Origin of the sequence: Brevundimonas sp. (genome assembly GCF_016742135.1) — a bacterium.
Taxonomy (GTDB): Bacteria; Pseudomonadota; Alphaproteobacteria; order Caulobacterales; family Caulobacteraceae; genus Brevundimonas.
In genome coordinates, this window is record NZ_JACVCG010000001.1 from 54,223 (window position 1) to 165,384 (window position 111,162).

At 67.7% G+C, this 111,162-nt stretch carries 112 protein-coding genes, 2 tRNA genes and 1 pseudogene (2 of these 115 cut by a window edge); 71 read left to right on the forward strand and 44 right to left on the reverse strand.

Annotation, left to right across the window (positions count from 1 at the left end):
- From IBJ06_RS00315 to IBJ06_RS00355, 9 genes and pseudogenes are all read left to right on the forward strand, one after another.
- Positions 1–269: the final stretch of a hypothetical protein gene (locus IBJ06_RS00315; RefSeq protein WP_292156524.1), read on the forward strand. The gene continues 820 nt to the left of window position 1, outside the view; 269 of the gene's 1,089 nt are visible here — the last part of the coding sequence; its start codon lies off the left edge, out of view; it ends in the stop codon at positions 267–269.
- Positions 270–307: 38 nt separating this feature from the next.
- Positions 308–664 carry a multidrug efflux SMR transporter gene (locus IBJ06_RS00320; protein ID WP_292156525.1) on the forward strand — a complete coding sequence of 119 codons (357 nt, stop codon included), beginning with the start codon at positions 308–310 and terminating at the stop codon, positions 662–664.
- Positions 664–1,455 (forward strand): bifunctional hydroxymethylpyrimidine kinase/phosphomethylpyrimidine kinase, encoded by a 792-nt coding sequence (gene thiD, locus IBJ06_RS00325; protein ID WP_292156526.1) that lies wholly within the window; start codon positions 664–666, stop codon positions 1,453–1,455. The genes IBJ06_RS00320 and thiD overlap by 1 nt, the downstream gene beginning before the upstream one ends.
- Complete coding sequence (locus IBJ06_RS00330) at positions 1,452–2,027, forward strand: nucleotidyltransferase family protein (protein WP_292156527.1); 576 nt, start codon at positions 1,452–1,454, stop codon at positions 2,025–2,027. Before thiD ends, IBJ06_RS00330 begins: the two co-directional genes overlap by 4 nt.
- Positions 2,024–2,836: pseudogene (locus IBJ06_RS00335) on the forward strand (PhzF family phenazine biosynthesis protein); the annotation flags it as partial. The gene IBJ06_RS00330 and the pseudogene IBJ06_RS00335, both read left to right, overlap by 4 nt.
- Positions 2,837–2,894: 58 nt before the next feature.
- Positions 2,895–3,425, forward strand: coding sequence for an STM3941 family protein (locus IBJ06_RS00340; RefSeq protein ID WP_292156528.1), 531 nt, complete (start codon positions 2,895–2,897; stop codon positions 3,423–3,425).
- A gap of 94 nt (positions 3,426–3,519) precedes the next feature.
- Positions 3,520–3,873, forward strand: coding sequence for a hypothetical protein (locus tag IBJ06_RS00345; protein WP_292156529.1), 354 nt, complete (start codon positions 3,520–3,522; stop codon positions 3,871–3,873).
- Entirely contained in the window at positions 3,870–4,163 is a 294-nt protein-coding gene (locus tag IBJ06_RS00350) for a hypothetical protein (protein WP_292156530.1), read from the forward strand. Before IBJ06_RS00345 ends, IBJ06_RS00350 begins: the two co-directional genes overlap by 4 nt.
- Positions 4,164–4,377: 214 nt before the next feature.
- Positions 4,378–5,748 (forward strand): PAS domain-containing protein, encoded by a 1,371-nt coding sequence (locus IBJ06_RS00355; RefSeq protein ID WP_292156531.1) that lies wholly within the window; start codon positions 4,378–4,380, stop codon positions 5,746–5,748.
- A gap of 153 nt (positions 5,749–5,901) precedes the next feature.
- Here IBJ06_RS00355 and IBJ06_RS00360 read toward each other — a convergent pair whose 3' ends face one another.
- A complete protein-coding gene (locus tag IBJ06_RS00360; RefSeq protein WP_292156532.1) occupies positions 5,902–6,306 on the reverse strand; it encodes a hypothetical protein in 405 nt (134 codons plus the stop codon).
- 262 nt (positions 6,307–6,568) lie between these two features.
- Here IBJ06_RS00360 and IBJ06_RS00365 point away from each other — a divergent pair, with 262 nt between their 5' ends.
- The 16 genes from IBJ06_RS00365 to IBJ06_RS00440 all read left to right on the forward strand — a co-directional run bounded on the left by IBJ06_RS00365 (position 6,569) and on the right by IBJ06_RS00440 (position 23,546).
- Positions 6,569–6,934, forward strand: a complete 366-nt coding sequence (locus IBJ06_RS00365; RefSeq protein ID WP_292156533.1) for a hypothetical protein — start codon at positions 6,569–6,571, stop codon at positions 6,932–6,934.
- A 9-nt stretch (positions 6,935–6,943) separates the two neighbouring features.
- A complete protein-coding gene (locus IBJ06_RS00370) occupies positions 6,944–7,624 on the forward strand; it encodes a response regulator transcription factor (RefSeq protein ID WP_292156534.1) in 681 nt (226 codons plus the stop codon).
- Positions 7,625–7,707: 83 nt separating this feature from the next.
- A complete protein-coding gene (locus IBJ06_RS00375) occupies positions 7,708–9,021 on the forward strand; it encodes a sensor histidine kinase (protein ID WP_292157253.1) in 1,314 nt (437 codons plus the stop codon).
- Positions 9,022–9,106: 85 nt separating this feature from the next.
- On the forward strand, positions 9,107–10,471 hold the full coding sequence (locus tag IBJ06_RS00380; RefSeq protein WP_292156535.1) for a hypothetical protein: 1,365 nt from the start codon (positions 9,107–9,109) through the stop codon (positions 10,469–10,471).
- 17 nt (positions 10,472–10,488) lie between these two features.
- A complete protein-coding gene (gene ccmI, locus IBJ06_RS00385; protein ID WP_292156536.1) occupies positions 10,489–11,343 on the forward strand; it encodes a c-type cytochrome biogenesis protein CcmI in 855 nt (284 codons plus the stop codon).
- A complete protein-coding gene (gene ccmE / locus IBJ06_RS00390; RefSeq protein ID WP_292156537.1) occupies positions 11,343–11,813 on the forward strand; it encodes a cytochrome c maturation protein CcmE in 471 nt (156 codons plus the stop codon). Before ccmI ends, ccmE begins: the two co-directional genes overlap by 1 nt.
- On the forward strand, positions 11,810–13,816 hold the full coding sequence (locus tag IBJ06_RS00395; RefSeq protein WP_292156538.1) for a heme lyase CcmF/NrfE family subunit: 2,007 nt from the start codon (positions 11,810–11,812) through the stop codon (positions 13,814–13,816). The genes ccmE and IBJ06_RS00395 overlap by 4 nt, the downstream gene beginning before the upstream one ends.
- Positions 13,813–14,340 carry a cytochrome c-type biogenesis protein gene (locus IBJ06_RS00400; protein WP_292156539.1) on the forward strand — a complete coding sequence of 176 codons (528 nt, stop codon included), beginning with the start codon at positions 13,813–13,815 and terminating at the stop codon, positions 14,338–14,340. Before IBJ06_RS00395 ends, IBJ06_RS00400 begins: the two co-directional genes overlap by 4 nt.
- Positions 14,341–14,458: 118 nt before the next feature.
- On the forward strand, positions 14,459–16,021 hold the full coding sequence (locus tag IBJ06_RS00405; RefSeq protein WP_292156540.1) for a trypsin-like peptidase domain-containing protein: 1,563 nt from the start codon (positions 14,459–14,461) through the stop codon (positions 16,019–16,021).
- 68 nt (positions 16,022–16,089) lie between these two features.
- On the forward strand, positions 16,090–16,761 hold the full coding sequence (locus tag IBJ06_RS00410) for a response regulator transcription factor (protein ID WP_292156541.1): 672 nt from the start codon (positions 16,090–16,092) through the stop codon (positions 16,759–16,761).
- Between the two features lie 160 nt (positions 16,762–16,921).
- Entirely contained in the window at positions 16,922–18,334 is a 1,413-nt protein-coding gene (locus IBJ06_RS00415) for a HAMP domain-containing sensor histidine kinase (protein WP_292156542.1), read from the forward strand.
- Positions 18,331–21,216 (forward strand): bifunctional [glutamine synthetase] adenylyltransferase/[glutamine synthetase]-adenylyl-L-tyrosine phosphorylase, encoded by a 2,886-nt coding sequence (locus tag IBJ06_RS00420; RefSeq protein WP_292156543.1) that lies wholly within the window; start codon positions 18,331–18,333, stop codon positions 21,214–21,216. Before IBJ06_RS00415 ends, IBJ06_RS00420 begins: the two co-directional genes overlap by 4 nt.
- 64 nt (positions 21,217–21,280) lie before the next feature.
- Positions 21,281–21,955, forward strand: coding sequence for an EF-hand domain-containing protein (locus IBJ06_RS00425; RefSeq protein ID WP_292156544.1), 675 nt, complete (start codon positions 21,281–21,283; stop codon positions 21,953–21,955).
- A 66-nt stretch (positions 21,956–22,021) separates the two neighbouring features.
- Positions 22,022–22,585 (forward strand): RNA polymerase sigma factor, encoded by a 564-nt coding sequence (locus tag IBJ06_RS00430; RefSeq protein ID WP_292156545.1) that lies wholly within the window; start codon positions 22,022–22,024, stop codon positions 22,583–22,585.
- A 2-nt stretch (positions 22,586–22,587) separates the two neighbouring features.
- A complete protein-coding gene (locus IBJ06_RS00435; protein WP_292156546.1) occupies positions 22,588–23,031 on the forward strand; it encodes a hypothetical protein in 444 nt (147 codons plus the stop codon).
- Positions 23,028–23,546, forward strand: a complete 519-nt coding sequence (locus tag IBJ06_RS00440; protein WP_292156547.1) for a periplasmic heavy metal sensor — start codon at positions 23,028–23,030, stop codon at positions 23,544–23,546. The genes IBJ06_RS00435 and IBJ06_RS00440 overlap by 4 nt, the downstream gene beginning before the upstream one ends.
- Positions 23,547–23,548: 2 nt before the next feature.
- Here IBJ06_RS00440 and IBJ06_RS00445 read toward each other — a convergent pair whose 3' ends face one another.
- The gene (locus IBJ06_RS00445; RefSeq protein WP_292156548.1) at positions 23,549–25,945 is read right to left on the reverse strand and encodes an ATP-binding protein; all 2,397 of its coding nucleotides are present in this window, start codon (positions 25,943–25,945) and stop codon (positions 23,549–23,551) included.
- An 83-nt stretch (positions 25,946–26,028) separates the two neighbouring features.
- On the reverse strand, positions 26,029–26,658 hold the full coding sequence (locus IBJ06_RS00450) for a hypothetical protein (RefSeq protein WP_292156549.1): 630 nt from the start codon (positions 26,656–26,658) through the stop codon (positions 26,029–26,031).
- A gap of 173 nt (positions 26,659–26,831) precedes the next feature.
- On the opposite strand from IBJ06_RS00450, the gene IBJ06_RS00455 reads away from it, so the two are divergent.
- Together IBJ06_RS00455 and IBJ06_RS00460 are read left to right on the forward strand one after the other, a co-directional pair.
- The gene (locus tag IBJ06_RS00455; RefSeq protein WP_292156550.1) at positions 26,832–27,560 is read left to right on the forward strand and encodes a hypothetical protein; all 729 of its coding nucleotides are present in this window, start codon (positions 26,832–26,834) and stop codon (positions 27,558–27,560) included.
- Positions 27,553–28,311: a class I SAM-dependent methyltransferase gene (locus IBJ06_RS00460; RefSeq protein WP_292156551.1), complete on the forward strand. Its 759-nt coding sequence runs from the start codon at positions 27,553–27,555 to the stop codon at positions 28,309–28,311. Before IBJ06_RS00455 ends, IBJ06_RS00460 begins: the two co-directional genes overlap by 8 nt.
- 48 nt (positions 28,312–28,359) lie before the next feature.
- Here IBJ06_RS00460 and IBJ06_RS00465 read toward each other — a convergent pair whose 3' ends face one another.
- Positions 28,360–29,013: a DUF4126 domain-containing protein gene (locus tag IBJ06_RS00465; protein ID WP_292156552.1), complete on the reverse strand. Its 654-nt coding sequence runs from the start codon at positions 29,011–29,013 to the stop codon at positions 28,360–28,362.
- A 194-nt stretch (positions 29,014–29,207) separates the two neighbouring features.
- Here IBJ06_RS00465 and IBJ06_RS00470 point away from each other — a divergent pair, with 194 nt between their 5' ends.
- Positions 29,208–31,055, forward strand: a complete 1,848-nt coding sequence (locus tag IBJ06_RS00470; RefSeq protein ID WP_292156553.1) for a monovalent cation:proton antiporter-2 (CPA2) family protein — start codon at positions 29,208–29,210, stop codon at positions 31,053–31,055.
- A 36-nt stretch (positions 31,056–31,091) separates the two neighbouring features.
- Here IBJ06_RS00470 and IBJ06_RS00475 read toward each other — a convergent pair whose 3' ends face one another.
- Positions 31,092–31,682, reverse strand: a complete 591-nt coding sequence (locus IBJ06_RS00475) for a DUF4168 domain-containing protein (RefSeq protein ID WP_292156554.1) — start codon at positions 31,680–31,682, stop codon at positions 31,092–31,094.
- 334 nt (positions 31,683–32,016) lie between these two features.
- Here IBJ06_RS00475 and dusA point away from each other — a divergent pair, with 334 nt between their 5' ends.
- On the forward strand, positions 32,017–33,039 hold the full coding sequence (dusA, locus tag IBJ06_RS00480; RefSeq protein WP_292156555.1) for a tRNA dihydrouridine(20/20a) synthase DusA: 1,023 nt from the start codon (positions 32,017–32,019) through the stop codon (positions 33,037–33,039).
- Positions 33,039–33,860 (forward strand): sulfite exporter TauE/SafE family protein, encoded by an 822-nt coding sequence (locus IBJ06_RS00485; protein ID WP_292156556.1) that lies wholly within the window; start codon positions 33,039–33,041, stop codon positions 33,858–33,860. The genes dusA and IBJ06_RS00485 overlap by 1 nt, the downstream gene beginning before the upstream one ends.
- Positions 33,861–33,885: 25 nt before the next feature.
- On the opposite strand, the gene IBJ06_RS00490 is transcribed toward IBJ06_RS00485, so the two are convergent.
- Positions 33,886–35,499 carry a serine hydrolase gene (locus tag IBJ06_RS00490; RefSeq protein ID WP_292156557.1) on the reverse strand — a complete coding sequence of 538 codons (1,614 nt, stop codon included), beginning with the start codon at positions 35,497–35,499 and terminating at the stop codon, positions 33,886–33,888.
- Positions 35,500–35,608: 109 nt separating this feature from the next.
- Between IBJ06_RS00490 and IBJ06_RS00495 the strand changes: the two genes are divergently transcribed.
- Together IBJ06_RS00495 and IBJ06_RS00500 are read left to right on the forward strand one after the other, a co-directional pair.
- Positions 35,609–36,817, forward strand: a complete 1,209-nt coding sequence (locus IBJ06_RS00495; protein ID WP_292156558.1) for an NAD(P)/FAD-dependent oxidoreductase — start codon at positions 35,609–35,611, stop codon at positions 36,815–36,817.
- A 24-nt stretch (positions 36,818–36,841) separates the two neighbouring features.
- The gene (locus IBJ06_RS00500) at positions 36,842–37,342 is read left to right on the forward strand and encodes a hypothetical protein (protein WP_292156559.1); all 501 of its coding nucleotides are present in this window, start codon (positions 36,842–36,844) and stop codon (positions 37,340–37,342) included.
- On the opposite strand, the gene IBJ06_RS00505 is transcribed toward IBJ06_RS00500, so the two are convergent.
- Positions 37,339–37,971 carry a LysE family translocator gene (locus IBJ06_RS00505; protein ID WP_292156560.1) on the reverse strand — a complete coding sequence of 211 codons (633 nt, stop codon included), beginning with the start codon at positions 37,969–37,971 and terminating at the stop codon, positions 37,339–37,341. The genes IBJ06_RS00500 and IBJ06_RS00505 overlap by 4 nt on opposite strands.
- A 160-nt stretch (positions 37,972–38,131) precedes the next feature.
- Between IBJ06_RS00505 and clpB the strand changes: the two genes are divergently transcribed.
- Positions 38,132–40,720 (forward strand): ATP-dependent chaperone ClpB, encoded by a 2,589-nt coding sequence (gene clpB / locus IBJ06_RS00510; protein WP_292156561.1) that lies wholly within the window; start codon positions 38,132–38,134, stop codon positions 40,718–40,720.
- Between the two features lie 27 nt (positions 40,721–40,747).
- Positions 40,748–41,560, forward strand: a complete 813-nt coding sequence (locus IBJ06_RS00515; protein WP_292156562.1) for a hypothetical protein — start codon at positions 40,748–40,750, stop codon at positions 41,558–41,560.
- A 166-nt stretch (positions 41,561–41,726) separates the two neighbouring features.
- Here the strand turns inward: IBJ06_RS00515 and IBJ06_RS00520 are convergent, their stop codons facing one another.
- Both IBJ06_RS00520 and IBJ06_RS00525 read right to left on the reverse strand, forming a co-directional pair.
- Positions 41,727–42,152: a DUF1493 family protein gene (locus IBJ06_RS00520; protein ID WP_292156563.1), complete on the reverse strand. Its 426-nt coding sequence runs from the start codon at positions 42,150–42,152 to the stop codon at positions 41,727–41,729.
- A 388-nt stretch (positions 42,153–42,540) separates the two neighbouring features.
- Positions 42,541–42,897: an endonuclease domain-containing protein gene (locus IBJ06_RS00525; protein WP_292156564.1), complete on the reverse strand. Its 357-nt coding sequence runs from the start codon at positions 42,895–42,897 to the stop codon at positions 42,541–42,543.
- Positions 42,898–43,194: 297 nt separating this feature from the next.
- Here IBJ06_RS00525 and IBJ06_RS00530 point away from each other — a divergent pair, with 297 nt between their 5' ends.
- Entirely contained in the window at positions 43,195–43,653 is a 459-nt protein-coding gene (locus IBJ06_RS00530) for a YaiI/YqxD family protein (RefSeq protein WP_292156565.1), read from the forward strand.
- Between the two features lie 2 nt (positions 43,654–43,655).
- Here the strand turns inward: IBJ06_RS00530 and IBJ06_RS00535 are convergent, their stop codons facing one another.
- Genes IBJ06_RS00535 through IBJ06_RS00550 form a run of 4 tightly spaced genes read right to left on the reverse strand, consistent with a single transcriptional unit; the run spans position 43,656 to position 46,641 of the window.
- Positions 43,656–44,360 (reverse strand): lysophospholipid acyltransferase family protein, encoded by a 705-nt coding sequence (locus IBJ06_RS00535; protein ID WP_292156566.1) that lies wholly within the window; start codon positions 44,358–44,360, stop codon positions 43,656–43,658.
- Positions 44,357–45,001, reverse strand: coding sequence for a YdcF family protein (locus IBJ06_RS00540; RefSeq protein ID WP_292156567.1), 645 nt, complete (start codon positions 44,999–45,001; stop codon positions 44,357–44,359). Before IBJ06_RS00540 ends, IBJ06_RS00535 begins: the two co-directional genes overlap by 4 nt.
- Before the next feature lie 9 nt (positions 45,002–45,010).
- Positions 45,011–45,901, reverse strand: coding sequence for an ABC transporter permease (locus IBJ06_RS00545; protein WP_292156568.1), 891 nt, complete (start codon positions 45,899–45,901; stop codon positions 45,011–45,013).
- On the reverse strand, positions 45,898–46,641 hold the full coding sequence (locus tag IBJ06_RS00550) for an ATP-binding cassette domain-containing protein (RefSeq protein WP_292156569.1): 744 nt from the start codon (positions 46,639–46,641) through the stop codon (positions 45,898–45,900). Before IBJ06_RS00550 ends, IBJ06_RS00545 begins: the two co-directional genes overlap by 4 nt.
- 93 nt (positions 46,642–46,734) lie before the next feature.
- On the opposite strand from IBJ06_RS00550, the gene IBJ06_RS00555 reads away from it, so the two are divergent.
- The 4 genes from IBJ06_RS00555 to IBJ06_RS00570 all read left to right on the forward strand — a co-directional run bounded on the left by IBJ06_RS00555 (position 46,735) and on the right by IBJ06_RS00570 (position 49,860).
- Entirely contained in the window at positions 46,735–47,703 is a 969-nt protein-coding gene (locus tag IBJ06_RS00555; RefSeq protein WP_292156570.1) for a DUF3426 domain-containing protein, read from the forward strand.
- 16 nt (positions 47,704–47,719) lie between these two features.
- Complete coding sequence (locus tag IBJ06_RS00560; RefSeq protein ID WP_292156571.1) at positions 47,720–48,262, forward strand: phosphoribosyltransferase family protein; 543 nt, start codon at positions 47,720–47,722, stop codon at positions 48,260–48,262.
- Positions 48,263–48,326: 64 nt separating this feature from the next.
- Positions 48,327–49,106, forward strand: a complete 780-nt coding sequence (locus IBJ06_RS00565) for a hypothetical protein (RefSeq protein ID WP_292156572.1) — start codon at positions 48,327–48,329, stop codon at positions 49,104–49,106.
- On the forward strand, positions 49,090–49,860 hold the full coding sequence (locus IBJ06_RS00570; RefSeq protein ID WP_292156573.1) for a metallophosphoesterase: 771 nt from the start codon (positions 49,090–49,092) through the stop codon (positions 49,858–49,860). The genes IBJ06_RS00565 and IBJ06_RS00570 overlap by 17 nt, the downstream gene beginning before the upstream one ends.
- Here IBJ06_RS00570 and lysA read toward each other — a convergent pair.
- Genes lysA through argH form a run of 3 tightly spaced genes read right to left on the reverse strand, consistent with a single transcriptional unit; the run spans position 49,839 to position 52,843 of the window.
- On the reverse strand, positions 49,839–51,140 hold the full coding sequence (lysA, locus tag IBJ06_RS00575; protein WP_292156574.1) for a diaminopimelate decarboxylase: 1,302 nt from the start codon (positions 51,138–51,140) through the stop codon (positions 49,839–49,841). The two genes, IBJ06_RS00570 and lysA, sit on opposite strands and share 22 nt — an antisense overlap.
- Before the next feature lie 33 nt (positions 51,141–51,173).
- Positions 51,174–51,416, reverse strand: coding sequence for a hypothetical protein (locus tag IBJ06_RS00580; protein WP_292156575.1), 243 nt, complete (start codon positions 51,414–51,416; stop codon positions 51,174–51,176).
- A complete protein-coding gene (argH, locus tag IBJ06_RS00585) occupies positions 51,413–52,843 on the reverse strand; it encodes an argininosuccinate lyase (protein WP_292156576.1) in 1,431 nt (476 codons plus the stop codon). Before argH ends, IBJ06_RS00580 begins: the two co-directional genes overlap by 4 nt.
- 28 nt (positions 52,844–52,871) lie before the next feature.
- Here argH and IBJ06_RS00590 point away from each other — a divergent pair, with 28 nt between their 5' ends.
- Positions 52,872–53,486 (forward strand): TlpA disulfide reductase family protein, encoded by a 615-nt coding sequence (locus IBJ06_RS00590; RefSeq protein ID WP_292156577.1) that lies wholly within the window; start codon positions 52,872–52,874, stop codon positions 53,484–53,486.
- Positions 53,487–53,489: 3 nt separating this feature from the next.
- On the opposite strand, the gene IBJ06_RS00595 is transcribed toward IBJ06_RS00590, so the two are convergent.
- Positions 53,490–53,789, reverse strand: a complete 300-nt coding sequence (locus tag IBJ06_RS00595) for a hypothetical protein (RefSeq protein WP_292156578.1) — start codon at positions 53,787–53,789, stop codon at positions 53,490–53,492.
- Between the two features lie 84 nt (positions 53,790–53,873).
- Positions 53,874–53,950, reverse strand: a tRNA-Met gene (locus tag IBJ06_RS00600).
- 157 nt (positions 53,951–54,107) lie between these two features.
- On the opposite strand from IBJ06_RS00600, the gene IBJ06_RS00605 reads away from it, so the two are divergent.
- The 3 genes from IBJ06_RS00605 to IBJ06_RS00615 all read left to right on the forward strand — a co-directional run bounded on the left by IBJ06_RS00605 (position 54,108) and on the right by IBJ06_RS00615 (position 58,943).
- The gene (locus IBJ06_RS00605; RefSeq protein WP_292156579.1) at positions 54,108–55,373 is read left to right on the forward strand and encodes a PQQ-dependent sugar dehydrogenase; all 1,266 of its coding nucleotides are present in this window, start codon (positions 54,108–54,110) and stop codon (positions 55,371–55,373) included.
- 172 nt (positions 55,374–55,545) lie between these two features.
- Entirely contained in the window at positions 55,546–56,751 is a 1,206-nt protein-coding gene (locus tag IBJ06_RS00610) for an acetyl-CoA C-acetyltransferase (protein ID WP_292156580.1), read from the forward strand.
- 17 nt (positions 56,752–56,768) lie between these two features.
- Entirely contained in the window at positions 56,769–58,943 is a 2,175-nt protein-coding gene (locus tag IBJ06_RS00615; RefSeq protein ID WP_292156581.1) for a 3-hydroxyacyl-CoA dehydrogenase NAD-binding domain-containing protein, read from the forward strand.
- Between the two features lie 144 nt (positions 58,944–59,087).
- On the opposite strand, the gene cysC is transcribed toward IBJ06_RS00615, so the two are convergent.
- Both cysC and cysD read right to left on the reverse strand, forming a co-directional pair.
- Positions 59,088–60,923, reverse strand: coding sequence for an adenylyl-sulfate kinase (cysC, locus tag IBJ06_RS00620; protein ID WP_292156582.1), 1,836 nt, complete (start codon positions 60,921–60,923; stop codon positions 59,088–59,090).
- Positions 60,923–61,855 carry a sulfate adenylyltransferase subunit CysD gene (cysD, locus tag IBJ06_RS00625; protein WP_292156583.1) on the reverse strand — a complete coding sequence of 311 codons (933 nt, stop codon included), beginning with the start codon at positions 61,853–61,855 and terminating at the stop codon, positions 60,923–60,925. Before cysD ends, cysC begins: the two co-directional genes overlap by 1 nt.
- Positions 61,856–61,978: 123 nt before the next feature.
- On the opposite strand from cysD, the gene IBJ06_RS00630 reads away from it, so the two are divergent.
- A complete protein-coding gene (locus IBJ06_RS00630) occupies positions 61,979–63,283 on the forward strand; it encodes a UDP-glucose/GDP-mannose dehydrogenase family protein (RefSeq protein WP_292156584.1) in 1,305 nt (434 codons plus the stop codon).
- 2 nt (positions 63,284–63,285) lie between these two features.
- On the opposite strand, the gene IBJ06_RS00635 is transcribed toward IBJ06_RS00630, so the two are convergent.
- Entirely contained in the window at positions 63,286–63,459 is a 174-nt protein-coding gene (locus IBJ06_RS00635) for a hypothetical protein (RefSeq protein ID WP_292156585.1), read from the reverse strand.
- A gap of 134 nt (positions 63,460–63,593) precedes the next feature.
- Positions 63,594–64,268 carry an OmpA family protein gene (locus IBJ06_RS00640; protein WP_292156586.1) on the reverse strand — a complete coding sequence of 225 codons (675 nt, stop codon included), beginning with the start codon at positions 64,266–64,268 and terminating at the stop codon, positions 63,594–63,596.
- A gap of 225 nt (positions 64,269–64,493) precedes the next feature.
- Between IBJ06_RS00640 and IBJ06_RS00645 the strand changes: the two genes are divergently transcribed.
- Entirely contained in the window at positions 64,494–65,405 is a 912-nt protein-coding gene (locus IBJ06_RS00645) for a 2-oxoglutarate and iron-dependent oxygenase domain-containing protein (protein WP_292157256.1), read from the forward strand.
- 92 nt (positions 65,406–65,497) lie between these two features.
- Here the strand turns inward: IBJ06_RS00645 and IBJ06_RS00650 are convergent, their stop codons facing one another.
- The 7 genes from IBJ06_RS00650 to IBJ06_RS00680 all read right to left on the reverse strand — a co-directional run bounded on the left by IBJ06_RS00650 (position 65,498) and on the right by IBJ06_RS00680 (position 72,386).
- A complete protein-coding gene (locus IBJ06_RS00650; RefSeq protein ID WP_292156587.1) occupies positions 65,498–67,375 on the reverse strand; it encodes a ubiquitin-activating E1 FCCH domain-containing protein in 1,878 nt (625 codons plus the stop codon).
- A gap of 117 nt (positions 67,376–67,492) precedes the next feature.
- Positions 67,493–68,218 carry a monofunctional biosynthetic peptidoglycan transglycosylase gene (gene mtgA, locus IBJ06_RS00655; protein ID WP_292157257.1) on the reverse strand — a complete coding sequence of 242 codons (726 nt, stop codon included), beginning with the start codon at positions 68,216–68,218 and terminating at the stop codon, positions 67,493–67,495.
- Between the two features lie 64 nt (positions 68,219–68,282).
- Entirely contained in the window at positions 68,283–69,248 is a 966-nt protein-coding gene (locus IBJ06_RS00660) for a WD40 repeat domain-containing protein (RefSeq protein WP_292156588.1), read from the reverse strand.
- Positions 69,245–69,661: a DUF1330 domain-containing protein gene (locus IBJ06_RS00665; protein ID WP_292156589.1), complete on the reverse strand. Its 417-nt coding sequence runs from the start codon at positions 69,659–69,661 to the stop codon at positions 69,245–69,247. The genes IBJ06_RS00660 and IBJ06_RS00665 overlap by 4 nt, the downstream gene beginning before the upstream one ends.
- Positions 69,658–70,725: a GTP-binding protein gene (locus IBJ06_RS00670; protein WP_292156590.1), complete on the reverse strand. Its 1,068-nt coding sequence runs from the start codon at positions 70,723–70,725 to the stop codon at positions 69,658–69,660. The genes IBJ06_RS00665 and IBJ06_RS00670 overlap by 4 nt, the downstream gene beginning before the upstream one ends.
- Positions 70,726–70,765: 40 nt before the next feature.
- Entirely contained in the window at positions 70,766–71,716 is a 951-nt protein-coding gene (locus tag IBJ06_RS00675; RefSeq protein ID WP_292156591.1) for a cation diffusion facilitator family transporter, read from the reverse strand.
- Positions 71,717–71,726: 10 nt separating this feature from the next.
- Positions 71,727–72,386 carry a hypothetical protein gene (locus tag IBJ06_RS00680; RefSeq protein WP_292156592.1) on the reverse strand — a complete coding sequence of 220 codons (660 nt, stop codon included), beginning with the start codon at positions 72,384–72,386 and terminating at the stop codon, positions 71,727–71,729.
- A gap of 207 nt (positions 72,387–72,593) precedes the next feature.
- Between IBJ06_RS00680 and rplU the strand changes: the two genes are divergently transcribed.
- From rplU to IBJ06_RS00695, 3 genes are all read left to right on the forward strand, one after another.
- A complete protein-coding gene (gene rplU / locus IBJ06_RS00685; RefSeq protein WP_292156593.1) occupies positions 72,594–73,166 on the forward strand; it encodes a 50S ribosomal protein L21 in 573 nt (190 codons plus the stop codon).
- Between the two features lie 108 nt (positions 73,167–73,274).
- A complete protein-coding gene (gene rpmA / locus IBJ06_RS00690) occupies positions 73,275–73,565 on the forward strand; it encodes a 50S ribosomal protein L27 (RefSeq protein ID WP_292156594.1) in 291 nt (96 codons plus the stop codon).
- A gap of 159 nt (positions 73,566–73,724) precedes the next feature.
- Entirely contained in the window at positions 73,725–74,258 is a 534-nt protein-coding gene (locus IBJ06_RS00695) for a GNAT family N-acetyltransferase (protein ID WP_292156595.1), read from the forward strand.
- A 21-nt stretch (positions 74,259–74,279) separates the two neighbouring features.
- Here IBJ06_RS00695 and IBJ06_RS00700 read toward each other — a convergent pair whose 3' ends face one another.
- The 3 genes from IBJ06_RS00700 to IBJ06_RS00710 all read right to left on the reverse strand — a co-directional run bounded on the left by IBJ06_RS00700 (position 74,280) and on the right by IBJ06_RS00710 (position 75,732).
- Entirely contained in the window at positions 74,280–74,471 is a 192-nt protein-coding gene (locus tag IBJ06_RS00700) for a hypothetical protein (protein ID WP_292156596.1), read from the reverse strand.
- Positions 74,472–74,572: 101 nt separating this feature from the next.
- A complete protein-coding gene (locus IBJ06_RS00705; protein WP_292156597.1) occupies positions 74,573–75,193 on the reverse strand; it encodes a BA14K family protein in 621 nt (206 codons plus the stop codon).
- A 14-nt stretch (positions 75,194–75,207) separates the two neighbouring features.
- Positions 75,208–75,732, reverse strand: coding sequence for a hypothetical protein (locus IBJ06_RS00710; RefSeq protein ID WP_292156598.1), 525 nt, complete (start codon positions 75,730–75,732; stop codon positions 75,208–75,210).
- A gap of 177 nt (positions 75,733–75,909) precedes the next feature.
- Here IBJ06_RS00710 and IBJ06_RS00715 point away from each other — a divergent pair, with 177 nt between their 5' ends.
- Positions 75,910–77,112, forward strand: coding sequence for a threonine ammonia-lyase (locus tag IBJ06_RS00715; protein WP_292156599.1), 1,203 nt, complete (start codon positions 75,910–75,912; stop codon positions 77,110–77,112).
- Positions 77,093–77,629, forward strand: coding sequence for an FKBP-type peptidyl-prolyl cis-trans isomerase (locus IBJ06_RS00720; RefSeq protein ID WP_292156600.1), 537 nt, complete (start codon positions 77,093–77,095; stop codon positions 77,627–77,629). Before IBJ06_RS00715 ends, IBJ06_RS00720 begins: the two co-directional genes overlap by 20 nt.
- A gap of 6 nt (positions 77,630–77,635) precedes the next feature.
- Here the strand turns inward: IBJ06_RS00720 and queG are convergent, their stop codons facing one another.
- From queG to IBJ06_RS00735, 3 genes are read right to left on the reverse strand one after another with little or no spacing between them, the layout of a single operon-like run.
- Entirely contained in the window at positions 77,636–78,688 is a 1,053-nt protein-coding gene (gene queG / locus IBJ06_RS00725) for a tRNA epoxyqueuosine(34) reductase QueG (protein ID WP_292156601.1), read from the reverse strand.
- Positions 78,689–78,712: 24 nt separating this feature from the next.
- On the reverse strand, positions 78,713–79,384 hold the full coding sequence (locus IBJ06_RS00730; RefSeq protein WP_292156602.1) for a glutathione S-transferase family protein: 672 nt from the start codon (positions 79,382–79,384) through the stop codon (positions 78,713–78,715).
- A gap of 49 nt (positions 79,385–79,433) precedes the next feature.
- On the reverse strand, positions 79,434–80,087 hold the full coding sequence (locus IBJ06_RS00735) for a hypothetical protein (protein WP_292156603.1): 654 nt from the start codon (positions 80,085–80,087) through the stop codon (positions 79,434–79,436).
- Positions 80,088–80,216: 129 nt separating this feature from the next.
- Between IBJ06_RS00735 and IBJ06_RS00740 the strand changes: the two genes are divergently transcribed.
- Positions 80,217–81,377: a citrate/2-methylcitrate synthase gene (locus IBJ06_RS00740; protein ID WP_292156604.1), complete on the forward strand. Its 1,161-nt coding sequence runs from the start codon at positions 80,217–80,219 to the stop codon at positions 81,375–81,377.
- Positions 81,378–81,418: 41 nt separating this feature from the next.
- Positions 81,419–82,225: an undecaprenyl-diphosphate phosphatase gene (locus tag IBJ06_RS00745; protein WP_292156605.1), complete on the forward strand. Its 807-nt coding sequence runs from the start codon at positions 81,419–81,421 to the stop codon at positions 82,223–82,225.
- Positions 82,226–82,230: 5 nt separating this feature from the next.
- On the opposite strand, the gene IBJ06_RS00750 is transcribed toward IBJ06_RS00745, so the two are convergent.
- The 3 genes from IBJ06_RS00750 to IBJ06_RS00760 all read right to left on the reverse strand — a co-directional run bounded on the left by IBJ06_RS00750 (position 82,231) and on the right by IBJ06_RS00760 (position 84,027).
- A complete protein-coding gene (locus IBJ06_RS00750) occupies positions 82,231–83,205 on the reverse strand; it encodes a complex I NDUFA9 subunit family protein (RefSeq protein WP_292156606.1) in 975 nt (324 codons plus the stop codon).
- A gap of 142 nt (positions 83,206–83,347) precedes the next feature.
- Positions 83,348–83,423, reverse strand: a tRNA-Ala gene (locus IBJ06_RS00755).
- 139 nt (positions 83,424–83,562) lie between these two features.
- Positions 83,563–84,027, reverse strand: coding sequence for a TIGR02300 family protein (locus IBJ06_RS00760; protein WP_292156607.1), 465 nt, complete (start codon positions 84,025–84,027; stop codon positions 83,563–83,565).
- A 138-nt stretch (positions 84,028–84,165) separates the two neighbouring features.
- Here IBJ06_RS00760 and aroA point away from each other — a divergent pair, with 138 nt between their 5' ends.
- The 7 genes from aroA to IBJ06_RS00795 all read left to right on the forward strand — a co-directional run bounded on the left by aroA (position 84,166) and on the right by IBJ06_RS00795 (position 92,424).
- The gene (aroA, locus tag IBJ06_RS00765; RefSeq protein ID WP_292156608.1) at positions 84,166–85,479 is read left to right on the forward strand and encodes a 3-phosphoshikimate 1-carboxyvinyltransferase; all 1,314 of its coding nucleotides are present in this window, start codon (positions 84,166–84,168) and stop codon (positions 85,477–85,479) included.
- Between the two features lie 389 nt (positions 85,480–85,868).
- Positions 85,869–86,522 (forward strand): (d)CMP kinase, encoded by a 654-nt coding sequence (gene cmk / locus IBJ06_RS00770; RefSeq protein WP_292156609.1) that lies wholly within the window; start codon positions 85,869–85,871, stop codon positions 86,520–86,522.
- A 154-nt stretch (positions 86,523–86,676) separates the two neighbouring features.
- A complete protein-coding gene (gene rpsA / locus IBJ06_RS00775; RefSeq protein WP_292156610.1) occupies positions 86,677–88,380 on the forward strand; it encodes a 30S ribosomal protein S1 in 1,704 nt (567 codons plus the stop codon).
- A 243-nt stretch (positions 88,381–88,623) separates the two neighbouring features.
- Entirely contained in the window at positions 88,624–88,908 is a 285-nt protein-coding gene (locus tag IBJ06_RS00780) for an integration host factor subunit beta (protein WP_292156611.1), read from the forward strand.
- 8 nt (positions 88,909–88,916) lie between these two features.
- A complete protein-coding gene (locus tag IBJ06_RS00785) occupies positions 88,917–89,393 on the forward strand; it encodes a GNAT family N-acetyltransferase (protein ID WP_292156612.1) in 477 nt (158 codons plus the stop codon).
- A gap of 32 nt (positions 89,394–89,425) precedes the next feature.
- On the forward strand, positions 89,426–89,842 hold the full coding sequence (mscL, locus tag IBJ06_RS00790; RefSeq protein WP_292156613.1) for a large-conductance mechanosensitive channel protein MscL: 417 nt from the start codon (positions 89,426–89,428) through the stop codon (positions 89,840–89,842).
- 656 nt (positions 89,843–90,498) lie between these two features.
- Entirely contained in the window at positions 90,499–92,424 is a 1,926-nt protein-coding gene (locus IBJ06_RS00795; protein ID WP_292156614.1) for an oligopeptide:H+ symporter, read from the forward strand.
- A gap of 78 nt (positions 92,425–92,502) precedes the next feature.
- Here IBJ06_RS00795 and IBJ06_RS00800 read toward each other — a convergent pair whose 3' ends face one another.
- Both IBJ06_RS00800 and IBJ06_RS00805 read right to left on the reverse strand, forming a co-directional pair.
- Complete coding sequence (locus IBJ06_RS00800; RefSeq protein ID WP_292156615.1) at positions 92,503–94,563, reverse strand: TonB-dependent receptor; 2,061 nt, start codon at positions 94,561–94,563, stop codon at positions 92,503–92,505.
- Between the two features lie 84 nt (positions 94,564–94,647).
- Positions 94,648–96,696 carry a TonB-dependent receptor gene (locus IBJ06_RS00805; RefSeq protein WP_292156616.1) on the reverse strand — a complete coding sequence of 683 codons (2,049 nt, stop codon included), beginning with the start codon at positions 96,694–96,696 and terminating at the stop codon, positions 94,648–94,650.
- A gap of 140 nt (positions 96,697–96,836) precedes the next feature.
- On the opposite strand from IBJ06_RS00805, the gene IBJ06_RS00810 reads away from it, so the two are divergent.
- Complete coding sequence (locus IBJ06_RS00810) at positions 96,837–97,793, forward strand: TraB/GumN family protein (protein WP_292156617.1); 957 nt, start codon at positions 96,837–96,839, stop codon at positions 97,791–97,793.
- Here the strand turns inward: IBJ06_RS00810 and tldD are convergent.
- Genes tldD through IBJ06_RS00830 form a run of 4 tightly spaced genes read right to left on the reverse strand, consistent with a single transcriptional unit; the run spans position 97,790 to position 101,022 of the window.
- Positions 97,790–99,229, reverse strand: coding sequence for a metalloprotease TldD (gene tldD / locus IBJ06_RS00815; protein WP_292156618.1), 1,440 nt, complete (start codon positions 99,227–99,229; stop codon positions 97,790–97,792). The genes IBJ06_RS00810 and tldD overlap by 4 nt on opposite strands.
- 46 nt (positions 99,230–99,275) lie before the next feature.
- The gene (locus IBJ06_RS00820; RefSeq protein ID WP_292156619.1) at positions 99,276–100,058 is read right to left on the reverse strand and encodes a DUF2807 domain-containing protein; all 783 of its coding nucleotides are present in this window, start codon (positions 100,056–100,058) and stop codon (positions 99,276–99,278) included.
- A gap of 23 nt (positions 100,059–100,081) precedes the next feature.
- Entirely contained in the window at positions 100,082–100,651 is a 570-nt protein-coding gene (locus IBJ06_RS00825) for a DUF1700 domain-containing protein (protein ID WP_292156620.1), read from the reverse strand.
- Positions 100,648–101,022 (reverse strand): PadR family transcriptional regulator, encoded by a 375-nt coding sequence (locus IBJ06_RS00830; RefSeq protein ID WP_292156621.1) that lies wholly within the window; start codon positions 101,020–101,022, stop codon positions 100,648–100,650. Before IBJ06_RS00830 ends, IBJ06_RS00825 begins: the two co-directional genes overlap by 4 nt.
- 316 nt (positions 101,023–101,338) lie before the next feature.
- Between IBJ06_RS00830 and coxB the strand changes: the two genes are divergently transcribed.
- The 11 genes from coxB to IBJ06_RS00885 all read left to right on the forward strand — a co-directional run.
- Positions 101,339–102,241, forward strand: a complete 903-nt coding sequence (gene coxB / locus IBJ06_RS00835) for a cytochrome c oxidase subunit II (protein WP_292157260.1) — start codon at positions 101,339–101,341, stop codon at positions 102,239–102,241.
- 24 nt (positions 102,242–102,265) lie between these two features.
- Positions 102,266–103,918, forward strand: coding sequence for a cytochrome c oxidase subunit I (ctaD, locus tag IBJ06_RS00840; RefSeq protein ID WP_292156622.1), 1,653 nt, complete (start codon positions 102,266–102,268; stop codon positions 103,916–103,918).
- A gap of 110 nt (positions 103,919–104,028) precedes the next feature.
- On the forward strand, positions 104,029–105,021 hold the full coding sequence (gene cyoE, locus IBJ06_RS00845; protein ID WP_292156623.1) for a heme o synthase: 993 nt from the start codon (positions 104,029–104,031) through the stop codon (positions 105,019–105,021).
- Positions 105,012–105,212, forward strand: coding sequence for a hypothetical protein (locus IBJ06_RS00850; RefSeq protein ID WP_292156624.1), 201 nt, complete (start codon positions 105,012–105,014; stop codon positions 105,210–105,212). The genes cyoE and IBJ06_RS00850 overlap by 10 nt, the downstream gene beginning before the upstream one ends.
- On the forward strand, positions 105,209–105,772 hold the full coding sequence (locus tag IBJ06_RS00855; RefSeq protein ID WP_292156625.1) for a cytochrome c oxidase assembly protein: 564 nt from the start codon (positions 105,209–105,211) through the stop codon (positions 105,770–105,772). Before IBJ06_RS00850 ends, IBJ06_RS00855 begins: the two co-directional genes overlap by 4 nt.
- A 48-nt stretch (positions 105,773–105,820) precedes the next feature.
- Positions 105,821–106,717, forward strand: a complete 897-nt coding sequence (locus IBJ06_RS00860) for a cytochrome c oxidase subunit 3 (RefSeq protein ID WP_292156626.1) — start codon at positions 105,821–105,823, stop codon at positions 106,715–106,717.
- A complete protein-coding gene (locus tag IBJ06_RS00865; RefSeq protein WP_292156627.1) occupies positions 106,714–107,148 on the forward strand; it encodes a DUF983 domain-containing protein in 435 nt (144 codons plus the stop codon). Before IBJ06_RS00860 ends, IBJ06_RS00865 begins: the two co-directional genes overlap by 4 nt.
- A complete protein-coding gene (locus tag IBJ06_RS00870; RefSeq protein WP_292156628.1) occupies positions 107,141–107,824 on the forward strand; it encodes an SURF1 family protein in 684 nt (227 codons plus the stop codon). Before IBJ06_RS00865 ends, IBJ06_RS00870 begins: the two co-directional genes overlap by 8 nt.
- A gap of 59 nt (positions 107,825–107,883) precedes the next feature.
- Positions 107,884–109,086, forward strand: coding sequence for a pitrilysin family protein (locus tag IBJ06_RS00875; protein WP_365811892.1), 1,203 nt, complete (start codon positions 107,884–107,886; stop codon positions 109,084–109,086).
- 9 nt (positions 109,087–109,095) lie between these two features.
- Positions 109,096–109,719 carry a GNAT family protein gene (locus IBJ06_RS00880; protein WP_292156629.1) on the forward strand — a complete coding sequence of 208 codons (624 nt, stop codon included), beginning with the start codon at positions 109,096–109,098 and terminating at the stop codon, positions 109,717–109,719.
- A gap of 35 nt (positions 109,720–109,754) precedes the next feature.
- Positions 109,755–111,162 carry the 5' portion of a bifunctional diguanylate cyclase/phosphodiesterase gene (locus IBJ06_RS00885; RefSeq protein ID WP_292157263.1) on the forward strand. 221 nt of this gene lie beyond the right edge of the window, so only the first 1,408 of its 1,629 coding nucleotides appear in the window; it begins with the start codon at positions 109,755–109,757; its stop codon lies off the right edge, out of view.

Consider the following 111,162-nt stretch of genomic DNA (forward strand, 5'->3'; position numbering starts at 1 on the left):
TGACGGGGTCGCCCGTGCGGCTGACGGCGTTCGGCGATGTGGTGTTCAGGGGGGCGTCCCTGACCCTGCTCGGATGGATCTGGATGTATTCGCCGTTCGCGTCGCTGCTCCGGGTGGACACGATCGGTGCCTTCATCGACCGCACCGAGACCCTGTTCCGCACGGGTGACGACCTGAGCACCATCCTGATGCTGATCGTCGCGGGGGCCTTCGTGGGCGAGGTGTTTGCCCTCATCGGCGCGCTGAAGAAGCTGCTGGTCGGCAAGTAGGGCTTGCCCCCGGGCTCCCGCGTCGCCATTCACGAGGAATGACCGAGGCGCTGAGACTGCTTTCCCAGATGAACCCGTGGCTGGCGCTGGCGATTGCCGGACTGCTGGAGGTGGGCTGGGCCTCGGGCTTCAAATATGTGGGCCCGCAGCGGCCGTTCCTCAGCCTTCTGGTCGGGATCGCCATGCTGGCCAGCTTCGGCTTCCTTTGGCTGGCGACGCAGAAGCTGCCGATCGGCACGGCTTACGGCGTCTGGACCGGCATCGGCGCGGTGGGTGCGGCGACTGTCGGCATCCTGGCGTACGGTGAGCCGGCGACGGCGCTGCGGCTGGTGTGCATTGTGCTGATCGTTTCGGGGATTGTGGGCCTGAAGGTGTTTTCCGGGGCCACCATCTGATGCGCGGCAGAGTCTTGATCATCGCGGGTTCGGATTCGGGCGGCGGTGCGGGCATTCAGGCCGACATCAAGGCGGTGACGATGCTGGGGGGCTTTGCCGCGACGGCGGTGACGGCCATCACCGTGCAGAACACCCTGGGGGTTCATAGGGTGCACCCCCTGCCGGTCAGCCTGATCCGCGAACAGGCCCGGGCCGTGCTGGATGACATCGGTGCCGATGTGATCAAGACCGGCATGCTGGGTAGTGTCGAGGTGGTGGAGGCGGTGGCTGACATCCTCGACGGCGCGAGCGTGCCCGCCGTGGTCGATCCGGTCATGGTGGCCAAGGGCGGGGCGAGCCTGCTGGCCGATGCGGCGATCGACGCTGTGCGCACCCGGATGGTGCCGCGCGCGGCCCTGCTGACCCCCAATGCGCCCGAGGCCGAGGCCCTGACCGGCATCGCGGTCACCGATATGGACGGCCAGCGCCGGGCGGGCGAGGCCCTGTTGGCCATGGGCGCGGGCGCGGTGCTGATGAAGGGCGGCCATGTGCCGGGCGAGCGGGTCCTGGACCTGCTGCTGACCGGCCGGGGCGAGACGGTGCTGGAGGGCGAGCGGGTCGAGACGCGCCACACCCACGGCACGGGCTGTACCCTGGCCAGCGCCTGCGCGGCGGGGCTGGCCAAGGGTGAACCCATGGAGGCAGCGGTCGCCAATGCCTGGGCCTATGTGGCCGAGGCGATCCGCCGGGCGCCCGGGCTGGGGCAGGGGCACGGGCCGCTGGACCACGGCTGGCCGGTGCGGGATCGATGACCGATCTCAAGGCCCGGCTGGAGGCCATCGTCCGGGCCGATCCGGATCTGATGACGGTGCTGGAGGGGGTGCGGGCCGAGGGGTTGAACGACTGGCTGATCTTTTCCGGCGCGGTCTATCAGAGCGTCTGGAACCACCTGACGGGGCGACCGACGGGGCACGGCGTCAAGGATTTCGACGTCGGCTATTTCGATGACGACTATAGCTGGAACGCCGAGGATGCGGTGATCCGCCGGGTCGCCGCCCGCTTTGACGAGCCGCTGAAAAGCCGCGTCGAGGTGAGGAACCAGCGCCGCGTCTCGGAATGGTTTCCGCAGAAGTTCGGCCAGCCCTGGCCGCCGGTGGCCGAGACCGCCGAGGCACTGGAGCGGTTCGTCGCCCCGGCCTTTGCCGTCGGTGTGCGGCTGGAGGCTGACGACCGGTTGACGGTGGCCGCCCCCTTTGGCCTCGACGACATGTTCGCCATGGTGCTGCGCCCCAACCCGACGCGACCGATCGCCGCCGACTGGGACCGGGTGGTCGATAAGCTTGTGGCCCGCTGGCCGGAACTGAAGGTGGAGAAGGGCGGATGAGACAGTGGACGGTGGATGCCTTTGCCGCGCGCCCCTTCATGGGCAACGGTGCCTGTGTGGTCGAGCCGCAGCTGGACTGGCCCGACGACGGCTGGATGCAGGCGCTGGCGCGCGAGAACAATCTGTCGGAGACGGCCTTCCTGACGCGCAGCGACCGGCCCGACCGGTTCGGCCTGCGCTGGTTCACCCCGGGGCGCGAGGTCGACCTGTGCGGCCACGCGACGCTGGCCTCCGCCCATGTGCTGCTGGCCGAGCTGGCGCTGGATGTCGAGGCGGTGACGTTCGACACCCGATCCGGCCCGCTGATCGTGAGGCGGGGGCAGGGGAAAGACGCCTATGAGATGGACTTTCCCGCCGATCCGCCGCGCCGCGCGGGACCGGTCGCGGGTCTGGCCGAGGCGCTGGGGGCCGAGCCGGTCGAGGTCTGGGCTGCCCGCTATCTGGTGGTGGTGCTGAAGGATGCGGAAACCGTCCGGAACCTGACGCCCGACATCGCGGCGTTGAACGCGCTGGTCACTCCGGCCGAAGAACCCGGCGAGGTGATCGTCTGCGCCCCTGCCGATGACGGCGACCCGTATGATGTCGTCGACCGCTTCTTCGCCCCCGGCGTCGGCATCGACGAAGACCCGGCCACCGGCTCGGCCCATTGCATCCTGGCCCCCCTCTGGACCGACCGCCTGGGCCGCGCGAGGGTCGACTTCTTCCAGGCCTTCCCGACACGGGGCGGGGACATCACCACCGAGATGCGCGGCGATCGCGTGATCCTGACGGGGCAGGCAGTGACGACGGTCGAGAGCAGGCTGAGGGTGTATAGGGGGGGCTGTCCGGCAGATCGCGGGCGCGTAGGGCTGATGAGCCGATCAGATCATGGTGTTTACGATGAATGACTTTGTCGCCTATCCCTCCCGAGGACGCATTGTGGCGATGATGCTTGGATGCGCCGTTTTCGTGGGTCTCGGTGCGTGGTTTGCTGGTTTGGTCGATGCGTTGCCGGCACCTGATCGCTACAGCGCGGCGTGGACGGCCACGGTCGGCTGGGCGTGCATGGTGCTCTTTGGCCTGTTCTGGGCGCTTTGGGTCCTGTCGCTGTTCGACTCACGGGAACGCGTTCGGATTGGCCCGAACGGGGTGCGCACGGCCCAGTGGTCAAATGACACTATCCCATGGTCCGAGATCGCGCAGGTGAGCGTCTGGTCGAGCTATGGACAGGATATGATCATTCTTCACCTGCGTGACAGGTCCCGCTATCCGCCAAGAGGTCTGGCGTCCCTGATTGCGGGGATGAACCGGGGGCTGTCTGGCGGCGACGTCTGGATTTCCCTCACAGCGACAAACCGGTCCTTCGAGGAGGCGATGGAGGCTATAAGAGTCTTTCGTCCCGCGTCCGACAGCGCTTGAGTGTGCGCCAGATTTCCCTTCGCACCAGCTTCGCCACGCTGCAGGCTGGCGAAATCCGCAGCATGATGCGCTGCGCCGCGTCGTGGGAGAGATGATGGACAGGACAAAGGGATTCTCCCTGCTGCTGGCAGGCCTCGCGATTGCGGCGTCCGGATGCGCGCGCCCGCCGTTGGACGTCGCGACCAGTGCCGAGGCCGCCTGCACCGTGGCGACGGCACGGGTGACGGCGGCGCGGGGCCTGCCGCTCGGGCATGTTGCGTCGTGCGACCCGGTCCGGGCGGAAGACAGCCCGCCCGGCTACCATGTTCTGGGCCTCCGCGCGGTCCGTAATCAGGACCTGTGCGGCAGCGCCCTGATGGGCTGGTTCGCGGTCGAGAAGGCCACGGGTGCGGTGTTCGAGTGGGACGTGGTCGAGTGGCGGCCGGGGCCGGAGGTGGATGGGCCATGACGGAGCACAAGGGTTGGTGGGGCTGGTTGGCGGCCTGTTTCCTCGTCGGTGTCGTTTCCTCCGTCGTCGGGGCTATTTGGCTGCTGGCGGTGGATGGTCTATTGCTGCCGGAAAGGGTGACGCTGGGCAGTTCGCTTGGCGTGGCCTTCGGGCTGCCGGTGCTGTTTGCCATGATGTGGCCGGGGCGGTCGGGGACTCGTCTGGAGGGAGGCGCATTCGGCGGGGTCGGCAGTGGCCTCGGGCTGTTCGCGCTCGCCATGCTCGTGGAGATGATGCACCAGGCCGGATGAGGGATGACAACGGTCGTGCGATTCAAGACCCCCTCCACCACTCCGCGGTCCCCCTCCCCATCGGGGATGGGGAGGAGACGACGTTTGTCCGCCTACCACCCCCCTGAACCCTTTTTCGGCGAGCGGCGTTTGACCTCGGCGTGTAACCTGCCCGTATGGGGGGCGCGATGCCGAGGGGCGATGACATGATGATCACAGATGTGGGTGTCGCCGTTTGACCGGGGCCGGGTCCGATAGTGCCAGCCTCGCGCTGCTGGCCGAGGAGTCGCCGGCCATGCTGTGGCGCGGGGACACGACCGGACGGTGTGTGTTCCTGAACCGGGCTATGCGGGAGTTCTGGGGGCTTGAGCCGGAGGATTGCGGCCGGTTCGACTGGTCCTCCAGCCTGCTGGAAGAGGATCAGGCCGCCGTCTTTGGGCCCTTCAGCACGGGCATGGCCGAACAACGCGCCTTTATCTGCGAGGGACGCTATCGCCGGGCGGATGGCGAGGTGCGGGTGCTGCAGACGCGGGCCCGGCCCTATCACGACGCCGAGGGCCGGTTCGCCGGCATGGTCGGTGTGAATGAGGACATCACCGAATTGCGCGCGGCGGATCAGGAACTGTCGGCGCGGAATCAGGAGCTGCGGGACAGTCTGGCGCGGCTGCGGTCGACGGCGGACCGGTTCGCCCTGGCCACCAGCATCTCGGGCCTGGCCATGTCCGAGCACGACGAGACCCTGAAATATGTCTGGGCGCACAATGTGCCGGACGCCTGCCTCGGCAAGACACCGGCCGAATTCATCGGCGCGGACGTCGGTGCGCCGCTGGAGGCCATCCTGCGCCGGACGCTTGAGAGCGGCGAGACCCAGAGCGAGGAAATCTCCTTCATGATGGGCGATCAAAGGATTTGGTGCGATATCCAGGCCTCGCCCTCGACCCTGCCGGACGGGCGCAGGGGCGTGGTCGCCAGTGCGCTGGATGTGACCACCCGCAAGCTGAACGAGACCAAGCTGGAGGTGCTGGCCCGGGAACTGGCGCACCGGGTGAAGAATGTCTTTGCCGTCGTTCAGGCCATCGTGCGCCAGTCGGCCGGCGCGACCGGGGTGCCGGAGGGGTTTGTGGAGGCGGTGGATGCGCGGCTGGTGGCCCTGTCGGCGGCCCAGGACGCCCTCCTGACCATGTCGGACGACCGGTTCTCGCTGGGCGATCTGCTGACGCGGCAGTTGTCGCACCTCGAGCGGGTGGAACTGGAGGGCCCCGAGGTGCTGCTGCCCGGAAAGGTTGCCCCCTATCTGTCGCTGGCCGTGCATGAACTGGGGACCAACGCCCTGAAATACGGAAGCCTGGGCGTGCCGGAGGGCCGGGTCTCGGTCCGCTGGGCCCTGTCCGGCCCGGACCAGGTGCGCCTGTCCTGGACAGAGAGCGGAGGGCCGGTGGTCACCGCCTGCCCGAGCGGAGCCAGGGCGCGGGGCGGAGGCTTCGGCTCCCGGTTGCTGACGCGGGTGTTCGAGGGCGCGACCGGCGGAGAGGTCGACCTGAGGTTTGATCCCGGGGGCCTGCACTGGACTGCGACCATCCCGACAGGCGTCGAGCTGCGTCTGTGATCAAAAAGAAAGGGGGCGCGACCGTTGCCGATCGCGCGCCCAATTCCTGAAAAAGAAGGGGCGCGATCCTTGCGGATCGCGCCCCGGGGGCAGGCCCCTTGCGAGGGGAGGGTGGGGCCTGCGAGGCGGGCCTATGGGGCGCCGCCTTGTGGCTTAGCGGTAGCCGCGGCCCCGGCGGTCGCGGAGCTCGTAGCGGATGCGGGCTTCCAGGGCATCGAAACGACGGTCGAGGTCCTGGCGTTCCCAGCGGGTCAGGCCGTTGCGGCTGTACTGGGCCTCAAGCCGCACCAGTTGCTGGGCGTCCCGGCGCAGGGCCTGGGCGTCGCGCTGGCTGATGCGACGGCTGCGGACACCCTGGTCGAGGTGCCGGTCGAGGACGCGCACGCGCTGGTGCATCGGGGTCCAGCGATCATACCGGTCGTAGGCGGGCGCATAGGCCGGGCCATAGGCGGGGGCACGGGTGGTGCCGACGCTGATGCTGAAGCTCTGGGCGGCGGCCGGCAGGGCGACCGAGGTGGCGGCCAGGGCAATGGCGGGGATGAGCAGCTTCTTGATCATGGTCGTATCCTTTCAACGGTCGTCGTCCGGGGAGGCGACGTTGACTGCAGAAAACCACGCGGCGGCTGAGCCCAAACTGAACAGGCCGTTTCAGGTCCGGTTCATCCGCATGAATTCGTCTCCATGGACCTCGCCCAACCTGTCCCCCTCGCGCGCGAGGGGAAAGGCGGGCGTTGTGCGCGAGGCGGCTGTCGCGACGGTGAAATATGTCTAGACTGGTTGTTCAGCCTCCGTTCAGAGCCCCGGGCGCAGAACCCCTTTCATGACCCGCACCCTGAAACATCATCTGTCGACCTGTGCCGCCACCGGCCTCGTGCTGGGGGTGATGGTGCTGGCCGCGCCCGTTCTCGCCGCGTCCGCCGACACCGGCCTGGCGTCTGACATCCATGCCGCTTCGGACCAGGACCCCCGTGGCCGGCAGGATACGCGCGGTCGTGACCGGCGGGACGATCCGCGCGAGCAGCAATCGCGCCGCGTCAGCGAGGCCGAGGCCCAGCGCATTGCCCAGTCGCGGGCAGGCGGCGCGCGCTATGTCGGCTATATGGGTATGCGCGGCGGTCAGCATGTGTTCCGGTTCGAACAGCGCGACGGCCGGGTGATCGATATCGGCGTCGACGCCGAAAGATAAGGGGCTTTCATGCGTGTTCTGCTTGTCGAGGATGACGCCGACCTGTCGCGCCAGCTGAAGGCGGCGCTGGGCGATGCCGGCTATGCGGTTGACCATGCGCCCGACGGCGAGGAGGCGCATTTTCTGGGCGACACCGAGCCCTATGATGTGATCGTGCTGGACCTGGGTCTGCCCAAGGTCGACGGCGTGTCGGTGCTGGAGCGCTGGCGCCGCGAGGGCCGGACCACGCCGGTGCTGATCCTGACGGCGCGCGGGGCCTGGTCCGACAAGGTGGCCGGGTTCGACGCGGGCGCCGATGATTATCTGACCAAGCCCTTCCATACCGAAGAACTGCTGGCGCGCCTGAGGGCCCTGCTGCGGCGGTCGGCGGGCATTGCGTCTGCGACCCTGTCGTGCGGGGGGCTGCGGCTCGACCCGCGCGCGGCGCGGGCCAATGTGAACGGCGAGCCGCTGCGCCTGACCAGTCTGGAATACCGCCTGCTGCACTATCTGATGATGCATCAGGGACGGGTGATCAGCCGCACCGAGCTGGTCGAGCATCTGTACGATCAGGACTTTGACCGCGACTCCAACACCATTGAGGTGTTCGTCGGCCGGCTGAGGAAGAAGATCGGCGCCGACCGGATCGAGACCGTGCGGGGATTGGGCTATCGGCTGACGGCCCTGCCGGGCGAGTCCGAGGCCGCGTGAACTGGCGGGGCTGGGCCGGACAGGCGTTCGGGCGCCCCGGTCGATCGCTGACCCGGCGTTTGATCTGGCTGGCCTCGGCCTGGATGGCGGTGGCGCTGGTGCTGACCGGCTGGGTGCTGACCAGCCAGTATCAGGAATCGGCGCTCCGCCGCATGGGCTATGTGCTGGCGGAAACCATCGATGAGGTGGTGCTGGCCACCACCGTGGTCGCGGGCCGGGTCTCGGTGGACGAGATCCAGGACTCGCGCACGCTGCGCCCCCTGTCGGGCAAATACTGGGTGGTGGCCGAGTTCGACGGACGGGGCGGGATGCGCATTCTGGAGCGGTCACCGTCGCTGGCCGGAGAGGATCTGATGATCCCGGCGGACATGCCCGAGCGTCTCGAGCGCGGGCGGACGCTCAGCTATACGGCCATGGGGCCGCTGGACCGTCCCCTGCGGATCGCCGCCAGCGTCAAGGTGCTGCCGGGGCGGGACCAGCCGCTGGTCTTCATGGCCGGCATGGATCGGTCGGACATCGACGCTGACACCCGGACCTTTGCCACCTTCACCTGGATCGCCCTGTTGATCCTGGGCCTTGGCGTCGGAGCGGCGGTGTTCATGCAGGTGCGGATCGGCCTGCGCCCCCTGTTCCTGCTGAGGAATGAGATCGCCGACGTCAGAAAGGGCCGCTCGGGCCGGATCGAGCGCACCTATCCGCTGGAGATCCAGCCGCTGGCCGAACAGGTCAACCGCCTGCTGGACCATAATCAGGAGGTGGTGGAGCGCCAGCGCACCCACGTCGGCAATCTGGCCCATGCGCTGAAGACGCCGTTGTCGGTGATGCTGGCCGAGGCCGAGGGCAAGGATGACCCGCTGGCCGAGGTGGTCACCCGCCAGAGCCGCGTGATGAAGGATCAGGTGGATCACCACCTGCGCCGCGCGCGCGCCGCCGCCCGGGCGCAGGGGCTGGGTGAGCGCACCCCGGTGGCCGAGGTGCTCGATGAGATGGCGGTCATGCTGGAGCGGGTGTTTGCGTCGAAGGCGGTCGAGATCGACTGGCGCGCGCCGGACGACCTGATGTTCCGGGGCGAGCGGCAGGACCTGCAGGAGATCCTGGGAAATCTGATCGAGAACGCCTGTAAATGGTCGAAACGTCGGGTGCGGGTCAGCGCCGGGCCGACCGGTCTGGGCCAGATGGTGGTGGTGGTCGAGGATGACGGACCGGGCCTCGCCGACGACCAGCTTGACGCGGCCCTGAAGCGCGGCACCCGCATGGATGAGGATGCCCCGGGGTCGGGCCTGGGCCTGTCGATCGTCGACGACCTGACCCGCGCCTACAACGGCCGGGTGGCGCTGTCGCGCAGCGAGATGGGTGGACTGAAGGCGGTTCTGGACCTGCCGGCCGCCGAGGGATGAGGGCCTGTAACCCTGTAACGCGGTGGACGGAATATTAACCCTGACGCCCGAGGCTGGCGGCGACGTGTCTTCACGTGGAGCCTCCATGGCCGGTCTGACGGTCGCACACCGCGCCGCCCTGGCGCATCTGATCACGCTCTGCCCGCCGGAACTGCTGGATGGTCTGCGGCGGGCCGTCGGCGGCTGGCCGGGCGACAAGGCCCGGGAGCTGGGCGGCATGCTGAACGCAGCCGATGGGGAGCGCCGCCGTCGCGATCGGGCGCTGGGACCGCTGGTGCCGATGTTCCGCGAACGGATGGACGGGGTCGAGGCGCTGACGTTTCCGGCGCAGGTCCTGCCCCGGCTGTGGGCTGTGGCCCGCGAGAGCGAGCTTGATCTTCTGACGCGACTGGACAGGGACGGGCCCGAGACGGCTATTGTCGGAGACCGGCTGTGCCTTGCTGCGGCCGCTGCGGTCCGCGACCGCCCCGAGGCCGTCTGGCCCCCCAATCTTGCCGCGGAGACCCGGGAGGCGGGGCTGGAGGCGCTGGCACGCTGTCTCGACCTGACCCATCTGGCGCGCAAGGCGCTGAGGCATCTGGAGACCTGGCTGGGCCGTCCGGACGGTGACAGTCTGGCGGAACTGCGGCTGCTGATCCGGGATGCGGCCGGGATTCATGAGGACGGCGCGCCCCGTCTGATCGACATCCTGTTCGCCCACCTCAGGGACGCGGCCCTGGTTCTGAGGCTGGTGACCCAGACGAGCGGATCGGCGGTCCGGGATGAGTTTCTCAGCGGATCGGAAATGGGCGTGTTCGTCGAGCGGTTGATCGATGGGGTCGAGGTGCGGGCGGCGCGGGTGGCCGCCTTTCGCCCCGGGCCGGATGCGGGTCCCGAGGCCGAGGCGGCGCTGGAGGATATCCGCTGGTGTACGGCAACGCTCGGCGAGCTGGACGTTACCCTGGAGATGCAGCCGGGCAGCGCCTGGGGCAAGGACGTCCGCGAGGCCCGGCTGAAGGTGACCCGACGGCTGACCGAGACGATCCGGAGCGCCCCGAAGGTCGTCGAGGCGGCCCTGCCCATGACCCGTACGACGCTGGCCGGACGCATGACCCGCAAGGTGCCGGACCTCAACAGCGATCCGGCCTCGGCCGCGCTGGCGACGGCGGGGGTGCAGCTACGCATGCTGGGGGCCCTGCGGCCCGCGGCGTCGGTGTTCGGCTGTGAGTCGGACCGCAGGCAGCAGGCCGATCGTCTTATCGAGATGCTGAGCCGTTATGCGGACGAAGGCTTTGATCTGATCCACGGGGGCGAGGTCGAGGACCTGGACCGGGCGCTGGCGCTGATGGAGGCGGTCGCGCGACTGCTGGTCCATCTGGAGGCGCACGAGGCCGCCCGCACGGTGCGACGCCGCGCCGCTGCGACGATTCACGGCACCGGCATGCGCGGGGCCTCGCCCGAGGCCGCCTGATCGGCTAAACGCCGGGCATGCTGATCTTCTGGACCCTGACGGGACTGGCCTGTGCCATGGCAGGGCTGCTGATCCTGAGTGCCGCCCGGGCTGCGGGGCGGGCCGGACCGCTACCGGACGGAGAGGCCGTGCGGGGGCGGCTGCTGGCGCGGGACCTGGCCGAACTGGACCGGATGGCCGCGCGCGGGGTGCTGGCCGGAGCCGAGCTGGAGTCGGCCCGGGCCGAGGTCGCGCGTCGGCATCTTGAAGCGAGCGCCGGCGAGCCTGCCCCCGCGACCGATACGGCGGCGCGGCGCGGTCAGGCGCGTTGGGTGCTGGCGGGGGCGGGGGCGACCACGCTCGCGGCGCTGGCCATCTACCTGGGGGTTGGAAGCCCCGGGGTGGCGGATCAGCCCTATGACCGCAGGGTGGCGGAATGGGCGGAGACGCCCGGCATGCTGGATGCGCCGCGTCTCGCCGCCGTGATGGAGCGGGAGGCGGCGTCCCGCCCTGACAATTTCGAGGCCCAGTCCCTGCTGGGCGCGGCGCGGTTCGAAGCAGGAGACCCGATCGGTGCAGCCTCGGCCCTCCGCCGGGCCGCAATGCTCAGGCCCGAGGATGCCAGGACCTGGGCGCGGCTGGGTGAGGCGCTGGTGCGGACCCAGGACGGAGAGGTCGGCAGCGATGCCGAGATGGCCTTTCTGCGGGCGCTGGAGCTCGACCCCGGTCAACTGGGCGCGCGCTATTTCCTGGGCGAACTGGCGCTTGAGCGCGGCGAGGCGGCCCGGGTGCATGAGATGTGGGGGCCGTTGATCGCGGTTCTGGCGCCGACCGATCCGCGCCGCCTCGATCTGGAATCGCGGCTACCCTCCCTGTCGGGGAGTGAGGGCTGATGGGCTGGATGCCGAAATCGCCGAAGGCGCGCAGGCGTCTGTGGGTGGTCATGGCGGCCGCCCCGGTGCTGGCCGTGGCCGTGGGACTGAGCCTGTGGGCCATGCAGGATACGGTGACCTTCTTCGTCTCGCCGTCGGAAGCGACCGAGGAGGCCGCGCCGCCAGGCCGGGCCATGCGGCTGGGCGGTCTGGTCGAGGCGGGCAGCGTGGAACATGAGGCCGACGGCAAGGTGCGGTTCCGGGTGACCGACAATGCGGCGTCCACCCCGGTGATCTATCAGGGCAATCTGCCGGACCTGTTCAAGGAAGAGCAGGGCGTGGTGGTCGAGGGCGAGTTCCGCGCCGATCGCACCTTTGTCGCGCGTCAGGTGCTGGCCAAGCACGATGAGACCTATATGCCGCGCGAGGTGGCCGAACGGCTGAAGGAACGCGGCGAATGGCGTCCTGAAGACGGCGGGGCCCGGCCGTGATCGTCGAATTGGGGGCCTTTGCCCTGTGTCTGGCGCTGGCGCTGAGCGGACTGCAGGTGGCGGCCTCGGTCGCGGGCCGCCTGCGGTCCAGCCCGGTGCTGGCCGGAGCCGGTGAAGGCGCCGGCCTGGCCGCCTTCCTGGCCGTCGGGCTGGCCTTTGGCGTGCTGATTTACGCCTTTGTTGTCTCGGACTTTTCGGTCTCGAACGTGGCGCTGAACAGCCATACCCACAAGCCGATGCTGTACAAGGTGGCCGGGGCCTGGGGCAGCCACGAGGGATCGCTGCTGCTGTGGTGTCTGGTGCTGACCGGCTTTGGTGCGTTGCTGGCCCGGGCGCGCACGGGAGATGCCGGTCTGCCGTTCGGGCTGAAGGCGGTGGCGGTTGCCGTGCAGGGCGGGCTGGGCGCGCTGTTCCTCGCCTTTGTGCTGTTCACGTCCAATCCGTTCTCGCGGCTCGACCCGGTGCCGGTCGAGGGCGCGTCACTGAACCCCCTGCTGCAGGACCCGGCGCTGGCCCTGCATCCGCCGCTGCTCTACGGCGGCTATGTCGGCCTGTCGGTGTGCTTCTCGCTGGCCGTCGCGGCCCTGATCGAAGGACGGCCGGGGGCGGGCTTCTGGCCGGCCTGGGGACGCTGGATCCGGCCGTGGGCGCTGGCCAGCTGGGCGCTGCTGACCGCCGGCATCGCTCTGGGCAGTTTCTGGGCCTATTACGAGCTGGGCTGGGGCGGCTGGTGGTTCTGGGACCCGGTCGAGAACGCCAGCTTCATGCCCTGGCTGGCGGCGGCGGCCCTGTTGCACAGCGCGGTGGTGACCGAGCGGCGCGGGGCGCTGATCGGCTGGACGGTGTTTCTGGCGCTGGTGGCCTTCTCCCTGTCGATGCTTGGGGCGTTTCTGGTGCGGTCCGGCGTGCTGACCAGTGTCCATGCCTTCGCCGTCGATCCGGAGCGGGGACTGATGCTGCTGGGCATACTGGGCCTGACGGCGGGCGCGGCCTTTACCCTGTTCGCGCTCAGGGCCGGGCAGCTGACGGGCAAGACCCTGTTCGCGCCGATCAGCCGCGAGGGCGCGCTGGTGATCAACAATCTGTTCCTGTCGGTGGCCGCCGCGACCGTGCTGGTGGGAACCCTTTATCCCCTGATCCTCGAGGCGGCGGGCGGGGCGACGATCTCGGTCGGGCCGCCCTATTTCGCCGTGACCTTTACCCCCCTGATGGCCATGGCGCTGATCATCCTGCCGATGGGGCCGCTGCTGGGCTGGAAGCGCGGCGATCTGATCGGGGCGCTGCAGAGACTGGCCTGGGCGGCGGGGCTGTCGCTGGTTTTCGCTCTTGTGGCGTGGGGCCTGTTCCAGCCGCGTCAGGCGCTGACCGGGGCGGGTCTGGCGCTGGGGGCCTGGCTGGTGCTGGGCGCGCTGGCCGAACTGGCCGAGCGGATACGTTTGTTCGGCAAGCGCACACCCGGCGAGCTGGGGCGGCGCACGCGCGCCCTGCCGCTGGCGGCCTGGGGCATGACGGCGGCGCATGCGGGGCTGGGTCTGTTCGTGCTGGGTGCCGTGGTCGAGACGGGGCTGAAGGTCGAGGCGGCCCGCCCGCTCGAAATCGGCCAGACGATTGCTGCGGGCCCCTATCAGGCGACGCTGCGGTCGGTCGAGATCCGCGAAGGCCCCAACTATCTAGCCGAGAGCGCGACGCTGGAGGTCGAACCTCTGGGCGGCGGGCGGCCCGAGACTGTGCGCGCCGAAAAACGCTTCTTCCCGGCGGGGGGGCAGACCACCACCGAGGTCGGCCTGAGCTTTCACGGGCTGGATGACGTCTATCTGGTGCTGGGCGAGCGGCGGCTGAGCGAGGCCGGCGAGCGGGCGTGGACGGTGCGCATGAACTGGAACCCCTGGGCGCGGCTGATCTTTCTGGGACCGGCGCTGATGGCGCTGGGGGGGCTGTTGTCGCTGATGGACCGGCGGCTGCGGACCGCCGACACGACCCGGCGCAGGAAGGCTGCGACATGAGGCGGCTGCTGATCCTTGTGCTGATGCTGGGACTGGCGGGCTCGGCGCTGGCGCAGGAGCCGCCGCCCGCCCCCGACCGTCCGCTGGCCCGGCCGGACCAGGAGGCCCGGGCCCAAGCCCTGTTCGAGGACATCCGCTGCGTCGTCTGTCAGCATGAGTCGATCGCCGATTCGCCGGCGGGCGTGGCGTCAGACATGCGGCGCTGGGTGCGCGACCAGATCGCCGAGGGCCAGACCGATGCCGAGGTCCGCCAGGGTCTGGTGGCGCGCTACGGCGACTATGTGCTGTTCACGCCGCCGGTGCGACCGGGCACCTGGCTGTTGTGGGGGCTGCCGCTGATGCTGGTGCTGGGCGGCGCGGGGGTGCTGGTATGGTTCGCGCGCAGGCGGCCTGATGGGGTCGAGCCCACCGCCGATCTGACCCCGGCGGAGCGAACGCGGGTCGACACACTTCTCAAGGCGGCAAGAACCGGCCCCGAAGATGACGCAACTTCGCCGCCAAAAACCCGCGACGGGACGCCCTGATGTCCGGTGCCGCCGGTCATGCCGTATCGCGGCGATTGGTGATCGGGGATAAGGGCCTATATCGTCACGCATGTGCCGGTCCGATTTCGGGCGGCGCGGCCGATCAAACAGGAACCGGATGTTGAAGCGCAAGGAGTTCATCATAGGCGCGGCCGCAGGGCTGCTGGTGGCGGTGGCGGCCACGGCGGGCGGTCTGATTCGCTGGCCCGGCATGGACGGCAGCCTGTTGTCGGTCAACGGCCCGATCACGCCGTCGGCGGGTGCGCCGGGGGCCGCCTTTGGTCCGCCGCCGGGTGCACCGGTCAGCTTTGCCGACATCTTCAACCAGGTGGCCCCGGCCGTCGTTCAGATCGATGTGCGGACCCGCGTGCCGCGCCGCGCCGAGACGTTCCGGATTCCGGGGCTGCCGTTCGAGTTCGAGGGGTCCGAGGGCGAAGGCCAGACTCCCGAAGGCGAAACGACTCTCGGGGCCGGTTCGGGTTTCTTCATCTCGGAGGACGGCTATATCGTCACCAACAACCATGTGATCGCCAATGCCGAGGAGATCACCGTGCGGCTGGCGGACAACCGGGTGCTGCCCGCGCGTCTGGTGGGCCGCGACGAAAGCACGGACCTAGCGGTCATCAAGGTCGATGGCGGGCGGTTCCCCTATGTCAGTTTCGAGGAATCGGCCGAGCCGCGCGTCGGCGACTGGGTCATCGCGGTCGGCAATCCCTTCGGCCTGGGCGGCACGGCCACGGCGGGCATCGTCTCGGCCAAGTCGCGGGACCTGCAGGATGTGTCCAGCAACTATGTCGACTACATCCAGATCGACGCGGCCATCAACCGGGGCAACTCCGGCGGGCCGACGTTCGACATCTATGGCCGCGTGATCGGCGTAAACACGGCGATCTTTTCGCCGACCGGGGGCTCGATCGGCATCGGTTTCGCCATTCCGGCCAATACGGCCAAGACCATCACCGACCGGCTGATGCGTGGCGAGCAGATCGAGCGCGGCTATCTGGGCGTCACCATCGCCGATCTGGAGCCGTTCCGCGAAGCCATGGGCCTCGAGGCCGGGATCAACGGGGCCCTGATCAATGATGTGACGGCTGGCGGCCCGGCCGCACGGGGCGGTCTGCGTCCCGGCGATATCGTCCTCGAACTGAATGACGCACCGGTCTCGGGGTCCACCGACCTGACCCGCCGGGTCGGCGCGGCCAGGGTGGGCGATACGCTGAAGGTTCTGGTGCTGCGCGGCGAGCGGCGGCTGGTCGCCCGGGTGCAGGCGGCCAAACGCCCGTCGCAGTCGGAGCTGGATGCGCTGCAGGCCCCCGCGCGCCGTCCGGTGCCAGACGCCAGCCCGGGCGAGGTCGTCGCCGGGCTGACCCTGGCGCCCATGACCCCCGAGCTGCGTGCCAAATACGCCATCCCCGCCGGGGTCAACGGCGTGGTCGTGGTGGCCGAGGCCCGGATCGGGCAGAGCCGGTTCGTGCCGGGGGTCGTCATCCTGCAGGCCGGGGTGAACCCGGTGCGCAGCATCGCCGACATCCAGGCCGAGATCGCCCGGGCGCGCGCGGCCGGTCGGGACGAGTTCTTCATCCTGGCCTGGTCCCCGGACGGGAACGGCTCGGTGCTGCTGGACGTGCCGCCGCAAGCGGCGGCCCCGCCCCGGGCGCGGGCTCCGGCGACGAAGCAGTAAGGAAACGGGCCGGGATCGGCTATCATCGAGGACGAATCCCGCAGGTGCGGGAACGAAGGGAGAGGGCGATGCGCATTCTGGTGGTCGAGGACGACGCCGAAGCGGCGACGGCGATGGTTCGGGGCCTGACCGAGGCGGGGCACGATGTGGTGCATGCCGTGGACGGCGCGTTCGGTCTGCTGGAGGCGCAGAAGGGCGGCTATGACGTCTATGTCGTCGACCGGATGATGCCGCGCCTCGACGGCGTGGGCATGGTCGAGACGGTGCGCAAGAACGGCGACCAGACGCCGGTGCTGTTCCTGTCGGCGCTGGGCGAGGTCGAGGACCGGGTGACGGGCCTGCAGGCGGGGGCCGACGACTATCTGGTCAAGCCCTATGCCTTTGCCGAGTTGATCGCGCGGGTCGAGGCCCTGTCGCGGCGGCGGGAAACCGGCTCGGTCGCGACCGTGCTCAAGGTCGGCGACCTGGAGATGAACCTGATCAGCCGCGAGGTGCACCGCGCCGGCCAGGAGATCGACCTGCAGCCGCGCGAGTTCCAGCTGCTGGAATTCATGATGCGCCACGCCGGCCAGTCGGTGACCCGCACCATGCTGCTGGAGAAGGTCTGGGAATACCATTTCGACCCCCAGACCAATGTCATCGACGTCCACATCAGCCGCCTGCGCTCCAAGATCGACAAGGGCTTCGACAAGGCCATGCTGCAGACCGTGCGCGGCGCGGGATACCGGCTGGAGGCGTGAAGTCAGTGGCGAGTGGCGAGTGCCGAGTGCCGAGTGAACAGACAAGCGTAGGCCGGGCGAAGGGGACGAACGCGAGGTCCGGTACACCCGGGGTTGAGGGTTGGCTGCATATGGCACTGACCTCTCGCCACTCGCCACTCGTCACTCGCCACCTGCCGTAATGCGGCTCCCCTCCCTCTTCCGGCGGACGCCGTTCCGGCTGACGCTGCTGTTTCTGGCGCTGTTCGCGACGGCGGCGGCGGCGGTGCTGGCGTGGGTCTATGTGGCCTCGGCCAATGAGGCCCGGCTGAGGGCCGAGGAGGCGGTGCGCGCGGAGGTCACCACCCTGACCGGCATCTACGATGCGCGGGGGCTGGACGCGCTCAACATGGCCGTCATTGACCGGACGCTGAGCCGCGACACCTTCCTCTATCTGCTGATCGACGCCGAGGGGAACCGGGTCAGCGGCAGCCTCAACGTCTCGCCCCTCCCGGACTATGAGGGCGGCACCGTCTGGCACACCTTTCCGATGACTGACACCCTGCCCGACGGGCGGGTGGTAAGGCCCCAGTCGCGCGGCGTGCAGATGACCCTGCGCGGGGGCGAGCAGCTGTTCGTCGGCCAGTCGCTGGGGGATACCGAGGCCTATCTGGGGCGGCTGACCCAGGCCCTGTGGGGGGCGATGGGGATCGTGGTGCTGCTGGGCCTGCTCGGCGGTCTACTGGTCAGCCGCAATCTGGAACGCGCCATGGCGCGGCTGAACCGGACCGTGCTGGCGGTGCAGGACGGGAATCTGAAGGCCCGGGTCGCGGTGCGCGGTTCGGGCGACGAACTGGACGAGCTGGGCCAGGGCCTGAACGGCATGCTGGACCGGCTGGAGGCCTCAATGGCGTCGATCCGCCATGCAGGGGATGCCATCGCCCACGACCTGCGCTCGCCGCTGACCCGCATGCGGGCCAAGCTGGAGGTGGCCCTGATCGACGCCGAGGCGGGCAAGGTCAGCGGAACCGAGGCGCTGGAACTGGCCCTGTCCGAGGCCGACGACCTGCTCAAGACCTTCAACACGGTGCTGGCCATCGCCCGCCTGCAGGCGGCGGCGGGGTCGGGCAATATTCCGGATGCCAAACGGTTCGATGCCGCCGATCTGGCCGCCGATCTGGCCGAACTTTACGAGCCGGCCGGCGAGGACAAGGGGCTGGAGTTCTCGGCCGAGATCGAGCGCGGGCTGGATATCATCGGCAACCGGCCCTTCCTGACCCAGGCCCTGGCCAACATCATCGACAATGCCATCAAATATACGCCGGAGGGCGGGGCGGTGAAGCTGAGGGCGCGGCGGCGGTCCTCCGGCGAGATCGAGTTCTCGGTCACCGACACCGGGCCGGGCGTGCCCGAGGAAGACCGCGAACGGGTGATCGAGCGCTTCGTGCGTCTGGACAACAGCCGGACCGAGCCGGGCTCGGGTCTGGGTCTGGCCCTGGTCGGGGCGGTGATGGAGGCCCACGGCGGCCGTATCCAGCTGGACGAGGGGCCGGGAGTCTATAACGGTCAGGGGCCGGGTCTGCGGGTGGCGCTGGTGCTGGCCGCGGCGCCATGACGGCGAGGACGGGCGAGGCGCTGGCCGACCGGATCGGCCCCTGCGGCCCGACGCTGGCGGCGCCGGGGCTGGAGACCCTCAAGACGCAGCTGGACGAGGCCGGGCTGGGGCCGTCGTTCGACACGGCCTGGCCGGCCCTGGCCCCGGTGTTCGCCGCCTCGCCCTATCTGGCGTCGCTGGCGCGGAGGCGACCAGAGGCCTTGGGCGAAATCCTCGGGGCCAGTCCCGAGGCGGCTCTCGCCGAAATCCTGATGCGGACCGAGGCCCTGACGGGCGGGGCCGAAGACATGAAGCGCCCGCTGCGGCAGGCCAAGGCCGACCTGCATCTGATGACGGCGCTGGCCGATCTGGGCGGGGTCTGGGATCTGGAAGCCGTGACCGGGGCCCTGTCGCGCTTTGCCGATGCGACGTGCCGGGCGGCGCTCAGGGCCGTGGCCCACGACCTGCGCGAGCGGGGCCGGTTGGTCTCGACCCCCGACCCGGACAATCCGATCCCCGGCCTGTTCGGCCTGGCCATGGGCAAGCATGGGGCGCTGGAGCTGAACTATTCCAGCGATATCGACGTCTCCCTCTTCTACGATCCCGAACGGCTGGCGGGCGCGCTGGCCGAGGGCGTCGAGATGCAGCGCACCGTCGACCGGGCGGCCCAGGCCTTTGCCGCCCTGCTGACCGAGCGAACCGGCGACGGCTATGTGTTCCGGGTGGACCTGCGATTGCGGCCCGATCCCTCCTCGACCCCGCCGGTCGTGGCGGTGCCCATGGCGCTGGACTACTATGAGGGCGTCGGCCAGAACTGGGAGCGGGCCGCCTTCATCAAGGCGCGGGCCATGCTGGGCGACCGCGCTGCGGGGCGGGAGTTCCTGGAGGCACTGGTGCCCTTCGTCTGGCGCCGCAGCCTCGACTATCAGGCCATTCTGGATGTGCAGTCGATCAAGCGGCAGATCCATGTGCACAAGACCGGCGAGGGACTGGAGGCCGCCGGCGCCAATCTGAAACTGGGCCGGGGCGGCATTCGTGAGATCGAATTCTATGCCCAGACCCAGCAGCTGATCCTGGGGGGACGCGATCCGGCGCTGCGGTTGCCGGCGACCCTGCCGGCGCTGGCGGCCCTGACCCGCGCGGGCCATGTGCCGGAGGCGACCCGAGCGGCCCTGAGCGCCGCCTATATCCGGCTGCGCGGGCTGGAACACCGGGTGCAGATGCTGGCGGATGAGCAGACGCATGCCCTGCCGGTCGATGACGCCCGCAGACGGGCGGTTGCGGCCCTGTCGGGCGAGGCCGATCTGGCGGCGTTCGACGCCTCGGTCGCGGCCCTGCTGGCCGAGGTCAACCATTTGTACGGCGACCTGTTCGAGGGCGAGGAATCGCTGTCGTCCGACTATGGCAGTCTGGTCTTCACCGGGGTCGAGAACGATCCCGAGACCCTGGCCACGCTGGAGCGGATGGGCTTCGCCGAACCGGCGACGGTGTCGGACATGATCCGCAGCTGGCACCACGGGCGCATCCCCGCGACCCGCACCGCGCGGGGGCGCGAGCTGTTCACCCGGCTGGCCCCGCGCCTGCTCGAGGCCCTGGCCGCGACCGGGGCCCCCGATCAGGCCTTTCGTCGATTCGCCGTCTTCTTTTCCGGTCTGTCGGCGGGGGTGCAGATCCAGGCCCTGTTCCTGAATCAGCCCGCGCTGTTCGACCTGGTGGTGCGGGTGATGGCCTGGGCGCCGCGACTGGCGCGGGCGCTGGGTCGGGACCCGGCGGCGCTGGACAGTATGCTGGACGCGCGCTTCCAGATTCCGCTGGATGACGATACCGGGGTCGTCGACCAGATGTGGGCGGAGGCCGCCGCAGCCGGGGACTTCGAGGCGGCCATGGATGCGGTGCGACGTCTGCACCGCGACCAGCGGTTCCGCATCGGCCTTCAGACCCTGACAGGGCAGGCCGATGTCGAGGCGGCGGGACGGGCCTATACGGTCCTGGCCGATGCCTCGATCCAGGCCCTGGCCCACGCAGCCCTGACCGAGGTTACCCGCCAGTCGGGACGCATGGAGGGGTCGGTGGCCGTGGTGGCGCTGGGCAAGGCGGGCTCTCGCGAGATGACGGCGGCCTCGGACCTCGATCTGATCACCGTCCACGAAGCCCCGCCCGAGGCCCTGTCCGAGGGGCGGGGCCTGCCGCCGGAGACCTGGTACGCCCGGTTCACCCAGAGGCTGATCGCGGCGCTCTCGGCCCACACCAGCCAGGGGGGGCTGTATGAGGTCGACATGCGGCTCAGGCCCTCGGGCTCCAAGGGACCGCTGTCGGTCAAGCTGGCGCGGCTGACGGACTATTATGCGGGCGAGGCCGACACCTGGGAGTTCATGGCGCTGAGCCGGGCGCGGGTGGTCTGGGCCAGCGATCCGGCCTTCGGCGCGCGCGTCGCGGTCGTGCTCGAGGATGTGGTTCGGGCCCACGGGCGCACGCCGGAAGCGCTTGCCCATGACGTGCGGGCCATGCGCGACCGGATGATGCGTGATCTGCCGCCGGGCGGCTTCTGGGACCTGAAGCGGGTCGCGGGCGGGCTGGTCGATGCCGAGTTCGTCGCCCAGTACCGCCAGTTGGTGCGCGCCGCGACGGGAGGGGGCGTGACGGTATCGACGCTGGAGGCGCTGGCGGATGATCCCGATCTGGCCAGGGCGTGGCGGACCCAGCAGGGCCTCGCCCAGATCTTCGCCTGTGCCTTCAACGAAAAGCCGGTGCCCGAGGAGGAACCCGCCGGTCTGCAGGCGCGGTTGGCGGAGGTCGGGGGCCAGACCGATCTGGCGGGGCTGAAGGACCATCTGGCCGCCCTGCGCGAGCGGGCCCGGCTGCGGTTCGAGGCCGTGCTTCCGCCGGTCGCGACGGAATCCTGAAAGCCCCTGCGTTAGACGGACTGGACAAGGGGACGTCCGATCTGACGATCAAGGAGCAAGACCCATGAAAACATCCATCTGGATCGGCGGCGTGGCCGCCATGGCGCTGGCGATGTCCGCCGGTGTTGGGGTGGCCCAGCAGGCCTCCGCACAGGATCCGGGCCAGAACGCGGGCAGACAGGACCGCATGGCCCGCGCCGACGCGAACGGAGACGGCCGTATCAGCCGGGCCGAGTTCACCGCCGGTCGCCTCGACCGCCTGCGTGCCGCCGACGCCAATGGCGATGGTATCGTGACGCCCGAGGAAATGGCCGCCGCGCGCGAAGCCCGTCAGGCCGAATGGGCCGACCGTCACTTCGCCCGTCTGGACGCCGACGGCAACGGTGCCGTGACCCGCGCCGAGTATGATGCCGCGCGGGACGCCCGGGTTGAGCGCAGGGGTGAGCGCCGGGCCGAACGCGGCGATCGCGGCCAGCGTCGCGGTATGCGTGGCCCGGGCCGGGGTCAAGGCTGGGGTCATCGCATGGGCGGTGAGGGCATGCGAGGCGGTGCCGAACGCGGCCCGGTCGTGATCGCCGAGGTCGAGGCCCGCATGGCTGAAGGCTTTGCCAGACTGGATGCCAACGGCGACGGCTATATCACCGCCGAGGAGCGTCAGGCGGCCCGCCAGGGCATGCGCGAGGAGCGCCGCGAACGTCGGCAACAGCGTCGCTCGCAAGCGGCGGCGTCTTCGGAGTAGGGTGAATGTCGGGCGAGGCGATCCGGGATCGACGGCCCTCAGTCTTTAGCGAGACAGGACAACCGTTTGCCCGTGATCGCCGACCCCGATCAGGAACTGGTGGCCCGGGTGGCCCGGGGCGACCCGCAGGCCATCCAGGCGCTGGTTTCCATGAAGCTGCCGCGCATGATGGCGCTGGCCGGACGGATGCTCGGCGACCCTGCCGAGGCCGAGGATGTCGCGCAGGAAACCCTGCTGAGGGCCTGGAAACAGGCCCCGCGCTGGAAGCCCGGCAAGGCGAGGTTCGATACCTGGCTGCACAGGGTGGCGATGAACCTCTGCTACGACCGGCTGCGTCGGCGCCGCGAGATCGCCACCGACGCCGTGCCCGAACAGGTGGACGACGGGGCGGCCCCGGATCGCGGTCTGCTGGCCCGGGACGTGGGATTGCGGGTCGATGCGGCCCTGCGCGCCCTGCCCGAGCGACAACGCGAGGCGGTGGTGCTGTGTCATTATCAGGAGCTCGGCAATATCGAGGCCGCCGGGATCATGGGTGTGAGTATCGAGGCTCTGGAAAGCCTGCTGTCGCGAGGACGGCGGGCGTTGCGGGCGGCGCTGGCCGACCTCAACCCGGCCTCTGAAGGAGAGTGATGATGAAGGCCGAACGCTTTCAGATGATCGTCGAGGCCTATGGGGCCGACCCGGCGCGCTGGCCCGAGGCCGAGCGTGACGCGGCGCTGGCATACGCCGATCAGGCAGGCGAGACGGCCCGGGCCGTGCTGGCCGAGGCGCGGGTGCTCGACGTGGGGCTGGCGGGCCATGCCGCGCCCTTGCCGGATGCGGCCGCCTTTGCCCGGGCGCTGACGGGCGCCGGGGCGGCGCTGACAGCTGTGCCGCGTGTGCGGGGCTTCCGCCTGCCCGATTTCGGACTGGACCGGTTCCGGCTGGCGTCCGGCGCGGGACTGATGGCGGCGGCCTGTGCCGGCGTGATGTTCGGGGTGACCCTGAGTGACCGGCTGACGGCGGATGTGCAGGCTGACGCCGTGCTCTATCAGGCGACCCTAGGCGGAATCGACGATACGGAGGTGTTGGGATGAGCGCACGCGCGATGAAGATCGGCCTGATCGTTCTGGCCGTGATCAATGTGTTCGCCCTGGCGGCCGTGGCCACCATGGCGGTGTCGCTGAACCGGATCGAGAGCCGGGTCGACGATCAGCGTCGTCCCGGGCGCCCGGACGGCAATGCCTGGGCCATGCTGGCCACCCTGTCGCCCGAGGCCCAGTCCCGCGTGCGGTCCGCGCTGCGCGAGTCGGCCCTGTCGGCCCGGCCCGATTTCGAAGAGGCCCGCACCGCCCGCAGGGCCGCGTTGAGCAGGGCGCTGGAAACCCCCTATGACGGTGAGGCCGTGCGGACCCTGCTGGCTACCTCGCGCGAGGCGGAACTGCGCGGACGGGCCCGGATCGAGGACGATACCACTGCCCTGCTGGCCACCCTCAGCCCCGAGGAACGCGCGGCGGTGGCCCCGCTGCTGGCGCGCCATGGTCCCCGGCTTCGGGGCGGTCGGGACCGGGGCGAACGCGGAGAGCGACGCGAGCCCCCTCCCGCCGAATAGGGTCAGGCCGCCTCGCGGTGTCCGCTGTCCTGTGCGGGGGGCACCAACGGCAGGGTGAAGGCGACGGTGGTGCCCTGACCGGGCTCGCTGTCGATCCACAGTTCGCCGCCGTGCAGTTCGATCAGCGACTTGGTGAGGGCGAGGCCGAGGCCCGTGCCCTGGGTAGTCTTGGAGTGCTGGCCCTCGACCTGTTCGAAAGGCCGCGCCAGCCGCGCCACATCCTCTGCGGCGATGCCGATGCCGGTGTCGGTGACCGCGATCCGGATCATACCCGTCTCGCCCTGACGCGCCTGCACCTGGATATGGCCGCCCTCGGGCGTGAACTTCACCGCGTTCGAGATCAGGTTCAGCATGACCTGTTTGAGGCCCCGGTGGTCGGCCTGTATCTCGGGCAGGGTGTCGGGCGCGTCGAGGGTCAGGGTCAGGCCCGCCTCGGCGACCTTGCCCCGCATCAGCCGGGCCGCGTCCTCGCAGATGTCGTGAACCGAAACCGCCTCGTAGTGCAGGGTCATCTTGCCCGACTCGATCTTGGCCATGTCGAGGATGTCGTTGATCAGGCTGAGCAGATGCTGGCCCGATTTCAGGATGTCGGCGGCGTATCCCTTGTAGCGCGGATCGCCCAGCGGGCCGAACATCTCGGCCGTCATGATTTCCGAGAAGCCGTTGATGGCGTTCAGCGGCGTGCGCAGTTCGTGACTCATATTGGCCAGGAACTCGGACTTGGCCTGGTTGGCGGCCTCGGCCCGGGTCATGGCGACCTCGTATTTGCGGGCCAGCAGGCTGAGCTTTTCCTGGCTGGCCTCCAGCTTTTCGACCATGGCCCGCAGCGAGTCGGCGGCGCGCTGGCGCTCGGCCTCCTGACGCTTGATGGCGGTGATGTCGGCGGCGGTGACGACCGTGCCGCCATCGGCCGTAAACCGCTCGACCAGCTGTAGCCACCGCCCGTCGTTCAACTCGACCTCGCGGGCACCACTGCGACCGCCGGCCGCCGGATGCTCGGCGCGAATGGCGAGGGCGGCGATGCGGTTCAGATCATCCTTCCTGGCCCCCCTGCGCACCATGCCGGTCTCGAAGCCGAAGGTATCGACGAAGGCCTGGTTCCACAGGATCAGCCGGTCGGCCCGATCGAACAGGACAAAGGCGTCCGAGACGCTCTCGATACCGTCACGCAGCCGGCTTTCGGCGGACTGGGCCTGGGCCTTGGCGCGGCGCTCCTCGGTGATGTCCAGCGCCACGCCCAGAATGGCGGAATAGCCGGTCTCGCCGCGCGCGCCGCGCGACTGGCCCCGCGCGTCGATCCAGCGGGGGCGTCCATTGACGTCGGGCACGGGGAAGCTGGCTTCGAACGCGCCGAAGGTCGCGGCCTGACGCAGGGCATGCATCAGGGCTTCGCGATAATCCGGATGCACCCGCTCGATGAAAGCTGCGGCCGGCATTGCGCCCGGCTGCTCCACGCCCATCATGACGGCCATATAGTCGGACAGGATCACCTCCTCGCGCTCGAGGTCCCATTCCCAGACGCCGCAGCGCGCGCCCTCGACCGCGATGCGGAAGCGACGCTCGGTTTCCGCCCATTCGCGTCCGGCGCGGGCCGAGCGCGCCTGCTGCAGCAGCACGGCCAGCAACACCAGAACCCCGACCAGCAGGGGCGCCATCAGCACCCAGGCGTCGTCGAGCAGGGCGGTGGCCCCGACCGCATCCGGGCGCGCGCCGACGACCAGAAGACCGGTATCGCCCACCGGCACCGCCACGCGGCGGAAGCTGGGGCCCGTCGCCGGCACCACCGAATGGATTCGCCCGTCCGCTTCGGGCGCATCCCCGGTCAACCCCATCCAGAGCGAGGTCTGGCTTGCCGTCTGGCCGCCTGCCCCGATCACCGTGCGTCCCACGCGCAGGGCCAGCACCCCCTTTTCGGGCGCGACCGCGGCCGGGGGCAGGGGGATGCGCGCCACCGCGTCGCGTCCGTCCGCCGTGGTGCGCCGGATCAGCAGGGCCTGCCCGTCCGGGTCGGCCACGGGCGCCGCATCGCGCGCGGGAAGTGGCCGGAAGTCGGCCCCAGAGCCCCCTCTCGCGATCTCGATCTGGCCCGCGGCGTTCAGGAAGGCCACGGCCAGGTCGTCAGGCAGGTCGCGGCTGGCGCCGGACAGGGCCTGTTCAGCCACGCGGATGCGCAGCAGGGTGTCGGAGGCCAGCCGACCGGCCTCGGCCACCATGGCCTGGTCCCGCAATTGGTCGGACTCGCGCACGGGCTGGGCCATTTCCCGCCCGAACAACAGGACATAGCTGGCCACGCCCAGGGCGACGATCAGAATCAGCACCCGCACCCATGCCGGTGAGGCGCTACCGCGATCCGCCTTGCGGCGCCCGGTGGGATTGATGCGTCGCTCTGTGGCGCGCAAGCGTCTTCTCCCGGCCCGAAGTGTTCCTGAACCGGGAATCTAGGCTGCGTCGCCTCGCGGTGTCGAGGTGCCGAATACCGGTGTCAGGCCGCCTGTGTCGCGCGGGACTCGGTAGGCGCGTCGGGGAGGGGCACAGACCGGCTGGACATCCGGGTTGTCGCCTGTTCCGTGACCGGAGCGGTCGTGGTGACCTCGGTCACGTCGCGCACCAGATCGCGTGCGGCCTCGGCCAACCGGCGCATCTCGGGCGGGGCGTCGTCGGGCACTTCGGACACAGCCGCGATCATGGCCTCGGCCAGGGCCAGAAGGCGCGGCGCGGTGGCAATCAGTCGGGCCTGATACTCGATGCGCTCCGGGTCGCGGTCGTACTCGGCCCCGGGCACGCGCCAGCCGCCCCAGTCCTGGGGGTCAGTGACCACGACCGGATAGGTGCCGGGAAAGGGATGGTGCGGACAGTCGTCGGCGGTCTGCCATTTGTTGCGGGCCCGCAGCAGGCGCCAGCGCGCATCGCCCTCGGACACGGCCACGGGGTCCTCGACGGCCACCGCCAACTCCTGCGCGAGGAATTCACGCCCTAGACCGACATCATAGGTAACGCGCACGGGCTCATCGAACCCCTTGGCCCAGACGGGCTGGACCTGTTCGATCCGGGCCCAGACGCCGACGCATTCGACCCAGACCTTTTGACCCTTCTGGAATTGTGCGCGCGCCATCAGACCCTCCTTCGGTGCCTGCAGTATCGGGTGCGGGCGTTAGCGCCCGGTTGGGAAACGGGGTGAAGCAAGGGTGAACGCGGCGGTCACGCTGTCTGCGGCTGTTTCGGCGCGATCTCTTGACGTGTGCGGCAGATGAGTGGCCAATCGCCTGTGAAAGCGGAGGGTTTGCAATGCATGAAGACGAGACCGGGCGGTTTGTATCGAAGCTCCAGTCGATCGTGATTATTTCGATCTTTGTGGTGGGCCTGGTAATTCTGGCATTCGGCTTCACGCTGGAAGACCGCTTTCTTGGAGGAACCCTTCAGGCCGTCGGCGGCGCACTGCTCGGCTCTGCAGCGAGCATTCTGCTGGCCGCAATTCTGGAACGACCGGCTGTGGTCCAGGTCAGAAATACACTGATCGCCACGCTGGGCGCGCGATTGCTGTCGGACAACGAAGAACTGGAGCGGATGCGCCGCAAATGGCATCAGTACCACCTGACCGTTTATGACGGAAAAAAGGTGTGGCGATACAAAATCGTAGATCTCTCGGTCGATTCCAGCCTGAATAGCGTCGCTGCCAGATTCCAGGTTCTGGACCCCCGGACCGAAGGCAAGCGACACGTCTATAAGGTCGAGGCGGGTGTCCGGGGCCGTCGGGTCATCTTCTTGCAAAGCCGCACCGAAGGCGGCGAGGACGAAGTTGTGTACGTCTATCCGCGGATGGCGGCGGGCTTCATGCGGGTTGCGTCGGGATTTGCCTTCATGGAGTCTTGGGACGGCCAAAGTCTGGTGACGCAGACCATTCTGTCGAGCGAGCCCCTCGCCGCGATCGCCGTTGGTACAGTGCCTGACGAACACTCCGAGACCATTACGAAGGCGTGGGAAGAAGGCATGTCGGGAGCTGTCCAGCTTGCCTGATACCAGCAAGACCTGGATGGACATGATGTTTCGCGAGCACGCGGACCTGTTCCTCAAGGTGTCCGAGCGCAGGACTGACCTCGACGCGGCCGTAGCCTTCCTCAAGAGTATCACGCCCCGCCCGCCGGAGCGGATCGTGGACCTGGCTTGTGGCGGCGGTCGTCTGACGGTCGCGATGGCGGCCTGGGGCGGCCATGTTACCGGCGTCGACATGTCAGATGAATTTCTGGCCTATGCGTGGGCCCGGGCGGCAGGGCTGGCCAATGTCGAGTTTCGCAAGGGCGATATGCTGACAGACCAGATCTACGAAGAACTGGGCGATGTCGATCTGATCACCAGACTGTATACGTCGCTGGGATACTTTAATGAGCGACAGGAAGAGCGTTTTATAAGAAACTGCCTTAAGCGCCTTAAAAACAACGGCGTTCTTGTGCTGGACAGCATCAATCACGCGTCATTTTTATCGAACCCCTATCAAGAAACAAAATCCGATTACGGTGACCTCAAGCTTCACGAGTATTATTCCAGGAACGAGTCCCATGACTCTATAGATTGTGCGTGGGTTTACAAAAGGCCGGAAGCCGAAGTGGTAATCCCGTTCTCTCTTGGGAAGATGGATATCAACAGGATCAGGGGCATATTTAACGAAGAACGCACTGATCTTAGAATATTCTCCGGATTTGATGGAGCCGAGCACGCATCCCCGCCCGGGGATTCCACGCGCGTGACGCTGGTGGGTATCAAGACCTGATAAGGGGCACTGTGAATTTCTCCACCAGCCTGCCGCTGGCCCAAGGCGTCAGGTTCGACGTCTAGCCGACAGGGCGGGTGCGGTCGTCGGAGTGCGGTGATCCTTGCGCCAATGGTTGTAGACCGCCCGCAGCACCAGAAAGCCGATCAGGATCACAACCGGGATCAGCAGCGGCATCAGGAAGGCGATCAGCACGGTGCCGACACTCACCACATCGTCGACGACGCTGAGCAAGGGATTGGCCATGCCGGCGGTGGACAGGGTCGAGGCCGCCCGCGTGCCGCCCTGGGCTGCGCCAAAGGCCAGCGCCGTCGGGGCGCCCACGATGATGCCGGCAATGGCGGCTGCGGTCGGGTCGAGGCCCACGAACATCGACCCGGCCACCATCGCGCCCGCGACCGGTCGCGCGATCAGCCCGACCGCATGCAGGGCATTGTCGAGCACCGGCACCTTGTCAGAAACAATCTCGATGAGGGTCGCAAGACCCAGGGCGGCGATGGCCGTGTTGGACGTCATCCACAGCATGCCGTCGTTCAGCTCGATGCCGAACAGCTGAAACCTTGCCGCCAGCGCTGCCATGAAGAGCGGCACGAAAATGCGAAGGCCGGACGCTGCTGCGAGCCCGAGCGCCAGCAGCACCGGCAGGACCCAGGTTGCCAGGATGCCGGAGACGGGCAGGCCCTGTAGAATATCACCCGTCATCACACGCGCTCCATTCGTTCGCCACGGCCCCTTCGAACAACGTCCGGCGAGGCGTTCCGGCTCCCGCGCCTCACCTTCCTGCAGCGGGACCCTCGATCCACCGCAGGGTGCCGGCACGCCCTACGATATACCCAGTACGGTCGGCGCGTCTCTTCTGCTATTCAACGGGCTCACGGGGCTGGAGGGAGACGGGCATGGCCGATGCAGCGGGCGGACTGGGGCTGGGGCATGCGGCGGCGCTGCTGGCGGCGGGAGTGGTCGCCGTGCCGGTGTTCCGGAAGCTCGGGCTGGGCTCGGTGCTGGGCTATCTGGCCGCTGGTCTGGCCATAGGGCCCTTTGGCCTCGGCTTGTTTTCAGAGCCGGAGACCATTCTTCACGTCGCCGAGTTCGGCGTGGTCATCTTCCTGTTCATCATCGGGCTGGAGATGCGACCGACGCGATTGTGGTCGCTGCGAAAGGAGATCTTCGGCCTCGGTGCGGCGCAGGTGGCGGCCTGTGGATTTCTGCTGACCCTGACCGGCATGGCGCTGGGCCTGTCGCCGGCCGTCGCCTTTGTCGGGGCCATGGGCTTCGTCCTCAGTTCCACGGCCGTGATCATGCAGATGCTGGAGGAGCGCGGCGAGATGGGTGCGCCGTCCGGCCAGCGGGCGGTGTCGATCCTGCTGCTCGAGGATCTGGCGATCGTGCCGCTGCTGGCGGTCGTGGCCGTGCTGGCCACGGTCACCGGCGTCAATACGGTCGAGGGCCCGCCCCTGTGGCAGACGGTCGGTCTGGCGCTGGCGGCAATCACCGCCGTGCTGGTGGCCGGGCGGTTCGTCATGAATCCGGTGTTCCGGATTCTGGCGCGGTGGGGCGGGCGCGAGGTGATGACCGCCGCCGCCCTGCTGGTCGTGGTGGGTGCGGCCTGGGTGATGAATCTGGGCGGACTGTCGATGGCCATGGGTGCGTTCCTGGCCGGAGTGCTGTTGTCAGAATCGACCTTCCGCCACCAGTTGGAGGCCGACGTCGAGCCGTTTCGCGCCATCCTGCTGGGCCTGTTCTTCCTGAGCGTCGGCATGGCGCTGGACATCGCCGTGGTGGTCGCCGACTGGCAGCTGGTGATCGGCGGTGCGATCGCCTTCATGGCGGTCAAGGCCGTGGCCATCTATGGCGTGGCGCGGCTGTTCAAGGCGCGTGAGCGCGAGGCGGTCGAGCGGGCGGTGCTGTTCGCCCAGGGCGGCGAGTTCGCCTTTGTCCTCTATGTGGCGGCGGGCACGGTCGGCCTGTTCGACGCGCGGATCAGCGCGGCACTGACGGCCATCGTCATTCTGTCGATGGTGCTGACGCCCGTCACGACGATACTGCTGGGGCGGCTGATGCCCCGGGAGACGCAGGACCCCGGCGCGATGGATGGCATCGAGGTGGCCGAAAACCTGCGCGAGCGGGTGCTGATCATCGGCTTTGGCCGCTTTGCCCAGGTGGTGTCCCAGCCGCTGCTGGCGCGCGACGTCGATGTGTCGATCATCGAGAACGATGTCGAGATGATCCAGGCGGCGGGCCAGTTCGGCTTCAAGGTCTATTACGGCGACGGGACGCGGCTGGACGTCCTGCGCGCTTCGGGCGTCGACAAGGCCGAGGCGGTGCTGGTCTGTATCGACAAGCCGCAGCAGGCGGACCGCATCGTCGAGCTGATCCGGGCAGAGTTCCCGCTGACCAAGCTGTTCGTGCGCGCCTTTGACCGGGGCCATTCGCTGCGGCTGATCGAGGCGGGGGTCGATTATCAGATCCGCGAGACCTTTGAGTCGGCGCTGGCGTTCGGCGAGCAGGTGCTGAAAGAATTGGGCGTCTCGGACATCGAGGCGCGCCAGACTATTGACGATGTACGCAGGCGCGACGACGAGCGGCTGACGCTGCAGCTGTCGGGCGGTCTGCAGGCCGGTCGGTCGCTGATGCGGGGCAATATGCCGACACCGCAACCGGCGCCCTATATCAAGCCGCACCGTCAGGGCCGTCTTCTGAACGAGGAGGCCGTCGAGGCCGAAGAAAAAGCGGCGACCCCGTAAGGAGCCGCCGCTTCATCAGATCAGGTTTCCCCGGGTTTATTGGCCGCGCTGCGCGTCGGCCAGCAGCATGCGGGCCTGTAGCGCCGGGTCGCTGCTGACGGCATTCGAGATGGCGTTGAAGCGGTCGATCGTCAGGCCCGAGCTTTCGACCACGGCCGCCATTTCAGCCTGCTGCTCGGCGGTCGGGGTTCCGCCCTGGATGCCCGCGGCGATCTGCTGGATACGCCCCATGGCCGAGGAGAACTGTTCGACCTCCTGATCGGTGACCGACGCGGCGACCGAGCCATCCGGCGACGGCGGCGTCATGACCACCGCCATGCGGGCCTGCAGCACCGGATCGCTGCTGACCGCCTGGGAAATGGCGTTGAAGCGGTCGATGGTCAGACCGGAGTTCTCGACGATGCCGGCCATTTCGGCCTGCTGTTCGGCGGTCGGGGTGCCGCCCTGGATCTGGGCGGAAATGCCGGACAGCTGCTCCATGGCCGCGCCGAACTTCTTCAGTTCGTCATCGGTATAGCCGGGGTCCTGGGCAGCGGCGACCGCTGGCGAAACGGGGGTCGGGGCGGCCTGGACGGCACCCGCCATCAGGGCCACGGCAGAGACGGCAGCAAGAAGAGGAATACGCATGGAATAGTTCCTTCCGGGGAGGTTGGAGGTACAGGATGAAACGGGCAAAGCCCGGATCCGGTTCCATAACCGGATGCCGAAGTTATTGAAAAACAACAACTAGCGGTCTTGGAGGGAAGGCTACAGTCTCCCGTCCCGCGATGCAACTAAGGCCGGGGTGGGACCAAAATTCGTACAACCCTGCCGCTGCATGGGCCCGAGGCGGTTTAAGCCTTGCCGGACATGCGACCCCGGGGCGGCGCGTGCGGGGCGACAATGAGGCGGGCCTTGGCTGGCGTGCGGAAAGTGCACGGCGAATTCCGGTTCCCCCTGTTTTGGTGTATCGCCCCCCGCCATGACCCATGCCGCCCACAGGCTGAGCGTCGCCCCCATGATGGACTGGACCGACCGGCATTGCCGGGCCTTCCACCGGTCCCTGACCCGCCGGGCCATGCTCTATACGGAAATGGTGACCGCCGATGCGGTGATCCATGGCGACCAGACGCGCCTGCTGCGCCACGACCCGGAGGTCGGGCCGGTGGCCCTTCAACTCGGAGGGTCGGATCCGAGGGCCCTCGCTGAGGCCGCGCGGGCCGCGATGCCGTTCGGCTATGACGAGATCAATCTCAATGTCGGCTGCCCCTCGGACCGGGTTCAGTCGGGGCGGTTCGGTGCCTGCCTGATGCGCGAGCCGGCGCTGGTCGCCGACTGCATGCGGGCCATGGCCGAGGCCGTGCCGGTGCCGGTGACGGTCAAGTGCCGGATCGGGGTCGACGACCAGATCCCGGAACAGGCCCTGTTCACCCTGGTCGAAGCCTGCGCCCACGCCGGAGTCGATCACTTCATCGTCCACGCCCGCATGGCCTGGCTGAAGGGTCTGTCGCCAAAAGAGAACCGGGACATCCCGCCACTGGACTATGATCTGGTGCGGCGGCTGAAGCGCGAGCGGCCGGACCTGACGGTGGTGCTGAACGGCGGGGTTCCCTCGGTCGAGGCGGCGCAGGATCTGCTGCAGCCGCAGGACGGGGTGGCACTGGACGGGGTCATGCTGGGGCGCACCGCCTATCATGAGCCGGCGGGGCTCGGCCGGGTCGATCCGCTGATCTTCGGCGAGGGTGAGGCGCGTTCGGTCGAGCAGACGCTTGCCGCCTACCGCCCCTATATGGCCGCGCGGCTGGAGGAGGGCGTGCATCTGCCTGCCATGGCGCGTCACATGCTGGGCCTGATGCACGGGCGGCCCGGCGCGCGCAGCTGGCGGCGCATCCTGACGGTCGACAGTATCCAGCCCGGCGCCGGTCTTGAGGTGCTGGATCGGGCGCTGGAGGCCGTCCATGAGGCCGAGGCCCGGGCCGCCGCGCGGCTTGAGTCCGCCGCCTAGTGGCGCTGAGCCTCCCCGACATTCTCAGCCTGATCGCCGGTCTGGCCGCTGCCGGGGTGTTCGCGGGGCTGATCGCCGGCCTGTTCGGGGTGGGCGGCGGCACGGTCATCGTGCCGGTGCTGTTCTGGGCCTTTGCCCTGCTGGGGCTGGGCGGCGAGGCCAATCTGCATGTGGCCATCGGCAGCTCCCTGCTCAGCATTGTGCTGACCTCCTGGCGGTCACTGGCCGCGCACCGCGCGCACGGGGCCGTCGATGAAGTCGTGCTGAAGACCTGGACCCCCTGGGTCGGCGGCGGGGCGCTGGCCGGGGCCTTCATCGCCGGTCTGGTGTCGATGCAGGGGCTGGCTTGGATCTATGCGATCTTTCTTGGCCTGATCGCGGCCCAGCTGGGCCTGATGCCCGAGCGCTTCACCCTGGCCCGGGATGTGCCGACGGGCTGGGGCAGGCGCGGCTGGGGCACGGCCATCGGCGGTCTGTCGGCCATGATGGGGATCGGCGGCGGCAGTTTCGGCGGGCTGATGCTGACCCTGTGTGGCCGGCCGATCCATCAGGCGGTGGCGACGGCCTCGGGCTTTGGCATGGCGATCGGGGCGGCGGCGACCGTGGGCTTTGTCGTGTTCGGCTGGTCGGCCGAGGGACGGCCGCCGCTGTCGCTGGGCTATGTCAATGTACCCGCCGCCCTGGTGATCGGGGGGCTGACGGCTTTCGTCGCGCCGTGGGGGGCGAAGCTGGCGCACCGGCTGGACCGGCGGCTTCTGCGCCGGTTGTTCGGCCTTTATCTGATGGCGACGGCGGCCTCGGTGCTGTTCAAGGCGCTCTAGCCCGCCTCGCCATGCCTGTTGCACCCTATACCTTGGTCAGCCTCAGGTCCTGATAGTCGTAGCTGAAGTCGATGTCCGGGCTGACGCCTTTGACCGTGGCCCGCACCGGCTGACCGGTCTCGATCTCGAAGGTCACGAACGCGTCCTCCTCCCGCTTGTCCGGGAACCGGGTACGGAAGGTCTCGCCGTCATAGGGCTCCAGCGGTCCCTGCAGTGCCGGATTGTGGGTGAAGCTCAGCCACAGACCCCCGTCGCGCGGCGCGATCACGAGGTCGCCGTACCAGGGATCGCGCCAGGTCCCGGCATAAGCCGACAGCGGCAGGGACGGCGCCGCACCCGCCGCCTGTTTCGCATCGATCTCGACGGCGGCGGCCAGCGACCGCTCGGTCGCCTGGGCCAGATAGGTCTGGCTGTCGGCGATCCAGTCAAAGCCGGTCTTGTCCATGACGATGTCGGCAATGCCGCTGCGCAGGGCCCTGAGCAGATAGCTCTCCTCCGCATTCGAGAAGATGGCAAAGCCCGCATTCCGGCCCGGCAGCAGCACGGTTGCCGAAATCCCGCCCGGAGAGCCGCCCCCGTGACTGATCAGCCGCTCGCCGCGATAGTCCTGAACCGACAGCCCCAGGGCATAGGTCGAGACGATCGACCGGCCCGGCAGCTCGGCCGTCGGCCCCGGCGAGGAGGAGCTGATGATGTTCGGACGGACCATCTCGCGCGACGACGCTTCCGAGAACAGCTGAGACCCATCCGCCAGCTTGCCGTCGGCCAGTCGCACCGCGATCCATTTGGCCCAGTCGTGTGGCGTGGAGCAGATGCCGCCCGCGGCCGCCGCCGAATCCCAGTTCCAGACCTCGGCGATACTGTCGGCAATCCGCTGCATCTCGCCCTGATAGCGCAGCGGCGGTCCAAGCCGCCCGTGCGGCAGGGCCGACTTTGCCGGATCGGCCAGGGTCGCCATCGGCACGGTGTCAGCCATGCCCACCCGGTCCAGAATGCGCGTCTGGACAAAGTCCTCCCACGCCATGCCCGAGACGGCGGCCAGCACCTCGCCCGCCACCACGAACATCAGGTTGCAGTAATGATATCGCGCCCGGAACTGGTCCTCGATCGGCACATGGGGGATGGCCGCCATCACCTCGGCGCGGGTCCGGTCGCTGTTCGGCCAGAACAGCAGGTCCCCGGCCCCCAGACCGAACCCGGCCCGGTGGCTCAGCGTATCGCGCACCGTGATCCGCTCGCCGATGAACGGGTCCGACAGGGTAAAGCCGGGCAGATAGGTCCGCACCGGCTCGTCCCATTTCACCTTGCCCTCATCGACCATGATGGCCAGGGCGGCGGCGGTGACATTCTTGGTGTTCGACGCGATGGCGAACAGGGTGTGTTCGTCCGCCCGCTCCGGCCGGTCCATGGCCTTGACGCCATAGCCGCGCGCAAGGATCGTCTCGCCGTCCTTGACCAGCGCAATCCCCAGCGCCGGCTGATCCGGAAAGGCCGCCATACAGCGGATCACATAGGCATCGACCGCCGCCGCCAGCTCCGAATGGTCCCGGGCCGCCTCCTGCGCCCAGGCCTTCAACGGCAGGGCCGCTGCCCCCGCACCGGCAAACAGCGCCGACCGGCGCGACAGGGACAGGCTCATGGGGCACTCCTTGGCAAGGCGCGAACGCTAGCCCTGCCCCCGCATCTGTGTCCATCCGTCCCGCTTGTTCGGGCGCGCGTCAGGCGGCACAACCGGGCCCGGGGGATCCATGATGCGGACACGCGACATCGCCGTGGTGGGGGCCGGGCCGGCAGGGCTGGCGGTGGCGGCCCTTATGGCGCGCGCGGGGCACCGCGTCGTCATCCATGAGCGCTTTGATCAGGCGGCCCCGGTAGGCGCGGGCTTCATGCTGCAGCCGACCGGTCTGGCGGTGCTGGACGCCATGGGGCTGACGGCCGAGGTCGAGGCCCTGGCCCAGCCCATCGACCGGCTGTTCGGGCGCGAGGCGCGGCGCGGACGGATTGTTCTGGATGTCGGCTATGCGGCCCTGTCGCGCCCCCGCCGCGCGCTGGGCGTCCACCGCGCGACCCTGTTCCACGTCCTCCATCGCGCGGCGCTGGACGCCGGAGTGATCGTCGAGACGGGGCGCGAGATCGTGGGCGCGAGCGGAGGCCGTCTGACTGATGCGGCCGGTCGCACCGGCCCGGCCTTCGACCTCGTGATCGACGCTTCCGGCGCGCGCTCCGCCATCGCCGCATCGCTCGGCGCCCGGCGGCATGAGCTGGCCTATGGGGCGCTGTGGGCCACCGTCCCCTGGCCCGGGGCCCCCTTCGATCCCCATGCGCTGGAGCAGGTCTATCGCGGGGCCGAAAAGATGATCGGCGTCCTGCCCGTCGGTCGCCGGCCCGGCGAGGACCAGCCGCTGGCCACCTTCTTCTGGAGTCTGAAGACCGCCGACCACCCGGCCTGGCGCGCCGCCGGACTCGACCCCTGGAAGGCCGAGGTCCTGACCCTCTGGCCCGAGGTCGCGCCGGTGCTGGACAGCCTGACCGACCCCGACCAGCTGACCCTCGCCCGCTATGGCCACCATACGCTGGGCCGCCCCGTCGCCGACCGGCTGGCGGTGATCGGCGATGCCGCCCATTCGACCAGTCCGCAACTGGGGCAGGGGGTCAATATGGGCCTGCTGGATGCCTTCGCCCTGTCGCAGGCGCTGACCGACCATGCCGATCTGGATGCGGCGCTCGCGGTCTATGCCGCCGCCCGCCGCTGGCACATCCGCCTCTATCAGGCGCTCAGCCTCGGCTTTACGCCCTTCTATCAGGCCGACGGGCGGCTGCTGCCCTGGGTGCGCGACCATGTGCTGGGCAAGCTGGCGCGCCTGCCTCTGGCCGACCGCCTGCTGGCCGCCACCGTCTCGGGCCTGCTGCTGGATCCGCGGCCCCGGGCGCTGGCTCGCCCTGGGGACCTGCGCTAATCATCGTCGATCGCAGGAGGGATCATGTCCGGCTTCCGCTACACCGTCGCAGTTCTGGCCTCTGCCCTCTTCATGATTCCGGCTGCGACGGCGTGGGCGCAATCCGATGACACGGACCGGGCGCCGAAACTTCCGGGTGTCTACCGCTATGTCGGGATCATGGAAGGCTTCCATCTGCCCGAGAGTTGCGTCGAGCGCTGGACGCTCCGGGCGGACGGCACTTTGCTTCTTGAGAGCGGTGCCTCGGTGAGCCGTGGCCGCTGGTCTGTTGACAGGGATGGCGATGGCCTCCAGTGGCTCACGGTCAGTGAGCAGGTGCCAAACGGCGAGCGTGATTGCAACGGGGGCGTTACGCCCCCCGATCTCGAACCGATCCGCCATCACGTGGTCCTCATGAACAGCGGCGACTTCCAGATTTGTCTGGTGCCGCGCCGCCTGGCCGATGGCTCGTCCGTTCAGGGTGCCTGCCTCTATGCCCTGCGCCGGGAGGGGGATGCGCCTGCGAACCAGGGCGTTTCGCCCTAGCGCGTCTCCCACGCCATCCACAGCGCGACCAGCAGGATGCCGCCCGCCATCACGGCGCGTGCCGTCCGGCCTTCCAGCCGTCGCAGCAAGGGCCCGCCGGCGCCCGCCGCCGTTACCACGATCACGGCATGGATGGTGGTCGCCACCGCCAGATGTAGCCCGCCGAGCGTCAGGGCCTGGGCCACCGTCGACCCGGCGCCCGGCCGCATGAAGGTCGGCAGCAATGCGGTATAGAAGACCGCCGCTTTGGGATTGAGCAGATTGGCCATCAGCCCCCTCAGGAACAGGGTCCGGCGCGAGCCGTCCTCGCTCCCGGCCGGGTCGGTGCCCGCTCCGCGCCACGCCTCCCACGTCAGCCAGGCCAGATACAGCACCCCGGCCCAGCGGATCAGCTGGAACAGCCACGGCCACTGGATCACCAGCGCACTGACCCCCGCCACCGCCGCCAGCATCCACGCCGCCAGCCCCAGCGTCACCCCTGCCACGGCGGCCAGCGCCGCCGTCCGCCCCCGTCCCGCTGCGATCAGCGCCAGCCAGCCCATGTTCGGACCGGGCGTCAGCTCGATCAGCGCCACCGCCACCAGAAACGGCAGGATCACGGCGGGGTCGAACAGGGACAGCAGGGGCATGGGTGAGGGGTCTCCAACCCCTGCATAGCGGTTACGCGGGCCCGCGTCCGCACCTCTTGCGTTGCGTATCGGCCACACCCATGTCCGGTCCAGCCGGCTGGCGTGTCGCTTGCATCGAGGGCACCGGGCCGGATCTGCCTGATCCAGGGGATGACCACAGATGAACCTCGACCTCTACTCCGACCGCGCCAAGTCCGCCGTCCAGGCGGCCCAGTCGCTGGCGCTGGCCCGCCGGCACCAGCAGTTCGCGCCCGAGCATCTGCTCAAGGTACTGCTGGAGGAACGCGACGGCCTGGCCCGCAATCTGATCACGGCCGCCGGCGGCGATGCCGCCAGGGCCGAGCGCGCTGTTGAAACCGCGCTGTCGAAGCGCGCCCAGGTCTCGGGCGGCTCGGGCCAGCTATACCTCGACGGCGACACCGCCCGCGTCTTCGCCACGGCCGAGGCCTCGGCCAAAAAGGCTGGCGACCAGTTCGTTACCACCGAGCGCCTGCTGTCGGCGATTGCGAAAGACGGCGGCGTCGCGGCCACAGTGCTCGCCTCGGTCGGCGTCACCCCGGACACGCTCGAGGCCGCCATTACCGAACTGCGCAAGGGCCAGACCGCCGACAGCGCCGGGGCCGAAGACGCCTATGATGCCCTGAAACGCTATGCCCGCGACCTGACCCAGGCCGCCCGCGACGGCAAGGTCGACCCGGTCATCGGCCGGGACGAAGAGATCCGCCGCACCATCCAGGTCCTCGCCCGCCGCACCAAGAACAATCCCGTCCTGATCGGTGAGCCCGGCGTCGGCAAGACCGCCATCGTCGAGGGGCTGGCGCTCCGCATCGTCAACGGGGATGTGCCGGAATCGCTCAAGGACAAGAAGGTCCTGGCGCTCGACATGGGCGCCCTGATCGCCGGCGCCAAATACCGCGGCGAGTTCGAGGAACGCCTCAAGGCCGTGCTGAACGAGGTCGGTGCCGCCGAGGGCCAGATCGTCCTCTTCATCGACGAAATGCACACCCTGGTCGGTGCCGGCAAGGGCGACGGCGCCATGGACGCCTCCAACCTGCTGAAACCCGCTCTCGCGCGCGGCGAGCTGCACTGCGTCGGCGCCACCACGCTGGATGAATACCGCAAGCACGTGGAAAAGGACGCGGCCCTGGCCCGCCGCTTCCAGCCTGTCTTCGTCGAGGAGCCGACGGTCGAGGACACCGTCTCCATCCTGCGAGGCCTCAAGGAGAAGTATGAGGTCCACCACGGCGTGCGCATTTCCGACAGCGCCATCGTCGCGGCCGCCACCCTGTCGAACCGCTACATCACCGACCGCTTCCTGCCGGACAAGGCCATCGACCTGGTCGACGAGGCCGCGTCGCGCGTCCGCATGGCCGTCGACTCCAAGCCCGAGGCGCTGGACGAGATCGACCGCCGGCTCGTCCAGCTCAAGATCGAGCGCGAGGCCCTGAAGAAGGAAACCGATACCGGCTCCAAAACCCGGCTGGAGAAGCTGGAGACCGAAATCGACGACCTCCAGGCCGAGTCCGACGACCTCACCAACCGCTGGAAGGCCGAAAAGGAAAAGGTCGGCCAGTCCGCCCAGCTGCGCGAGACGCTGGACCGCCTGCGCGCCGAACTGGCCACCGCCCAGCGCAATGGCGACCTCGGTCGCGCCTCCGAGATCGCCTATGGCCAGATCCCGCAGATCGAGCGCCAGCTGGAAGAGGCCGAGGCCAATGAGGCCGACAAGGCCGGTCCCCTGACCCCCGAGGTCGTCGACGCCGAACAGATCGCCGCCGTCGTCAGCCGCTGGACCGGCGTGCCCGTCGAAAAGATGCTGGAGGGCGAGCGCGAGAAACTGCTCTCCATGGAAGACGCCCTGCGCGCCCGCGTGGTCGGTCAGGAAGACGCCCTCATCGCCGTCTCCGATGCGGTGCGCCGCGCCCGCGCCGGCCTCAACGACCCCAACCGCCCGCTCGGCTCCTTCCTGTTCCTCGGCCCGACCGGCGTCGGCAAGACCGAGCTGACCAAGGCGCTCGCCGAATTCCTGTTCGATGACGAGGCCGCCATCACCCGCATCGACATGTCGGAATATATGGAGAAACACTCGGTCAGCCGCCTGATCGGGGCCCCTCCCGGCTATGTCGGCTATGACGAGGGCGGCGCCCTGACCGAGGCGGTCCGCCGCCGCCCCTATCAGGTCGTGCTGTTCGACGAGGTGGAAAAGGCCCACCCCGACGTCTTCAACGTCCTGCTCCAGGTCCTCGATGACGGCCGCCTGACCGACAGCCAGGGCCGCACCATCGATTTCAAGAACACCCTCATCATCCTCACCAGTAACCTCGGCTCGGCCGCGCTCGCCGACCAGCCCGAGGGCGAGGACGTCGAGGCCGTTCGCCCCGTGGTCATGGAGGCCGTCCGCGCCCACTTCCGGCCCGAGTTCCTGAACCGCATCGACGAGATCGTCCTGTTCCAGCGCCTCGGCCGCGAACAGATGGGCGGCATCGTCCGCATCCAGCTGCAGCGCTTCGAAAAACTGCTGGCCGACCGCAGGCTCACCCTCGCCCTCGACGACACCGCCGCCGCCTGGCTCGCCGACAAGGGCTACGACCCGGTCTACGGCGCCCGGCCGCTGAAGCGCGTCATTCAGAAGGAGCTGGTCGACCCGATCGCAAGGAAACTGCTGGCGGGCGAGATCGAGGACGGCAGCGTGATTGCCGTCTCAGCGGGGGCCGACGGGCTGGAGATCGGGAAAGCGCGGGTGCATTAGGGGAGTCGAATCCGTCGGAGACGAGTCGTGAAGTCCAATCTTGATCGCTATCGGGCCGACCTTGACGCCTTAATTGCGCAAGGAAATCAACTGGTCTATTCGATGCAGCGAGATGTGATTGGTGCTGCAAAATTTGATGCACAAGTCAAAAAGCAGCTTGGGGCTGAGAAAGCAGAGAAATTTCTCGCAGGACTCCCGAAGTTCAAACTGACTTACGAGTCCTGGTACTCCGAAAGCAAGGCGCTTATTCGACAGTTGCTTCCTGATCGGTTCGACGATTTCGTGAGGCTTCACGAAAAGCCGAGGGCTCGGAAAGATGTTGGCTTTGGCAACTACGTCTTGGAAGATTACCTTCAAGGCCTTAAGGTAACGTTCAGCTATGGGGATGTGAAAGTCGATCCATCTGCTGCAATTCCTCAGTTCGATCAAATGGTCGGTATTCTAACAGCGGCCAAACGCCGATTTGAGTCCAGCCTGTTCGATATTAGGCAACTCGTTCAGGCCGATTTGTTTGATTCTGAAGTTGATGCAGCTCGCCATCTACTGAAGCAGAAATTTGCTCGCGCTGCAGGCGCAATGGTAGGAGTGGTGCTCGAGCGACACCTCGCGCAAGTCTGCGCGAATCACGATGTGAAAATCGCGAAGAAGAATCCGACGATTGCTGATTTTAATGACGCACTAAAATCTTCTGATGTTATTGACATCCCGATTTGGCGTGGCATTACCCGATTGGGAGACCTGCGAAACTTGTGTGACCATAATAAAGAGCGAGAGCCGACTAAGGATGAGGTCGATGATCTCATTTCGGGTGTCGACAGGTTGCTGAAAACCCTGTTTTAAAATCTGTCTATGCTGCACGATCGAAAGCCTGCTCGCTCCGCGGCCTGAATGCCGCGATGTCTAAACAGCGCCATCGCTCCCGCCGATTCGTTCGCTGGCCCTCATGCTGCCGTCCGGGCCACCTTCTCCCAATGGGTGAAGGATCATGACCCGGCCAGCCTGCCTCCTACCCCGCGAACGTCATCCACAGCCCTGCCACCAGCCTGAGCACCCCTGCGGCGGCGAAGATCTGATTGATCACGATGTCCCACCGACGACCGGGCAGAACATGGTCGGGATAGATGATCGGCCAGCGCTGCGTGCGGACGGCCTCCGTCAGGGTCGCGACCGTGATCGGAATGTGCCCGAAACGCCTGTAGATCGGCGTGTAGAACAACGCCCCGAAGTTCCAGCCCTCGTCCGCATAGTGGAAGTACCAGCGAAAAGCCGTCGCATCGACACCGAACCCGGCGGCGAACGCCTCCATGAATTCGCTGGCATCATCACCCGTGATCCCCAGCGTCCCGAACACATCCGCGTCGTCCGACAGCGGCGCCGTCCAGTCACAGAAGTCGCGGATGAACTCCAGAACCGCAGTGCGCGCCTCAGTCATGAGGCCATCCTGACACGGTCGCTAACGGTCCGAAACAGCAGTTCATGCATTGCGGATGCCCCTCACCCCTCCCACCCCCGCACCGCCTCCGCCGCCACGGCATCCGTCCAGGCCTGTTTGCAGGTGGTCCAGGCGGCGCTGTCGTCGGGGTGGAGGGCGGCCAGCGGGCCTTTTCCTGCGCGTAGGCCCCGGCCCTTCCAGACCCTTCTCCCGTTGGGAGAAGGTGGCCGCGAAGCGGTCGGATGAGGGTCGGCGGCCGCCTTCGGCGTGAGCCGTCGCAATGCCGGTGCCACGGCTCTCGCCGACTTCATCCAGCGCCCCTCACCCTTTCGGCTGACACATCGCTCCGCTCTGCGAGCCTCAAGCCCTCTCCCATCGGGAGAGGGGGCTACACCCCCAGCGCCTTCGCCTGCTCCCGGATCGCCGCGTCGATGCGCTCCGGCTCGGCCAGCGCCTGATCATTGCTGAACCGCACCACGGTCCAGCCCAGCGCCTCAATGGCCTCCTGACGGAGGTGATCGTTCAGCACGACGTCGTCCCGCCCATGCACCCCGCCGTCGATCTCGATGACCAGTCGCAGCGGCATACAGGCAAAGTCCACGACATAGGGCCCGACCGGATGCTGCCGCCGGACCTTCCACCCGTCGACCGCCCCGCCGCGAAGCCGCGCCCAGACCCGGTCCTCCGCCATGCCGCCGCGCTGGCGCAACGCCCGGCCCCGCGGAGTCAGCCGCCCGGTGGTCATCGGCTCAGGTCTGGCATCTTGCTCACCCTCTCCCTGTCCCCCCCCCCAATCTTATCAGCACACCTCCGGGGCGTGGTAGACTCCCCATCCCCGCCACAGACCCGCCCGGACCCCTCAGACGATCCAGACCATTCAGACCATTCAGACGGTTCAGACGGTATTTTTCACCGTCTGATTTCCCGCCCCACCTCCGGATTCAGACGGTTCAGACTATTCAGACGGTATTCTCCACCGTCTGATTTCCCCGCCCCTAACCCCATTCCAGACTATTCAGACGGTTCAGACGGTCCTTTTTCCATGCACACCCTCTTCATCGACGCCGACGCCTGCCCCGTGAAGGAAGAATGCTTCCGCGTGGCCGAGCGGGTGGGGTTCAAGGCCTTTGTCGTCTCGAACGGCTGGATCAACCTGCGCCGCGCGCCCTTCATCGAACAGGTGGTGGTCGAGGCCGGGCCGGATGTCGCCGATGACTGGATCGCCGAACGGGCGGGGCCGGGCGATATCGTGGTGACCTCCGACATTCCGCTGGCCGACCGCTGTCTCAAGGCGGGGGCCCAGGCGCTGCGGCCCAACGGCTCGGCCTTCACGCCCGATTCGATCGGCTCGGCCCTGGCCGGGCGCTCGATCGGCGAGCACCTGCGCGGCATGGGGGTCGAGACCTCGGGCCCGCCGCCGTTCTCGGCGCGCGACCGCTCCAACTTCCTGCAGGCCCTGGACCGCGCCGTGGTCGTGGCCAAAAGGGCGGGGGGCGGGTGAGCCTACCCCAGCAGCTTCGTCGAGGCGGCTTCCAGCTCAGCCTCCAGCCGCGCCATGAAGGCATCGCGCTTCAGCCCGGCGGGGATGGCGGGCAGGAACTCATAGACCACGGTGCCGGGGGTGCGTCTGAACCCGTGGGCCGGCCAGTGCTGGCCCGCATTGGTAGCCATGGGCACGCAGGGGGCGTCCAGGTCGCGGTACAGGGCGGCGATGCCGGGCTTGTAGTCGGGCGTCGCGCCGGGGGCGGTGCGGGTGCCCTCGGGGAAGATCAGGATCTGCCGCCCCTCGGCGTGGCGGGTGCGGGCCTGACGGACCATGCCCTTGAGGGCGGCGGAGTGGGCCGACCGGTCGATGGCGATCATGTTCGTCCGCGCCGCGAACCAGCCGAAGAAGGGCAGGATCATCAGCTCCTTCTTCATGACGAAGCAGGGGTCGGGAAGGAAGGTGAAGGGGGCGATCACATCCAGCATGCCCTGATGCTTGCCGGCGATCAGGGCGGCGCCCGTGGGCCGGTGCTCCAGCCCGCGCACCTCGACCCTGACGCCGCACAGGACGCGCAGGCCGAACAGCACAAAGGCCGCCCACATGCGGATCACCACCATGGAGGGGTCCCGCCCGAACAGCAGCACGGGCGACAGGAGCAGGGCAAAGATCGCCATCGATAGATACAGCCAGGCGACAAAGATCAGGGACCGCAGCGTCGTCACTCGCGGGCCTTCTTCGCGGCTTCCTCTGCCACGCCCTGGACGGCCTCGGCCGAGCGGTCGCCGCTGACGCGCCGCACACCCTCGCGGACCATGACGGTCAGATACTTCATATATTCCAGCGTCATACGCCGCGCCGTCACCGCCACCCGCCACCAGCCCTGGTCGTCCAGCTCGGGGGTTTTGACGGCATAGGGGGTCAGCTCGACCCCGGGCAGGGCGCTGCGGATCTCCACCAGGCTGCGCGCCATGTGATAGTCCGAGGTGACCACGATCAGGCTGTCATAGTCGTGCGACCGCGCCCACCGGCCGATCTCTCGGGCGTTGCCCATGGTGTTCTCGGCCTCGAACCCCAGGTCGACGCAGCAGGCGAACAGCCGGCTCGATCCGGGGGTCACGGCCTTCAGCTCGGCCGGCCGGACCTGGCGGTTGACGCCCGAGATCAGCAGCCGGTCGCCCTTGCCGTTCTCCAGCAGGCGGATGGCGGCATCGACCCGCGCTGACGACGGGCCGGTCAGGGCGACGATGCCGTCGGCCGGGGCCGGATCCTCGGCCGGCGTATAGCTCCGCACCCGGTCGGCGAAGGCGAACAGCCCGACCAGCCAGACAAGGGCAAGAATGGCAAGAAGGGCCAGAAAGCGCATCCTCCCTGATTACTCTCCGGCCTGCGGCCTGCCAAGCCAGAGACGGACCGACACCCGCGCGGCCACAACGGCCACCACCGCCATTCCCAGGGGCCAGGGCGCCAGCAGCATCAGGTCGTTCAGGACCAGCGGGAAGACCCGGCCGAGCGTCCCGGTGAGTGGCGCAAGCGCCAGCGCCAGCCCGGCCAGCAGGGCCAGCCCCGCCCCGACCGCTCCGGCCAGGGCGGCGTCCTGCCCCAGATGCCACTGGGCGAGGGTCGTGAGCGCCGCCTCATCCGCCCCGGCCAGCCGCAGGGCGTACAGCGACCGCGCCCGGCTCTCGATCGCCTGTCGCGCGCTCAGCACCAGCGCCATGGCGGTCAGCAGGGCGGCGGCCAGCGCGGCCAGCGCCGTCAGGTCGCGCACCCCGCGCGCGGCGGCGGTGAAGTCCCTGCGCCACAGGCTGTGGTCGTCGACCGTGCCGTCGACCCCTGCCTCGGCCAAGGCCCGGTTCAGGCTGACGGCGCTGGCGGGCTCCGCCGGGTCCAGCCTCAGACGCACAAGCTGCGGCAGGGGCAGGGTGGCCAGATCCGCCTCGCCCAGCCACGGACGTAGCAGGGCCTCGGCCTCGGCGCGCTCCAGCGCCACCGCCTCTTGCACACCGCGCACCCCGGCCAGGGCCTCTGCGGCGCGGGCGGCGGCGGTCGGCCCGCTTTCGTCGGCGCGGGGGCGAATCAGGGCGGTGGCCTCGCTGCCCACCCGACCGGCCCAGTCCCCCGCCGCCCGGCTGGCCCCCACATGGGCCAAAAGGGCCAGGCCGGTCAGCAGGCTCAGCACGGTCAGCATCACCAGGCCCAGCCGCCGGGTCGCGCCGCCGTCCGGCCACAGGTCGGGCCGGGTCAACAGGGCAGGGGCCTTCATCGCGTCCGCTCCGGCTGGACCAGCCGTCCCCCCTCGAGGTGCAGCCGGCGGTCGCCCTTACGCATCTCGGTGCCCGCCCCGTCGCCGTCGCGGGTCATGATCACCGTCGCGCCCTGCCGGTTCAGGGTGCGCAGCAGGCCGAGCATGCGTTTGGCCGAGGCGGCATCCAGCCCGGCCAGCGGCTCATCCGCCAGGATCAGCTCGGGGCCGGTCATCATGGCCCGCGCCAGCGCCACCAGTCGCCGCTCGGCCCGCGACAGCGAGCCTGCCATCCGTCCGGCGCTGTCGGACAGGCCGACGAAGTCCAGCATGGCCGCAAGGTCCGCTTCGCGGCCCCGGGGATCCTCGCCGGTCACGCGCAGGGTCACGGCCAGATTGTCGGCGATGCCCAGATGGGCCAGCAGGGGATCGTCCTGGGCGATCAGGCCGATCCGGCGTCTCATCACCCGGGCCTCGCGGCGGCGCAGTTGCGCCCGGTCCTGGCCGAACAGGACCACCTGACCGGACTCCGGACGAACCAGCCCGGCCATCATCCCCAGCAACAGACTCTTGCCCGCACCCGACCGCCCGGTAAGGAAGTTGAAAGAGCCCGTCGTCACAGTGAGGTCGATGCCCCGCAACAGGTCGGGGTGCCCGGCGTGGCCGAACGTCACCCCTCTCAGGCGCACCGGCCAGCCGGCTTCACCTCGGGGGTCATCGGTCGGACCGGGCGTGTCAGAGGCGGCGATCGTGCGGGTCACATCGAATACAGGTCAGGGAGGCCGGGATAGAGGTCTGCGGGGCGCGGGATCGCTCCGTGGAGTGCGATGCCTCACACCTCGCGGTCTACGCCCATGATACTGACCTGCCCTGCCTGCGCCACCAGCTATTTTGTGGCGGATACCGCGCTGGGACCCCGGGGCCGGACCGTGCGGTGCCAGTCCTGCGCCCAGAGCTGGCATGCCACGCCCGAAGAGCCCCTTGAACTGAAGGCCGAGGCGGTTCCGGTGGCTGCCGCGGCGACCCCGGCAGAGAGTCCGGCTTCCACGAGCGCCGCGCCGGAAAGTCTGGCCGAGACCCCCGCTCCCGAACTGCCCAAGGCCTATCGCGCCCGGGCGGAGAACGCCCGCCGCACCCGCCGCGCCGCCATGCATGGAGCGGTCTGGGCGGGAGTGGCCAGCATCTTCCTCGGCCTCCTCGCCGGGGCCTGGCTGTTCCGGGTCGAGGTGGTCGACATCCTGCCCCGCACGGCGGTGGCCTATGCCGCCATCGGCATGCCCGTGAACGTCACCGGGCTGGAGTTCGAGGCCGTCAGCGCCCGCGCCCTGCCGGACACTCCGGACAAGGTCATGGTCTCGGGCGCGCTTCGCAATGTCCGCGACCGCGAGATCGTCGCCCCCGCCATCCGCGTGGCTCTTCTGGATGACCACGGTGCCGAGATCGCCCATGCGGTGATCCGACCGGAGGCAGCGCCGGTTCTGCCGGGTCAGGTCTCCGGCTTTGCCGCCATCCTCGCCGACCCGGGGGGGAAGGCGACCGGTGTGGGGGTCGACTTCGTGCTGGACGCTCCGCCGTCGCCCGTGCCCGTAGAGCGCGCGCCCAGGCCCGGGGGCACGCCCGTCCAGCCCCCGCTGCCCGCCGATCACAGGGCGGAAGCATCCGCGCATCCGGCCTCGACCGCTCATGACACGGCCCCTGAAGCGACCCCTGAAGCGACCCCTGAAGCTGCCCCTGCCCTCCGGCCGGCCCGGGCGTTGTCATCGGATACGCCCCACGAACTGACACCCGTGGCGGCCGTGCCGCTCGACAGCCCGGCCAATTAGGCGCTATCGGCCCGTCATGGCCGATCCCTCCTCCGACCGTTCCGCCCCGACCGTCCTGCTTGACCAGGCCGGAGTGGCCGCCGTGGTCGAGGATATGGCCCGTCGGATCGCCCCGCATGTCGATGACGACACGGTGGCCGTGGTCCTGCTGACCGGCGGCCTGTGGTTTGCCGCCGACCTGACCCGGGCCTTGGCCCGACAGGGGCGTCATCTGCGGTTCGATGCCCTGTGGCTGGCCTCCTATGGCGACGGCAAGGAGAGCAAGGGCAGCATCGAGGTGCGCGCCCCGCTGCAGCGGTCGGTCGAAGGGCGCAAGGTCCTGATCCTTGATGATGTGTTCGACACGGGTCTGTCGCTGGCGGAATCGGTGCGGCTGGTCCGCGAGGCGGGCGCCGCCGAGGTTCTGACCGGTGTCTTCGCCCGCAAGCCCTGGCCCCTGCCGCGCGCGCCCGAGCCGGACTTTGTCGGCTGGGAGGCCCCCAACCGCTTTCTGGTCGGCTATGGCCTGGACCACGGGGGCGCCTGGCGCGGCCTGCCGGACATCTGCACCCTCGACTGAGGCCTGACGGAACTGCCGGGGCAGCGGGGCCGTTTCGCAATCCCGTCAGAGGAGCCCCGGAATCGTGTCCGACATCGTGCCCCATCCCTGTTTCGAGCCGCCGGGTGAAGCGCTGGCCTTCTATCAGGAGTGCCTGCGGCTGCTGAAGGAGTCGGGCATCCCGTTCGTGATTTCCGGCACCTTCGCGGTCACAGCCTATACGGGGATCAGTCGTCCAACCAAGGATCTCGACGTCTTCTGCAAGCCGGGTGACTATCCGCGAATCCTGGCCTTCTTTCAGCGCCATGGCTATCGGACCGAGGTGGAGGACGAACGGTGGATCGCCAAGATCTGGAGCGATGACCGTCACTTCTTCGACGTGATCTTCGCCATGTCGAACGGAACCATCGCGGTGAACGACAGCTGGTTCGGAGAGGACGAGACCGAGGTTTACGGCCACCGGGTGCGGATCACGCCGCCTACGGCCCTGATCCTGTCCAAGGTCTTCATCCAGGACCGGTATCGCTACGACGGGGCGGATGTGAACCACGTCATCCTGAAGCAGTCCGACGCCATCGACTGGGCCGGCCTGATGAACCAGATGGACCTCTACTGGGAGGTGCTGATGGCCCATCTGCTGAATTTCCGGTTTGCCTACCCGACCGAACGGGACCGGATTCCACGTTGGGTGATGGAGGAGCTGACCGGCCGCCTTGAAGCCCAGGTCGACCTGCCGCCGCCGCGCGTGCGTGTCTGCCGGGGGCGTCTGTTCAGTCCGCGCGACTATATCGCCGACATCAGCGAGTGGGGCTTCGGCGATGTCGTGGGCAAGGGGCTTGAAGAACGCCATGACCCCATCCCCTGAAGGACCGACACCCCAGCCCGGCCTTGAGGAAGGCCCCCGGCGAAAACTGCGTGTCGCGGCCGTCGGCGACCTGCACGTCGGTGAGGGGCAGGAACGCCCCTACCGCGACCTGTTCTCCCGCATTCACAGGGACGCGGACGTCCTCTGCCTGTGCGGCGACCTTGTGAACTTCGGCAAGACCCGCGAGATCGAGGTCCTGCTGGAAGACCTGCGTGACTGCCGGATCCCCATGGTCGGCGTATTGGGCAATCACGAGTATGAATGCGGTCAGCCCGAGGTGGTTCGCGACATGCTGTGCGAGGCGGGGGTCCGGATGCTGGACGGCCAGGCTTATGAGATCGAGGGCGTGGGCTTCGCTGGAGGCAAGGGCTTCATCGGGGGATTTGGCCGGTTCATGCTCAGCCCCTTCGGCGAACCCGAGGTGAAGGCCTTCGTGCAGGAAGCGGTCAAGGATTCCAACGAGATCGAGAACTCGATCCGCATGCTGCGAACCGAGCGGTCGGTGGTTCTGCTTCACTATGCGCCGGTGGTGGACACCGTGGTTGGCGAGCCGCCCGAGATTCACGCCTTTCTCGGCTCGTCCCGGCTGGCCGAAGTCGTTGATCGCTACGACAACATCAGCCTGGTTGTGCACGGCCATGCCCACAGGGGTCAGCCCGAGGGCCGCACGGCGAGAGGTATACCGGTCTACAATGTCGCGCTGCCGGTTCTGCGGACGCTGGGCGACCAGCCCTACCGCGTCTTTGAGGTCTGATCCGGATCCAGCCAGGGCGCGACCGTCTCGCGGGCCAGCAGGGCGGCATAGTCGGGCCGGGGCCGGACCACGGCGAACCGGTCGCCATCCACCAGCACCTCGGGCACCAGAGGGCGGCTGTTGTATTCGCTGGCCATGGCGGCGCCATAGGCCCCCGCGCCCTTGAAGGCCACCAGATCGCCCGCCGCCAACAGGGGCAACAGCCGGTCGCGGGCAAAGGTGTCACCGGTCTCGCAGACCGGGCCCACGACGTCGTACCGCTCCTCGGTCCGACCTTCATCCCTGACCGGCACCAGCGGATGGAAGGCGTCATATAGCGCTGGTCGCATCAGGTCGTTCATGGCCGCGTCCAGCACCAGAAAGCGCCGGCCGTCCGGCCGCTCGTTCACATGGATGACCCGGGCCAGCAGCACCCCGGCATTGGCGACAAGCAGGCGTCCGGGCTCGAAAACGGTGTCCACGTCCAGCCCCGCCATCGCCTCACCGACCATGGCCGCATAGGTCGCGGGGTCGGGCGGGGTCAGCCCCGGCTCATAGGGGACTCCCAGGCCGCCGCCGAGATCCAGCACCCCGACGGTGTGCCCGTCGGCACGCAGCCGGCGGGTCATATCCGCCAGCACGCCAAAGGCATCCCGCAGGGGCGCAAGATCCAGGATCTGGCTGCCGATGTGGCAGGCCAGGCCGACGGGCCGCACCTGTCTGTTCGTGGCCGCGCGGGCATAGAGGGACAGGGCCTCGTCGACCGGCACGCCGAACTTGTCGCCGCCGCCCCCGGTGGTGATCTTGGCATGACCGCCGGCGCCGACGCCGGGGTTCACGCGGATGGAGATGTCGGGCCGGATGCCGGTGGCCGTGGCGATCCGCTCCAGCCGGTCCAGCTCCGGCGCAGACTCGATATTGACCTGGCGCACGCCGGTTCGGAGGGCAAAGGCCAGTTCTGCGTCGGTCTTGCCGACGCCGGAAAAGATGATGCGATCCGCCGGAATGCCGGCGGCGAGCGCCCGTCGGATTTCCCCTTCGGACACGGTATCGGCCCCCGCGCCCAGACGCCCCAGTGTCGCCAGCACCGACAGATTGCTGTTGGCCTTGACGGCAAAGGCGACCAGCGAACGCCCGGCCAGGCTGGCCTGGGCCTCGATGGCGCCGGACAGCACCCGGTAGTGCCGGGTCAGGGTCGCGGTCGAATAGACATAGGTCGGGGTGCCGACGGTCCGGGCGATGTCGGCCAGCGGCACGGCCTCGGCATGGAGGTCGCCGTCGATGTACTGAAAATGATCCACGTCGTCTCGGGGGAGGAGGGCGACCTCAGGTCGTCAGGAAAGCGGGCTGCCCCCGCCCGAATAGGGGTTGGTGGGACCGCCGTCGATCGGCTGCTGCGTCGAGGAGCGGTTGATCGTTGCCGGTTCTTCCAGATTAGGCGCCCCGGCATCGCGCATGCCGCGCTCGGTCCGGCGCTCGGGCGGGGCCTCCAGATCGGCCATGCGGCCACAGGCGGCGGTCCCGGCCAGCATCAGGCCGACAAGGCCCAGAACGGCAATGCGGTTCGAAACGGTCATGACAGTCGCGTCTTCCATTCGGCGATGCGCGCGCGGACCTGCTCCGGCGCCGTGCCGCCAAAACTGCGGCGACTGTCACAGGAAGCCTCAGGCGACAGCACCTTGTAAACCTCTGTCGTGATTCCGGGCTCGATGGCGGTCAGTTCCCCGAGCGGCAGTTGCGCCAGGTCCACGCCCAGGGCCTCGGCCCGTTTGACCGCGGCCCCCGTGATGTGATGCGCCTGACGGAAGGGCAGCCCGAGCTCCCGCACCACCCAGTCGGCCAGATCGGTGGCCGTGGAAAAGCCCGAACCGGCCGCAGCCCGCATTCTTTCCGTGTCCGGCGTCAGGGCCGTGACCATGGCGGTCATGGCGACCAGCGCCAGATCGAGGGCGTCGAAGGCCTCGAACACCGGCGGCTTGTCCTCCTGCATGTCCTTGGAATAGGCCAGCGGCAGGCCCTTCATGACGGTCGACAGCGCGACCAGCGAGCCGATGATCCGCCCGGTCTTGGCGCGTACCAGTTCGGCGGCGTCCGGATTGCGCTTTTGCGGCATGATCGACGAGCCGGTGGTCAGATGGTCGGGCAGGGTGACAAAGCCGAACTGCGGCGTCATCCAGACCACGATCTCTTCGGCCAGCCGAGACAAATGCCCGGCACAGAGGCTGGCGGCGGCCAGGCTTTCCAGTGCGAAGTCCCGGTCCGACACGGCGTCCAGCGAATTGGCCATGGGCCGGTCAAAGCCGAGCGCCCTCGCGGTCATCTGCCGGTCGATGGGGAAGGGCGAACCGGCCAGGGCCGCGGCCCCCAGCGGACATTCGTTCATGCGCGCCCGGGCGTCGGCAAAGCGCGAGGCGTCCCGTCCGAACATCTCGACATAGGCCATCAGATGGTGGCCGAAGGTCACCGGCTGGGCGGGCTGCAGATGGGTAAAGCCGGGCATCAGGTCTCCGGCGTGGGCCTCCGCCTTATCCAGCAGGGCCGACTGCAGCGCCTTCAGCTGATCCACGGTGTGGTCGCAGGCGTCGCGCACCCACAGGCGGAAGTCGGTCGCCACCTGGTCGTTGCGGCTGCGCGCCGTGTGCAGCCGGCCCGAGGCCTCGCCGATCAGCTCGGCCAGACGCGCCTCGACGTTCATGTGGATGTCTTCGTACTGGTCGCGGAATGGAAAGCTGCCGTCCGTGATCTCGGCCTCGATGGTGTCCAGCCCGCGCAGGATGGCCTCTGCGGCCTCGGCCGAGATGATCCCGCGTTCCGCCAGCATGCGACAATGGGCGCGCGACCCGGCCAGATCCTGCGGCCACAGGCGCTGATCGACGCCGATGGACACATTGATAGCCTGCATCACCGCATCAGGCTTGGCGGAAAAGCGTCCACCCCATAGGGTCTTTTCCGAAGTCGCTCCGGAAGCGGATGAGGCGACGTCAGGGGATGTAGGCCGGGACATGGCGTTAGGCTCGGATATCAAGGGTTCTGTGAAGACGGCTCTGGCCATCGGCGCGGCGGTTCTGGTCGCCCTGATCGCCGGTGGCGTGCTGCTATATCCGCATATTGCCCCGGGGTCCAAAGACAAGGCCGCTGCGGGCGCGACTGGCGCGCAGAGCGAGCTGTCGGTCTATGCGAAAGGCCCGCTGACCCGCCTGTCTGCGCCCGTCGATCTCGTGCCCGCCCCGGACTACGGCTTTGTCGATCGCGAAGGGGAGGCCGCCAGCTTCGCCGACTTCAAGGGCAAGGTGGTGGTGGTCAATCTGTGGGCCATGTGGTGCGCCCCGTGCCGCACGGAGATGCCGACGCTGGCGACCCTGGCCTCGGCCTATGAGGGCACCGACCTGCTGGTCCTGCCGATCAATGTCGACTCGGGCGACGACGCCATCGCCGATGCGAAAAGCTTCCTCGATGTGCACGAGCCCTTGCCCTTCTATTCGGACAAGAGCTTCCGCCTGCCGTTCCTGTTCCCGGAATCGGGCAAGATGCCCCAGACGATCCTGCTGGACCGCCAGGGGCGTATCCGGGCGACATTCGCCGGGGAGGCCGACTGGGCCAGCGCGGAAGCCCGGGCCCTGGTCGATGCCCTGCTGGCCGAGTCCTGAGGCCTATTCGACGCGCTCGCCGGTGGCCGGATTGACGGCACCCTCGCGGCCCTCGGCGGCGGCCTCGGCCTGATTTTCCTCGAGCTTGTTGGCCAGCTTGCCCGCACCCTCCTCGACCGCCCGAGCGGCCTTCATGGCGCCGGACTCGATCACCTCGCCGGCCTGGGCGGCGGCATCGCCGACCGTATCACCCGCCTGCTCGGCCCTGGCTTCGGTTCTTTCCTGCTCGGTCTCGGTACAGGCGGCCATGCCAAGGGCGAGGGCCGATGCTGCGCCGGCGATCTTTAAGGTGCGCGTGATCATGATGGGTCCCTTCCGGATGGATGATCCGTCCGGAACGTCGGGCCAACGGCCGAGGTTGCATCTGATGCCGGTAAGGGAGACCGGTGGTGGCTGGAGGCGGACTTGAACCGCCGACCTGTGGGTTATGAATCCACCGCTCTAACCAGCTGAGCTATCCAGCCCCGGGTCACCGGGTCGCGGGGCCAAGGGGTCGGCCTTCGCGAGACGCGTCGCTATATAGGCCTGAGGGTCCGGGTTCAAGCGTCTCATTTTCGGAACAGGACCCTGCCTCGCGACGTATACAGTCAAGCCCCGTTTCGACCAGACCAAGGAACTGACATGACCGCTCCCAAAGCGCTTCCCCGCCGGGCAATGTTTCGCGCCGGTCGCCTGACGGCCGCCGCATCCCTCGGCATCCTGATGGCGGCCTGCAATGTGAGTGGATCGGTGGGTGCCAGTCCCGCTGAGCCGGGCGATCCGGTGGAGACCCGGGCCGCCAATGCCCCGGACCAGACGCCGGCTTTTGAAGGGCAGACGCGCGCGCCCGGCGTGATCACCGAAGGCCAGCTCAGCCATACCGTCGTGGCGGAAGGCCTGGTCAATCCCTGGGGCATGGCGCTGATGCCGGACGGCAACTGGCTGGTCACCGAACGCCCGGGCCGCCTGCGGATCATCACCGCCGATGGACAGGTGGGCGAGCCGGTTTCCGGGCTGCCCGATGTCGATGCGAGGGGGCAGGGTGGCCTGCTGGATGTCGTGACCGGCCCGGACTTTGCCAATGATCGCATGATCTACTGGAGCTACTCGGAGCCCCGCGACGGCGGCAACGGCACGACGGTGGCGCGGGGGATCCTGTCTGCGGACGGAAGCCGGGTCGAGGCCGTGGAAGTCATCTTCCGCGCCGTTCCGGCCTATGCCGGTGACAAGCATTTTGGCTCCTCGCTGGCGTTCGCGCCGGACGGCAAGTTGTTCATCACCGTGGGCGAGCGGTCCGACGCCGCCGTCCGGGATCAGGCCCAGGATCTGGGCTCGCACTATGGCAAGACCATCCGCATCAATGCCGACGGCACGGTCCCCTCGGACAACCCCTTCGTCGGTCAGGCCGGCGCGCGGCCCGAGATATGGTCCTGGGGCCACCGCAATCCCCAGGGCATTGCCGTTGCCTCCGACGGCGCAGTCTGGTCGGTCGAGCACGGGCCGCGCGGTGGTGACGAGATCAATCTGACCCGGCCCGGTCTCAACTATGGCTGGCCCGAGGTGACCTACGGGATCGAATATCGTGGGGCCGCAGTCGGTGAGGGGATCACGGCCCGTGAGGGCACGGAACAGCCGGTCTATTACTGGGACCCTGTCATCGCGCCGGGCGGCATGACGATTTACCGGGGCGCCATGTTCCCGGGCTGGGAGGGCAACCTGCTGGTCGCGGCGCTCGGCCAGAAACACATCGCCCGGCTGGTGATCGAGGATGACCGCGTGGTCGGTGAAGAGCGTCTGCTGACCGATCTGGGCGACCGGGTCCGCGACGTCGCGGTCGGTCCTGACGGCGCGGTGTGGGCGATCACCGATGAGCGCAACGGCAAGCTGGTCCGGCTGTACCGCCCCTGATGACATCCCGCAGCGGCGGTGACCGGTCCGTTCGGCCACAGCCGTCGCCGCATTGTTACTTGACGTTGACGTAAACGTAGGGTTTCTGACGCCCACGTTTCGATTCCGAACTCGCCCTCACGCAGCGAGGCCCCGCGGGCCGAGCGACAGGGCCAGCAAAAGAGAGACCGCCATGACCGAGGCCTATATCTACGACGCCGTCCGCACGCCGCGCGGCAAGGGCAAGAAGGACGGCAGCCTTCACGAGATCACCGCCCTGTCCCTGGCGACCCAGGTGCTGGAAGCCCTGCGGGACCGGAACGGGCTGGACACCTCAAAGGTCGATGACGTCATCCTCGGTTGCGTCTCGCCGGTGGGGGAGCAAGGGGCCGACATCGCCCGCACGGCGGTGATGAACGCCGGCTGGGCCGAGACCACGGCGGGCGTCCAGATCAACCGCTTCTGCGCCTCGGGTCTTGAGGCCGTGAACATGGCTGCGGCCAAGGTCAAATCGGGCGAGGCCGACATGGCCGTCGGCGGGGGCATCGAGGCCATGAGCCGTGTGCCCATGGGCTCGGACGGTGGGGCCTGGCCGGTCGACCCGACCTCGGCCTTCAAGACCTATTTCGTGCCCCAGGGCGTCTCGGCCGACATGATCGCCTCGAAATGGGGCTTCTCGCGCGCCGACGTCGACGCTTATTCGGTCGAAAGCCACAAGCGCGCCGCCCGCTCCTGGGCCGAGGGTCGGTTCAAGCGCTCGGTTGTGCCGGTCAAGGACCAGCTGGGCCTGACCATCCTCGACCACGACGAGACCATCCGCCCCAACACCGACATGCAGACGCTGGGCAGCTTGAACCCCTCCTTCCAGATGATGGGAGAAATGGCCTTCGACGCCGTGATCAACCAGCGCTACCCCGAGGTGGCGCGCGTCAATCACGTCCACACGCCGGGCAACAGCTCGGGCATCGTCGACGGCTCGGCCGGGGTGCTGATCGGCACGCTGGCCGCCGGGCGCGCCCTGGGGCTCGAGCCGCGCGCGCGCATCAAGGGCGCCGCCTCGATCGGGTCGGAGCCCTCCATCATGCTGACCGGCCCCGAGTTCGTGACCACCAAACTGCTGAACAAGCTGGGCATGACGCCGGACGACATCGACCTGTTCGAGCTGAACGAGGCCTTCGCCGCCGTGGTCCTGCGCTATATGCAGGCGCTCGATATCGACCACGACAAGATCAACGTCTGCGGCGGCGCCATCGCCATGGGCCACCCCTTGGGCGCCACCGGGGCCATGATCCTCGGCACGGTGCTGGACGAGCTGGAACGCTCGGACAAGACCACGGCGCTCGCCACCCTCTGCATCGGCGGCGGCATGGGCACCGCCACCGTTATCGAACGCGTCTGATCCGGGAGAGATTGACCATGGAAAACTTCAAGATCGACGTCGACGCCGACGGCATCGCCCTGATCACCTTCGATGTGCCGGGCCGTTCGATGAACACCCTGACCGGCAAGGTCATGCAGGAAATCCCGGAGTGGGTCGAACGGGTGAAGACCGACGACGCCATCAAGGGTGCGGTCCTGACCTCGGGCAAGAGCTCGGGCTTCTGCGCCGGTGCTGACCTTGGCGATATGGCCGCAGGCATGCTGACCGGCGGTTCGCTGCAGGACGCCTTTGACGCCGGCTGGCGGCTGAACGGGGCGCTGCGCGCGCTGGAGACCTGCGGCAAGCCGGTGGCGGCCGCGATCAACGGCCTCGCCCTCGGCGGCGGTCTGGAATTGACCCTGGCCTGTCACTACCGCGTGGTCGGCGACAGCCCGAAGATCCAGCTGGGCCTGCCCGAGATCAAGGTCGGCCTGTTCCCTGGCGGTGGCGGCACCCAGCGGCTGACGCGCCTTGTCGGCGTGCAGGCGGCGATGATGGCCATGACCGAGGGCAAGTCCTTCCGTCCGAACGACGCGAAGGGCGCCGGCATTGTGCACGAGGTCGTGCCGGTCGGCACCGAGGTCGAGGCCGCGAAGGCCTGGGTCAAGGGCGGCGGCAAGGCCGTCCAGCCGTGGGACGACAAGGGCTTCAAACTGCCGGGCGGCGGACCCTACCACCCGGCCGGCATCCAGAACTTCCTGGTCGGCAACGCCATGCTGCGCAAGCAGACCTGGGGCAACTATCCCGCCGCCATGAACCTGATGAAGGCCGTCTATGAGGGCGTGCAACTGCCCATGGACGCGGCCCTGCGCGTCGAGACCCGCTATTTCATTAAGACCCTGATGACGCCTCAGGCCCAGGGCATGATCCGCAGCCTGTTCCTGTCGAAACAGGAGCTGGACAAGGGCGCCGTCCGCCCCTCCGATGTGCCGAAGTCAGACCCGACGAAGGTCACGGTGCTGGGCGCCGGCATGATGGGCGCGGGCATCGCCTATGTGAACGCCATGGCCGGCATCGAGACCATTCTGATCGACCGCGATCAGGAAAGCGCCGACAAGGGCAAGGCCCACGTTGAGGATCTGCTGAAGAAGCGCCTGTCCCGCGGTCAGCTGACCCAGGAGAAGTTCGACGCCCTCCTGGCCTCGGTCACCGCCACCACCGACTATGACCACATCAAGGGTTCGGACCTCGTCATCGAGGCCGTGTTCGAGAACCGCGAGATCAAGGCCGATGTGACGAAACGCGCCGAGGCCCAGCTGGAGCCGGGCGCCATCTTCGGCTCCAACACCTCGACCCTGCCGATCACCGGTCTGGCCGAAGCGTCGGTGCGCCCCGAGGACTTCATCGGCATCCACTTCTTCTCGCCGGTCGACAAGATGATGCTGGTCGAGATTATCCTCGGCGAAAAGACCGGCAAGGCGGCGATTGCTAAATCGCTCGACTATGTGATGAAGATCAAAAAGACCCCGATCGTCGTCAACGACGGGCGCGGCTTCTACACCTCGCGCTGCTTCGGCACCTATGTGGCCGAGGGTATGGCCATGCTGGAAGAGGGCATCTCGCCCGTGCTGATCGACAACATCGGTCGCTCCACCGGCATGCCGCGCGGCCCGCTGGAAATGCACGACGACGTCGCGCTGGACCTGTCGGTCAAGATCGCCAGACAGACCGCCGAGGATCTGGGCGACGCCTATCAGCCGCTGCCGGGCTCCGAGATCGTCCGCAAGATGGTCGAGGATCTGGGCCGCTATGGCCGCAAGAACGGCAAGGGCTTCTATGACTATGACCAGAAGCCCAAGGTCATCTGGTCGGGTCTGGCCGAGCTGGCCCCGGTCAAGGTCGACGAACTGTCGATGGCCGATGTCGAGGACCAGCGGCGCCGTCTGCTGTTCCGTCAGGCAGTCGAGGTCGCCCGCTGCTGGGAAGAGGGCGTCATCGACGACCCGCGCGAAGCCGACGTCGGCGCCATCCTGGCCTGGGGCTTTGCGCCCTGGACCGGCGGTCCGATCACCTACATCGACCAGTATGGCCTGAAGGCCTTCGTCGAACAGGCCGATGCCTATGCCGTCCGGTACGGCGACCGCTTCAGCCCGCCGCAGCTGCTGCGTGATATGGCCGCGAAGGACGAGACCTTCTACGGCAAGTTCGCTCCGGAGAAGAAGGTGGCGTGAGCAGCTCCTCACCCGCAAAGCGGGGGAGGGGGACCATTCGAAGGATGGTGGAGGGGGCGGAAGTACACGCCGGTGCCTGAGGTCGCCCCCTCCACCCCTTCGGGGTCCCCCTCCCCCGTTCGCTTCGCTCCAGGGGAGGATCAATCAGTCCCTGAGCCGTCCGGCGTCCTTCAGGGCCGCGATGACCTGATCGGCCGCCGCATCAATCGCCAGCTGGTCGGTGCGGATGTGCAGCTCCGGCGCCTTGGGGGCCTCATAGGGGCTGTCGATTCCGGTGAAGTTCGCCAGCTCGCCGGCCCGCGCCTTCCTGTAGAGGCCCTTGATGTCGCGGGCCTCGACAACCTCTAGCGGGGCATCGACAAACACCTCCATGAACTCGCCCTCGACCATCAGGCCTCGCGCCATCTGACGCTCGGCCGCAAACGGCGAGATCAGCGACACCAGCACGATCAGGCCGGCATCGGCCATCATCCGGGCGGTCTCGGCGGCGCGGCGGATGTTCTCGACCCGGTCGGCGTCGGTGAAGCCCAGGTCGCGGCTGAGGCCGTGGCGCAGATTGTCGCCGTCGATCAGATAGGCATGGTGGCCCATGGCGGTCAGCCGCGCCTCGACCGCATTGGCCAGCGTCGACTTGCCCGCGCCCGACAGGCCGGTCAGCCATAGTACGGCGGGCTTTTGCCCCTTCAGCCGCGCGCGCGTCTCCCGGTCTACATTCAGCGCCTGCCGGTGGATGTTGTGCGCCCGCCGCAGGGCAAAGCGGATCATGCCCGCCCCGACGGTCTCAAGACTCTGGCGGTCGATCAGGATGAAACCGCCGAACTCCGGGCTCTCCTCATAGGGGGCAAAGGCGATCTCGCGCCCCAGCGTCAGATGCACCAGTCCGATGTCATTCATCGACAGGGTGCGCGCGGCCAGTGGGGCAAGGGTCTGCACATCGACCCGGTGGCGGATGTCGCTGATCTGGACCGGCACGGTGCGCGTGCCCAGCCTGAGGTCATACATACGGCCGGGCAGAAGCGGGTCCTCGCCCATCCAGACCAGATGGGCCTCGAATTGGTCGGCGACCTCCAGCGGGCTATCGCCCGTGGTCAGCACATCACCACGCGCCACATCCAGCTCGGTGTCCAGCCGGATCAGGATCGACCGACCGGGCAGGCCCTCGGCGACCGGGCCGTCGCCGTCCAGGACCGACTCGACCGTCGCCGTCCGGCCCGACGGGAGCACCCGCACGGCCTGACCGGCCCGCACCGTTCCCGAGGCGACCTGCCCGCTATAGGCCCGGCCCCCTTCCGGCAGTCGCACCACGCCCTGCACCGCCATCCGGAACGGCGCCTCGCCCTCGCGTCCGCGCACGGGCAGGCGCTCCAGCGCCTCCAGCAGGGTCGGCCCCTGATACCAGGGCATGAGCGCGCCGCGCTCCACCACCTGGTCTCCCGTCCGGCCGCTGACCGGAATGGCGATGACGGTCTCTATGCCCAGCTTCGCGGCGAAGGGGGCAAAGGCCTCGGCAATCGGCCGGAACACCGCTTCGGCACCACCGACCCGATCCATCTTGGTCACCGCCAGAATGACCGTCTTCATGCCCAGCAGGGCGACCAGATGGCTGTGCCGCCGGGTCTGGGGCAGCAGTCCCTTTTCGGCATCGACCAGAATGACCGCGACATCGGCGTTCGATGCGCCGGTCACCATATTGCGGGTAAACTGCTCGTGGCCCGGGGCATCGATGGCCAGAAACGCCCGGCGCGGGGTTGCGAACGGGCGATAGGCCACATCGATGGTGATGCCCTGTTCCCGTTCGGCCATCAGCCCGTCGATCAGGGCCGCGTGATCGAGCTCGCCCTCCGGCGTCAGCGGCAGGGCCCGGTCGGTCGGCAGGGCCCCGGCATCGTGCAGCAGCCGCCCCAGCAGGGTCGATTTGCCGTCATCGACCGATCCGCAGGTGATGAAGGCCAGCCGGCCAGAGGTCGCAGACGCGGCCATCAGAAATAGCCTTCCTGCTTCTTGCGCTCCATCGACCCGGCCTGATCGACGTCGATCAGCCGGCCCTGACGCTCGGACACGCGCGAGGTCTGCATTTCGGCGATGACCTGATCCAGGGTTTCCGCCTCGCTCTCGATAGCCCCGCTCAACGGATAACAGCCGAGGGTGCGGAAGCGGACCTTGAGCATCCGCGGTGTCTCGCCCGGCTCCAGCCGCATGCGGTCGTCGTCGACCACGATCAGCCGCCCCTGCCGCTCGACTACCGGCCGCTCGCGCGCGAAATAGAGAGGGACCACCGGAATGTCCTCGAGGGCGATGTAGTCCCACACATCCGCCTCGGTCCAGTTGGAGAGGGGAAAGACCCGCACCGACTGACCCGGCCTCAGGCGGGCATTGTAGAGCGACCACAGCTCGGGTCGCTGGGCGCGGGGGTCCCAGGCATGACCCGCCCCCCGCATCGAGAAGACGCGCTCCTTGGACCGGCTGGCCTCCTCGTCGCGGCGCGCCCCGCCGATGGCCGCGTCGAACCCGTGGGCGTCCAGCGCCTGTTTCAGCCCTTGCGTCTTCCACATATCGGTATGAACGGCCGAGCCCTGATCGAACGGATTGATCCCCCGTGCCTCGGCTTCGGGGTTCCTGTGCACGATCAGCTTCAGGCCGCTCTCGGACGCCATCCGTTCGCGCAGGGCGTACATCTCGCGGAATTTCCAGCCGGTATCGACATGCAGCATCGGCCAGGGCGCGTGGGCCGGATGAAAGGCCTTGCGCGCCAGATGCAGCAGCACCGCCGAGTCCTTGCCGATCGAATACAGCAGCACCGGCCGCTCGCACTGGGCCGCCACCTCGCGCAGGATGTGGATGCTCTCGGACTCCAGATCGCGCAGGGCCGCGAGGCGTTCGGGCGAGGGTAGGGACGGATCAGCCACGGTCATGATTGTCACGTTGCAGACACGCATCGGTGAAACAAGCCCTGCTTGCGCGGGTGCCCTGTTCAAGGCTGCGCGGGCGGGCTATCGGGGCGGCGACAGTTCGCGAAACACCGGAAGGGATACGGCATGCGCGTGGCAATGATCGGTACGGGATATGTGGGCCTGGTGTCCGGGGCCTGCTTTGCCGACTTCGGCCATGTGGTCACCTGTGTCGACAAGGATGCCTCCAAGATCGAGCGGCTGGAGCAGGGCATCATGCCCATCTATGAGCCCGGTCTCGACACCCTGGTCGCCAAGAATGTCGAGGAAGGTCGCCTGTTCTTCGCCGTCGACGGAGCCGAGGCCATACGTCAGGCCGACGCCGTCTTCATCGCCGTGGGCACGCCCTCGCGTCGCGGAGACGGCCACGCCGACCTCAGCTATGTCTATGCCGCCGCCGAGGAGATCGCCGGTCTGATCGACGGGTTCACCGTGGTGGTCACCAAATCGACCGTGCCGGTCGGCACCGGCGATGAGATCGAGCGCATCATCCGCGAGCGTCGTCCGGACGCGGAATTCGCCGTGGTCTCCAACCCCGAATTCCTCCGCGAAGGTGCCGCCATCGGCGACTTCAAACGTCCGGATCGCGTCGTGGTCGGCACCGATGACGACCGGGCCCGTAAGGTGATGAGCGAGCTTTATCGCCCGCTGAACCTCAATGAATCGCCGCTGCTGTTCGTGGGCCGCCGCACCTCGGAACTGATCAAATACGCCGCCAACGCCTTCCTCGCCCTGAAGATCACCTTCATCAACGAGATGGCCGATCTGTGCGAGGCCGTGGGCGCCGATGTGCAGCAGGTCGCGCGCGGCATTGGTCTGGACAACCGCATCGGCTCGAAATTCCTGCACGCCGGCCCGGGTTATGGCGGCTCCTGCTTTCCGAAGGACACCCTTGCCCTGGTGCGCACTGCCGTGGATGCCGGCAGTCCCGTGCGACTGGTCGAGACCACGGTCGAGGTCAATGACGCGCGCAAGAAGGCCATGGCCGGGCGCGTCGAAAAAGCGCTGGACGGCGACCTGTCGGGCAAGACGGTCGCGGTGCTGGGTCTGACCTTCAAGCCCAACACCGATGACATGCGCGACTCGCCCTCGCTGGACCTGGTGCCCGCCCTGATCGCGGCGGGGGCAAAGGTCCAGGCCTTCGACCCCGAGGGCATGCATGAGGCCAAGGCGCTGCTGAAGGGGGTCGATTTCCGCGATGGGCCCTATGACGCGGTCAAGGATGCCGATGCGGTGGTCATCGTGACGGAATGGGACCCGTTCCGCGCGCTGGATCTGGATCGCCTGAAGTCGCTGGTGAAGCAGCCGGTCATCGTCGACCTGCGCAACATCTATCGTCCCGAAGACATGCGGGCGCGTGGCTTCCGCTACACCTCGATCGGCCGGGCCTGAAGCTAACGGGTCGAGGCGGGTATCAGGATCTCGGCCCGGGCCACGGGGCGGTCGGCATCATCGATCATGACGGCCCGCCCGACGCCGATGACCAGACCGGCCGAGACGACGGCGGCGGCCACGCCGATCGAGATCAGCCTTGCGCCCTCCAGCCATTCCCGATTGTCCGGACCCACGGCCACCCCCGGTTAACCCTCGCCCAGCCAAAGCACAGGCCAGGGGGGGACGGCAAGCCTTGCCGAACGCGAGTCGACAAAAAAGGCGGGCCCCCGGGGGGGACCCGCCCTTCTTTACGCTTGTCTTGCCGTGATCAGCCGCGGAACGGACGGATCAGGATTTCCACCCGACGGTTCTGGGCGCGGCCCTGGGTCGTGTCGTTCGAGGCGACGGGCTCGCGCGAACTGCGACCTTCGATGAACAGGCGCTCGGGCATGACGCCGTTTCGGATCAGGGCGTCGGCCACCGACAGGGCCCGGCGTTCGGACAGCGGCTGGTTGATGTGGTCGCCGCCGGTGGAATCGGTGTGCCCGATGATATCGACCGTGCTCCGGTCGTACTGCCGCAGGACCGCGGCAACATCGGCCAGAACCGCGTTGAACTGCGGATCGATGTTGGACTGGTTGGTGGCGAAGGTCACGTCCGACGGCATGCGCAGGACCAGGTTGTCGCCCTGGCGAACGACGCCGACGCCGGTGCCGGACAGTTGCTCTTCCATGGCGCGCTGCTGGCGGTCCATGTACTGGCCGACCGCCGCCCCGGCGAGAGCGCCGACGCCGGCCCCGATCAACGCGTTCCTGCGGCCCTGCTCGCCGTCCGAGGTGTTGGTCAGGTAACCCAGCACGGCGCCACCGAGAGCACCCGCAATGGCACCGGTTCCGGTGTTGTTGCGACGCGGCTGTGAGCTGTAGGGGTCGGTGGTGGTGCAGGCTGCGGCTCCCAAAAGGGTGGCAATGGCCGCGCCGGTCATCAGAATCTTGGTGCGCATGTGTCTCGTCCTGTGATTTGGGCGTCAGGCCCGGTTAACGCGAGCCTTACGGTGAAGGTTCCCATCTGTATCGGATATGAACGGCGCTGCCATCCGTTTGCCATCGGGGGGTGTCACGGCGTATCAGCCTGAAGCCCTGCCACTGCCTGAACGGACGCTGCCGTGACCGCCGAACCCGCCTCCTCCCACACCGATCTGTCCGCGCGGGGCATTACGCCCGTGTCCATGTCGCTCTACGACCGTGATTTCCAGGCCTTTGCCGATGCCCTGGGCGGGTCTTTCGAACGCTATGGCTTTGCCGTGATCGCCGATCACGGCCTGGACCAGACGGTGATCGACGCCGCGCTGAACGACGCCAAGGCCTTCTTTGCCCTGCCGGAAGACGTCAAGCGGGCCTATCACCTGCCGGGCACGGGCGGGGCGCGCGGACTGACCCCCTTCGGCGTCGAGGCGGCCAAGGGCGCGGCGGCGGTCGACCTCAAGGAGTTCTGGCACGTCGGCCGTGAGCTGCCCGAGGGGCATCCCTACCGGAAATATATGCGGGACAATCTGTGGCCGACCGAGGTCGAGGGCTTCCGTGACCACCTGTATGGCCTCTTCGAGGCGATGGATGCGCTCGGAGCCCGCATCCTGCGTGCCATCGCCCGGCATCTGGGGCTCGGCGACGATTATTTCGAGGACAAGGTCCAGCTGGGCAACAGCATCCTGCGCCTGCTGCACTACCCGCCGGTGACGGGCGAGCCCGCCGGGGTTCGTGCCGGCGCGCATGAAGACATCAATGTCATCACCCTGCTGCTGGGCGCCGAGGAAGCCGGGCTGCAGCTCAAGGAAAAGGACGGCAGCTGGCTGGATATCGCCCCGCCGCCGGGCGCCCTGGTGGTCAATATCGGCGACATGCTGCAGCGGCTGACCAATCACGTCCTGCCGTCAACCAGCCACCGGGTGATCAATCCGTCGCCCGAGCGCAGCCGGTTCGCCCGCTATTCCATGCCCTTCTTCCTGCACTTCAATCCGGACTTCGTGATCGAGACCCTGCCGTCGACCATCACGCCGGACAATCCGGACCGCTATGCCGGGAAGGCGATCATGGCCGAGGACTTCCTGACCGAACGCCTCAGGGAAATCCGGCTGATCTGAGCGCTCAAGCAGCGAGCGACCGCGTCGCGAGCGATAGCGCGAAGACACTGCGCTCAGGCAGCGAGCGACCGCGTCGCGAGCGATAGCGCCAGCTATTTCGAGATTCTCAGCCGGGTGATGTCGCGGCCGATGGCCTTGAAGGCGTCCGACAGGTCCGCTCCGCTGGCGGGCAGATAGACGTGCGCGGCGCTGGAGGCGCAATCCCGGATCACGCGCTCGGCACCCCCTCCGGAATCCACCAGGAAGCCGACAGTGTAGACGATGATCCCCTGGGCCTTCATGGCCGCGCAGGTCGAAAGCGTCTGGGCGAAGGGGTCGCCGTTGGTGGCGTTGCAGAAGATGTGGTCGGCCGCGCTGCCCGAGCCCGTCCCCGCATCCCGGGCGATGACGCCCGAGCAATAGGGGGTGTTGAACTCGCCGTCGGTCATGAGGATCACGGCCTTCAGCAGGTCCGGGTCGCCATAGGCCCCGGCCGCGCTGGCTGGCCACAGGCTGTTGAAATTGGGCGAGACAGTATACCAGCCCCACGAAGCCCCGATCTGCCCGGCGGTCGAGCCGATCACCGGAAGGTTATTGATCAGGTTGATGACCGCGGCCCGGTCACTGGTCAGCGGCATCAACTGGGCATCAGGACAGGTATTCCCGGACCCGCCGCCATAGACAAATCCGACCCGCGCCGCAGCCGTGGGCGCGGCATCCGTATAGGCCTGGGGGCCCGTGCGTTCGCTTACACAGGTGGATGCCGGGAACCAGCGCAGGTTACCGACCGCATTGCGGAACACCCGCCACTGACATCCATACTGCCCGCACCAGGATCGCCCGTTCGAGGTGTATGTGCCCCAGGTGGCACCGGTCACACCGATCGAATAGGTGGTGTTGCTCAGCCGGGTGATCTCATAGCCGGTGTTGTTGATCTGGGTCATGCCCCGGACGTCGGTGATGTAGACGCTGTCCCCGGTCGACAGGCCGTGGTTGCTGCTGGTCGTCACCACGACGGAACAATCCGACTGCAGACAGCCCCGGATGCGTCCGTCCCGGGTATAGGAGCTGAACCCGTCGCTGGACCGGGTTCTCAGCGTGCTCCAGCTCGACCCGTTCCAGAATTCCAGAGAAAAGGTGTTGTTGGTGATCCTGACCACGCGATAGGCGCGGTTGTTGATCTGGGTCATGCCCACGACCTGGTCGATCCAGACGAAATCGCCCGTCGAAAAGCCATGCCCGTTCGAGGTGATTACGCCCGGGTTGGCGCTGGTAATGCCCGAAATCGACCGGGTGATCCCGTTGGTCCAGACGGCATTGGTGATATTGATCGAGCCGGTCGGGGTGCCGCGTACAGAGTTTGCATAGCTGCCGACATTGACGCTGTTGGAATAGGGCACAACGGCCATCTTGGAGTAATAGGGCGTCTGAAGATCCTGGACGATCATGGTGGCCAGCTCGACCGCCGCGCGCTTCAGGTCGACCATGCGCTGTCCGGCCATCGAGCCTGTGATGTCCAGCACCAGCGACACTTCCAGGTTCTTGGACGAGCGGTTGACCTCGGAATGGGCCGTGACCGGCAGGTAGTCGTCCATGAACTGGCCGTAGGGCGGCAGGAAGATGTTCGCGACCAGCGCCTTCACATCGACCGAGCCCCTAGCCACCACCACCTGGTCCTCGTTCAGGACGAAGGTCGTCTTGTCCTCGCGCAGGATGATGTTCGGATAGTTGGTCAGATTGGCCCTGAGCGCATCCATGCCGACGCGCTGGATATCCGCCGGCTGGGTATAGGGCGAGCGCGCGGCCGCCAACGCCGAAGCGTCCAGCGCATCCTGCAGGTTGACCCGCACGGTCGAGGCCCGGTGAATGTCCACGCCGCCGACCGTCATCAGCACCATGACCGGCAGGCTGAGTCCGAAGATCAGGGCCACATTGCCGCGCCGATCCCCGAAGAATGCCTTCAGTCTTTCCGTCCAGAGACGAATGCCCATGATCCCGACCGCTTGTTCGATGGCGCGGGCACAGGCCCGCACATCGCTCGATCATGCACCGGGGACGGTTAAGGGAAGGTCGAGGACGCCGGTTAACGACCGGTGCGGCGCGTCCGCTCAGCCCAGTACGCAGCTCGCCAGCCCGTCATTGCGCACCGTGCCCATGGCGGCCTGGATGCGGCCGGTTCGCCCGCGTACATAGGGACCGGGGCTGGAGGCATTGTATCGCCTCGGGCTTGGCAGGACCGCCGCCAGCCGGGCGGCCTCGCGCGCCGACAGGTCCTTTGCTGACTTGCCGAACCAGTGCCGGGCCGCGGCTTCAGCGCCGTAGACGCCGGGCGCCCATTCGGCGACGTTCAGATAGACCTCGACGATTCGCCGTTTGGACCAGGTCGCCTCGATCAGGACCGTATAGCCGGCCTCAAGCCCCTTCCGGACCCAGCCCCGGCCGGGCCACAGAAAGACGTTCTTGGCGGTCTGCTGGCTGATCGTCGAGCCGCCGCGCATGCCGCCACGCCCCCGGCGTTTTGACCGCTCATTGGCCTCGAGAGCCTTTTCGATGGCCTCGAAGTCGAAACCGGCATGGCTGCAGAACCGCGCGTCCTCCGAGGCGATGACCGCCTCGACCAGCCGGGGCGAGATGTCGTCCAGCTTGCGCCAGCGATAGTCCGCCGGATGCCCGGCAAAGCCGCGCTCGACCATCAGCAGGGTGGTCAGCGGCGGCACCACCGCATGGGTCACCACGGACCCGACCGGCAGCAGGACGGCGAGGGCGAGCACGCCCAGTATCACGCCCAGACAGCCGATCCGCCGCTTCGGCTTTTCCGTCCCGAAATCCGGCATGTGCGGGGGTTCAGTCATGATCCATCATGAACAGCCCCGCTTGCCCATGGCAAGCGGGAGGAGGTTACAGATCCGCGATCCCGGCCTGACCGTCCTCATCGCCCCAGGCCAGACGGTTACCGTCCTCACTCATGGCCAGGGCACCGATCGGTGCCCCGCGTTCGGCCTTGACGAAGGCCAGTCCCTGACGCGCCGGATCAGCCCACCAGACCCGCCCGTCGCTGAGGCCCGCCGCGACCCGCCCGTGCCTGGTCGCCGCCGCCACATGGACGACCAGTGCGCCTTCCTCAAAGCCGATCTCGGAGGCTTCCTTGCCCATTGGCCCGTCCGAGCCGGTGAACGGCCACATGACCACGCCCGACGCGCCCGCCGTCGCCAGCAGCTTACCGTTCGCCAGGAAGGCGACCGAGCGGATCTTGGCCGGATAGCCCCCCATGCGCAGGTTGCGCTGATCCTTCAGCCGCCAGCCGTGCAGCTGGTTGTCCTGCATGGTGGTGACGACAAAGGCACCGTCCGGCGACACCGCCACCCCTGTATGCGAACCGGCCCACTTCAACAGGGTGGGTTGCTGGTCGGCGATCCGCGCATACCACAGTGCCGCCCCGCCATAGGTCGAGGCCACCAGTCGCCGCCCCTTGGGATCGAAGGCCAGCCCCGACACGGTCCGCTCATGGGTGAACTCGCGCCGGAAAGCGGCGTCCGAAGCGTCCAGCACGGTCGCCACCTTGCCCGCCGAATAGGCCACCATCCCGCTCTCGGGGGAGGCGGCAACCGCGTCGATCCAGCGCCCCTTCGCGTCGGCCAGCGGCACGACCTCGTCCGGGCGCGACCAGACCAGCCGCCCGTCGTCACCGCCGGTGATGACGCCCTGGCCCGAGGGATGCCGCACCGCGCACAGGACCGCCCCGTCATGCGCCTCGACTACCGACCCGTCCTCGAACCGGATCGACCCGTCGCCCAGGGCAAAAACGGCGCCTGAGGCGTCAAACAGGGCCGCAGTGGGCTGGGCGTCAAACTCGAACGATCTCATGCCCCGACCTCGCTGCAGCGGATCAAGCGGGAATTGCTGACGGCCGCCTGCCTGTGAATGACGGCCTCGCGGTATTCGGGATCGCGCAGCATTGCCAGAAAATCGGCCCCGGTCGGGTAGCGAGCGATGAAGGCGATGTCCCAGGCCTCGTCGCGCGGCCCGATCACGGTCAGCTCGGGCGTCCCGGCCCAGATCTGCTCGCCTCCGGCCCGGGCAAAAGGCGCGGCCGCCGCGCGGCGGTAAAGCTTGTACGCCTCGGCTCCCGAGACCGTCTTGCCGGTCATGGGATGGGCGGCCGGATAGAGCGCCTGTGGCCGGAAACGCACCAGATTGATCATCATCACCGGCCGGTCGTCCGGCAGGTCGCGGAAGGCGGCGAGGGCGTCGCGGGTCGGATCGATGTGCTCGATCACGCGGCGCAAGCCTCAAAGCCCTTGCGCAGGGCGGCCTCGTCCAGATCGCGACCGATGAAGACCGCGCGGCTCCAGCGGCGCTCGGCCTCGCCCCACGGCTTTTGCAGCTCGCCTTCCAGAATCATGTGGACGGCCTGGAACACCAGACGCCGGTCCTCGCCCGCCACATCGATTATGCCCTTGGCCCGCAGGATGTTCTGGCCCTGCGTCGCCAGAAGCTGGTCCAGCCACCGGGTGAAGACCTCGCCGTTCACCGGTCGGTCCAGCGACAGGGCGACGCCCTTGATGTCGTCCTCGTGCGCATGCCCCCGGGGGCCATGGTCGTGGTCATGGTGATGGTGAGTGTGGTCGTGGTCATGATGATCATGGCCACAATGCTCGTCATGGACATGACCCTCGGCGCCGTGGGGCGGGTTGAGGAAGTCCGGCCGCACCTCATTGATCCGGCCCAGATCAAATCCGTGCCGGTTCAGGATGCTGTCGAGCGGCACGTCGGCGCGCTCGGCCCGGATGATCGGCGCCAGCGGGTTCAGGCCGCGCAGCCGGGCCTCGACGGTCGCCAGTTCCTCGGGCGTTACCAGATCGGCCTTGTTCAGGATGATCTGGTCGGCAAAGGCCACCTGTTCGCGCGCCTCTTTCGAGTCATCCAGCCGCGCCATCACATGCTTGGCGTCGACCAGGGCGGTGACGCTGTCCAGCACCGTCCTTTCGCGCACATCGTCGTCTACGAAGAAGGTCTGGGCCACCGGACCGGGATCGGCCAGGCCCGTGGTCTCGACGATGATGGCGTCGAACGCCGGCTTGCCCGGGCGCTGGCGCTTCATCAGCCCCTGCACCACGCGGATCAGGTCGCCGCGCACCGTGCAGCAGACGCAGCCGTTGTTCATCTCGAACACATCCTCGTCGGCCCCGACGACCAGATCGTTGTCGATGCCGATCTCGCCGAACTCGTTGACGATCACGGCATAGCGCTTGCCGTGGTCCCCGGTCAGGATGCGGTTCAGCAGGGTGGTCTTGCCGGCGCCGAGGTAGCCGGTCAGCACGGTCACGGGTGTCTTTTCCATGGGCGCTAGATGGAGCGTCCCGGCTGGAAAGAAAAGGCCCTCAGCACTGCGGACAATCGTCCAGGGGCTCGGTCTCCAGCTGGATGGTCACATGGCCGAGGCCGAACCGCTCCCTTGCCAGGGCCTGGACCTCGGCCAGCAGGGCCGCGGCATCCGCCCGCTCGTGCACCAGATGGGCGGTCAGGGCCGCGTCTGTCGTCGACAGGCCCCAGACGTGCAGGTCATGCACCGCTACCACGCCCGGCAGGGCCAGCAGGCCCGCGCGCACCTGATCGACGGCGATTCCGGCGGGGGCCCCGTCCAGCGCCAGATTGACCGAGTCCTTCAGCAGACCCCAGGTGGCCCACAGGATCACCGCCACGATCACCAGGCTGATCATCGGATCGAGGATGGTCCAGCCGCTGAACATGATCACCAGTCCCGCCGCCACCACGCCCAGCGAGACCGCCGCATCGGCCATCATGTGCAGATAGGCGCCGCGCACATTCAGGTCCTTGTGCTGATCCTTCAGGAACAGCACGGCGGTGCCCAGGTTGATGACAAAGCCGATGCCCGCCACCGCGACGATGAAGCCGGACGCCACCTCCACGGGGTTCATCAGGCGCTCGACCGCCTCCCAGGTGATCCAGCCACAGGCGGCCAGCAGCAGGATGGCGTTGGCCAGGGCCGCCAGCACCGTGCCCTTGCGATAGCCGTAGGTCAGGGAATCCCGCGCCCGCCTGCGCGCCATCCAGGCCGCGCCCCCCGCCAGCGCCAGCGCCAGCACGTCCGACAGATTGTGCCCGGCGTCGGCCATCAGGGCGGTGGAGCCGCTGATCAGCCCGGCCCAGAACTCAACGATGACGAAGCCCAGGTTCAGAGCCAGCGCCACCAGATAGCGCCAGTCGCCCGTATCGACCGGCCCGTGGTCATGGCCGTGCGCATGTCCATGGTGCCCGTGCCCAGGATGGCTGTGACCGTGTCCGGCGTGGCTGTGTGCGTCGTGGGCCATGCGGCCGACCCTAGTGCTGGTGCATGACGACGAGAAGCCCCAGACCGATCAGGGCCAGACCCAGGATCGCGCCCTCGTAGCGCGCCCAGCGCTCCAGTCTCAGGATCGAGGCCCCGGCCCGGGCCAGGGTGGTGAACACCGCCATGCCCAGTACCGTCCCGGCAGCCAGGATCAGGGTCAGCAGGCCCAGCACCAGCAGGCCCTCTTCGGCCGAAGACAGATAGAGCGGCAGCAGCACCTCTCCGGGCGAGGCCGCCATGACCGCCACCAGCCCCCAGAAGGCCGCCGCCTGCGACACCGTCGGCTCGGGTGCCTCGAGGGCCGGCCCTTCCGCGGGCAGCGGTCTTCTGATCGTGGAACGGGACAGATAGAAGAGACCCAGCACAAACAGCAGACCGGCGGACAGCCAGGGCAGGACGCCCGCAATCCATCGGTCCAGCGCGAGGCCTGCGGCCACGATCAGGCCCCCGACGACGGCGGTCACTGCGATATGGGCCAAGCCCGCTGCCAGCACCGACCACAGGGTCGTGGCCAGACTCCACCGCTGCGCCCGCCCGACCAGCACGAACGGCAGCCAGTGGGTCGGCAGGGCGGCGTGCAGAAAGGCCGTGACGAAGCCACCAAGCAGCAGCGACACCAGCAGTGTGGGTTGAAAGTCGGACGGCGACATCGCGACGCCCTTAGCGCGTTACCTTATAACAGTCGAGAGGCGGGCAGGATTCTGCCCGGGAGGGCGCGGATCAGAGCCGCCCTGCGCGACGAATGCGCGCTTGTCCGTTGACTCGGGGCCGCCCTTCCGTATATGTCGCCGCTCTTCGCCTGCGGGGGTCCCTCGCGGGCGCTTATCTTTATGCGTTCAGGCTTTGAGGCTTTCGATATGTACGCGGTAATCAAGACCGGCGGTAAGCAATACCGGGTTCAACCGGGCGACGTGCTGGTCGTCGAAAAGCTGGACGGTGACGCCGGCTCGGACGTCAGCTTCGGCGAAGTCCTGATGCTGGGCGGTGACAAGGGAATCACGGTCGGTGCGCCGCTGATCGACGGTGCCACCGTCGCCGCGACCCTGATCGAGACCCGCAAGGGCGAGAAGGTCAAGATCTTCAAGAAGATCCGCCGTCAGGGCTATCGTCGGACGCGTGGCCATCGCCAGATGGAATCGGTGCTGCGCATCACCGGCATCGAAGGTGCCGGCGAAAAGGCCAAATGGGACGGCGAAACCTCGCTGATGACCAAGGCCGAGATGAACCTGCGCGCCCGTGGCCTGGCCTCGCGCGACGCGGCCCCGGCCCAGGACGAGGCTCCGAAGGCCAAGGCCGCTCCGGCGAAGAAGGCTCCGGCCAAAAAGGCTGCCCCTAAGGCTGAGGCCGCCACGGACGAGGCCCCCAAGTCCAAGGCTCCGGCGAAGAAGGCCCCCGCCAAGAAGGCCGCGCCCAAGGCCGACAAGGAATAACGCTTTAGGCGCACCGCCTGGCGGTGTGCTAGAATGACAATCACGCGCTCAAGCAGTGAGGCTCCGCGAGCCGAGCGATAGCGCATCGAGGAAGTACGGAGCAGACCTATGGCTCACAAGAAATCCGGTGGTTCGTCGCGCAACGGTCGCGACTCCGAATCCAAACGCCTCGGCGTGAAGAAGTTTGGCGGCGAGCGCGTGCTGGCCGGCAACATCATCGTGCGCCAACGCGGCACCAAATGGCACCCGGGCGACAACGTCGGCATGGGTCGTGACCACACCCTGTTCGCCCTTACCCCGGGCTCGGTGAAATTCACCACCAAGACCGGTGGCCGCTGTTACGTCTCGATTCTTGCGGCCAATGACGACCAGGCAGGCACCGCCGCCGCCGCCGAGTAACACGAAGCCCGACCGGATCGTGTTGCTCAACCAGCAGCCGATCCGGACCAAGGGAAATATTCCGCGGGGAGTCTGGATCACCAGGCTCCCCGTTTTCGTTCCCCGCCTCGAGCCGCCCGAGCCCTCACAAGGCGGCGGCAGGAAGACCGAGGTCCGGCCATGTGCGGAATTGAACCCTTGCCCGTCATAGAAACGCGGCGTCTGGCGCTGCGGGCACCCCGCGCCGAGGATGCCCCGCGCCTCGTCGCCCTGGCCAATGACCCCGATATCGCCCGCATGACCCTGCGCATGCCCTCGCCCTATTCGGTGGCCCACGCCGAGGAATTCCTTGCGAGCGTCGCCGCCCAGGATCCGCGCAACGGCAGCACCTTCATGATCGAGCACGAGGATCAGGGGCCGGTCGGCGTTATCGGCCTGTTCAACGACGCGGACCCTGTGCCGGAAACCGGCTACTGGATCGGGCGTCCTTTCTGGGGGCGGGGCTATGCCACCGAAGCCCTGCAGGGTGCGCTCAGCTGGGCGCGCAGCCGCTGGCGCAAGCGGGCGCTGGTCGCGGGCCACTTTGTCGACAATCCGGCCTCCGGCCGCGTGCTGGAAAAGGCGGGCTTTCTCTATACGGGTGAGGTCCGCCCCGGCCTCAGTCGCGCGCGCGGGGGTCCGGTCGAGACCCGGCGGATGATCTGGCTGGCTTGATGATCGTCGGCCCGACCTGCCTTAGCCCGGTACGGGCATGAAGATCATCAGCAGGGCCACGGTGACGAGGGCCAGGGCGACGATCACGCCCAGGATAAAGCCCAGCGCCAGACGCGCCCGCCTGCGCCTCAGACCTCCGCTCGAGACCGAGCGGATATAGACGAACGGTCGACGATCAAACGCTTCCGAACCGGTGATGTTGTGTCGGGACATGGACGCGCTCCCTTTGACCGAACCCGCGCCCGGGCGGACGCGCCCCTTCAGTGGCCCTCCGGCTGGGGCCAAAGCATGGCGAACGGTGGTTTATCTCGGGATCAGCCGCAATAGATCAGGCGGCCGCTGTAGGCGCGGTAATATCCCGTGCGCGGATCATAGGAGCGATAGGTGCGTCGGCACCAATCCACCCGCCGCGCGTCCCGTCCGCCGCCATAGGCCGAGCCCGACCCCGGATAGACCAGATCCGGCCGCCCATAGGCCCCGTAATAGGGGGTGGCACCGCCTTGGCCATAGGCGGGCGGGTGACGCCAGGCCGAGCCGTAATAGGGCTGGGGCCCATGTCCATAGCCATAGCCATAGCCATAGCGGTCGTCATGCCGTCGGTCGTGGTCGCGATAGCCATAACCATAGCTGCCCGAACCCTGGGACGTCCGGTGCCTCTGGTCGCGCCAGGCTGCATGGCAATCGGTGCGGTTGGCGTCCCAGAAGGCATCACAGCGATAGTCGCCCGGCCGGTCGCGCTGGGCCGCGACGCTCCAGTCGGAATATCCGCTGGTCTGGCGCACGGTGCGATAGTCCGCCTCATAGCGGTACTGGCTTTCATAGCCATAGCTGTACCGACCGTCGTAGCGGCTCTGGGCCTCTGCGGCCGGGATACCGAGGCCCAGCATGGCCCCGGCGGCGATCATGGTGACGATACGCGTCGGCAGCTGGGCCATGCGGCACTCCATCCTCAGAGGGTAACGTCCACGCGCGCGCCGTCGCGGGTCCGGATACGTTGCATCATGACCACCCGCTCCTGGCCACCGGCGCTGACCGGGGCGATGATGAACCATTCGCCGGCGGGCAGATTGTCGAATTGGAACCGGTTGTCGGCACAGGTCGAGGACCGAACAAAGGACCGGTAGTCGGCATTGGGATCGGGAACCGTGCGGGCGCGAACCACCGATTCGGGCAGGGCGGCCTTGTCGATCGAGCCGTAGAGGTTGCGGAACCGCGCGCGCGTGTAGGGGGTGACCGGCGTCAGGGCGACCGACCCGGTGCAGGTATAGCGCGTGCCGTTCTGCATGAAGTCGATCCGACCGTTGACGCTTCCCGTGCCGTTTGCCCCTGACCAGGCAAAGTCGGCGGCATTGAAGGCGGTGGATTCGGCGATGGGGCCCGGTCCCGGTCCGGTGGTGGGCGCGCAGGCGGCGGTCGCCGCCAGGGCCGCAGCCCCGAGCGAAGAAAGGGTAAGGGTTCGCAGCGAAACAGGCATGGTCAGGTTCTTCCTCCGGAACACGTGCGGCCGATCATAGGCCCGGATCGACGTCACCGCCATGACGCCTAACGCAAGCCATAAGGTCAAGGTTGCGAGCGGTCCGCCACTGGTCCACAAGCGGGGGCTGAAGACCGTGATCCACACGGCAGGAACGCTTTGGAACCCGTACCGCGGATGACCGTCACCTTCTCCGATATCCAGGCCGCCCGCGAGCGCATCCGGGGCCAGGTCGATCACACCCCGACCCGCCATTCCCGCCGCCTGTCCGAGCTGACCGGGGCCGAGGTCTGGGTCAAGTTCGACAATCTGCACTTTACCGGCAGCTTCAAGGAGCGCGGCGCGCTGAACCGGCTGCTGCTGCTGGATGCGGACGAGCGCAGGCGCGGCGTCGTCGCCGCCTCGGCCGGCAACCATGCCCAGGCCCTGGCCTATCACGGGGGACGGCTGGGCGTGCCCGTCACCATCGTCATGCCCGAGGGGACGCCCTTCGTGAAGATCGACGGCACCCGCCGCCACGGGGCCCGGGTGGTAATCGAGGGCGCGGACTTCACCGGCTCGACAGCCGAGGCACACCGCCTGCGCGACGAGGAAGGCTTCGTCTTCATCTCGGCCTTCGACGATGCGGGCATTGTCGCCGGGCAGGGCGTCTGCGCGATGGAGTTCCTCGAGGATGCCCCCGATATCGAGGACATGATCATCCCGATCGGGGGCGGCGGCCTGATCGCGGGTTGTTCCATCGCGGCGAAGGCGATCAAGCCTGAACTGAACGTGCATGGCGTCGAGGCGGCCATGTATCCGTCCTTTATCGCCCGCCGGCGGGGCGAAACGCCAAAGTGCGGCGGGGCCACCATCGCCGAGGGGATCGCGATCAAGGCGGTCGGCGACATCCCCTTCGCCCTCGCCGATCCGCTGGTGAAGGAGATCTTCGTCTGCGAAGAGGCCGATTTCGAAAAGGCTGTCGCCTTCTATGCCACGTTCGAGAAGACCGTGGCCGAGGGGGCCGGCGCCGGGGGCCTCGCCGCCCTGCTGGCCAATCCGGACCGATTCAGGGGCCGCAGGGTCGGCCTCGTCCTGTGTGGCGGCAATATCGACGCGCGCATGCTGGCCGTGGTGCTGAACCGCGAGATGGTCCGCGAGCGGCGTCTGATCATCTATCGCATCCTGGGCGACGACCGTCCGGGGATGCTGTCCTCCATGGCGGCGGTGATCGGCGGCCTGGGCGGCAATATCATCGACGTGGTCCACAACCGGCTGGCGCTTGACGTGCCGGCCAAGGGGGCCGAGTTCGACATCATGGTGGAAACCCGTGACTCGGCGCATGCCGATGAGATCGGCAAGGCTCTGGGGGACAAGGGTTATGAACTTCGCATGGGCTAGGGCCGCGGGTGCGGCATGTGCGGGCCTTCTGCTGTTGTCCGCCTGCGGAAACGGGGGCGGGGATGCGTCCGCCGACAGCGCCGCCCGGGCCAGGGCGGCCGAGTATTTCCTCACCGCCAACGCTCGCGCCGAAGGCGTCCGGACCACGGAAAGCGGGCTTCAGTACAAGGTCGTCAACTCGGGTCCGGCGGATGGTATCCAGCCCGACAGCAACGACCTCGTTCGCGTTGAATACGAGGGCAGCCTGACCAATGGCACCGTCTTCGACAGCTCCTATCAGCGCGGCGCGCCAGCGGTCATGTCGCCGCAGGGCCTCGTGCCCGGCTGGACCGAGGCGCTGCAGATGATGCGCCCCGGCGACGAGTGGATGCTCTATGTCCCGCCCGCCCTCGGCTATGGCGAAGAAGGGCGTCCCCCGGCCATTCCCGGCAACTCCGTTCTGGTCTTCCGCGTCAAACTGCTGGCGGTCGCGCCGGCACCCGGCGGCCACCGCGGCGTGGGCGAGGCCTCGGGCTGACTCGGCTCAGCGTCGCGCGCTCTCCAGCCGCGCCACCGCCCATCCGGCCGCGTCCCTGACCACAGGGTCCGGATCCCCGGTCAGGCGCCGGGCGATATCAAGCAGAGCGACGTCGCCGCTGTTTCCGATGGCGTACAGCACATTGCGCACGAACCGGTCGCGGCCGATCCGCTTGATCGGGCTCTTGCGGAAGCGCGCGCGAAACCCGGCGTCGTCCAGCGCCGCCAGCTCGGCCAGCGGGGGGCTCACCGCCTCGTCGCGGGCCGCCAGTCGCGCCTCGCGTGAGGTCTCGGCGAACTTGTTCCACGGACAGACCGCCAGACAGTCGTCACAGCCATAGATGCGGCTGCCTGTCGCCTCGCGGAACTCCTCCGCCCAGGGTCCCGCGAACTCGATGGTCAGATAGGACAGGCACCGCCGGGCATCCAGCTGGAACGGCGCGGGAAAGGCCCCCGTCGGGCAGGCATCCAGACAGGCGGTGCAGGAGCCGCAGTGCTCCCCTTCCGCCTCATCAACCGACAGGTCGGCCGCCGACAGGATCACCCCCAGGAACAGCCAATTGCCATGCCGGCGCGACAGCAGATTGGTGTGCTTGCCCTGCCAGCCGAGGCCGGCGCGCTGGGCCAGCGGCTTTTCCATCAGGGGGGCGGTGTCGACGAACACCTTTACGTCTTCGCCGGTCTTGGCCGCGATAAAACCCGCCAGCGTCTTCAGTCGCCCCTTGATCAGCTCGTGATAGTCGTCGCCGCGGGCGTAGACCGAGATATAGCCGCGCGATCCGTCCTCCAGCTCGACCAGCGGATCGGTGCCGGGACCATAGTTGAGGCCCAGCACGATGGCGGTGCGCGCCCGGTCCCACATGGCGGTCGGATGGCGCCGCCGGTCCAGCGTGGTCTCCATCCACGCCATCTCGCCATGCCGCCCCGCCTCGACGAACTGGCCCAGATGATCGCCGGCGGCCCAGGCCGCCCCGGCTGACGCCAGCCGGCAGGCGTCAAAGCCCAGCGCCGTCGCGCGGGCGCGGATCTCCTCGACCAGACTGTTGATGGGGTCGCTCATCGCCCCGCCTTGCCGCGAACGGGCCTAGAAGTCGAGGTCGTCGTAGTGGGCAACGGGCGGCTGGCCCGGCAGGCGGTCGGCCAGCAGCGGCCGGAAACACGGCCGGCACTTCGCCCGCACATACCAGTCCTTGAGCGCCGGATACGTCGCCCAGGCGATCTCGCCGAAATAGTCCAGCACCGACAGGTGCGCCGCCGCCACCAGATCGGCCTGACCCAGCCGACGTCCCGCCAGCCAGTCGCGCCCCCGCGCCAACCCTTCCAGCTCGACCAGATGCGCCTTCAGCGCCTCCCGCCCGGCCCTGAGGGCGCGCGCTTCGGGCGGGCCCAGCCGCAGCAGGGGCTTTTCCATCCGCTCGTGCAGCAGGATGGCCTGGACCTCGTCGGTGAATTTCCGCTCGAACCAGCCGGTCAGCCGGCGGGTCTCGGCGCGTTCGGCCTCGTCCCGGGTGAACAGCAGCTTGCCCTCGGTCTGGTCGTCGACCCAGCCCAGGATGGCAGCGCTCTCGCACAGCACCAGGTCCCCGACCGTCAACACCGGGGGCATGCCCGACGGGTTCAGCCCGTGCAGCGGACAGTCGTCCTCCCACGGTTTGACCGGCGTCTCGCGCACGGCGATCTTCGCCTCGCCCAGCGCCAGGCGCGCGCACCGCGATCCCGGGTCGAAGGCGAAATGAAGCAGCACGGACTCGGCCATGGGGCCTCCATGCCCCAGGGGTCGTTAAGCGGACGTTTACCGCGTGGCCTCAGCCCCAGGGCCCGCGCCGCACCGGCGGCAGGCCGGGGACCAATGTCGGCGCGCCCATCCGGGTGGTGTCTTCGGCGGTCCGGATCAGCGCCCAGCCCCCCCAGGCCATCCAGATGGCCAGGATCAGGCCCGCCGCAGCGTCCAGCGCGGGGGCACCGAGCATGACCCCGGCCACGAGGCCGAGGGCCAGAACCCCCGCCGCCGCCAGCTCGGCGATCGACTGGTCCCGCACCTCGCCGCGCACCGCGGCCGGCTGCGACGCCACCGCCCGACCGCGCAGCCAAGCCAGCCCCAGTGTCAGGCCGATGACGGCCAGCGCCGCCCCTGGTCCCCAATAGCCGCCCGACAGCGGTACCGGCTGGATAATCCGCGCCAGGGCGACCAGTCCCATGAACGCCCCTGCGGCCATCACCATACTGCCCTTCAGGCGGCGGATGCGACCCTCCGGCTCCCCGGTTGTCCGCCCGGTACCCGCGATCATGCCCAGCGCCAGAAGGTCGATGAGGCTGTCTGTCAGGGCGGTCAGCGCCCCGACCGACCCCGTGGCCCGCACGGCGAAGACCTTTACCGCCACTATCCCCATGACCAGCGCCCAGACAGCCCATGTCCCGGACAGGCTCTGGCCGATGGGGGAGGAGGGGGACGGCGTCATGGCGGGCTTGTCGCCCATCGACGCGGGCTTGCCAATGGTCCCCGATGCGGCTCAGACACCCTTGTGTCATGAAATCGTCCCAGATCGGGTATTGAGTGGCATTCTCACGATTTTCTGCACGGGGCGGGCATGAACGCAGACCACGGCTGGATCGGACGCACCGAGGCTCTGAGGCGGCTGGGGGTCAAGACCCAGACCCTCTACGCCTACGTCAGCCGTGGCCGCATCGCGGCTCGCCCGGACCCGAGCGACCCGCGTCGCAGCCTCTATGCCGAAAGCGATATCGAGCGCCTTGAGGCCGGGGATCGCGCGGCCGCACCTGCGATACTCAGCCGGGGGGCGGCGGGACGGGGCGAGGCCGAGGTCTTCTCGACCCTGTCGACCCGGATCGACGGTCGGCTTTGCTATGCGGGCCTCGACGTGGCCCAGCTCTCGGCCCAGTCCACGCTTGAGGACGTCGCCCGGCGTCTCTGGGGGCTGAAGTCGGCCCAGCCGCTGATGGGGCTGAAGCCCCGCGTCGATGCCGTGACCGGGGCCTCCATCCGCCTTCGGACCTGCGCCTGTCTGGCAAGGCGCGCGGCCGAGGACCTCCCGCTTCCCGGACGCGATCCTGACGCCCTCCGTGCCGAGGCCGCCGACATCCTGAACGAGGTCATCGATGCGGCTGCGGGATCGGGCCCGCGTCTGTTGTTCCACCAGCGTCTGGCCCGCGGTTGGAAGCTGATCGAGCGGGACGCCGATCTGATCCGGCGCGCTCTCGTTATGTGTGCCGATGATCTGGCCATGGCCCCCATCCTGGCGGCCCGCACGACAGCCCAGTCGGGGGCTCCCCTGGCCGGGGCGGCTCTGGCCGGCGTCACGGCGTTGATGGGATCGCCGGTGATGACGCAGACCCGTATCGCCGCCTCCTGGGTGGTTCAGGCGCGGCGCAACCCGGCCCAGGCCCTGTCCCGCGCGATCGAGGAAACAGGGACCGCTCCCGGCTTCATCGATCCGGCCTCCCCCGACACGGACGAAATCCGCGCCCGCACCCTGATCGAGGCATCGCGCCTGCCGTCGGATCTCGAGGCCGTGTGGCGTGAGGGAGAGACGCGCGGTCTGGTCCCCGGCCTGCCGCTGGCGCTGGCGCTGCTCGCCCGCCGTCTCGACCTGCCGCGCGACGGGGCCGTCGACCTGCTGGTGCTCGGCCGTCTGACCGGCCTTTTGGGACATGTTCTGGATCAGGCGATTGGCGGCTCGCCTATCCGCACCCGACTGCGCTATGTGGGTCCTACTCCCGGCGCCAACTGACGTCATCCTGCCGGGCCACTGACATCCGACAAGGGGATCCGATGGCCGACTGGCTGCTGGCGATTATTCTGGGGCTGGTCGAAGGCCTGACCGAGTTCATTCCGGTGTCCTCGACGGGGCATCTGCTGTTGCTCGGCCATTTCCTCGGCTTTGAAAGCACCGGCAAGACGTTCGAGATCGTCATTCAGCTGGGTGCCCTGCTGGCCATCATCAGTGTCTATTTCAAACGCCTGTGGACACTGGCGACCCGCTGGCCCTTCGATGCCGAGGCCCGACGCTTCCTGATCGGCCTTCTGGTCGCCTTTGCGCCCGCCGTGGTGATCGGCGTCTTCGCCTATGACTTCATCAAGCTGGTGCTGTTCGAGACGCCGGTGGTGATCTGCGTCGCCCTGATCATCGGCGGCATCCTGCTGCTGATGCTGGACCGGATGAAGAAGGTGCCGGTCTATCTCGAGGCCGACCGCTATCCGATGCGGATCTATCTGTTGATCGGCCTGTTCCAGTGCCTGGCCATGATCCCGGGCGTGTCGCGGTCGGGGGCGACGATCGCCGGCGGCCTGCTGCTGGGGACGGACAAGCGCTCCGCCGCCGAGTTCAGCTTCTTCCTCGCCCTGCCCACCATGGGGGCGGCGGTCGCCTATGACCTGCTGCAGAACTGGGAGCGGCTGGATTTCAGCGACGCGGGCCTGATCGCCATCGGCTTCGTCACCGCGTTTCTCACCGCGCTGGCGGTGGTCAAGCTGCTGCTGGACTTCGTGTCCCGCCACGGCTTTGCCCCGTTCGCCTGGTGGCGGATTGTCGTCGGGGTCGTGGGTCTGGTTCTGCTGGGCCTCGGCGTCGGGGCCTGAGGGGCTCAGCCGGCGGGCTGTTCGGCGAACTGGCCGCCCCGGCGGTAGCGCCACAGATAGCTGGGCACCACGGCCGCCATGCCGGTCGGCTCGATCCCCAGATCTGCCAGGCCCGTCGCGCCCTCGGACACGACATTGTCGGTCTGCATCAGCAGGATCTGGTCGCGCGTCAGCACCGGGGGAATACCGACCAGCGTCGTCAGTTGCGCCACCGAGCCGATGGCCCGGGCGACCGGGAAGGGCAGGGGCAGCAGCAGGCGATGACGACCCGTCTCGCGCGCGATCATCTTCAGCACCTCTTCAAAGGTGATGACCGTCGGTCCGCCCAGCTCGACCGTCTGGCCGGCCCGCGCCGGATCGGTGGCCATGCGCGCCACGGCCTCGGCCACATCGCCGACGAACACGGGTTGGAAGCGCGTCCGCCCGCCGCCGATCAGCGGCAGGGCCGGGGCCATCCCCGACAGGGCCGCGAACCGGTCGAAGAAGCCGTCGCCCGGGCCGAACACGATGGACGGGCGCACGATGACGGCACCGGGGAAGGCTTCGGTGACGGCGGCTTCGCCGCGCGCCTTGGAGCGGGCATAGGCGGACTCGCTGTTCGGATCCGCACCGATGGCCGACATCTGCACCATGCGGCGGGCCCCGGCGGCCTTCGCGGCCTCGGCCACGGTGCGGGCACCCTCCACGTGAATGCGCTCAAAGGCCTTCGAGCCTGGACGCTCATACAGGATGCCGACCAGATTGATGACAATGTCCGCGCCCGCCACGGCGGTCCGCACCGTCTCCGCATCGGTGATGTCGCCATAGATGGGCATCACCTGGCCGACGTCGCCCAGCGGCTTCAGATCATGGGCCAGGTTGGGATTGCGCACGGCTACCCGGACGCGCAGGCCGCGCCGCGCCAGGGCGCGCACCACCTGGGTCCCGACAAAGCCGGATCCCCCGAACACAGTGACCAGACCCGAACCGGACGGCATCATCAGCCATGCTCCCTGAAAGGCCCCGACGACGGGCCGCTTGCGATGGGGGGATAGACGATGCGCCCGCGCCGGGCAATGCGGCTGCGTGTCGGTATGAGGCCGGAATTGGAAAACCCCCCGCCGTGGTCCGGCGAGGGGTTTATGGTGGAGCTAAGCGGAGTCGAACCGCTGACCTCTTGAATGCCATTCAAGCGCTCTACCAACTGAGCTATAGCCCCGAACCTTTGGCGGATGCCGCCGGTCTGGTCCGCCGGTCCCTTGAGGGGGTCCAGCGAGGCGGCGGAACCTATGTCAGGGCTTGATCCCGATCAAGCCCGATTCCGCCAAATATTTTCACCGTCGGGACGGCGTGTTTTGTCAGTCGTCGTCCTGGGACGGCTTGACGATCTCGCCCTCGAAATCGTCATCGTCGTCGCCGTCGTCGATGAAGGCGGCCGAGTCATCGTCGTCGTCGTCCAGAACGTCGTCATCGTCGTTCATGCCGGCGTCGTCATTCGAGGTATCCTCGTCCTCGTCGTCGTCCGGCGTCAGGATCTTCTCATGGCCTTCCTGATCAATTTCGGGGGTCGGCGGCGTGTCGTCCTCCTCCTCCTCATCGTCGTCGGCGGTCTTGCCCTTGACCTGATCGTCGGTGTCCTCGTCGGTGTCTTCCGGCTCGGGCGCATCGGCCGGGCGACCGCGACGGTTGCGCAGGCGCAGGGCTTCCTCGGGATCAAACTCGGTGTCGCACTTCGGGCAGTGCGCCGGGCGGCGGTTCAGATCATAGAATTTGGCCTGGCAGTTCGGGCAGACCTGCTTGGCGCCAAGTTCAGCTTTGCTCACGGATCGTGACCTTCGCATCGGGTGGATTTCGGGCGGCTCCCTTGCCACCCGAACGGCCCGCTGTCAAAAGCCATCTTCGCCCGAAAGCCGGTTTCTTCGCGCTGTCTCCCGTTTCCGTGTCTGACCGAAAGGCCGTCCGTGGCCGCCGCTTCCTTGCTCACCGCCCGCCCGGGGGCCGCTCTCTCAGGAACCGTCACCGCCCCGGGGGACAAGTCCGTGTCCCACCGCGCCCTGATCCTCGGCGGCATGGCCGAGGGTGTCACCGAGATCGAGGGGCTGCTGGAGGGCGAAGACATTCTGGCCACGGCGCGGGCGGTGGCGGCCTTTGGCGCCCGAGTTGCGCGGCTGGGCCCCGGGCAGTGGATCGTGACCGGCCAGGGCGGCTTTCGTCAGCCCGACAGCGTCATCGACTGCGGCAATGCGGGCACGGGCGTGCGCCTGCTGATTGGGGCGGCTGCAGGCTATCCGGTCACCGTGACCTTCGACGGGGACGCCAGCTTGCGCAAACGCCCGATGAAGCGGATCACAGGCCCCCTGACCGGGATGGGGGCACGCTTTGAATGGCAGGACGACCCGGATCGTCTGCCCCTCCGCCTGACAGGGGGCAAGCTCAAGGGCCTGACCTTCACCCAGGCGGTCGCCTCGGCCCAGGTCAAATCGGCCCTGTTGCTGGCGGGTCTGAATGCCTCGGGCGACACCGACATCACCGAGCCCGAGCGCAGCCGCGATCATACCGAGCGCATGCTGCGGGCCTTCGGCGCTGCGGTCCGTGTCCGCGAGGAGGGCCAGGGCTGGCGCATGCGTCTCGCGGGCGGCCAGCGCCTGAGCGGTACGCCCGTCTCCGTCCCCGGCGACCCCTCGTCCGCCGCCTTTCCGCTGGCCGCCGGCCTGATCGTGCCGGGCAGCGCGGTGACGGTCGAAAACGTCATGCTCAACCCGCTCCGCACGGGCCTGTTCGACACCTGGCGCGAGATGGGCGCGGACCTTGAGGTCACCAACCGGCGTGAAAGCGGCGGCGAGACCGTGGGCGATATAACCGCGCGGTACTCCTCCCTCACCGGCGTGGTCGTGCCCGAAGCCCGCGCCGCCTCCATGATCGACGAATATCCGATCCTCGCCGCCACCGCCGCCTTTGCCTCGGGCCGGACCGTCATGCGGGGCATCGGCGAGATGCGGGTCAAGGAAAGCGACCGCATCGCCCTGATGGCCCGGGGCCTCATGGCCTGCGGTGTGACCGTCGAGGAAGAGCCTGAGGGCCTGATCGTCACCGGCGGTCCTGTTCAGGGCGGGGCCACCATTGAGACCGCCCACGATCACCGCATCGCCATGAGCCATCTGGTGCTGGGCCTCGCCGCCGCCCGCCCGGTCACCGTCCGCGACGCCGAAATGATCGCCACCAGCTTTCCGGGGTTTGTGGCGTTGATGCAGGGGCTGGGTGCCGACATTGGCTAAGCGCTCTCGCAAACCGATGGGGCCGGTTGAGAGGCTTGTGTCCATCGATAAGGCTTGGCGCAGGCGGCAAGACGCGTTCTGGAAGCGCGTGGAGCAGTCCCGTTACGGGCCTTTGGTATACGGGGCGATGCTTCTCCTGTTTCTCTGTCTCGGTCTGGCGAGTTGCTATTATGCCGTAGAGGCGGCCTCTACTGGCGTCGTGCGAGGTCGCGGAGGCGCGACATCCTTGTCGACGAGCCCGGCCTGGTTCTCTCTCCGTGTCGGCTGGATGTTCATCGTGGGCGCAGGCTTTGCGGCGCTTGGTGCGTTCGGTATCTGGAAGACCGTTTTTCCCAGGAAGAAGCAGGCAAATCGACGGAGGAAAGCGTCTGTGAAATGTCCAAACGATCATGACTGAGACTTCCAGCGCCCCCCTCATCATCGCCGTCGACGGCCCGGCCGCTTCCGGCAAGGGCACCATCGCCCAGCGGCTGGCGCAGCACTATGGCCTGCCGCACCTCGATACGGGCCTGCTGTATCGTGCCGTAGGCCTCGGCGTGCTGGACCGGGGTGGGGACCTCGGGGATGCGGCCATGGCGGAACAGGTCGCCCGCGCGCTCCAGCCCTCCGACCTGACCGATACCGCCCGCCTGACCGACCGGGGCGCGGGCGAGGCCGCCAGTCGCGTGGCCGGCCATCCCGGCGTGCGGGCCGCCCTTCTGGACCTTCAGACCCGCTTTGCCCATCAGCCGGGCGGGGCCGTGCTGGACGGGCGCGACATCGGCACCGTCATCGCGCCGGACGCCCCGGCCAAGCTGTTCGTCACCGCCAGCCCCGAGGTCCGCGCCCGCCGCCGCTGGCTGCAGCTCACGGCGCGCGGCGAGGCCATCGCCTTCGACGACATGCTGGCCGATATCCTGAAGCGCGACGCCCGCGATGCCGGTCGCGGGGCCGCCCCCATGGTCCAGGCGGCCGACGCGGCCTTGCTGGATACGACCGATATGGATATAGAGGCCGCCTTCGATGCGGCCCGCCGTATCGTCGAGACCTCGCGAGCGCGCTGACCGGCGGGCAAATCCAACGCAAGGACCCTCGGCCACCGCGGGCGATCGGGCTGCAAAGCCTAGCCCCGGATCGACTGTCTATCCGAAAGCCAATCCACCCACCGCGCGGACTCCCATGTCCCTGCGCCCAACCCTTTTCCAACCCCAGAGTTTCATGACCGATACCCTTACCCCGACCCGCGACGATTTCGCCGCCCTTCTCGACGAGACCCTTCAGGGTCGTGACCTTGGCGAAGGCCAGGTCGTCCATGGCCGCGTCGTCGGCATCGAAAAAGACATCATCATCATCGACGTCGGTCTGAAGACCGAAGGCCGGATCTCGGCCCGCGAGTTCGGTCAGGGCGAAGGCGCCTCCATCCCCAAGGTCGGCGATGACGTCGAAGTCTATCTCGAGCGCGTCGAGAACGCCCTGGGCGAGGCCGTCATCAGCCGCGACAAGGCTCGCCGCGAGGAAGCCTGGACCCGTCTGGAAGCCGTCTTCGCCGAAGAGCAGCCCGTCATGGGCGCCATCGTCGGCCGGGTGAAGGGTGGCTTCACCGTCGATCTGGGCGGCGCATCGGCCTTCCTGCCGGGCTCGCAGGTCGACATCCGCCCGGTCCGCGACGTCGGCCCGCTGATGGGCAAGGAACAGCCCTTCGCCATTCTCAAGATGGACCGTCCGCGCGGCAACATCGTCGTCTCGCGTCGCGCCATCCTGGAAGAAGCCCGCGCAGAGCAGCGCACCGAACTGGTCGGCCAGCTGGCCGAGGGTGAAGTCCGCGAAGGCGTGGTCAAGAACATCACCGACTACGGTGCGTTCGTGGACCTGGGCGGCATCGACGGCCTGCTGCACGTCACCGACATGTCGTGGAAGCGCGTCTCGCACCCCTCGCAGGTGCTGGCCGTCGGCGACACCGTCCAGGTGCAGATCGTCAAGATCAACCCCGACACCCAGCGCATCAGCCTGGGCATGAAGCAGCTGCAGACCGATCCGTGGGACGGCGTCGAAGCCAAATACCCGGTCGGCGCCAAGATGACCGGCCGCATCACCAATATCACCGACTACGGCGCCTTCGTCGAGCTGGAAGCCGGTGTCGAGGGTCTGGTCCACGTCTCGGAAATGAGCTGGACCAAGAAGAACGTCCATCCGGGCAAGATCGTCTCCACCTCGCAGGAAGTGGACGTGGTCGTCCTGGACGTCGATTCCGCCAAGCGTCGCATCTCGCTGGGTCTCAAGCAGGCCCAGGACAATCCGTGGGATGCCTTCGTCGCCAATCACCCGATCGGCTCGACCGTCGAGGGTGAGGTCAAGAACGCCACCGAATTCGGTCTGTTCATCGGCCTGGACAGCGACATCGACGGCATGGTCCACCTGTCCGACCTCGACTGGAACGTCTCGGGCGAAGAAGCCATCCAGCGCTATCGCAAGGGCGAGATGGTCAAGGCCAAGGTGCTCGACGTCGACGTCGAGAAGGAACGCGTCTCGCTCGGCATCAAGCAGCTGGGCGGCGATCCGATGGAAGGCGACACCTACAAGAAGGGTCAGCAGATCACCGTCACCGTCACGGCCATCGAGACCGGCGGCATCGAGGTCAAGTTCGGCGAGGATGACGCGCCGGTCACGGCCTTCATCCGCAAGTCGGACCTGTCGCGTGACCGGGCCGAACAGCGCCCCGAGCGCTTCGCCGTCGGCGATCGCGTCGACGCCATGATCACCGGTATCGAAAAGGCCACGCGCCGCGTCTCGGTCTCGGTCAAGGCGCTCGAGATGAAGGACGAGCAGGAAGCCATCGAACAGTTCGGCTCTTCGGACTCCGGCGCTTCGCTCGGCGACATCCTGGGTGCCGCCCTGCGCGAAAAGGGTACGACCAGGGACTAACGTCGTTATCCGTGCAAAATGGGGGCGGTCGGAGCGATCCGGCCGCCCTTTTTGCTGTTTCTCGCGCTAATTAATGTCGGTTAGCGTACATTAAGCCTGTTAATGATGCTTAATCTGCGCATCCCCCCTTTATTCCCCGGCCACGCGAGGTCTAGGGTGGGGCCAGCCGCCGGGGGGCCGGTTTGGCAGGCACGATGGATGCCGCAACACGAATTGCGCCCGTCGGGACGAGAAGGGGCTGAGATGATCAAGTCCGAATTGATTGAGAAACTGGCGGCCGAAAACCCGCATCTGACCCAGGCCGAGGTCGAGCGTCTGGTCAATGTCGTGCTGGGCCGCATGGTCGAGACCCTGTCGGATGGCGGGCGGGTCGAAATCCGGGGCTTCGGGGCCTTTTCGGTTCGGCATCGTCCCGCGCGCCAGGGGCGCAACCCGCGAACCGGCGAAACCGTCGACGTGCCGGCCAAGGCCGTGCCCTTCTTCAAAAGCGGCAAGGAGCTGCGCGAGCGGCTGAACGCCGGGGACTGAGGCGGCGCATGCGGCCCGGCTGGCGGATCCTCCCGGCGGACTTCGACGACCCCCGGCTTCAGGCGCTCCTGGCCCTGCACCTTGACGGCATGCGCCGCTATTCGCCCGCCTGCGCGGTGCACGCCCTGGACCTGTCAGGTCTCAAGGCTCCGGGCGTGACGCTCTATACCCTGTGGCAGGACGACAGCCTTCTCGGCATGGGCGCCCTGCGGCTCCACGACGGCGGCGTGGCCGAGATCAAGTCGATGCGCACCCATCCCGATCATCTGGGACAGGGCGTGGCCCGGACCCTGCTGGAGCATCTGATCGATCAGGCCCGCCATCAGGGCTGTCACCGCCTCAGTCTGGAAACAGGGTCCGGCCCGGCCTTCGAGGCGGCGCTGAACCTTTACGGCGCGCGCGGATTCATCAGGGGCGGGGCCTTCGGCGACTATACGGCCAGCGATTTCAATCAATTCTATCATCTCGATCTGCAGCCGGCCTGAGCGCCGCGCCGGATCGCATCACGGAGAAAGACATGGGGCTGTTCCAGGAATTCCGCGAGTTCGCGGTGCGCGGCAATGTCGTCGATCTGGCGGTCGGCATCATCATTGGTGCGGCCTTCAACGGCATCGTCAAAAGCCTGGTCGATCAGGTCGTCATGCCCCCGATCGGCCTGATCACGGGCGGCCTCGACTTCTCCGAGCTGAAATGGGTGCTGAAGCCCGAGGACCCCACGACCGAGGCCATTGAGGAGGTCGCCATCCAGTACGGCGCCTTTGCCAATACCGTCGTGCAGTTCCTGATCGTGGCCTTCGTTGTCTTCCTGCTGGTCAAGGGCATCAACAACATGCGCCGCAAACAGGCCGAGGAGCCCCAGGCCACACCCTCGGCGCCCACCCCCAGCGAGGCCCTGCTCACTGAAATCCGCGACCTGCTGAAGACCCGGGGCTGATGTCGGGTTGAGGGCAACTCCTGCGACAGCCGCCGCCAAAACCTCCTGTGTTTTAAACGTCTCCGGCGACTCCTGGACCGTTTTGACCGACCAGGTCCCGGCCCCGTCCATACTGTCCGGTTGCCAAACCCGCCGGACCGCCCCGACGTGATTTCAGACCATTCAGACGGTCAAAATGCGCCTCCCCTTCCCCTTGAGGGGGAAGGGGCGGGGGGTGGGGTGGACGCACTGCCCACGATGCCCGGGCACAGGAGGCACCGCCGCCTCGCGCGCCCGACCGGACATACCTGCCTCCACCCCCACCCCACCCTCCCCCCTCAAGGGGGAGGGCTCAGCAGAGAGGATTTCAGACCATTCAGACCATTCAGACCATTCAGACCATTCAGACCATTCAGACGGTTCAGACGGTTCAGACGGTATTTCTGCATCCGGGCCGGGACGATTTCAGACCATTCAGACGGTTCAGACCCTGTTTTCGACCCCGGACGTCGGCCCGTGTCCACACCTCGGTAACCTTAGGCCTTGTCCGGGTTTGAGGATCGTGATCGAAATGCGCCTTCGTGCGCCAGGTGGGGTGCCGCAAGAGGGAGTAAGCCGTTGTCAGAAGCGGACATGAGGGGCGCGGGTGTTGCGCCTGACCGGGGGAGGAACCGGAAATGAATATCGTCATTATCGTCGGCCTGATCATCACCCTGGTGACGGGCCTTCCGGTTCTGCTGCAGATCCTGAAAAATCATCCCAAAGGGCTGATGATCCTGTTCTTCGCCGAGATGTGGGAGCGCTTTTCCTACTACGGCATGCGGGCCATCCTGATCTTCTACCTGACCCAGCATTTCCTGTTCGACGATGCCCTCGCGGGCTCAACCTACGGGTCCTACACCTCGCTGGTCTATCTGTTGCCGCTGCTCGGCGGCCTTCTGGCTGACCGTTATCTGGGCACGCGCAAGGCGATCGCCTTCGGGGCCATCCTGCTGGTGGCCGGTCACAGCGCCATGGCGCTGGAAGGCACCCAGGCCACCCAGTATCTGGTCTATGACGACACCCGTTATCAGGTGACGTCCGAGGGCGGCGAGGGGTCGCGGATCATGATCGGCGACACCCCTGTGGCCTTCATGGGCGCCGAGGGCGGCGGCGTCGCCCTGCAGTCCCCGCCGGCGGACTCGCCTCTTCCTGCGGTCCTGCCCGCGGGCAGCTATGCAATGGAGGCGGACCGCAATCCCCTCTACGTCAGCATCTTCTATCTGGCGCTGTCGCTGATCATCGTCGGGGTGGGCTTCCTGAAACCGAACATCTCGACGATCGTGGGCCAGCTGTATCCGCAAGGCGATCCCCGGCGCGATTCGGGCTTCACCCTCTATTATTACGGCATCAACCTCGGGGCCTTCTGGGCCGCCATCCTGTGTGGCTATCTGGGCCAGACCGTCGGCTGGTGGGCGGGCTTCGGCCTGGCCGGGGTCGGCATGGCCCTGGGCTGGATCGTCTTCGTGCTCGGCAAGCCGCTGCTGCAGGGCAATGGTGAGCCGCCCAACCCGGTGCTGCTGAAGCAGTCCGTCGCCGGGCCGATCAACCGCGAATGGATGATCTATCTGGGGGGGTTCGCCAGCGTGGGCATCGTCTGGTTCATGGTCCAGTCCAGCCAGGTCGTCGGCTGGGCACTGGGCGTCAGTACCATTCTGGCGCTCGCCTTCATCGCCTGGTTCATCGTCTTCCGGTGCACGGACAAGATCGAGCGCGAGCGCATGATGCTGGCGGTAGTCCTGATCTTTGCCTCGGTGGTCTTCTGGACCCTGTTTGAACAGGCCGGCACCTCGCTGAATCTGTTCACCGACCGCAACGTCGATCTGGCCCTCACGTCACAGGCGGTGAATGTGCTCGGCATCCCCGTGGGCACGCCGGCTCAGATGGCCGCTGCCGGGATCGACATCAGTGGGGGCATGGCATGGATCGATTCGACCATCACGGCGTCCCAGACCCAGTCGTTCAACGCGGGCTTCATCCTGATCTTCGCCCCCATCTTCGCGGCGCTCTGGGCCTTCCTCGGAAGCCGTCGGATGGATCCGAACCCGACGCTGAAGTTCGCCATGGCGCTGCTTCAGGTTGGTCTCGGCTTCATGGTCGTGGTCTGGGCGGTGGACTCGGGTTTCGTCAACGAAGCCTTCCGCGTGCCGCTGCTGTTCCTGGGACTGCTCTACCTGCTGCATACGACCGGTGAGCTGTTCCTGTCGCCGGTCGGTCTGTCGCAGATCACCAAGCTGTCCGTCGCCTCGGTGGTCAGCTTCATGATGGCGGTGTGGTTCCTGTCCAGCTCGATCGCCCAGTTCGTGGGCGGCCAGATCGCGGGACTGGCGGGGACCGAGACCATCGGCGGCCAGGTCCTGGACCCGGAGGCCGCGCTCGCGGCGTCTCTCAGGGTGTTTGAAATGCTGGGATGGGTCGGTATCGCCTGCGGCGTCGCCTTCTTCCTGATCAGCTTCTTCATCAAGCACTGGGCGCACGGGGCCGACGAGCCTCGCAATCCCGGCCCCGATCTGACGGATCGTGGCCAACAGGACGCCAACATCGCCAAGCCCGATCAGGTCTGACGTCGGGCATCCGACCGGACAGGCTGGACAGGGGGGGCGGGGCCGGTGGGCTCCGCCCCCTTTACTGTGGGCTAATCCTCAGATTGTCTTGCGGATTTGCAGGAACAGCCAGGACCCGCGGGTCTGGGCATAGGTCTCGCGCAGGGCCAGAGGCGCGCTGTCGCGCGGGCCGGCATAGATGTCCCGCCGCCGCCGTTCCTCGGCGTCGGTCAGGTTGCTGAGGTCGATCCGCACGCTCAGGTCGCGCGACGGCTTCCAGTGAACGAAGGCCCCGAAGTAGGGCTCGGACTCGGTGTAGCGCAGCTCCCGCACCCGGTAGCCGGTCCCGCCGTCCATGTCGCAGCCGTGGTCCATGCCCCAGGTCCAGCGGCCGCCGTCCAGGTCCTGGCTGAAGGCGACCCCACAGCCGAAGCCGTCGTCGCCCGAGAACCGCCGGGTCTCGCCCGTCAGGGGGTCGGTGACCTCGGTCTCGCGCGTCACCGCCCGCGCCGTGAGGCGTCCGTCCGGGATGCCCAGCCGATCCATCGGCAGGGTCACCTGCACCTCGAACTCGGTCTGGCGGGCATCCCCGATGTTGCCCAGCGCCTCGAACCCCCCGACCAGCGGGATGACGTCGATGTAGTCCTCATAGCGGTTGTGCGTCAGCCGCGCGGTGAACACCCCCTCGTCCCAGAAGCGCCGCTCATAGACCACCTCGACGGGGTTGGACTTGGTGGGCTCCAGGTCGGCGTTGCCCGCCTCGACCTGGCCCAGATCGACCTCGGCCGAGGCGGCGAAGTCGCCAAAGTCGAGCTGGCCGACCTTGCGCTCCGCCCGGAAGCGGAACTGGTGATTGGGCAGGGGTGTCCAGGTCACCAGAAGGCGGGGCTTGGGGTAGACAAAGGACTTGGCGCTGTCGGTGTCGCCCGACTGGCGGATCTCCGACACCTCGACCCGCAGGCCCGCCTCGACCGTCAGGTTGGGCGCCGGGCGCCAGGTCGCCTGGCCGGAGACCTCGCCGCGCACCTCCTCGACCAGCACGGAGGCGCCGGGAAGGGCGACCGGCACGCCGTTCTCCTCATAGGCGGTGTCGGTGTCGAGGAAGTTGTAGGCGACTTCGGCCCCGCCCTCATACGACCAGCGGTCGTCGCGGCGGTGACGGACGACGCCCCGTCCGATGGTCTCCCCCGACGTCGAGTCGCTGGTGAACAGGCCGGTCCGCCCCGTCCGGACAAAGCCCGACTCGACGGTCGAGGTGTCCAGCCGCTGCAGCCCGGTCAGCTCCAATTCCGTTTCCGGGCCCAGGGGGCGGGTCCAGCGGGCGCCGATCTCCCCGCTCAGCTCCTTGAAACCCCTCTGGCTGAAGTCGTCGTCCCCCGCCCCGGCGCGGATGAGGATGTCCTGCTCCTGGTCGTTGTTGAAGTACGAGGTGACCGCGTTGACCCGCAGCAGCCCCCCCGCCCAGGGACGCTGAACGGCCCCCGAGGCGCGCACATTGCGGAACCGGTCCCACGACCGGATATCCGCGTCCTGGATCAGGGCACCGGAAGGATCAAAACGCCGGCGGTGCCCTTCATTGGTGTTGCTGGTGCGGTCGACCGTGGCGCTGATGGCTCCCTCGATCTGGCTGTCGCCGGCCCGCCGGGAGTACTCGGCCTGGACGATCGGCCCGATGTAGCCGTCCTCATAAACATAGGCGTCGAGCCCCAGCACGCGCTCGACCGTGACCGTGGTCTTCAGGACGACATTGGCGACGACCGAGCGCCCCTGCATGTCGATCCCGGGAGCCCCGCCCCGGATCAGCTCGATCCGCTCGATGCTGTCGGCCGAGATGCGACCCAGAAGATTGGCCAGGCCTTCGCTCTTGGTCGACGGATGCCGACCGTCGATCAGGACATTGCCGGCCGTGCCGGCCAGTCCCCGCGTCCCTGAACTGCCGCTGTTCAGGGCAAAGCCAGGCAGGCGTTGGATCATGTCCAGCGCCGTCCGCGGACGGGTATCGGCAAAGAAGGCGGGATCGTAGATCAGGACGCCGGGGCGCTCCGGATCCTGGCGCGCCTCCACGCCTGCATCGGGCGCATACTGGGCGGCGGCGGGCGGGGCCAGGCCCAGCCACAGGGTGGCCGCCGCGGTGCTCGCCAGCCAGACGGTGCGTGTCATGTCCCCTCCCCTTGATCCGGCCACCCATAACGCCCGAACCGTCAATCGCCAGTTACAAGACGGAAAGGTGGCCGGATCCCGGGATCAGAAGGTCTTGCGCAACCGGATCGAGAAGAAGGTCCGGGGATCGATCTCGCGCCGCTCGATGAAGGCGATGGGGCGCGGCGATGTCCGGTCCGCATACACCGTCCGCTCGGTATCGAAATTGTCCCAAAGGTTGACCTGGGCCCGGATCGACAGGCTGTCGGTCGGCTTGTACTCGGCGGCCAGCTCGAAATAGTCCCCCCCCTTCCAGGCGAAGGTCTGGTCGGGATCATAGGTGGTCTGGCCGAGGATCGGAATCCAGGCGACGCTCCAGTTGATGCGCCAGGTGGTGATATCCTGCGCGAAGGAGATCGTCGGCTGTCGTGCCCGAACGCGCGAGATCGGACGTTTCTCGCCGGTGGTCGGATCGGTGACCTCGGTGCTGTTCCAGTCATTGCGGAAGCGCAGCCGGCCGCCGCTGATGCCGGCCTTGTCCGTTGGAATGACGATGTTGACCGACAGCTGGTCGAGCGTGCCGTCGCCGATATTGCCGACCGCCGACAGGCCGTCCTGAAGCGGAATCCGGTCGATGACGTTGCCGATCTCGTCGTGGCGCAGGCCGATGCTCAAGATACCGTCACCCCAGAAGCGGCGCTCGAAGGTGATCTCACTGATCCAGCGATCTTCGGGTTCCAGATCCGCATTGCCGCCCAGCACATTCTGGTTGTCCAGCTCGGCGCTGGCGGCAAAGTCGCCGAAATCGAGCTGGCCGACCTCGCGTTCGAAACGGGCGCGCACCTGGGTTTCGGCCATGGGAGTCCAGCTCAGCTGCACCCGGGGCTTGGCGAAGAAGAAGGATTTTTCCTGTTCGGCATCGCCCGACTGACTGATGGTCGAGGACTCCAGGCGCAAGCCGCTTTCCAGCGACAGGCGGGGCGAGATGCGCCAGGTGCTCTTGCCGAACAATTCGCCGCGGGTTTCCTCGACCACGACCGAGGCCGAGGGCAGGACCACGGGCGTCCCGCCCACAGAAAACGCCTGTTCTGTGTCCAGGCGGTTGTAGGCGATCTCACCGCCCCCTTCGAAGGTCAGGGCCTCGGACCGTTCAAACCGGACCAGGGCGCGGGCAATGGTTTCCGAGGCGTCGCCGACCGACTCGAAGCGCTGTTCCGGCTCGGGACCGGCACCCATGTCGGCGTTGTAGGTCGAGATCGAATCGAAGTCCGAGAATTCGTGGATGAAGCGCGTCTCCAGCGACAGTTGGCTCCCCAGCGGACGGGTGTAGACGATGCCGACCTCGCCCGAGCTGCCGTCATTGTCGTAGCGGCTTTCACGTCGGGTCCCGGTACCCGTGAACCGGTCCATGCTGTGCCAATCGTTCACGCCATAGCGGGCCGTCAGGTCGATCTTGCCGCCCAGGGCGGGCGCGGCGTAGTTCCCCCGGATGCCGGTGCCGCCCCCGTAACCGTCGTTGTAGAAGTCCTCCTGTCGCAGCAGGGTGCCGTCGGCGGCGCGCCGCGTGGCCGGGCCGACGCCGTTGGAATCGCTCATCCCGATGCCGTCCGACAGGGTGAAGCCCCAGGTCCGGTCGCCGTCGCGGGCCGTGAACTGATAGGAGCCCCCGTACACGTCCGTGCCGCCGTCAAAGAAGGTGGCATTGGCATTGACCACGGTCTGCCGGCTGCTCTGGTTCTTGAGGATGACATTCACGACGACGGAATAGCCCTGCATGTCGATCCCGGGAGCGCCGCCCCGGATCAATTCGATCCGCTCGACCTGGGATACCAGGGTCCGCGACAGGACGGACGACCCCGTATCGTTCTTGGAGGCCGGACGCGCCCCGTTGATCAGGACATTGCCCACCGCGCCCTCGAAGCCGCGACCGCCGTCGCCATCGCTCACCGAGAAGCCGGGAACCCGTTGCACCATGTCGAGTGCCGTGTTCGGGTTCTGACCGGCAAAGAATTCCGGCGTGAAGATCAGGACTCCCTGATCCGTGGACCGGGCGCTGGTCGTCCCGCTGCCCATCGATTCCTGCGCCAGGGCATGGGGCGCGAAGGCCATGGCCAGGGCAGCGGTGGTGGTGATCAGAAGTGTTTTACGCGTCATGAATATTTCCCCTCGTCGATGGAGAGAGGTGTCGTCTTTCAAGTTGACGCGAGCCAGTTACAAGTTCGATAAGTAGATTAAATCGGTTTCATGACAGGCAATACATAATGTTACTTGGGCGTAATGTTTGGGGCGGCCGGGTGGCGCGGGCATCTCTCGCCTTGATCGCCTGTGTGGCGGCGGTCGTCATGGCGCCCCCACGCGTCGCAGCGCAGGAGGCCGAGACAACGGTCGATGAGATCATCGTCACCGCCCGCCGTTCGGGCGCGCCGATGTGGGAAGTGACCCGGGGCGGGTCGACCGTCCTGCTGGTCGGGGCCATCCAGGCGGTGCCCGCCGGCATCGAATGGCGACCCGGTCCCCTGGAGCAGGCGACCCGGCAAGCGCAACGGGTCTATTTCCCGCAGCGTATCTCCGCCTCTCCCGCGGACCTGTTCCGGGTTATCTGGCGCTCGCGCACCCTGACGCGGATGCCAGAGGGCCGGACGACGACGGACTATCTGTCGCCAGAGTGGCAGGCGCGTCTTGATGCACTTGAGGCGACCTATGGCAAGGACTGGTCCCGCGACAGCTTTCTGGTTCTCAGCAGTGAACTGCTCTCGGACCGCCTCGGCCTTCGCGACCGCGGCAATCAGGAGGTTGGAGAGGTGGTGCGGCGAGCGGCGCGCCGCGGGCGGGTGCCGGTCACCTCCATCGGCAGTGTTCGGGGCGATGCGGTGATCGACGACCTGCTGACCCGTCCGCCCGAATCCTGGGTGCCTTGCGTCGAAGCCACCATCGCCGCCGCCGAAGCCGGTCGCCCGGCGGTCGAGGCTCGCGGACTGGCCTGGATACGCTTTGATGTGCCGGCGGTGATGGCATCCCCCATCGAGGCGGCCATGTCCCAGTGCTGGCCCTGGAGCGATCCGGCGCTGGGTACCCTGCTGCGCGGCCAGTGGATCAGCGCCGTGGAAGGGGCCCTGCGGCAGCCCGGAGTGACGCTGGCGGTTGCACCGCTTCGCGTACTGGCGGAGCCCGGTGGCGTGCTGGATGATCTGGAACGCCGGGGCCTGGAGATCATCGGCCCAGACTGGCGGGCGGATCAGGCTGCGGATTAGAGGGCCGTCCCGCCGACCGTCAGGCCGCCGATCTTGAGGCTGGGTTGGCCGATGCCGACGGGCACACCCTGTCCCGCCTTGCCGCAGACGCCCACGCCGGGGTCAAAGGCGAAGTCGTCCCCGATCATGGTGATGTTGGTCAGGGCTGTGGCCCCGTCGCCGATGAGGGTTGCACCGCGCACGGGGGCCGTGATCTTACCGTCCTCGATCAGGTAGGCCTCGGTGCACTGGAAGACGAACTTCCCGTTGGTGATGTCGACCTGGCCGCCACCGAAGTTCGCCGCATAGAGGCCGCGCTTCGTCGAGGCGATCATATCGGCGCGGCTGTCCCGGCCCCCTTCCATGAAGGTGTTGGTCATGCGGGGCATGGGCGGGTGGGCGAAGGACTGGCGGCGGGCATTGCCGGTCGCCCGGGCGTTCAGTTTTCGCGCGCTCAGTCGGTCGTGCATCAGGCCGACCATGATGCCGTCCTCGATCAGCACGGTGCGCGAGGTCGGCGTGCCCTCGTCATCGACGGTCAGCGAGCCTCGACGCCCGGCAATGGAGCCGTCATCGACCACGGTCACCCCGGGCGCGGCCACGCGCTTGCCCATCATACCGGAAAAAACGGAACTGCCCTTGCGGTGGAAATCGCCTTCAAAGCCGTGGCCGACCGCCTCGTGCAGCAGCACCCCGGGCCATCCGGCCCCGAGGACCACATCCATCTCGCCCGCCGGGCAGTCGACGGCTTCGAGGTTCACCAGCGCCTGACGCAGGGCTTCATCCACCTGGGCCTGCCAGCGGGCGGGCGCGATCCAGGTGTCGAATCCGGCGCGGCCGCCGGCGCCTGACGAGGCGCTCTCGCGGCGACCGTTCTGCTCGACCGTGACCGAGACATTCAGGCGGACCAGCGGGCGGATGTCGCGCACACCGCGACCGTCGGCGCGCAGAATCTCGATGTCGCGATGCTCGCCCGCCATCGACACGGACACCTGGACGACACGAGGGTCCCGGGCCCGGGCCCAGGCATCGATCTCGGACAGGAGGGCGATCTTGTCGGAAAAGGCGGGCGAGGCCAGCGGATTGATCGGGGCATAAAGCTGCTGGTTGGTCGAAAGGGGCGCCTCGGTCTGAGTGCCGCTGCGGCCCTGGATGGCCAAAGACGCCGTTTCGGCTGCCCGCCTGATGGAGTCGACATCGACGACGCTGGAGTGGGCATAGCCGGCGGTCTCGTCTGAAACGACACGCAGGCCGAACCCCTCATGGGCATCATAGGAGGCGGACTTCAGCCGACCGTCGTCGAACACCAGCGATTCGGTCTCGGCCCGCTCGAGGAACAGTTCCCCGTCGTCCGCTCCGCTCATGGCGTCAGCCAGGATCGACCGTGCGGCCTCGGGCGACAGATCGGCGGTTTCCAGCAGGGAGGGGACGGGGACGGGGACGGAAGACTGGGTCATCCCCCTATCTAGGCATGCCGCGCGACCGCGTCACCCGTCCGCCCTGTCACGGTTGACGAATATTGCCCGACCCCGACACCCGGCTGTCCAGTCGCTCCGGACGGCGGGTCAGGGTGACATCGCCGGACCCCGAGATGGCGACCGCCGCGCGACCCGTGGGGCCCAGGCGCGCCTCGCCCGAGCCCGAAACCGTCACGTCCGCGTCGGCCAGGTCGAGGGCTTCCAGATCGACCTCGCCCGAACCCGAAATGTCGAGGGTCAGGGCGCGGGTGCGGCCCTGGGCCTCGATCTCGCCCGAGCCCGATATGCCGAGATCCATCTGGTCCTGATCATAGGCGCGGATGTCCAGATGGCCCGAGCCGTTGACGCGGAAGCGGGTCACGTCCGGCGCGGTGACCACGACGCGCAAGTAGTCTCGGGGGCTCCAGCCGCGCAGGCCGCCCTCGTCCCAGCTGAGGAAGACTTGCTCCTCGCCTTCCTTCAGACGGATGCGGCCCCCCGTGATCTCGACGCGATCGACCAGCGCCTCAGGCCCCGTGACGGTCACACCCGCCTGGCTGCCCTGGACGTATTCCACGTCGCCGCCGAAATCGAGCACCAGCGTCTGGCCGCCGTCCCAGGCCAGGGTTCGCGTGACCTCCGGGCCGGCGTTGCGGGCATCCGCGTTTCGGACCCGCTCGAAGCGGATGGGATGGCCGTCGCGATCAAGGATCGTCCAGGACCAGCCGTGCGCGGCCAGGTCGCGTCCGCCGAGGGCGAAGGCTCCGCCAAGGCAGACAAGGGTCAGAACCAGCCCGGCGGCGGCAATGATCAGGGATGTACGGATCATGATGTTTCTCCGGGAACTATGGGTCAGGCGACCTGCGGCTCAAGCGCGGGCTTGAGCAGGCGGTAATGAAGGCGGGCGAACCAGACGACGCCGTTGACCAGCCAGATGGTCAGCACGGTCAGAAGGGCCGCACCCGTAACGGACGCCGCCATCAGGCCCAGCCCGGCGAGGATCGCGGCCAGGGGGCCACCGGGAGCTCCGGCGATCGGTCCCAGAACCATGATGACGACACCGGCGATGAAGGTGCCCAGCGCCGCCGCATAGCCGCCGAGAATGACCCCGATCAGGCTCATCAGCAGGGGGAGCAGGAACAGTATGTCGATGGCGCCCAGTCCCAGCACCGCGAGGATGGCGGCGGTCGCGGACGACGGATTCTGCTCCTGGTGCCAGCGACGGATGCCCGCCTCTGCTTTAAGCTCACGGGCCAGCCGGTCCGGATTGCCGAGCGCCTCGGCGACCTCGGCCTCGCTGCGGCCTTCGGCGAGGCCGTCATCGAAATGGGCCTCATAGTCATTAAGGACCTCGGCGGCGGCGCTGGTCGGCATGCCGACCAGGCCCTTCTTCAGCCGGGACATGAATTCGGCGCGGGTCATTGGGCGGTTCCCCCCTCTTGGGTGTCTGTGGTGGCGGGCGCCGGCGTGGTCGCTCCCGCGATCAGGTCATCGACGGCCCGGGCAAAACGGCGCCATTCTCGGCCCTGGTCCTCCAGGGCGCGCCGGCCGGCATCGGTCAGGCGATAATATTTCCGGGACGGGCCGGCGGGTGATTCGACCAGATAGGTCTCGACCCATCCATCGGTCTGCATGCGGCGCATGAGGGGATAGATGGTGCCTTCGCCCATATCGATCGCGTCCGACAGGCGGCTGGCGATCTCATAGGCATAGCTGTCGTCGCGGGCCAGAAGGGCCAGGACGCACAGGCCCAGCACCCCCTTCTTCAGCTGTATTTCAATCGGCTCGGGCAAATCGGCCTCCTTTGAGGAGCCATTCGCTATCGCAAGCTAGCATGTCACGCAAGGTAGCTTGCGAAACATGACGGCGATTTAATTTCCGGGTGCGGCGACATGGAGCGGCATTGATGCGCCTCCATCGCTTGGCAAGCGCGAAGCGGGGGGATAAGGACCGGCCATCACTCTACGCCCGAGGGGCCGGGTGCGTCTGCGATCCGTTCGCAGATCGCTCGTAGGAAAGACTGAGATGAGGACGTCTGCGATGGCATCGGGCATTCGCGCCCTTAAGGCAGCCCCGGCGGCAGTGACCGCCTGGATCGGCGCCACGATCATGGTGGGGGCTTCGGCCATGCCCGCCATGGCCCAGGAACTGCTGGGTCAGCCGACCCCGGGAGGCATTGGCCTTCAGCCGGCGGCGTCGAAGCTGAAGCACGACGCCATCTGGTTCCATGATGTGATCCTGCTGCCGGTGATCACCTTCATCACCCTGCTGGTTCTGGGCCTGCTGATCTGGGTCGTGGTGCGCTACAACAAGAAGGCGAACCCGGTCCCCGCGCGCTGGAGCCATAACACCCTGGTTGAGGTGATCTGGACGGTTCTGCCGGTGGTCATCCTGATGGTAATCGCCCTGTTCTCCTTCCGGCTGCTGTACGACTATGAGGCCATGCCCGAGCCCGATCTGACGGTGAAGGTCACAGGCAACCAGTGGAACTGGGGCTATGAATATCCGGACCAGGGCGTGCCGGAGTTCATCTCCAATATGCTGCCCGAGGACGAAGCCCTGGCGCGCAATGTCCCGTATCGCCTCGCAGCGGATCAGGCCATGGTGGTGCCGGTTGGCAAGACCGTCCGCCTGCTGATCACGGCCTCGGATGTGATTCACGCGGTCGCGCTGCCGGCCTTCGGTCTGAAGACCGACGCCATTCCCGGACGCACCAACGAAACCTGGTTCAAGGCTGAACGGACCGGCGTCTATTACGGCCAGTGCTCCGAGCTGTGCGGTGTCGATCACGCCTTCATGCCCATCGAGATCCGCGTGGTGACCGAGGCGGAGTTCGCCGCCTGGGTCGCCTCGAAGGGCGGGTCGATGACGGCCGCCGCCGACGCGGAAGCCGAAGCCGCGGCTGCGCAGGCCGCCGCTGCCCAGTCGGCGCCGGTCGCCGAGGCCGCCGACGACACAACGGCTGACGCCGCTTCCACCGAACCGGCGGCCGCGCCCGCCGCCGCTCAATAAGTTACGCGAGAGCCCGAAACGACCATGGCCACCGCACACGCAGCCCACGACGACCACGATCACAAGCCCGGGTTCTTTACCCGCTGGTTCCTGTCGACCAACCACAAGGACATCGGCACCCTGTACCTGCTGTTCGCCATCATGGCGGGCATCGTCGGCGGGGCCCTGTCGGGTCTGATCCGCTGGGAACTGGCCGAGCCGGGCATGCAGGTGTTCGTCCAGGGCGGCCTGGTCGAGCAGCTGGGGATCGTCGAGGCGTCCAAGCACGGCTATAACGTCACGGTCACGGCCCACGCCCTGATCATGATCTTCTTCATGGTCATGCCGGCCATGATCGGTGGTTTCGGCAACTGGTTCGTTCCGATCATGATCGGTGCGCCGGACATGGCCTTCCCGCGCATGAACAACATCTCGTTCTGGCTGCTGGTCGCCGCCTGGATCCTGCTGTGCATGTCGATGTTCGTGGACGGGGGGCCGGGGCAGGGCTTCGGCGGGGGGTGGACCATCTATCCGCCGCTGTCGACCATGGGCCACACCGGTCCGGCCATGGACCTGGCGATCTTCTCGCTGCACGTCGCGGGGGCCAGCTCGATTCTCGGCGCCATCAACTTCATCACCACCATCTTCAACATGCGCGCGCCGGGCATGACCCTGCACCGCATGCCGCTGTTCGCCTGGTCGGTGCTGATCACCGCCTTCCTGCTGCTGCTGTCGCTGCCGGTGCTGGCGGGCGCCATCACCATGCTGCTGACCGACCGCAACTTCGGCACGTCGTTCTTCGACCCGGCCGGTGGCGGTGACCCGGTGATGTTCCAGCACCTGTTCTGGTTCTTCGGACACCCCGAGGTGTACATCCTGATCCTGCCGGGCTTCGGCATCATCAGCCACATCGTCTCGACCTTCTCGAAGAAGCCCGTGTTCGGCTATCTGGCCATGGCCTATGCCATGGTGGCCATCGGCTTCATCGGTTTCATCGTCTGGGCGCACCACATGTACACGGTCGGCATGACCGTGAACCTGCGCGCCTATTTCATCGCTGCGACCATGGTCATCGCCGTCCCAACCGGGGTGAAGATCTTCAGCTGGATCGCGACCATGTGGGGCGGGTCCATCGACTTCAAGACGCCCATGCTGTGGGCCATCGGCTTCATCTTCCTGTTCACCGTCGGGGGGGTCACGGGCGTGGTCCTGGCCAACGCCGGTATCGATTACAGCTTCCACGACACCTATTACGTCGTGGCCCACTTCCACTATGTGCTGTCGCTGGGGGCGGTGTTCGCGATCTTCGCGGGCTTCTACTACTGGTTCGAAAAGATGTTCGGCGTGAAGTACAACGAGTTCCTCGGCACGCTGCACTTCTGGATCATGTTCGTCGGCGTGAACGTGATCTTCTTCCCGCAGCACTTCCTGGGTCTGCAGGGCATGCCGCGCCGCTACATCGATTATCCGGACGCCTATACTTTCTGGAACCTGGTGTCGTCGTGGGGTTACGTCATCACCGTCGTGGGCGTGGTGGTCTTCATCGTCGTGTTGATCGAGGCTGCCATCCGTCGCCGCCCTGGTGTCGCCAACCCGTGGGGCGAGGGCGCAACCACTCTGGAGTGGACCCTGTCGTCGCCGCCGCCGCACCACCAGTTCAACGAGCTGCCGGTGGTCAAGGACGACGATCGCCATTAATCCGGAAGGCGCTCCTGCGCCCGACGGCCCAACCTGAAGTCCTCGGGACCGTCCCTTCCACGCGAGGGGACGGTCCTGACCTTTCATAGAACGACACGGTCTCCTGACCCATGACCGACACGCGGCCCAGACTGTCGACTGCCCAGCCCGGTGACTATTTCCAGCTGCTGAAGCCACGCGTCATGTCGCTGGTCATCTTCACGGCGGTGACGGGCCTGCTGGTCGCGCCGGGCCAGATGAATCCCGTGGTCGCCGCCATCGCCATCCTGTGCATCGCTGTCGGTGCCGGTGCCGCCGGGGCCCTCAACATGGGGCTGGAAGGTGAGACCGATGCCCTGATGAAGCGCACTCGCGGCCGCCCTGTCGCTGCAGGCAGGGTCAACAAGAATGACGCCCTGGCCTATGGCGCGGTCCTGTCGCTGTTCTCGGTCATGCTGCTGGGCATGAACACCAACTGGTTCGCGGCGGGCCTGCTGGCGCTGACCATCGTCTATTACGCCGGCTTCTACACGCTGATGCTCAAGCGCCGGACCCCCCAGAACATCGTCATCGGCGGGGCGGCCGGGGCCTTCCCTCCGGTGATCGGCTGGGCCGCGGTGACCGGCGACGCGCCGTGGCAGGCCTGGCTGCTGTTCCTGATCATCTTCCTGTGGACCCCGCCGCATTCCTGGGCGCTGGCCCTCTATTCGGCCGGTGACTATGCGCGGGCGGGGATTCCCATGATGCCGGTGGTCCGAGGCGCGAAGTCCACACGCCTCCAGATCCTGCTTTACAGTCTGGTGCTGGTGCCGGTGGCCATTCTTCCGGGCGTGACGGACCTCGGGGGCCCGATTTACCTGGGGATCTCGGTCGTCGGCGGCCTGTTGTTCCTGCTGCTGGCCTTTCGCCTGTGGCGCAGCCGGGCAGGGGATCAGCCCGAGGCCGACCGGACCCATGGGGGCCCGGCCGTGGGACGAGAGGCCGCATTGTATGATGTCCGGATTGACGCCAAACCGGCCCGCAACCTGTTTGCCTATTCGATCCTGTATCTGATGCTGCTGTTCCTGGCGCTGCTGCTCGAGAATCTGCCCGCATCTACTCTGGTGTGCCCCTCATGCGCCTGACCGATGATGAACTGATCGCCCGCAAGCGCCGCAATCTATGGATTGCTCTGGGTCTGGTCGCCTTCATGGTGCTGGTGTTTCTGACGACCTTCCTGCGGCTCAAACAGAATATTGCTGACGCTTCCGCCACGATGCCCGTCGCCGAGGCCCCGGCCCGGCCGGCCGGGCCCGCCATCGGAGGGGCTTCATGAATCGCAAGAACCTGATCGCCCTGATCTGTGGCGGTGTGGTGATGCTGATGACGGGCGCGGCCTTCGCCGCCGTGCCCCTTTATCAGCTGTTCTGTCAGGTGACCGGCTTTGGCGGCACGGTCCGGATGGCCGACAAGGCGCCGGACGTCGTGCTGGACGAAACGGTGTTGATCCGCTTCGACACCAACGTCCGCAACCTGCCGATGACCTTCAAGGCCGAGCAACTGCAGCAGCGCGTGCGAATCGGCGAGACGGGCATGGCCTATTTCGAGGTGACCAACACTTCGGATCAGCCGATCGGGGCCACGGCGGCTTATAACGTCGTGCCCGAGCGCGCCGGGGCCTATTTCCAGAAGCTGCAGTGCTTCTGCTTTGACGGTCAGGTGATCCCCGCCGGCGAGACGATGCGCTTTCCGGTCCAGTATTTCGTGGCCCCCGAACTGGCCACCGATCCCGAGGGCCGGGGCGTGACCCAGATCACCCTCAGCTATACATTCTACCCGACCAAGGATTTTGACGCCGCTTCGGTGACGGCAAACTCTGGCGCCATGGGATCGTGAGCGCTATAGGGCCAGTCACGAGTCTATCCGAGAGCAAGAGACCCCAGAATGGCTGACGCGCACGCCGCTCCTCATCACGACTATCACCTGGTCAATCCCAGCCCGTGGCCGCTGGTCGCCTCGATCGCCGTCACCGTGATGATGGTGGGGGCGGTGGCCTGGATGAAGGGCGTCTTCGGTCTCGAGGCCGGGACCAAGTGGCTGTTCTTCGCCGGTCTGGCGGGCGTGCTCTATTCCATGTTCGGCTGGTGGAGCGACGTCATCAAGGAAAGCCGCCAGGGCGATCACACGCCGGTCGTCTCGATCGGCCTGCGATACGGCATGGTGCTGTTCATCGCATCCGAGGTCATGTTCTTCGCCGCCTTCTTCTGGATGTTCTTTGAAATGTCCGTCTACAACGAGGCGCGCGCGCATATCCCGGCGATGAGCTTCTGGACCGACACGGCGGCCGCCTGGACCAATGCCGACGGCACCACCCTGTGGCCGCCCAAGGGCATTGAGACGCTGGACGCCTGGCAACTGCCGCTTCTGAACACTGTCATCCTGCTGCTGAGCGGTACCACGGTCACCTGGGCCCACCACGCGCTGCAGGTCGGCGACCGCAAAGGCGCCAAGCTGGGCCTGCTGATCACCGTGCTGCTGGGGGTGCTGTTCACGGCCATTCAGGCGTACGAATATTACCACATCATCCACGAGAACCTGTTCTTCAATGACGAGGCCGTGAACTCCGGGCTGTACGGGTCGATCTTCTTCATGGCGACGGGCTTCCACGGCTTCCACGTGCTGATCGGTACGCTGTTCCTGACGGTCTGCCTGCTGCGCCTGATGGCCGGCCAGATGTCACCGAAGAAGCATTTCGGTTTCGAGGCCGCGGCCTGGTACTGGCACTTCGTCGACGTGGTCTGGCTGTTCCTGTTCGCCTTCGTCTACGTCATCTACGGGTGATCGACGGGCCCGCAGGGATCAATCCTCAGCCGGCGCGGGACGAACAGTCCCGCGCCGCTTTTCTTGATGAGGTTGAGCGGATCCACCCGATCCGCGCCGGTCTGCTTTGCCGGTGCCCGGCCTGCGGCGAGGGCAGGTTGTTCGTCGGCTTTCTGAAGGTCGTGGACCGTTGCGCGGTCTGTGGTGCCGACTTTACCCGTTTGAATACCGGTGACGGGGCCGCTGTCTTCATCATGCAGATTTCGGGAGGCATCTCGGTCTTCCTGGCACTCGGCCTGCAGATCGCCTTTGGACCCCCGCTATGGGTTCTGATGATCGTGGCGGTGCCCCTGGTGCTGGCCCTGTCGCTGGGCCTGATGCGACCCGGAAAGGGGGTGATGATCGCCTTGCAGATGAAGGATCACGAGGGTGGAGCCGCGCCCCATGTCTGACCTGCGGACCCTCCGGTTCCCCTGGGGGCTGACTCTGGTCTCGGGTGTCGCCTTCGTCTTGCTGGTCTTCCTTGGCCTCTGGCAGGTCCAGCGCCTGCAGTGGAAACAGGACCTGATCGCCCGTGCCGAAGCCGCCGCCGAGCTGCCGCCGGTATCGCTGGAAGCCCTTTCGCAGATGCCGGATCCGGAATTCCGTACGGCCATGCTGGCCTGTGACTTCCAAAACCAGCCCTATGTCGAGCTGCAATCGATACAGGACGGCCAACCGGGCGTGCGTCTGATCTCCAGCTGTGACGGTTGGCTGGTCGATCTGGGGTTCGTGCCGGAAACCGTCAGCGCCCGTCCGGCGGGGCAATCTGATCCCATCCCCGCCCTCATCGCCCAGGCGCGACGGGTCGAGGCACCCGGCGCCTTTGCCCCTCCGCCTGACGGCAACCGCTTCTATGCCCGGGATACAGAGGCCATGAGCCGGGCGCTGGGTGTCCAGGGTCCGGTGCGCCCCTATGTCCTGTTCGCCATGCGGTCGGTCTGGCCGGCGTGGGAGGCGCTTGAGCCCTCGCCCCCTCCCGCTGCTTTTTCGAACAACCATATGGGCTATGCCCTGACCTGGTTCGGGCTGGCGCTGGCGCTGGCCGGCTTCTATATCGCCCTGCTCCGCCGGAAGCTGAAGCCCTGACCCTGCGATCCCACACCCTGCCGAATGGCGTCCGTGTCATCTGCGATCCGATCCCCGGCCTGCAGACGGTGGCCGTCTGCGTCGCGATCGGTGCCGGCGCGCGTCATGAAAGTCCGGAGCATTCCGGCTGGTCCCATTTTCTCGAACATATGGTGTTCAAGGGGGCGGGCGACATGTCAGCTCGCGAAATCGTCGAGCGGATCGAGGCCGGGGGCGGATCGATCAATGCCTCGACCGGGTATGAGCGCACGGTGTTCGAGGTCCGGGCCATGGCCGACGGGCTGGAGACAGCGCTTCAGGTGATCGCCGACCTGATCTTTCACCCCGTGTTCGATCCCGAAGAGGTCGAGCGCGAGAAGGATGTCGTCGCCCAGGAAATCGCCGAGGCGTTTGACACCCCCGACGACCACGTCTTCGAGATGGCCCAGTCGCGGGCCTTCGACGGGCAGCCGCTCGGGCGTGCCATCCTGGGCGAGATCGGGACGCTGGTCCCGATTGACCGCGAGGCCCTGCGCGCCTTCCGGGCCGACATGTACCGTCCCGACCGGATCGTGGTGTCGGTGTCCGGGGCCGTCGATGAGACGCAGCTTCTGTCCCTGGTCGAGCGTGGCTTTGGCCAGGGTGCCACACGTCCCGCGTCGTCTGTCCCGGCGGGACATTTCAGGGGCGGTGAGGCGCGTCTCGCCCGCCGGATTGAGCAGGCGAACCTGGTCTTCCTGTTGCCGGGCTTCAGCCACACCGATCCGCGCAGACCCGCTTTGCGTCTGGGTGTTGAAATCCTGGGGGGCGGCATGGCTTCGCGTCTGTTCCAGACCGCGCGGGAGGAGCGCGGGCTGGCCTATGCGATAGATGCCTACCATGAGAGCTATACCGACTGCGGTGTGCTGGGTCTTTATGCCGGAGCTGCGGGCGAGCGCGCGGCGGAGCTGGCCCAGGTCTGCGGCGAGACGATACGGGCACTGGTGACCGACGGGCCGACCGAGCGGGAACTGGACCGGGCCCGCGCCGTCGCCCGGGCCGGCATACGGATGGCGGACGAAAGCCCGGTGGCGCGTGCCGGTCGACTGGCGACACAGGCGCTGATCCTTGGTCACCCCGTCAGCAGCGACACCATGGTCGACGAAGTCATGGAGCAGAGCCGCCAGGATGTGCAACAGGCCCTGGCGGCCTGCCTGGCGCCGGGCCTGACCGCCACGGCGGTGCTCGGGCCGCGGACGGGCTTGTCGGCGGGTCGTCTGTTCCAGCGCGGCCTGACAGGATAAGTCTGGCCTATGGCCATTCTGGACTGGATCGGCGAGCGCTCTGGCCCGACGCTTCAGTCGGAAGGCGTTCTGCTGCGTCCGCCCCGCCCGGCGGACTATGAGGCATGGGCCGCGCTTCGGGCCGCGTCGCGGGATCATCTGGTGCCGTTCGAGCCCACCTGGCCCGAAGACGACCTGACCCGATCCGCCTTTCGCCGCCGCCTCGCGTTGTATGGGCGCGAGATGGATCTGGGCACCGCCTGGCCGTTCTTCGTGTTCGAGGCCGGCATGGGTCAGCTGGTCGGGGCCGTGACCCTGTCTCATATCCGGCGGGGGGTTAGCGAGGCCGGAACGCTGGGCTACTGGATCGGGCAATCCCATGCCGGCAAGGGCTATTGCACGGCGGCGGTGCGCGGCATGGTCGCCTTTGCGTTCGATACGCTGAAGCTGCACAGGGTCGAGGCCGCCTGCGTCCCCTGGAATGTCGCGTCCCGGCGTGTGCTGGAGAAGGCAGGCTTTGAGGCCGAGGGAAGGGCCCGGGCTTATCTCAAAATTAACGGCGAATGGGCAGACCATCTTTTGTACGGACGTGTCGATGATCGACACGGGGGTGGTGCCGCCGAGGCGCCGGGTGAGGATCATTCAGACGCGTGAGTACACGGCCGTCAGCCCTGGCCTGGGATGCCTCGATGGCCATCGAGGCCCTTGCGGCCGCCGACTCGGCGCTATGGGTCTGGACCCCGTCCGAGGACAGCCTGCGCGTGACCGGGGCCAGTCGCCCGCTGGGGCTCGGACCTCTGGCGCCCGAGTGCTCGGGCGCGGCCTTCATCGCCGTGGCCCTGCCCCAGGATCGGGCGCTGGCCGAAGCCTTGCTGAAACCCCAGGCCGAAGGCACGGAGATTGCCGTGCGGCTACGCATGCGCGACCATCCGACCTGTCTGTGGCGGGGTGTCTGGCTGGAAGACGGTCTGCGGGCCGCAGGCGTCGTCGCGCTCGAAACCACATTCGCCGGTTCGGACCGCGACACCCTGACGGGACTTCTGGATCGGCGGTCTTTTCTGGCGCGGGTCGGCGAGACCCTGACGCGGCCCGGCGAGTATGAGTTGGTGGTCGCCGATGTGGACCGGCTGCGCCGCCTGAACGAAGCCCTGGGTCACGAGCGGGTCGACCGGGTGCTGTCCGCGCTGGGGTCCCGCCTGGGGGCGGCCTTTTCGGCTGACGATCTGCCCGCCCGGATCGGCGAGGATGAATTCGCGGTTCTGGTTCGCAAGGGGACGGGTCATGTTCCCGGTCGCCTGCGTCAGGCTCTGGAACAGCCGCTGCGCGTCGCCGGCTTCGACATCTATCCGACGGTGTCGATCGGGGCTGTGACGACAGAGGGCGGACCGGATGCGTCGGACGCCGGCGAGCTGCTGCGCCGGGTCGAACTGGCCGTGGAGCAGGCCAAGTCAGCGGGCCGGGGAGGGGCTGCCGCCTATGGCCGCGCGCTGGAAACCGACAGTCTGTCGCGGCTGGCGCTCGAATCCGACTTCCGCAATGCCTTCGTGCGCGGAGAGATCGAGCCCTTCTACCAGCCCATCGTCAATCTCAAGACCGGGGCCGTGGCGGGATTTGAGGCCCTGTGCCGCTGGCGTCATCCCAAGCGGGGTCTGGTCCCGCCGGACGAATTCCTGACCCTGACCGATGAAATGGGGCTGATGAACGAACTGGGTCTGCTGATGATGACCCAGGCCGCTCGCCAGCTGGCTGAATGGCTGAAACGTCACCCGCTGGCGGGCAAGCTGTTCTGCAGCGTCAACCTGTCGGTGGGCGAGATCGAGCGCCCCAATCTGGTCGAGGATGTGGCCCGGATCATTCAGGAGACCGGCCTGCCGCGCGGCGCGCTCAAGCTGGAAGTGACCGAGGGCGACATCATGCGCGATACCGCGAGCGCCGCCGTGGTCCTGTCGCGCCTGAAAGAGGTCGGGGCCTCGCTGGCGCTGGACGACTTTGGCACCGGCTTTTCCTCGCTCAGCTATCTGGCGCGTCTGCCGTTCGATACGCTCAAGATCGATCGCTACTTCGTGCTGACGATGGATCGCGACGAGGGCTCGGCCA

Excerpts from the sequence above, each read along its gene's own strand:
- IBJ06_RS00320 (WP_292156525.1), top strand. The coding sequence starts at position 308 with ATGACCGAGGCGCTGAGACTGCTTTCCCAGATGAACCCGTGGCTGGCG.
- thiD (WP_292156526.1), top strand. The coding sequence starts at position 664 with ATGCGCGGCAGAGTCTTGATCATCGCGGGTTCGGATTCGGGCGGCGGT.
- IBJ06_RS00330 (WP_292156527.1), top strand. The coding sequence starts at position 1,452 with ATGACCGATCTCAAGGCCCGGCTGGAGGCCATCGTCCGGGCCGATCCG.
- IBJ06_RS00340 (WP_292156528.1), top strand. The coding sequence starts at position 2,895 with ATGGTGTTTACGATGAATGACTTTGTCGCCTATCCCTCCCGAGGACGC.
- IBJ06_RS00345 (WP_292156529.1), top strand. The coding sequence starts at position 3,520 with ATGGACAGGACAAAGGGATTCTCCCTGCTGCTGGCAGGCCTCGCGATT.
- IBJ06_RS00350 (WP_292156530.1), top strand. The coding sequence starts at position 3,870 with ATGACGGAGCACAAGGGTTGGTGGGGCTGGTTGGCGGCCTGTTTCCTC.
- IBJ06_RS00360 (WP_292156532.1), bottom strand. The coding sequence starts at position 6,306 with ATGATCAAGAAGCTGCTCATCCCCGCCATTGCCCTGGCCGCCACCTCG.
- IBJ06_RS00365 (WP_292156533.1), top strand. The coding sequence starts at position 6,569 with ATGACCCGCACCCTGAAACATCATCTGTCGACCTGTGCCGCCACCGGC.
- IBJ06_RS00370 (WP_292156534.1), top strand. The coding sequence starts at position 6,944 with ATGCGTGTTCTGCTTGTCGAGGATGACGCCGACCTGTCGCGCCAGCTG.
- IBJ06_RS00375 (WP_292157253.1), top strand. The coding sequence starts at position 7,708 with ATGGCGGTGGCGCTGGTGCTGACCGGCTGGGTGCTGACCAGCCAGTAT.
- IBJ06_RS00380 (WP_292156535.1), top strand. The coding sequence starts at position 9,107 with ATGGCCGGTCTGACGGTCGCACACCGCGCCGCCCTGGCGCATCTGATC.
- ccmI (WP_292156536.1), top strand. The coding sequence starts at position 10,489 with ATGCTGATCTTCTGGACCCTGACGGGACTGGCCTGTGCCATGGCAGGG.
- ccmE (WP_292156537.1), top strand. The coding sequence starts at position 11,343 with ATGGGCTGGATGCCGAAATCGCCGAAGGCGCGCAGGCGTCTGTGGGTG.
- IBJ06_RS00400 (WP_292156539.1), top strand. The coding sequence starts at position 13,813 with ATGAGGCGGCTGCTGATCCTTGTGCTGATGCTGGGACTGGCGGGCTCG.
- IBJ06_RS00405 (WP_292156540.1), top strand. The coding sequence starts at position 14,459 with ATGTTGAAGCGCAAGGAGTTCATCATAGGCGCGGCCGCAGGGCTGCTG.
- IBJ06_RS00410 (WP_292156541.1), top strand. The coding sequence starts at position 16,090 with ATGCGCATTCTGGTGGTCGAGGACGACGCCGAAGCGGCGACGGCGATG.
- IBJ06_RS00415 (WP_292156542.1), top strand. The coding sequence starts at position 16,922 with ATGCGGCTCCCCTCCCTCTTCCGGCGGACGCCGTTCCGGCTGACGCTG.
- IBJ06_RS00420 (WP_292156543.1), top strand. The coding sequence starts at position 18,331 with ATGACGGCGAGGACGGGCGAGGCGCTGGCCGACCGGATCGGCCCCTGC.
- IBJ06_RS00425 (WP_292156544.1), top strand. The coding sequence starts at position 21,281 with ATGAAAACATCCATCTGGATCGGCGGCGTGGCCGCCATGGCGCTGGCG.
- IBJ06_RS00435 (WP_292156546.1), top strand. The coding sequence starts at position 22,588 with ATGAAGGCCGAACGCTTTCAGATGATCGTCGAGGCCTATGGGGCCGAC.
- IBJ06_RS00440 (WP_292156547.1), top strand. The coding sequence starts at position 23,028 with ATGAGCGCACGCGCGATGAAGATCGGCCTGATCGTTCTGGCCGTGATC.
- IBJ06_RS00450 (WP_292156549.1), bottom strand. The coding sequence starts at position 26,658 with ATGGCGCGCGCACAATTCCAGAAGGGTCAAAAGGTCTGGGTCGAATGC.
- IBJ06_RS00455 (WP_292156550.1), top strand. The coding sequence starts at position 26,832 with ATGCATGAAGACGAGACCGGGCGGTTTGTATCGAAGCTCCAGTCGATC.
- IBJ06_RS00465 (WP_292156552.1), bottom strand. The coding sequence starts at position 29,013 with ATGACGGGTGATATTCTACAGGGCCTGCCCGTCTCCGGCATCCTGGCA.
- IBJ06_RS00470 (WP_292156553.1), top strand. The coding sequence starts at position 29,208 with ATGGCCGATGCAGCGGGCGGACTGGGGCTGGGGCATGCGGCGGCGCTG.
- IBJ06_RS00475 (WP_292156554.1), bottom strand. The coding sequence starts at position 31,682 with ATGCGTATTCCTCTTCTTGCTGCCGTCTCTGCCGTGGCCCTGATGGCG.
- dusA (WP_292156555.1), top strand. The coding sequence starts at position 32,017 with ATGACCCATGCCGCCCACAGGCTGAGCGTCGCCCCCATGATGGACTGG.
- IBJ06_RS00490 (WP_292156557.1), bottom strand. The coding sequence starts at position 35,499 with ATGAGCCTGTCCCTGTCGCGCCGGTCGGCGCTGTTTGCCGGTGCGGGG.
- IBJ06_RS00495 (WP_292156558.1), top strand. The coding sequence starts at position 35,609 with ATGATGCGGACACGCGACATCGCCGTGGTGGGGGCCGGGCCGGCAGGG.
- IBJ06_RS00500 (WP_292156559.1), top strand. The coding sequence starts at position 36,842 with ATGTCCGGCTTCCGCTACACCGTCGCAGTTCTGGCCTCTGCCCTCTTC.
- IBJ06_RS00505 (WP_292156560.1), bottom strand. The coding sequence starts at position 37,971 with ATGCCCCTGCTGTCCCTGTTCGACCCCGCCGTGATCCTGCCGTTTCTG.
- clpB (WP_292156561.1), top strand. The coding sequence starts at position 38,132 with ATGAACCTCGACCTCTACTCCGACCGCGCCAAGTCCGCCGTCCAGGCG.
- IBJ06_RS00520 (WP_292156563.1), bottom strand. The coding sequence starts at position 42,152 with ATGACTGAGGCGCGCACTGCGGTTCTGGAGTTCATCCGCGACTTCTGT.
- IBJ06_RS00525 (WP_292156564.1), bottom strand. The coding sequence starts at position 42,897 with ATGACCACCGGGCGGCTGACTCCGCGGGGCCGGGCGTTGCGCCAGCGC.
- IBJ06_RS00530 (WP_292156565.1), top strand. The coding sequence starts at position 43,195 with ATGCACACCCTCTTCATCGACGCCGACGCCTGCCCCGTGAAGGAAGAA.
- IBJ06_RS00540 (WP_292156567.1), bottom strand. The coding sequence starts at position 45,001 with ATGCGCTTTCTGGCCCTTCTTGCCATTCTTGCCCTTGTCTGGCTGGTC.
- IBJ06_RS00545 (WP_292156568.1), bottom strand. The coding sequence starts at position 45,901 with ATGAAGGCCCCTGCCCTGTTGACCCGGCCCGACCTGTGGCCGGACGGC.
- IBJ06_RS00555 (WP_292156570.1), top strand. The coding sequence starts at position 46,735 with ATGATACTGACCTGCCCTGCCTGCGCCACCAGCTATTTTGTGGCGGAT.
- IBJ06_RS00560 (WP_292156571.1), top strand. The coding sequence starts at position 47,720 with ATGGCCGATCCCTCCTCCGACCGTTCCGCCCCGACCGTCCTGCTTGAC.
- IBJ06_RS00570 (WP_292156573.1), top strand. The coding sequence starts at position 49,090 with ATGACCCCATCCCCTGAAGGACCGACACCCCAGCCCGGCCTTGAGGAA.
- IBJ06_RS00580 (WP_292156575.1), bottom strand. The coding sequence starts at position 51,416 with ATGACCGTTTCGAACCGCATTGCCGTTCTGGGCCTTGTCGGCCTGATG.
- argH (WP_292156576.1), bottom strand. The coding sequence starts at position 52,843 with ATGTCCCGGCCTACATCCCCTGACGTCGCCTCATCCGCTTCCGGAGCG.
- IBJ06_RS00595 (WP_292156578.1), bottom strand. The coding sequence starts at position 53,789 with ATGATCACGCGCACCTTAAAGATCGCCGGCGCAGCATCGGCCCTCGCC.
- IBJ06_RS00605 (WP_292156579.1), top strand. The coding sequence starts at position 54,108 with ATGACCGCTCCCAAAGCGCTTCCCCGCCGGGCAATGTTTCGCGCCGGT.
- IBJ06_RS00610 (WP_292156580.1), top strand. The coding sequence starts at position 55,546 with ATGACCGAGGCCTATATCTACGACGCCGTCCGCACGCCGCGCGGCAAG.
- IBJ06_RS00615 (WP_292156581.1), top strand. The coding sequence starts at position 56,769 with ATGGAAAACTTCAAGATCGACGTCGACGCCGACGGCATCGCCCTGATC.
- cysC (WP_292156582.1), bottom strand. The coding sequence starts at position 60,923 with ATGGCCGCGTCTGCGACCTCTGGCCGGCTGGCCTTCATCACCTGCGGA.
- cysD (WP_292156583.1), bottom strand. The coding sequence starts at position 61,855 with ATGACCGTGGCTGATCCGTCCCTACCCTCGCCCGAACGCCTCGCGGCC.
- IBJ06_RS00630 (WP_292156584.1), top strand. The coding sequence starts at position 61,979 with ATGCGCGTGGCAATGATCGGTACGGGATATGTGGGCCTGGTGTCCGGG.
- IBJ06_RS00640 (WP_292156586.1), bottom strand. The coding sequence starts at position 64,268 with ATGCGCACCAAGATTCTGATGACCGGCGCGGCCATTGCCACCCTTTTG.
- IBJ06_RS00645 (WP_292157256.1), top strand. The coding sequence starts at position 64,494 with ATGTCGCTCTACGACCGTGATTTCCAGGCCTTTGCCGATGCCCTGGGC.
- IBJ06_RS00650 (WP_292156587.1), bottom strand. The coding sequence starts at position 67,375 with ATGGGCATTCGTCTCTGGACGGAAAGACTGAAGGCATTCTTCGGGGAT.
- mtgA (WP_292157257.1), bottom strand. The coding sequence starts at position 68,218 with ATGCCGGATTTCGGGACGGAAAAGCCGAAGCGGCGGATCGGCTGTCTG.
- IBJ06_RS00660 (WP_292156588.1), bottom strand. The coding sequence starts at position 69,248 with ATGAGATCGTTCGAGTTTGACGCCCAGCCCACTGCGGCCCTGTTTGAC.
- IBJ06_RS00670 (WP_292156590.1), bottom strand. The coding sequence starts at position 70,725 with ATGGAAAAGACACCCGTGACCGTGCTGACCGGCTACCTCGGCGCCGGC.
- IBJ06_RS00675 (WP_292156591.1), bottom strand. The coding sequence starts at position 71,716 with ATGGCCCACGACGCACACAGCCACGCCGGACACGGTCACAGCCATCCT.
- IBJ06_RS00680 (WP_292156592.1), bottom strand. The coding sequence starts at position 72,386 with ATGTCGCCGTCCGACTTTCAACCCACACTGCTGGTGTCGCTGCTGCTT.
- rplU (WP_292156593.1), top strand. The coding sequence starts at position 72,594 with ATGTACGCGGTAATCAAGACCGGCGGTAAGCAATACCGGGTTCAACCG.
- rpmA (WP_292156594.1), top strand. The coding sequence starts at position 73,275 with ATGGCTCACAAGAAATCCGGTGGTTCGTCGCGCAACGGTCGCGACTCC.
- IBJ06_RS00695 (WP_292156595.1), top strand. The coding sequence starts at position 73,725 with ATGTGCGGAATTGAACCCTTGCCCGTCATAGAAACGCGGCGTCTGGCG.
- IBJ06_RS00700 (WP_292156596.1), bottom strand. The coding sequence starts at position 74,471 with ATGTCCCGACACAACATCACCGGTTCGGAAGCGTTTGATCGTCGACCG.
- IBJ06_RS00705 (WP_292156597.1), bottom strand. The coding sequence starts at position 75,193 with ATGGCCCAGCTGCCGACGCGTATCGTCACCATGATCGCCGCCGGGGCC.
- IBJ06_RS00710 (WP_292156598.1), bottom strand. The coding sequence starts at position 75,732 with ATGCCTGTTTCGCTGCGAACCCTTACCCTTTCTTCGCTCGGGGCTGCG.
- IBJ06_RS00715 (WP_292156599.1), top strand. The coding sequence starts at position 75,910 with ATGACCGTCACCTTCTCCGATATCCAGGCCGCCCGCGAGCGCATCCGG.
- IBJ06_RS00720 (WP_292156600.1), top strand. The coding sequence starts at position 77,093 with ATGAACTTCGCATGGGCTAGGGCCGCGGGTGCGGCATGTGCGGGCCTT.
- queG (WP_292156601.1), bottom strand. The coding sequence starts at position 78,688 with ATGAGCGACCCCATCAACAGTCTGGTCGAGGAGATCCGCGCCCGCGCG.
- IBJ06_RS00730 (WP_292156602.1), bottom strand. The coding sequence starts at position 79,384 with ATGGCCGAGTCCGTGCTGCTTCATTTCGCCTTCGACCCGGGATCGCGG.
- IBJ06_RS00735 (WP_292156603.1), bottom strand. The coding sequence starts at position 80,087 with ATGACGCCGTCCCCCTCCTCCCCCATCGGCCAGAGCCTGTCCGGGACA.
- IBJ06_RS00740 (WP_292156604.1), top strand. The coding sequence starts at position 80,217 with ATGAACGCAGACCACGGCTGGATCGGACGCACCGAGGCTCTGAGGCGG.
- IBJ06_RS00745 (WP_292156605.1), top strand. The coding sequence starts at position 81,419 with ATGGCCGACTGGCTGCTGGCGATTATTCTGGGGCTGGTCGAAGGCCTG.
- IBJ06_RS00750 (WP_292156606.1), bottom strand. The coding sequence starts at position 83,205 with ATGATGCCGTCCGGTTCGGGTCTGGTCACTGTGTTCGGGGGATCCGGC.
- cmk (WP_292156609.1), top strand. The coding sequence starts at position 85,869 with ATGACTGAGACTTCCAGCGCCCCCCTCATCATCGCCGTCGACGGCCCG.
- rpsA (WP_292156610.1), top strand. The coding sequence starts at position 86,677 with ATGACCGATACCCTTACCCCGACCCGCGACGATTTCGCCGCCCTTCTC.
- IBJ06_RS00780 (WP_292156611.1), top strand. The coding sequence starts at position 88,624 with ATGATCAAGTCCGAATTGATTGAGAAACTGGCGGCCGAAAACCCGCAT.
- IBJ06_RS00785 (WP_292156612.1), top strand. The coding sequence starts at position 88,917 with ATGCGGCCCGGCTGGCGGATCCTCCCGGCGGACTTCGACGACCCCCGG.
- mscL (WP_292156613.1), top strand. The coding sequence starts at position 89,426 with ATGGGGCTGTTCCAGGAATTCCGCGAGTTCGCGGTGCGCGGCAATGTC.
- IBJ06_RS00795 (WP_292156614.1), top strand. The coding sequence starts at position 90,499 with ATGAATATCGTCATTATCGTCGGCCTGATCATCACCCTGGTGACGGGC.
- IBJ06_RS00800 (WP_292156615.1), bottom strand. The coding sequence starts at position 94,563 with ATGACACGCACCGTCTGGCTGGCGAGCACCGCGGCGGCCACCCTGTGG.
- IBJ06_RS00805 (WP_292156616.1), bottom strand. The coding sequence starts at position 96,696 with ATGACGCGTAAAACACTTCTGATCACCACCACCGCTGCCCTGGCCATG.
- tldD (WP_292156618.1), bottom strand. The coding sequence starts at position 99,229 with ATGACCCAGTCTTCCGTCCCCGTCCCCGTCCCCTCCCTGCTGGAAACC.
- IBJ06_RS00820 (WP_292156619.1), bottom strand. The coding sequence starts at position 100,058 with ATGATCCGTACATCCCTGATCATTGCCGCCGCCGGGCTGGTTCTGACC.
- IBJ06_RS00825 (WP_292156620.1), bottom strand. The coding sequence starts at position 100,651 with ATGACCCGCGCCGAATTCATGTCCCGGCTGAAGAAGGGCCTGGTCGGC.
- coxB (WP_292157260.1), top strand. The coding sequence starts at position 101,339 with ATGGTGGGGGCTTCGGCCATGCCCGCCATGGCCCAGGAACTGCTGGGT.
- ctaD (WP_292156622.1), top strand. The coding sequence starts at position 102,266 with ATGGCCACCGCACACGCAGCCCACGACGACCACGATCACAAGCCCGGG.
- cyoE (WP_292156623.1), top strand. The coding sequence starts at position 104,029 with ATGACCGACACGCGGCCCAGACTGTCGACTGCCCAGCCCGGTGACTAT.
- IBJ06_RS00850 (WP_292156624.1), top strand. The coding sequence starts at position 105,012 with ATGCGCCTGACCGATGATGAACTGATCGCCCGCAAGCGCCGCAATCTA.
- IBJ06_RS00855 (WP_292156625.1), top strand. The coding sequence starts at position 105,209 with ATGAATCGCAAGAACCTGATCGCCCTGATCTGTGGCGGTGTGGTGATG.
- IBJ06_RS00860 (WP_292156626.1), top strand. The coding sequence starts at position 105,821 with ATGGCTGACGCGCACGCCGCTCCTCATCACGACTATCACCTGGTCAAT.
- IBJ06_RS00870 (WP_292156628.1), top strand. The coding sequence starts at position 107,141 with ATGTCTGACCTGCGGACCCTCCGGTTCCCCTGGGGGCTGACTCTGGTC.
- IBJ06_RS00880 (WP_292156629.1), top strand. The coding sequence starts at position 109,096 with ATGGCCATTCTGGACTGGATCGGCGAGCGCTCTGGCCCGACGCTTCAG.